Source organism: Caballeronia sp. GAWG2-1 (assembly GCF_023631405.1).
Taxonomy (GTDB): domain Bacteria; phylum Pseudomonadota; class Gammaproteobacteria; order Burkholderiales; family Burkholderiaceae; genus Caballeronia.
The window spans coordinates 344,097-457,052 of the sequence record NZ_JALQDD010000006.1; the positions used below are offsets into that span (position 1 = coordinate 344,097).

Consider the following 112,956-nt stretch of genomic DNA (forward strand, 5'->3'; position numbering starts at 1 on the left):
CCACCACCGCACATCAACCGCATGATGACATCACGCCGCAGAAGATCATCAGCCGACAACCGCACCCCACGCGCAATGGCAAGCCGTCCATCGTCGATAGCAGCCGCATACTCATCGACACCACGCGCATTCTGTGCGTAGACATCGCCGATCCTTCCAATCGCCGAAGCCCCGATCCCAATCAAATCACAATCCCCACGCGTGCTATATCCCTGAAAATTCCGCTGAAGCGTCCCGTCCGCGAGCGCGAGAGAAAGTTCATCACCGGGTAAGGCAAAATGATCCATGCCGATATAAACATACCCCGCGTCGCTCATGCGCTCGATCACGCGCCCGAGAATCGCAAGCCGCACGGCAGGCGAGGGCAGCGCGGATTCATCCATCTGCCGCTGCATCTTGAACAGCGCCGGCATATGCGCATAACCAAACACCGAGACACGATCCGGCGCGAGCGCGATCATCGCATCGAGCGTGCGCGTAAAACTCTCGACGCTCTGATGAGGCAAGCCATAAATCAAATCGACGCTAATCGACTTGAAGCCATTTCGCCGCGCCGCCTGCATGACGCCTTCGGTCATCGCATAAGGCTGCACGCGGTTGATCGCCCGCTGCACACGTTCATCGAAATCCTGCACGCCCAGACTCAGCCGATTGAAGCCAAGCTCACGCAACACACCAATCGTTTCCGCCGATGCGTCGCGCGGATCGACTTCGATCGAATACTCGGCGCGATCGTCGGATACGAGGTTGAAGTGCTCGGCGGTCGCGGCCATCAACTCCGTCATCTCGGCGTGCGAGAGAAACGTGGGCGTGCCGCCGCCCCAATGCAGTTGCGTCACGGGACGGCGGGTATCGACGAGCGCGGCGTGCATCGCAAGTTCGCGCTTCATGCGGTCGAGATACGGCCGCGCGTGCGCGCGATTCTTCGTCGCGACCTTGTTGCAGCCGCAATAGAAGCAGACGGTGTCGCAAAACGGAATGTGGAAGTAGAGCGATAGATCGGCGGCCGGATCGGCTTTCATTGCCGCCTCGCAGTAATGCTTCGGGTCGAAGGAATCGATGAACTGGACGGCGGTCGGATAGGACGTGTAGCGCGGACCGTGCGCGTCGTAACGTTCGAGGAGATCGGGGCGGAAGAAGGTATTCGAGGATGTCATAACGGACCTTGGGCTTGCGCACGAGTGTAAAAGCGCGAGGCGCGTGGCAATTGCGAGATAAGGTCGCAGTACGGCTTCCGGGTTTGACGAAACGCAAACTTCAGGCGTGGGACAATGCGGTTTTACGCTTTTGAGCCAATGTCATGTCGACTGCTTCGAGCGCGCCGCATGCGTGCCGCGAAGGGTGCGGTGCGTGCTGCATCGCGCCTTCCATTACGAGTCCGATTCCGGGGATGCCAAACGGCAAGCCGGCCGGCGAACGCTGCGTGCAACTCGGCGATGATCTGCGTTGCGCGATTTTCGGCGATCCGCGCAGACCGGCTTGTTGCGGCGGGTTGCAGGCTTCGGCGGAGATGTGTGGGGAGACGCGGGAGTTTGCGCTCGCGTGGATCGCCAAACTTGAAGTCGCCACGCAACCGCATTGAAGTTCAGTGGTCCAATGACCGGTTTTTAGCCTCACCGCATTTCACAGTTCAGCCCCCGGAGACTCCCGCATGTCCAACCCCGTCGCGCTAACCCGGCGCCGGTTCCTGCTTGCCACGCTCATCGCCTTGCCGGCGCTTGGCGCGTCATCGGTGACGCAAGCAGCTTCGAATTCCATCTTCCCGTTCATTCCGGATCACTACACGTTCTCTCAGCAGCAAGTCCAGGAAGCCGTCGCGCGCAAGTTTCCCTTGCAACGCACGATCTCGCAGATCGTCGATGTCGTGTTGAGCAATCCCGTCATCGGCATGGCGCCTGATCGTAATCGCGTAACCGTGCATGTCGATGCGCGCTTCACCACGCCCTTCATGCCCAACCCCGTCAACGGCGCATTCACGCTCTCGACGCAACTCGGCTATGACGCGCAAAGCCGCTCGGTGATCCTCGTCTCGCCAAGCGTCGATGATTCGCAGTTCTCAGGGGACGCCGCGCAATACAATCAGCAGATCGCTGCCGCCGGCGCGATGCTTGCGGCGCAATTGCTCGAACGGTATCCCATCCACACCTTCAAGCCCGAAGAACTGCAGTTCGCCGGCGTTTCTTACGAACCCGGTACAATCACAGTCCTTACAAACGGCATACGTGTTCAGATCGTCGAAAAATAAGTCGAAATCTTGGCGCGGGGTGCTCCACACGAACGGCGATAACAGCGAAAAAGGGCTGACGGATGGACTGGATATTGATGGTGAAGGCGCTCGTTCTGGGCGTCGTGGAAGGGTTGACCGAATTTCTGCCGGTCTCGAGCACCGGACATCTGATCGTCGCAGGCAGTCTCCTGAATTTCACCGACGCGCAGGCTAAAACCTTCGATGTCGTCATTCAGTTCGGCGCGATTCTCGCCATCTGCTGGGAATATCGCAAAAAAATCGGCTCGGTAGTCACCGGTTTGCCGTCACGGCCGGACGCGCGGCGCTTCACGCTCAACGTGATCATCGCGACCATTCCGGCCATCGCCCTCGGTCTTTTGTTCGAGAAAAGCATCAAGGCGGTGTTGTTCTCGCCGGTGCCGGTTTCGGTGGCGCTCATCGTGGGCGGCATCGTCATATTGTGGGCGGAAGCGCGTCAGCGTGACCGCGCCGCCGCGCCGCGCGTGACTTCCATCGACGACCTCTCTTACTCCGACGCCCTCAAGGTCGGATTAGCGCAATGTTTCGCGCTGATTCCGGGCACGTCGCGCTCGGGAGCGACGATCATCGGCGGCATGCTGTTCGGACTCGAACGCCGCGTGGCCACGGAGTTCTCATTCTTTCTGGCGATTCCGATCATCTTCGGCGCAACGCTCTACGAAATGGCGAAGTACTGGCGCACGCTGACCGTGAACGATCTCGGGCTCTTTGCAATCGGGCTAGTGGCAGCGTTCGTGAGCGCGTTTATCTGTATTCGATGGCTGCTGCGTTACGTCGCCTCGCACGATTTTTCGGCGTTCGCGTGGTATCGCATCGGCTTTGGCTTGTTGATTCTGATTGTCGGTTATAGCGGCGGTTTGAGTTGGGCTGACTGAAAGTCACGCACGCTTTCTGGCGGGAGTTGAACCCCACGTCTTTTCGAAGCGTGGGGTTTTGTTTTTTGGACGTGACTAAATGTCCGCGTCTCGATTCAAAGGCAGATTGATCGTCTTCAAACGCGGCGGAACAGCAAGTCCCAAACGCCATGACCGAGATTTAATCCGCGTTTCTCGAACTTGGTCACCGGACGATAATCCGGGCGCGGCGCATAACCATCGGCGGTATTTTGAAGCGCGGGTTCGGCGGACAGCACTTCGAGCATTTGTTCGGCATAGTTTTGCCAGTCGGTCGCAAGATGCACATAACCGCCCGGTTTCACGCGCGACACGAGCAAAGCCACGAACTTCGGTTGAATCAGCCGCCGCTTGTGATGCCGCGCCTTGTGCCACGGATCGGGGAAATAAATGTGTACGCCATCCAGACTAGCCGGCGCGATCATGTGTTCGAGCACTTCCACGGCGTCGTGCTGAAGAATTCGCAGGTTGCCGAGCCCTTGTTCGCCAATCAGCTTCAGCAAGGCGCCCACGCCCGGCTCGTGCACTTCCACGCCGATGAAGTCGTCGCCCGGACGCTTGGCCGCGATTTCCGCTGTTGTCCCGCCCATGCCGAAGCCGATTTCCAGCACGCGCGGCGCTTCGCGTCCGAACACGGCTGACCAGTCGGCGACTTGCGCGTCATACGGCACGATGTAACGTGGTCCGAGTTGATCGATGGCGCGCTGCTGGCCCGGCGACACGCGGCCCGCGCGCGTCACGAAGCTGCGGATGCGGCGATGGCGCAGCGTGGAGGTTTCGTCGGCGGGAGCGCTAGACGACGTGGCGTCGTCCTGGGAATCGTGATTCATGGCGAGAGCAGAGTGCGTGACTAACGCGGCGCGGCTGGCGAATCCGCACGCGTGCAGAGCGTGGAAACTAAAAAGCCGCCCGGACAACGACAGGCGGCTTTCTCGGCGATGCTGGAGCGGGCGATGGGAATCGAACCCACGTCTGTAGCTTGGGAAGCTACGGTAATGGCCATTATACGACGCCCGCGTAAGCCCACTATTTTAAGCGGCGGCGCGGCACAGCGCAATTGCTGCCCCGGCGCCGGCCACCTTGCGCGCTTCGTTTAGATGCCGAACAAGGTCATCGAAACGGCGAGACGCGTGACCACCATCAACAATACCTGCACGATGACGAACAGCAGGATCGGTGACAAATCGATGCCGCCCAAGCGCGGCAAAATACGTCGCAGTGGATCGAGAAACGGCGCGGTGATCTGAAACAAAAGCGGCATGGCCGGCGATTGCGGATTTAGCCACGAAAGCAGCGCCATCAGAATCGTCATCCAGATGATGAGGTTCAGCGCCCACTTCACGACGGTGAGGAGGGCGACGAGAAGGATCATCGGCATCATGAGCGTCGGATCGACGTTGGCCAGCACGACCATCAACGTCACATAGACGAGCGAAGCGATGAACGCGGCGAGAATGCTCGCCCAGTCGATCTTGCCGCCGGGCAGGATCTTGCGCAGCGGCAGCACGATCCAGTTGGTTGCCTGCATCACGCCGTTCGAGACCGGGTTATAGGGCGGCATGCGCACGACCTGCATCCATGCGCGCAGCAAAAGCGCCGCGCCGAACAGAGTGAAGACGGTATTAAGCAGAAAACGGGCGATCTCGCCGAACATCTCGGTTCCTCGATGAAGCCGCACAGGGTTCGAACCTGCGCTGGGTAGGGTGAGCGAAGCTAGGGAAGGCGACGGCCGGGCCACTCGCCGCGAAAAGATGCGCAGGTGCGTAATCGATAAGTCTTGCGCCGCGCGATAACCCGCCAACAAGCGAAGCGTCGATGCCGACCTTGATCGTCGTTCGTTCTCGACTGACTCGTCCTGCGGACACGGCGGCTTTTCTGCGCCTTGCTTCCCCGCCCACCGGATAAGCTCGGTGGGGCGCCGGACGTCACCTTAACATGGCTTGACGGCGGCTTGGGCGCGTTGTCGCACAAGGCGCGGCCGTTTGAGGCTCCGCAGCTTGAAAGGCGCATGCAAGGACCGTTCGCGAACCTTCGCGAACCTATAAGAAAGAGATTCTCGCGACGGAAAACCCTAGTGTTGTCAATTCGAGACGACCGCAAAAGGCGCGTTTTACGTAAAACTGGCAGGATAGGGAAACGAAAAGCGAAATGGGTTACATAGAAAAGTTGGGGATTTATCTGGCAACGAGGCGTAAAGGTGGCCGAAAAAGCATAAGTAGCCGAAATCTTCGGAACCATTTCCCGCTTTTGTCTGAAAGCCCGCGAGTCTTAACGCCGAATGTGGTTCAACACACACCGATCGAAAGGCTTGGGTTCTATCCCGCACATTGATGCACGGACAGGGCGCGAATACTAAAGAAAAGACGGATCAACAGGGAAAACGGTGGCGCGAGAAAGCGCACGGTTTTCCGTGAGGTTTAATCGCTACGTTCGGAGGTCGCTGTGAGCATTTTCTCTTATCGAAAACATTTGCGATTCTTGAGCCAGGCCCAGCGGCGTCGCTGGTGGGATCAGAAAAAGCGTCTAACGCCTCGGGTGGTCATCAGCGGGGCATACGTGCCGCCGAATGTTTCGCGCGAATTCGCTTATGTGAAGGTGGGTTGAAGCGTCGTCGCGTTTCGAACTTTGTGTTTGCAAAGCCCCGCCTGATCGATTGCCCGGCGGGGCTTTTCTTTGCATTTGTAAATGTCGTTACTTGCTGGGCGGCGAAAGTCCGGTCGCAGAACTTTTGCTGATCGAAAGGCACGCCGGACGGCCGACTCGCGTTGGCGAGCACGTTCAAGCCTTTCCAGAAGCGTAAGAAAACTTGCAATTTGCAACATATGGTTCCAGCGGCATTTGGCCTTTTTCGATAGATTGAAGCCATACCGTCGTTTGTCGTGCCGTACGGATCGGCAGCAGGCGGCGAGGAGAACGAAGGTGAAAAGGCTCGCTTATTGGATGGTTGCAGGGGCGCTGGGTGTCGGCATTGCCGGCGCTGCACAGGCGCATGTTTCGGTGGGCATCGGGATCGGGGTTCCCGCGTATCCGGTTTATCAGGCGCCGCCGCCGCCGGTTTATGTCGCGCCGCCCGCGCCGGTGTACGTAGCGCCGCAGCAGCCGGTGTATGTTGCGCCGCCGCCGCCCGTGGTCTATGCGCCGCCGCCTCCGGTCGTCGTCGGAAGTTATGGTTACGGCTACTACGGTCGCCCTTACTATCATCACGGCTACTACCGGGGCGGTCCCGGCTACTATCGGGGCGGTCCGGGCTACTGGCACCGCTAATCGACAATTCGGCTGTCGAATCTTCTGGCGATGCATGTCCCCAAGCGGACCTGCATCGCTTTTTTCGTTGCGGCATCGCTTTTCAGAAGCGCGTCATAACTGGGACAATGACGGCTCTCCTCACCCCTCGTCCTCGTCCCATGTCCTCACTTCCCGCACCTACCTTCGAAGACGTCGCCGATGCCGCTCGCCGCATCGCAGGCGTCGCGCATCGCACGCCGGTTCTCACGTCCACCACGGCCGACGCCATGTCGGGCGCGTCGCTCTTCTTTAAATGCGAAAACTTCCAGCGCATGGGCGCGTTCAAGTTTCGCGGCGCCTATAACGCGTTGTCCCATTTCGACGATGCCCAGCGCAAAGCCGGCGTTATCACGTACTCGTCGGGCAATCATGCGCAGGCTATCGCGTTGTCGGCGAAGCTCGCGGGCATCCGCGCGACCATCGTCATGCCCGAAGACGCGCCTGCCGCGAAGATGGCCGCGACGCGCGGCTATGGCGGCGAAGTGATCACCTACGATCGCTATACGCAGAACCGCGAGGAAATCGGCCGCGCGCTCGCAGAGGAACGCGGCATGACCCTGATCCCGCCATACGATCATCCACATGTGATCGCGGGGCAGGGCACGGCGGCAAAGGAATTGATCGAAGAAACCGGACCGCTGGATTACCTGTTCGTCTGCCTCGGCGGCGGCGGGCTGATCGGCGGATGCGCTCTCGCCGCTGCCGCGCTCAGCCCGTCGTGCAAGGTGATCGGCGTTGAGCCGGAAGCGGGCAACGACGCGCAGCAGTCACTCGCGCGCGGCGAGATCGTGCATATCGAAGTGCCGCGCACAATCGCCGATGGCGCCGCTTCCACGCATGTCGGCGAATACAACTTCCCGATCATCCAGCGTCATGTGGACAGCATCGTCACCGTGAGCGACGCCCAGTTGATCGACACGCTGCGCTTTTTCGCGCAACGCATGAAGATGGTCGTCGAGCCGACCGGCTGTCTGGCCGCCGCGGCCGTGCTGCAGAAAGTGGTGCCGGTGGAAGGCAAGCGCGTGGGTGTGATCGTGAGCGGCGGCAACGTCGATCTGGCGCGTCTGGCGGAGTTCGTCGCCTGACGTGGGCTCGCTCATCGCGCGAAAGGCACGCGCCGCTCAAACCGGCGCGTGCACGATCAGATCGCGGTAACCATTGACGATCACGCTGTACGCGAAATAAGCGAATAGCACGGCCGAAAGCACATGACACGCGCGCAGCAGGCTCGTGCCCGCGCGCTTGCGGCCGTGGCTCGCCAGCGTGCAGACGAAGAGCGTCCAGCCGAGCCCGCCGCAAAAGAAGCCGATCAGGAACACGGACGCGCTCATCGCGCTGGTCGCGCCGGCTTTGGCGATCAACGCGCCGCCCACGGCCGCGAACCAGAGAATCGCACTTGGCGACGACACCGCGAGCAAACAGCCGCGCACGAAACTCTTCGCATGACTTTGGCGTGGCAGACGGTCGTCGGCTTCGCCTTCGACAGGCGGCGCGGATGCGGGATTCAGCGCCTCGCGTGCCATCTTCCACGTGAGGAACAGAAGCACGATCGCCCCGCCGATCCACACGACCCATCGCACGGCCGCGAATTGCAGAAGCGCCGACATGCCGGCCAGCGCGAGCGCCGCGTAGAAGAGATCGCCGAAACAGGTCCCGAGGCCGAGCACGAATCCTGGTTTGAAGCCGTGCGACAGCACGAGCGAAATGATCGCGACATTGGCAATGCCAATATCCAGACACAGCGACAACGACAAAAAGAAGCCGTCGGACAGCAGGGACCACGAGTGCATCGTCTTTTTTTTAGTGATCGCGTAGCGCGAAGTGGATGTCGAGGCGGCCGGTCGATACGCCGACCGTGTTGCGCATTGGCGGGTGGCGAAAGCGTGCGAGCGCGCCAAGCTGCTCGTCCGTGCCTATGCCGAGCCGTTCGAGTACATGCACGACGACCGCGTTGAGCACGCCGGTGTTGCCGTCTTCCACCTTCACCGCGATGCCGAGTGTGCCTTCGGGGCGCCGGACGCCAATGGCGTAGCACGCGTCCGCGCCGGTCTTGCCGACGAGCGTGCCGCCGAAGGTTTGCATCAGCAGCGTACAGAAGCGGCCTTCGCCGGCGACGAGTTCGGGATGCGCCGTCATCGCCTTATAGATACGCGCGAGCGGCGTGCCGTCCGGCGCATCGGCGATCTTTGCGAAGAGCCGCGCGAGGCGATCGAGCGGGAAGGCGGGCGTTGGCAGATTGCAGCCGTCGATGGCCCATTGCACTTCGTCGTCGGCGAGATCAACGACGCGCGCCATCGTCCGCTTGACCCACGCCTGCAGCGGATGCGCGGGCAGATGATAACCGTCGAGCGGCGCATTCATGGCGCGCGCGCCGGCCAGCATGCCGGCGTGCTTGCCGGAACAATTGCTGCACACGGGCGTCGGCATGAAATCGCGTTTGATCCAGTCGCGGAAGACGGCATCGGAAATGGGCGGATGGCCGCCGCAGCGAAGATCGGCTTCGCTTGCTTCGGCTTTCGCGAGCATCGCCCGCGCGCGCTCGATATGACGCGGCTCGCTGTTATGCGACGCGCACATCAGCGCCAGATCTTCTTCGCTGAAGCCGAAGCGTTCGAGCGCGCCGGTTTCGAGCACGGCCAACGCCTGCGCGGGTTTCGCCGCCGAGCGCGGCAAGGTCACGCGATATGGATCGCCGAACGAATGCAGCACGCGCCCGGATGCATCGACCACCGCGACATGCGCCGCATGCGTGTTCTCGATGACATCGCCACGAAAAACCGTCGCCCCGATCATGCTTTTCTCGCCGATGGCGACGTGTCGAGGCCGAGTTCGCTCCACAACGTATCGACGCGGCGCTTGACGGCTTCGTCCATGACAATCGGGCGGCCCCATTCGCGCGTGGTCTCGCCGGGCCATTTGTTGGTCGCGTCGAGTCCCATCTTCGAGCCGAGCCCCGCCATGGGCGACGCGAAGTCGAGATAGTCGATCGGCGTGTTGTCCACGAGCACGGTATCGCGCACGGGGTCCACTCGCGTCGTGATCGCCCAGATGACTTCCTTCCAGTCGCGCACGTTCACGTCTTCATCGACCACGACGATGAACTTCGTGTACATGAACTGCCGCAGGAAACTCCATACGCCGAACATCACGCGCTTGGCGTGGCCGGGATAGCTCTTCTTCATCTGCACGATGGCCATGCGATAACTGCAGCCTTCTGGCGGCAGATAGAAGTCCGTGATCTCGGTGAACTGCTTCTGGAGGAGCGGCACGAAGACTTCGTTGAGCGCGACGCCGAGCACGGCCGGTTCGTCGGGCGGCTTGCCGGTATAAGTCGAATGGAAGAGGGCGTCGCGCCGCATGGTGATCTTTTCGACGGTGAAGACCGGGAACCACTCCTGTTCGTTGTAGTAGCCGGTGTGATCGCCGTACGGACCTTCGAGCGCGTGTTCGTATTTCGCGGATGCCCCCGCGGACGGACGCGGCGGCGCGCCCGCGGGCGCAGGCGGCGGCGCGCCGTCTTGCGGATGGATGAAGCCTTCGAGCACGATCTCCGCGCGCGCCGGCACTTGCAGCGTGTCGACGCCAGGCGTCAGGCACTTCGCCAGTTCAGTGCGCGAGCCGCGCAGCAGCCCCGCGAACTGATACTCGGACAATGAATCGGGCACCGGCGTGACGGCGCCGAGGATCGTCGCGGGATCGGCGCCGAGCACGACCGCCACGGGATACGGCTTGCCGGGATTGGCAAGCGCGAATTCGCGAAAGTCGAGCGCGCCGCCGCGATGAGCGAGCCATCGCATGATGAGTTTGTTGCGTCCGATCAGCTGCTGCCGATAAATGCCGAGATTCTGCCGCGACTTGTTGGGGCCGCGCGTGACGGTGAGGCCCCAGGTGAGCAGCGGGCCGGCGTCGCCGGGCCAGCAGGTTTGGATCGGCAAGCGCGCGAGATCGACATCGTTGCCTTCCCAAACTATTTCCTGGCAAGGCGGCGAATTCACCGATTTCGGCGCCATGTCCCAAACGGCCTTGGCAAGCGACAACAGCTTGCCCGCGTCCTTCAAACCCTTGGGCGGCTCGGGCTCCTTGAGCGCCGAGAGCAGCCGGCCGACATCGCGCAGCGAGCCGAGCGCGGCGGTGTCGCTGCCGAGGGCCGTATCGTTGCCGCTCTGCGCTTGCGTTTCGATACCCATGCCGAGCGCCACCCGGCGCGTCGTGCCGAAGAGGTTCGCAAGCACGGGCATGGAATGTCCCGTTGGCGTTTCGAACAACAGGGCGGGGCCGCCCGCGCGCAATACGCGATCGGAAATTTCGGTGATTTCGAGAACGGGGGAAACGGGCTGCCGAACACGGCGCAGTTCACCTAGCGCTTCGAGGCGGGCGGTGAAGTCGCGCAGATCTTTGTATTTCATCGATGATCAGAAAGGGACTCGAGGACGGCCCAGAAGGGCGGGACGGCTGCGCGCCAGACGATTGTCGATTTTACATGCGCTCGCGTCGGTGCGTTCGGAGACATTCAGCAAATTCCGCTTCCAATGCCCCAACTGGCGCGGTTTTCGGCAACTGAACACTGTTCGTTATTACTGTAAGTAATTGAAACGGAAGTCTATAGCATTGACGGATGATTAAAGCCTGCTAGAATCCTTTGCCATCCTTTGCGGGTTTTGAAACTTTTTACCGCTGCCTCAGGTCTTTCAGACGCACATGCGTCGCCTGCGCCGAACCTGCCCGGCGATTCATGGCTGTTGGTTGTCACGGCCGGCGTTACCAGCGCCGGTTTTTCGCGTGGAAAGCCTCTGCGCATTCATGGCATGCAGTTCGTGCCGCGCACTCCGGTCAACTTTTTAACCGGCGGCTTTCCAGACGGCTCCATGCCGTTTCCCCGATGCCGTTTGTGCTTGCCGAGAGCGAGCGGTGTCTGATTTACGCATTGAATTCGCGTTTTATTCGTATTCATCTGCGTTAAATCAAGCAACATTGGGAGCATAGATGAACGCTTCGGTTTTCTGGGGTTCCGACACCCGCGCAGCGCAGATCGTGCGCATTGCGCTGCGTCGCGGACGCCGTTTGAGTCAGCATCTCTTCAGCCTCGTCGGCGGCGCCGCCGTCATCACGGCTTTCGCACTTTGGCTCCTGCCTTCCTGGCGTACGACCTTCGCCGCACGAATCATGCCGTTTGTTTCGGCAGCCGTGCAGGCCGGTCCGGCTCGTTTGCTCGCGGGGCAGCCGCTGCCGCCGTTCGCGGCGGTGCATCGGCCGCCGGTCGAGTCGAATCTGGCTGTCAATCTCGTGTCGAAAGCACGGGCCGCGGATGCGCGCGAAGTGCCCGCAACCGCCGCTCCGTCGCTCGGCGCCGCGACCTACGACGACGCCAGCGCCCGCCAGCTTACGGGCGGCATCAGCCTCGCCGTATCGCCTAACGGGCTCGATCCGCGCACCATGCCCTCCGTCGGCATGCTCGCGAGTCTGATTCCCGCCCAACGCGTCGTCGCCGATGCCCGCGACGACCGCGTCCTCATCTCGACGCGTGAGCAGCAACTCGTCGCCAGCTTCATCGCGCGGCGATATCGCGTGGCGCAGGACCCGGTCAGCGAGCTCGTGCGCGCGGCCTTCGATACCGGCCGCGAAGTAGGCCTCGATCCGTTGCTGTTGCTTTCGGTAATGGCGATCGAGTCCGGCTTCAATCCGTATGCCGAAAGCGGCGTGGGTGCGCAGGGTCTGATGCAGGTGATGTCGAAGGTTCATTCCGACAAATTCCAGTACTTCGGCGGTTCGCACGCGGCGCTCGATCCGCTCGCGAATATCAAGGTCGGGGCGCTGGTGCTGAAGGACTGTATCGCGCGTGGTGGTTCGGTCGCGGGCGGTCTGCGTTATTACGTGGGTTCGTCGACGCAGGACGATGGCGGGTACGGCGCGAAGGTGCTGGCCGAGCGATCGCGTCTGCGCGATGTCGCGCGTGGCCGCAATGTGCCGATCAACTCGCCCCAAGCGCCCGTGCAGGCGGCGCCGAAGCAGGTTCTCGCTTCTACGTCGGCCGCCACGGCGGATGGTGGCAAGCGCGTGCATGCGACCATCGACAATCAGAAGAAAGCGGAATCGCAGGACGAAACCGATAGTGAAGCGAAGCATGTTGCTTCGGCCGAGTTCGGCGCCTGAGTTTTTTTCGTCGAGTCGTAAAAAAGGGCACCGTCGGGTGCCCTTTTGCTTTTCTTCGCTGCAAATTTATCGGCTGAAAAGCGAGCCCAGGCGATGAACCGCTTCCTCCAGTTTTGCGTACGCCGTCGCGTACGAAACCCGGATATAGCGCTCGGGCGCATGAAAGCCGAAATCGGCACCTGGTACGAGCACGACGCCTGCATCGTGAAGCATCGATTGCGTAAGCGTGCCACTGTGGCCGGCTGCGGGGTGCGCGACGCTCATCGTGTCCGCATAGACGTAGAAGGCGCCGTCGGGCGTGACCGGCACGCCAAAGCCCAGCGAACGCAACGCCGGCACGATGTAATCGCGCCGGCGCTTGAATTCGAGGCGGCGCGCTTCGTAGATCGCGATTGTCTCCGGCTCGAAGCAGGCGAGCGCCGCGTGCTGCGCCAGCGCCGATGCGCAGATGAAAAGGTTCTGCGAGAGCTTCTCGACTGCCGGAACCATTGCGTGCGGCACGACCAGCCAGCCGAGCCGCCAGCCGGTCATGCTGAAATATTTCGAAAAGCTGTTTACGGTAACGACATCGTCGCCGAAAGAGAGCGCCGAGATGGGCTTCGCGTCGTAGCTCAAGCCCTGATAGATCTCGTCGACGATCGTAAAGCCGCCGCGCGCGCGCACCGCATTCACGATGCGCTTCAGTTCACCCGGCGCGATGGACGTGCCCGTCGGGTTCGACGGCGACGCCAGCAAGACGCCGCGCGTTTGCGGCCGCCAGTATTCCTCGACGTGAGCCGCCGTCAACTGAAAGCGCTCGGCCGGACCGCTTGGGATCAGCACGGGCTTGCCGTCCGCCGCCGACACGAAATGCCGGTTGCACGGATAGCACGGGTCGGGCATCAGCACTTCGTCGCCGTGATCGACGAGCGTCATGCACGCGAGCAACAGCGCCGCCGATGCACCCGCCGTCACCACGATGCGCTGCGGGTCGACCGTGAGGCCGAACGCATCGCGATAGTGCTGCGAGAGCGCCTCGCGCAACGCGGTCACGCCGAGCGCATTGGTGTATTGCGTGACGCCGCGCTGCAAGGCATCCGCGGCGGCGCGCGTGACCGGTTCGGGCGCCGTGAAATCCGGCTCGCCGATACCCATATGGATGATGTCGCGCCCCGCGCGTTCCAGCGCCTGCGCGTCCTTCATCAACTCCATCACGTAGAACGGCTCGATCGCGTCGACCCGTGACGCAAGCCGCACCAGCGGCTCGGTGGCGGTGTTCATCTGCGCGCCTGCGCCTCGGTCGGACGCAAGGCGACCGCGAGCTTGTCGAGCACGCCGTTCACGTACTTGTAGCCATCCGAACCGCCGAACGTCTTGGTCAGCTCGACCGCCTCGTTAATCACCACGCGATACGGAATGTCCAGGTGATGCTTGAATTCGAACGCGGCGACCAGCAGAACCGCGCGCTCCACCGGCGACAGTTGCTCGATAGGCCGGTCGAGACATGGCTGCAACTGCTCGGAGAGCACGTCGGCTTCCTTGATCACGCCGTGCAGAATGGCATCCAGATGCTCATGGTCGGCCTTGTCGAAGCCCTGCGCATTGCGCAACTGCGCGTCGATCTCGCCGCCGGGCGCACCCGACAGCAGCCATTGATAAAGCCCTTGCGTCGCGAGTTCACGCGAGCGGCGTCGAGCGCTCTTCATGCGCGGTCCTCGTCTTCGTCTTCTTCGTCGTCGCCGCCGAGCTGTTCCAGCGCGACGGAAAGATTCGCCATTTCAACTGCCACGCGTGCCGCATCGCGGCCTTTTTCCGTCATGCGCGCGACGGCTTGTTCGTCGTTTTCGGTCGTCAGCACGGCGTTCGCCACCGGCACGCCGAAGTCGAGCGCAATGCGCGAAATGCCCGAGCCGCTTTCGTTCGAAACCAGTTCGAAGTGATACGTCTCGCCGCGCACCACGGCGCCGAGCGCGATCAGCGCGTCGAACTGGCCGGATTCCGCGAGTTTTTGCAGCGCCAGCGGAATTTCGAGCGCGCCCGGCACGGTGACGAGCAGCACGTCTTCGCCGATCACGCCGAGGCGTTCCAGCTCTTCGATGCACGCATCGGCAAGGCCATTGCACACGGGTTCGTTGAAGCGCGACTGCACGATGCCGATGCGCAGACCGTCACCGTCGAGATTCGGCTGGTATTGTCCGATTTCCATGAATGAGTTCCGTTGGTTTGGAATGAGTTGATGCGTTCAAGCAGAGCGCAGATGCGAGACCGGCGTGTCCGCGGGCGCGGCGGTCGCGGGGCAACCGGGCATGGCGATGAAGCCGGTCACTTCGAGCCCGTAGCCCGACATGCTGCCGAGCTTGCGCGGATTCGCGAGCACCTGCATCTTGCCGACGCCCAGGTCGCGCAAGATCTGCGCGCCGATGCCATAAGTCTTGAAGTCGATGGGACGGCGCTTCAGTTCGAGCGCCTTGTCCTTCTCGTCGAACGCGCGGAACACGTCCACGAGTTGTTCCTTGGTGTCGCCGCAATTGAGCATGACGATGGCGCCGAGATCGCGCGCGGCGATTTCCTTCATGGCCGCGTCGATGGTCCATGAATGCGTGGAAGAATCGATCTCGAGCAAGTCGAGCACCGAAAGCGGCTCGTGCACGCGCACCGGCGTTTCGCGGTCGGGCGAGGGCGTGCCGCGCACGAGCGCGATATGCGGCGAACGCGTCGGCTCGTCGCGATAGAGCACCGCGCGAAACGAACCGTGAGCGGTCTGCATGATGCGCTCGCCGACCTTTTCGATGATCGATTCCGTCCGGCTGCGATAGTGGATCAGGTCGGCGATGGTGCCGATCTTGAGCCCGTGCTGATCCGCGAATTCCATGAGGTCGGGCAGGCGCGCCATCTCGCCGTCGTCCTTGATGATTTCGCAGATGACGGATGCGGGCGTGAGGCCCGCGAGCGCGGTCAGATCGCAGCCGGCTTCCGTGTGGCCGGCACGCACGAGCACGCCGCCTGGCTGCGCCATGATCGGGAACACGTGGCCCGGCTGCACGATGTGCTCGGCGCGCGCGTCGTGCGCGACCGCCGCCGCGACCGTGCGCGCGCGGTCGGAAGCCGAAATGCCGGTGGTCACGCCTTCGGCCGCCTCGATGCTGACCGTGAACGCGGTGCCGTACTGCGTGCCGTTGCGGTGGGTCATGAGCGGCAGATTCAGTTGCTTGCAGCGCTCTTGCGTGAGCGTGAGGCAGATCAGGCCGCGACCGTGCTTCGCCATGAAATTGATCGCTTCCGGCGTGACGAAATCGGCTGCGACGAGGAGGTCGCCTTCGTTTTCGCGGTCTTCCTCGTCGACGAGGATCACCATCCGCCCGGCTTTCAGTTCAGCGATGATCTCTGGAGTGGTGGCGATCGGCATGATGGCGTCCCGAAGGGGTCCGGATTGGGAAAGGGCGTATTTTACGCCACCGATGATGGACAGTCGGTGAAATCGCGGCGTCGCCTGCACAGGCGATTTTTCCTATTCCTTCCGGACGACTGGCGCGGCCTCATGCGGCCTGAGATGATACGAATTCCTTATCCTTTGCGAGTGTGAATTCTGTACCATGTTGAGTACGTTAAATAGCACGGAGCCTAAAATGGCTTTTACCCCCAAAGACGTCATCTCCCTTTCGCAGGCGCGTGCGAATTTGTCGGAGCTCATCGACGAAGTGCAGAAGGGCACGGACAAGATCATCACGAAGAACGGCGAAGCAAGCGTCGCTTTGATCAGCACGGAGAAGCTGGAGCACTACTATCGCGCGGAGCGGGCGCGGATTCATTTGCTGTTGCTGGAGGACGCCAAGGAAGCGATCGCGGCGTGGAAGGCAGGGGAGCCGACGGAGGATGCGGGCGAGGCAATAGGGCGTATCAGGGCTCGACTGCGTCAGGAGCGCGAGGAACGCGAAAGGCGCGCACGGGAAGACGGGGGTGAGGATGCCAAATGATGGACGCACACGCGCGACTCTCCGCACCTCGAAGAAATTTCTGCTTCGGCTCGCGGATATCGAGCGTTATTGGGGCCGAGTGGATCAGCCTCAAAGCTATGAGCGCATGCTGGAAGTGCTGGAGAGCAAGGTCATGCCGCTTTTGCGGCGTTTTCCGGCGATCGGGCGGCCTTTCCTCAACACCGATCCCGATACCTATCAGGCAATACTGGCCTGCGAAGAACTTATCGAAGAAACCGAGGAAGCCAAGAAGCGCGCCGAACTACGCGAACACGTGTTCGAAGACTACGTGCTTCTGTACCTTCTGATTGGCGACACGGTGCTGCTCACGTCCATTCGCCACACCAAGGAAGTCTCCTTCGACTTCGATCACATCTGGGGCCCCGAGCGCTGAGCCGCGCCGCGCCAAAGCGCCAAGACCGGAAAGCATCACGACGCATTCATCATCCGCTCGACATAGCGCGCGATCAGGTCGATCTCCAAATTGACCTTCACGCCCGGCTTGAGCGCCTTGAGCGTCGTGACTTCGACGGTATGCGGAATGAGGTTGATGGAGAATTCGCAGCCATCGGCGCGGTCGCTGACCGAGTTGACCGTGAGGCTCACGCCATTCACCGTAACCGAACCCTTGTAGGCCAGGTACTTGCCGATCTCCTTCGGCGCGACGACGCGCAATTCGTGCGATTCGCCCACGCGTTCGAAGCGCGACACTTCGCCAAGGCCATCCACATGGCCCGAGACCAAGTGGCCGCCCAGCCGGTCATGCGCGCGCAACGCCTTTTCCAGATTAACTTCGTCGCCCGCGTGGCCGAGTCCGACCGTCTTGTTGAGGCTTTCGCGCGAGACATCGACATCGAAGGCATTCGCGGTCTTTTCAATGACCGTCATGCACGCGCCCTGAATGGCGATGCTGTCGCCCAGTTCGACATCCGCGAGATCGAGACCGCCTGCCGTGACCGTCAGGCGCACGCCCGCTTCCGGCTCCGCGCCAAGCGGCGTGACTTGGTCGATTCGGCCTACCGCGCTGACAATTCCTGTGAACATCGACTGCTTCCTTTAACTTGACGAGCTGACTTGGCCGGACCCACGCGGATCAGCACGCGTCGGTGGTGACATTTGCCTCGGCGAAACGCGCAAGAATGCGCAAGTCGTCGCCGAGCCGGTCTATACGATGAAACTTGAGATGCGCGCGCGCATCCAGCGTGGCGGGCGGCGCGAAGTCGAACATGCCGGGCGCGCTGCCGAGAAGGCTTGGCGCGAGATACACCAGCAGTTCATCGACACAACCTTCGCGCAATAGCGAGCCATTGAGCTTGTGCCCGGCTTCGACGTGCAATTCGTTGATGCCGCGATCCGCAAGCGCGATGAGCACGGCAGGCAGATCGACCTTGCCCTGTTCGTTGGGCAGTTCGATCAGCTCCGCGCCCTTCGCACGCAACGCCGCGACGCGCGCGGGATCGGCGTTGGCCGAATGGAAGATCCACGCTGGCGGGCCTTCCAGCATGCGGGCATCGAGCGGAACGTCCAGACGGCTGTCGATCAGAACGCGCTGCGGCTGGCGCGGCGTTTCGACCGCGCGCACGGTCAGTTGCGGGTTGTCCTCGCGCACCGTGCCTATGCCCGTGAGGATGGCGCAGGCGCGTGCGCGCCATGCGTGGCCGTCGGCACGCGCGTCCTCACCCGTGATCCACTGGCTTTCGCCCGAGGGCAAACCCGTGCGGCCATCGAGCGTCGCGGCCACTTTCATGCGCACCCACGGCCGCCGCCGCGTCATGCGCGACACGAAGCCGATGTTCATCTCGTGCGCCTCGTGCGCGAGCAGACCGCAGCGCACGTCGATGCCCGCATCGCGCAACATCACGAGACCGCGCCCGGAGACGGTCGGGTTCGGATCTTCCATCGCGGCGATCACTTTTTCCACGCGCGCGTCGATGAGCGCCTGCGCGCACGGCGGCGTGCGCCCGAAATGGCTGCACGGTTCGAGCGTGACGTAAGCGGTTGCGCCACGCGGGTCCTTGCCGCGCGATCGCGCGTCCTTGAGCGCGCGGACTTCGGCGTGATCCAGACCGGCCGGCTGCGTGAAGCCCGTGCCGATTACTTCGCCGTTCTTGACCAGCACGCAGCCGACGCGCGGATTGGGCGTCGTCGTGTACATGCCGCGCGAGGCGAGCGCGAGCGCGCGCTCCATGTGCGTGAAGTCGGTTTGCGAAAACATCGCGGTCGCCGCGCCCGAGGTTTAAGCCGCGAGCGACGCGAATGCGCCGCGCGCCGCTTCGAGGGTTGCGTCGATCACGGCGTCGTCGTGCGCGCTGGAGACGAAACCGGCTTCGAATGCCGATGGCGCGAAGTACACGCCGGCATCGAGCATGGCGTGGAAGAACGTGTTGAAGCGCCGCGTGTCGCCCTGCGTGACTTCGGCAAAGCTCACCGGCACCTGCTCGGCGAAGTAAAGGCCGAACATGCCGCCGATGGAGTCGGCCGAGAAGGGCACCTTGGCATCGCGCGCGGCGGCGCTCAGGCCATCGACGAGCTTGCGCGTCTGCTTCGCGAGGTCGTCGTAGAAGCCGGGGCGCTGGATCAGCTGCAAGGTCTTGAGCCCGGCCGCGACCGCGATGGGATTGCCGGACAGCGTGCCTGCCTGATACACACCGCCGAGCGGCGCGAGATGCGCCATGATGTCCCGGCGCCCGCCGAAGGCCGCGGCCGGCATGCCGCCGCCGATCACCTTGCCGAGGCAGGTCAGGTCGGGCTTGATGCCGTAGACCTGCTGCGCGCCGCCAAGCGCGACGCGAAAGCCGCACATCACTTCGTCGAAAATCAGGACCGAGCCGTACTCGTCGCAACGCGCGCGCAGTGCGTTCAGGAACTCGGGCGTCGCGCGCACGAGATTCATGTTGCCCGCGACCGGCTCCACGATCACCGAGGCGATCTCCGCGCCGAACGCCGCGAAGGCTTCGTTCAGTTGCTCGACATTGTTGTACTCGAGCACGGTGGTGTGCTTCGCGATATCCGCGGGCACGCCCGCCGAAGTCGGATTGCCGAACGTGAGCAGGCCCGAACCCGCCTTCACGAGCAAACTGTCCGCGTGACCGTGATAGCAACCCTCGAACTTGACGATGCGGCTGCGGTCCGTGAAGCCGCGCGCGAGACGCAGCGCGCTCATGGTCGCTTCGGTGCCGCTCGACACCATGCGCACCTGTTCGATCGACGGCACGAGCTTGCAGATTTCCTCGGCGATCTCGATCTCCGCCTCGGTCGGCGCGCCGAAGGAGAAGCCGTGGGCGAGCACGCGCTGCACGGCGTCGAGCACTTCGGGATGCACGTGGCCGAGAATCATCGGGCCCCACGAGCCGATGTAGTCGATATAGCGCTTGCCCTCGGCGTCCCAGAAGTACGGGCCTTCCGCGCGCTCGATGAAGCGCGGCGTGCCGCCGACCGAGCGGAACGCGCGCACCGGCGAATTCACGCCGCCGGGAATGGTTTGCTGAGCGCGTTCGAAGAGGGCTTGATTCTTGGACATGGATGAGGCCTGCACGGTTGTGGATGCGAAATACGCAAGGGACTCGACGCTCCGTTCAAAGTAGCAAAAGCGCGGCGCGCGGTTGATGCCGACGCGCGGTCCGGTGCGAAAAACATGCTTCAAATTGTACCGGAGTCGTCATATTCGAGCGGGTTCGGCCGCCCGCGTCGCCCGGTGCGCGCAGTCCACAGCTTTTCGAGCGCGCCTTCCGCCATCGGCTTGATGATCGTGCCGGAACTCTGCGCGTCCCACGTCTGCACGGAAAGCGGATGCGCGCGCAGTTCGTCGCGCGTGACGACGACTTGCTCGTTCGCATCGACGAGCCAGTCGTACACGAAATCGATGCACAGCCGGTATCCGCGCTTTGAGTGCGCATCCGGCACTTCGTAGGGCGCGCGCGTCACGTAGCCCGATGCGAACACGCCCTTCGGCTGCTGCGTCACGCGATGCACGAACACGCGGTCACCCGGCAAGAGGCCGCGCGCGGTGCCGCAGCCCCAGACGTCGGCGACGGCTTCGCCTGCGGCCACGCGTCGCGCACAGTCGGGCAGTTCGGGCCACGGCCATTTCTTCGGGCTCCAGATCAGGAGAAACGCGGTCATGGGTTTGACGAGAATAAGTGGATGGCTTAAAGCCGGAGCTTAGCCGATCGACGCGTACAATGGCCTCGCCCGGCGCCGATGCAGCACGCGCGCGGCATCCGCTCTGCACCCTTCGTCTTTTCCGAGTCCAATGCCTGACACCACTGCCCGCCGGCCCGATGGCCGGCTGATTCTGTTGCTCGGCGCGCTCGCCGCCTGCGGTCCCTTGTCGATCGACATGTATCTGCCGAGTCTGCCGTCGCTCGCCGCCGCGTTCGGCACGACGCCTGCCGCCGCGCAAAGCACGCTCACGAGTTTCATGTTCGGCTTCTCGTTCGGCATGTTGCTCTATGGCCCGCTTTCCGACGCCTATGGCCGCCGGCCCGTGCTGCTCGGCGGCATTGCGCTGTACGCGCTTGCGAGCGTCGCGTGCGCGGTGGCGTGGTCCATCGACGCCCTCGTTTTCGTGCGCTTCCTGCAGGCGCTCGGTGCGGGCGCGGCTTCCGTGCTCGCGCGCGCCATCGCCCGCGATGCCCACGCGCCCGCCGATGCCGCCCGCGTGCTGTCGATGCTGTCCATCGTTACGTCCATTGGTCCGCTGCTCGCGCCGTTGATCGGCGGGCAATTGCTGCTGTTGGGCGGTTGGCGCGTGGTCTTTGCCGCGCTCACGCTCTTCGGCGTGGCGTGCTCCATCACCGCTTTTCTGCGCGTACCCGAAACCTGGCCGAAGGAAAAGCGCGCGGGCTCCGCGCTCGGCGCTTCGTTCGCGGCTTACGGGCACTTGTTGCGCGACCCCGTCACCTGGGGCCACATGATGTGCGGCGGCATGGCGTTCGCGTCGATGTTCGCGTACATCACGGCGACGCCCTTCGTCTACATCGACTATTTCCATGTGAAGCCGCAGTATTACGGGCTGCTGTTCGGGCTGAATATCGTCGGCATCATTGGCGGAAACGTGTTGAATACGAAGCTCGTCGGCCGCCTCGGCGCGATGAAGATGATCTCTGGCGCGGCCTTCGTCAGCGTGATCGCGGCGCTTGCCGTCGCGCTCGTTTCGCTGACGGGTTGGGGCGGGCTGTGGTCGATCGTCGTATGTCTGTTCTTCGTGGTCGGCGTGGTTGGCCTGCTCGCGGCGAACTGCACGACGGAACTGATGCACCGCTATCCGCGCAACGCGGGCGCGGCCGCCGCTGTCTTCGGTGCGATGCAGCTTGCGCTCGGCGCGCTATCGAGTCTTGCGGTCGGGTTGTTCCACGATGTGTCGCCGCATGGCATGGGTATCGTGATCGGGGTCTGCGGCGTGCTGACTTTTCTCGGGCGTACGTTGGTGCTTCGTTCGCATGCCGCGCCGGTCAAGGTTTGAGGCGATTGCGCAATGAAAAAACCTCGCCGCCTGGCGAGGTTTTTCGGACTTCGTTCGCGCGTCAACGGTTCGACCTGTCACCCGAGCGGCCCAAGCTTCACCGCCAGGAACGTAAATGCCGCCGCTTCCGCCTGCGCCACGGCTTCCGGCTCCACGCCCGCGCCGTGTCCGCCTTCTCCGGTTTCCTGATACCAGACGTTTTCGTGCCCTTGCGCCTGCATCTTCGCGGCCATCTTGCGCGCGTGACCGGGATGCACGCGGTCGTCCGCCGTCGATGACGTGAACAACGACGCCGGATAATCGACATCCGCCTTCACGTTCTGATACGGCGAATACGCCAGCAGATGACGCAGGTCGTCGGCATCGTCGGGATCGCCGTATTCGTCGATCCACGATGCGCCTTGCAGCAGCAAATGAAAACGCGCCATGTCGAGCAGCGGCACTTCCGACAGCACCGCGCCGAAAAGCTCGGGCCGCTGCACCATGCACGCGCCGGTGAGCAAACCGCCGTTACTGCCGCCGCGAATGCCGAGCTGCCTGGCCGTGGTCACGCCGCTCGCGACCAGCGCTTTAGCCACCGCGATGAAGTCGTCGAACGAGACTTGCCGCTTTTCGCGCAGCGCCGCCTGATGCCATTGCGGCCCGAACTCGCCGCCGCCGCGAATGTTCGCGATGGCCAACAGCCCGCCGCGCGCGAGCCACGCAATGCCAGTGGTCGAATCGTAATGCGGATCGAGCGCGACTTCGAAGCCGCCATAGCCGTAGAGCAGGCAAGGCCGCGCATCGGTCGACACATCCGCGCCACGGCCGATCAGCCAGTACGGAATGCGCTCGCCATCGTTCGCGATCGCGTGATGACGCACCGCCGACATGCCGCTCGCGTCGAACTGCGCGGGCAAACGTGCGAGCAGTTGCCAGGGCGCGTCGCTCGCAAGGTCCGCGAAGTAGAGCGACGGCGGCATCAGAAAATGCTCGACGTGAATGAGCACCGTGTCGTCGCGTTCGCTGTCGATGGAATCGACGTAAGACTGGCTCGCTTCGGGCAGCGCGAAATCGCGCGCGTTCCACGCCGTCTTGTAATCGGCGGGCGGCGCGAGGAGCGTGACGCGCGGCGTGCCGTCGTCCATTTGGCTTGCGATCAGCCAATGTTTCGTGAAGTCGATGCCCGCGAGCACGCGCCTGTCCGACGGCTTGAACAGCACCGTGAAATCGCGCGCGCCTTCGAGAAACGCGTCACGGCGGATGACGAGCAAGGTCCCGCCTTCGTGACGCACGCCGCCCGTCTTCCACGCTTCGCGCGGCGTGACGAACAGCCAGCCGTTCCAGTGCTCGACTTCGACGTGCGTCGGCAGATCGTATTGACGCCACGCGTTGGCGGTTTCATCGAGCCAGAAGTGCAGTGTGTCGTAGAACGTCACCGCGCGCGAGGCGAGATGCAGCTTTTCGAGCGGATCGTAATCCGCGCCCGCCGAGACATCGCGACGCTGGCCCTCGAACACCACGGGTGCATCCGCGAGCGGCGTGCCGCGCTTCCAGCGACGCGCCTGGCGCGGAAAACCCGATGTCGTCAACGCGGGTTTCTTGTTGTGCTTGCTGTCGTCCCAGCCGACGTAGCAGGTATCGTGATCGATCCACGAAATGTCGTGCTTGCCGACATCCGGCAGCACGAAGCCATTTTCGATAAAGCTGCGTGCTTCGATATCGAACTCGCGGACCATGCACGCGTCCGAGCCGCCGGGCGACAAGCTGACGAGCGCGCGGTCGTAAGTCGGGTAGAGCATGTCGAAGTCGGCGAGCGCCCAGCGCGTGTCGTCGGTTTCGTCGGTATTGAGATCGAGCGCATCGACGTCGAGGATGATCTGCCACTCGGGCGTGCCCGCGAGCCACGCGCTCCACGGCGTGCGCCGCACGATGCCAAGCGGATGCGCTTCGTCCTGCCACGTGTTGTAGCCCCACTCGCCATAGCGCGAGCATGTGACGATGCGGTCCTTCGAGGTGTACGACTTTTCGAGCTGCGAGGCGAGGGTGCGCGCCTCGGGCGTGTTGCCGAATGCGGCTTCGGTGCGGCGGTTCTGGGCATCGACCCAGATTTGCACCTTGGGATCGTCGAGCGATTCGAGACCGATGAACGGATCGGATTGCTGACCCGAAGGCCAGGCGAGAGCGGGTTGCGACGAAAGCAGACTCATGTACGGTGCAGAGAGGTTTTCATATGCCGATTGTGCCTGCTTCTGGCATCGCCCATGGAAATCGGGCTGAAAAATCAGCAAAAACAAAAAAGCCGCGCATGTCGCGCGGCTCTCCACGAACGCAGACGAAGCCTGAAACTCAGGCCAGCCGGTCTTCCGTCTGCGGGTCGAACAACACCGCCTTCGACACATCGAACAGCAAAGTCATGTTCGAAGCCGGTTGCGGGTTCGACGCCGGGTGCACGCGCGCCACGATACGCTTGCCGTTCACTTGCGCGAAGAGCAGCGTGTCCGGACCGGTCGGCTCGATCACGTCCACCAGCACGTCGATGGGCTGCATGCGCGCGTCGTCCGCGTTGTGGGCGTTACGCGCGTCGGTGATACGCTCCGGGCGCAGCCCAAGAATCACGTCCTGGCCGACCTTGCCGCGCAAACGGCTCGCTTCGAACGGCAGATTCAGCACCTTCTTCGTCACGCCCGTGTCGATCTGCAGGCCGACGCCCGAACCCGCTTCCACCAGTTTGCCGGTGATGAAGTTCATCGGAGGAGCGCCGATAAAGCCCGCGACGAACAGGTTCGAGGGCGAGTCGTAGATTTCCTGCGGCGCGCCGAACTGCTGCACGATGCCGTCCTTCATCACCGCGATACGGTCGCCAAGCGTCATCGCTTCGATCTGATCGTGCGTGACGTAGACGATGGTCGTGCCCAGACGCTGATGCAGCAGCTTGATTTCCGAGCGCATCTCGATACGCAGCTTCGCGTCGAGGTTGGACAGCGGCTCGTCGAACAGGAACATGACGGGATCGCGTGCGAGCGCACGGCCCATTGCCACGCGCTGACGCTGACCGCCCGACAACTGACCGGGCTTGCGGTCGAGCAGATGACCGATCTGCAGCGTCTCCGACACGCGGTCGACGATCTTCTTCTGCTCGTCCTTCGGCACCTTGCGGATATTGAGGCCGAACGAGATGTTCTCGCGCACGCTCATGGAAGGGTAGAGCGCGTAGGACTGGAACACCATCGCGATGTCGCGGTCCTTCGGCGAGAGATTGTTGACCGTCTTGCCGTCGATCATGATGTCGCCGCGCGTCACGGTTTCGAGACCCGCGATCATGTTGAGCAAGGTCGATTTGCCGCAACCCGAGCCGCCGACAAGAATCAGGAACTGTCCGTCCTCGATGTCGATGTTGACGCCCTTGAGAACCGGCACCCCGTTCGGGTAGGTCTTGTACACGTCACGGATGGAAAGGCTTGCCATGTGAATCCTCTATGTTTGTCTTGGCCGGAAAGGGATCGCGAAAATGGCGATCAACCCTTCACCGCGCCGGCTGTCAGGCCGCGCACGAAATAGCGTCCCGCGATCATGTAGACGAGAATCGTCGGCAATGCCGCGATGATCGCGCCCGCCATGTCGACGTTGTATTCCTTCACGCCCGTGGATGTGTTCACGAGGTTGTTGAGCGCCACCGTGATCGGCATCGAATCGACGCCCGAAAACACGATGCCGAACAGGAAGTCGTTCCAAATCTGCGTGAATTGCCAGATCAGGCACACCATGAAAATGGGCAACGACACCGGCAGCAGGATCTTCGTGAAGATGGTGAAGAAACCCGCGCCGTCGATGCGCGCCGCCTTCACCAGTTCAGCCGGAATGCTGACGTAGAAGTTGCGGAAGAACATGGTCGTGAACGCAATGCCGTAGATCACGTGCACGAGCACGAGGCCCGAGGTCGTGTTCGAGAGGCCGAGCATGCCTTGCAGCCGCGCCATCGGCAGAAGAATGGCCTGGAACGGGATGAAGCAGCCCACGAGCAGCATGGTGAAGAACGCATCCGCGCCACGGAAACGCCAGTGCGTGAGCACATAACCGTTGAACGCGCCGATGATCGACGAGAGCAGCACGGCCGGAATCACCATGCGCACCGAGTTCATGAAGAACGGCTGCATGCCGTCGCAACGCACGCCGGTACAGGCTTCCTGCCACGCCTTGACCCACGGCGCGAACGTGAAGTGCGTGGGCGGCGTGAGCAGGTTGCCGGTACGAAGCTGATCGAGGTCCTTGAAGGACGTCGAGAGCATGACGTAGATCGGGAACAGGAAGTAAAGCGCAAACAGAATCAGCACCGCATAAATGACGGTGCGGCTGATCGTCATCTTAGGCTGCATTGCGGGTGCTCCTCGATTCCAGATACATGAGCGGCACGAGCACGGCGACGACGGTGGCGAGCATCATCATCGACGAAGCGGCGCCTACGCCGAGTTGGCCGCGATTGAACGAGAACGTGTACATGAAGATGGCGGGCAGCGACGACGACGTGCCAGGACCACCCGCCGTCAACGCGACGACCAGGTCGAACGTCTTGATGGTGATGTGGCAGAGAATCAGCAGCACGGAGAAGAACACCGGGCGCATGCTCGGAATCACGATTTTGCGGTAGATGGTCGGCAAGCCCGCGCCGTCCATCTGCGCGGCCTTGAAGATTTCGCTGTCCACGCCGCGCAGGCCGGCGAGGAAAAGCGCCATCACGAAGCCGCTCGACTGCCACACCGCCGCGATGACGACGCAAAAGATCGCCTTGTCCGGATTGCCGAGCCAGTCGAACGAAAAGCTCGTCCAGCCCCAGTCGTGCAGCACTTTCTCGATGCCGAGGCTCGGGTTCAGAATCCACTGCCACGCCGTGCCCGTCACGATGAACGAGAGCGCCATCGGATAGAGAAAGATCGCGCGCAGCGCGCCTTCGTTGCGGATTCTCTGGTCGAGCAGGATGGCCAGAAAGAGACCGAGTCCGACGCAGATTGCAATGAACGGAATGCCGAACCAGCCGAGATTGGCGGCGGACGTCCACCAGACGTCGTTGTCGAAGAGTTGCCGGTATCGGTCGAGGCCGGAGAACTCGTAGCGCGGCATGAGCCGCGAATTCGTGAGCGACAGATAGCCCGTGATGAGGATGAACCCGTACACGAAGATCAGCGCGATCAAGATGCTGGGAGCAAGCACCAGCTTCGGAATCCATCGATCGGCAAGCGCCGCCGTCGCGGACGCGCGGCGAGGCTGATGCGGACGTTTTTCCGCGGTACCGCTTAGGGAGGCAGTCACAACTCGACTCCTGGTAATGCGCCGGCGTTTGGATACGCTTGTTTGTGCGCGTGAGCCAATGGCTTTGCTTCGTATGGCGTTTGAGCGCGTTCGAATGCTTGAAGCGGCCCGCGCGCAGGTGCGCCACGGGCCGCCGTTACGGCTTGCTTACTTCGTCTTCGCTGCGTTCGAAAGCGCTTGCACCGCGCTCTTCGAGTCTTGCGACGAGTTCATGAACTTCGTGACGACGTCGGTGATGGCGCCGGCGGTGGCATCGCCCTGAGCCATGCCGTGAGCCAGCGACGGCACGTAGCCGCCACCCTTGATCGCCGCTTGTTCATCCGAGTACGACTTCTTCGCGCAGTCGTCGAATTTGTCCATGTTCACGCCGAGACGAACCGGAATGGAACCCTTGTTCAGGCTGAACTGTTCCTGGAACTCCGGCGTCATGATGGTCTTCGCGAGCGCGAGCTGGCCCGGCGTCGCGGTCTTCTGGCCCTTCTGCTGGAAGAACACGAACGAGTCGACGTTGAAGGTGTAGGCCTTCTCCGTGCCCGGCACCGCGGCGCAGATGTAGTCCGTACCCGACTTCTTGTTGGCGCCGGCGAATTCGCCCTTCGCCCAGTCGCCCATGAACTGCATGCCCGCCTTGCCGTTGATGACCATGGCCGTGGCGAGGTTCCAGTCGCGGCCGGTGCGGCCGTTATCGAAGTAACCCTGAATCTTGCGCACGGTGTCGAACACCTGAACCATCTTGTCCGAGGTCAGCGTCTTCTGATCCAGATCGACGATGGCCTTCTTGTAGAAGTCCGAGCCTTGCGACAGCACGACGTCTTCCCACAAGGTCAGGTCTTGCCACGGCTGACCGCCCATGGCGATCGGCATGATGCCCGCGGCCTTCATCTTGTCGGCGACCTGGAAGAACTCGGCCCAGGTGGTCGGCACCTTGCCGCCCGCCTTGTCCAGCGCAGCCTTGTTGATGTAGAGCCAGTTCACGCGGTGCACCGAGAAGGGCGCGGCGACATAGTGGCCGTCTGCGTGGATGATCTTGTCGATTTCAGGCGGCAGGTTCTTCTTCCAGTCGCCGGCGATGGAATCGATCGGCACGAGCACGCCTTGCTCCGACCATTCCTGGATCAACGGACCCTTGATCTGTGCCGCCGACGGTGCGTTGCCCGAGATCACCTGGGTCTTGAGCGCGGTCATCGCGGCAGCGCCCGCGCCACCTGCGACGGCGAAGTCCTTCCAGGTGTAACCCTGCTTCGTCATGTCGTCCTTGAGCACGCCGACTGCCTTGGATTCGCCGCCCGACGTCCACCAGTGCAGCACGGAAACCGCTTCGGCAGCTTGAACCGCCGACGCCGTCGCGCCGCACAGAAGACCTGCGGCGCACAGCGCGCCCATGAGCTTACGGACTTTCATTGTTTATCTCCTCCAGACACCTAACAAGAAACGATTGGCTCCTGATGTCGCCAGGAAGCGCGGTTGGAAAAACAGGCAAAACGTGGATGACCGGGGAATCGGCGGTGTCGCAGAAGAACGCGCGTGCAGCGGTGAACGAGGACGCGCGAAAGCCGGCGGTACCGATTGACGGCCGCACGGCTCTCAAGAGACGAGTGGGTTGAATCGCAACGACAGTCTCCTCTTTTGATTTTTGCTGACAGACAAAACGCGCTCGGGCCATTGAAAGCAGCGATGCGCGGAGTCCGTTAACATGCGCTCAGAGACGCCCTAGGGAAAACACTCATCTTCTGATTGACAAGCCATTTTTTTCCCGGATGACATTTCCTCTTGATTTGAATTGTAGTTAAACTACAATTCAGTGTCAAAAAAAATTTTATCGGACTACGGGCGCCTTCGTGCGCTTCCTCACCGACATCAGTGACCGGCCTGGAGACTCATGCAAAGCGACTCGAATTTCACTTTCGTTCTCTTCGGCGGGACCGGCGACTTGTCGATGCGCAAGATTCTCCCCGCGCTCTTCGAGGCGCATCGCGCGAACATGCTTGCGCCCGCCGGCAGAATCGTCGCGGTGGCGCGCGGCGCGCAGGAACCGGGCGAATATCTCGCCTGGGTCGAAGAGCACGTGAAGCCGCATGTATCGAAGAACGGTCTGGACGAAGCCGCGTGGCGCAGTTTTCTCGAGCGCATTCAATACGTGCAGCTCGACCTCGGGCGCGCGGAAGACTTCGTCGTATTGCGCGATGTCATGGCCCAGTACGAAGGCACGCGCGTGTTTTATCTGGCCACCGGACCGTCGCTGTTCGTGCCGATCTGCCGCGCGCTCGCGGACGTCGGCCTGAACCAGAACGCGCGCATCGTGCTCGAAAAGCCGCTTGGCTACGACCTCGAGTCGTCGAACGCAATCAACGACGCCGTCGGCGAAATCTTCCAGGAAGAGCAGATCTACCGGATCGACCACTACCTCGGCAAGGAACCGGTGCAGAATCTGCTCGCGCTGCGCTTCGGCAATGCGCTCTTCGAGCCGCTGTGGCGGCGCGAATGGGTCGAAAGCATTCAGATCACCATTGCGGAAGAACTGGGCGTGGAGGCGCGCGGCGACTTCTACGACAACACCGGCGCGCTGCGCGACATGGTGCAGAACCACTTGCTGCAACTGCTTTCCATCGTGACGATGGAACCGCCGCACTCGATGGATTCCGACTCCGTGCGCGACGAAAAGCTGCGTGTGCTGCGCGCACTCAAGCCCGTGGATGAACGCGACATCAGCCGCGTCGCGGTGCGCGGTCAGTATCACGCGGGCGTGATACGCGGTGCTGCCGTGCCGGCGTATGCAACGGAAAAGGGCGTGCGCCCGGACAGCACGACGGAGACCTTCGTCGCGCTGAAAGTTGAAATTGAGAACTGGCGCTGGGCAGGCGTGCCGTTCTTCCTGCGCACGGGCAAGCGGCTCGCGGACCGCGTCGCGGAAATCGTCGTCAACTTTCGCGCGGTGCCGCATTCGGCGCTCGGCGCGAACGCCTTGCGCGCGGGCGCGAACCGTCTCGTCATCCGCTTGCAACCGAACGAAACCATCAGACTATATTGCCTTGCCAAGCAGCCCGGCGAAGGCATGAATCTCGCGAGCGTTCACCTCGACCTCGCCTTCGATCAGTTCTTCAAGGAAGGGCAGATGGAGGCGTATCAGCGTCTTTTGCTCGATGTGATCCACGGTCGCCTCGCGCTCTTCGTGCGGCGCGACGAGCAGGAAGCGGCCTGGCGCTGGGTCGAACCGATCCTGAACGCGTGGGCCCAGCCGATGAGCAAGCCAAAGCCTTACGCGGCTGGCACGTGGGGACCGGCGGCATCGAGCGCGATGCTGGCGCAACATGGCACGTGCTGGCTCGAAGAAGAGAATTGATGGCGTCGCGCGGTCGCCTGGCGGCAGCGCGAAACAACATAAGCAAGCTATAAGCAACCGCTCGGGGCATCGAAAAAGAGCGGGTCGACAAACCAGACAAGCAGGAGGAGCAGTGATCGAGCTTCGCACTTTCGACGATCCGCGCGCCCATTCGGACGCGCTGGCGAACGCCGTCAGCGACGCGCTGAAGGCAACGCTCGCGGCAACCGCGGCCACGCAAACCCCTCACGCAACGCTCGCCGTTTCCGGCGGTTCGAGCCCGCGCCCGTTTCTCGCGGCGCTTTCGCACGAGCCGCTCGACTGGGCGCATATCGACGTGACGCTCGTCGACGACCGCTGGGTGCCCGACACAGATCCCGACAGCAATTCGCGCTTCGCGCACGAAACGGTGCTGCAGAACGCGGCCGCGGCGGCGTATTTTCTGCCGCTCGTGGATGTCTCGAAGCCGCTCGAAGCGCATGTCGCCGAACTCAACGCCGACCCGTGCCGCCATCTGCCCGATGTCGTCGTGCTCGGCATGGGCGAGGACGGCCACACGGCATCCATCTTCGCCGACGCGCCCGAATGGGACTTCGCCATTTCGACGCAGGACCGCTTCGTCGCGGTGCATCCGGGCAAGGCGCCGCACGCGCGCGTGAGCCTGTCGATGTCCGCGCTCAAGCAGGTGAAGCAGTTGTATCTCTTCATCTCCGGCCAGAAAAAACTCGACGTCTTGAACGCGGCGCTTGCCGCGCCGCAAAAGAACGCCATCTCGACCCTGGCCAACGCAGAAGGAGTGAAGCTCGATGTCTACTGGTGTGCATAGCAAGGCCGCGCCCGCCGCGAACCAGCACGCCGACGGACCGAGATTGCTCGCCGACATCGGTGGCACCAACGCGCGCTTCGCGCTGGAGACGGGCCCCGGCGAGATCGGGCAGATTCGCGTGTATCCGGGCGCGGATTACCCGGGCATCGCGGAAGTGATGCAGCAGTATCTGAAGGACACGAAGGTCGCACGCGTGAATCACGCGGCGATTGCGATCGCCAATCCGGTCGACGGCGATCACGTGAAGATGACCAATCACGACTGGAGCTTTTCGATCGAAGCGACGCGCCGCGCGCTCGGTTTCGATACCTTGCTCGTCGTGAACGATTTCACCGCGCTGGCCATGGCGCTGCCCGGTCTCACCGATGCGCAGCGCGAACAGGTCGGCGGCGGTTCGCGCCGGCAAAACAGCGTGATCGGTCTGCTCGGGCCGGGCACGGGCTTGGGCGTGTCGGGCCTCATTCCCGCCGATGACCGCTGGATCGCGCTCGGCAGCGAAGGCGGTCACGCCACGTTTTCTCCGTTCGACGAGAACGAAGATCTCGTCATGCGCTATGCGCGCCGCAAGTTTGCGCATGTCTCGTTCGAGCGCGTGTCGGCGGGGCCGGGGCTGGAGCTTATTTACCGCGCGTTCGCGGAGCGCGATGAGATAGATGTCGCCGAAGATTTCACGAGCGCCGAAGTCACGAATCGCGCGCATGCCGGCGAAGCGCTCGCGCTCGAAGCGGTCAACTGCTTTTGCAGCATTCTCGGCACGTTCTCGGGCAATATCGCGGTGACGTTGGGCGCGCTCGGCGGCATCTATATTGGCGGCGGCGTGGTGCTCAAACTCGGCGAACTCTTTCACAAGTCGCCGTTTCGCGCGCGCTTCGAGTCGAAAGGACGTTTCTCGCAGTATCTGTCGAGCATTCCGACTTACATCATCACGGCGGAATATCCGGCGTTTCTCGGCGTCTCGGCTATTTTGTCCGAGCAGTTGTCGAACCGTGCGAATAGCGGTTCGTCGGCGGTGTTCGAGCGCATCCGCCAGATGCGCGACGCGCTCACGCCTGCCGAGCGGCGCGTGGCGGATCTCGCGCTGAACCATCCGCGTTCGATCATCAGCGATCCGATCATCGATATCGCGCGCAAGGCGGACGTGAGCCAGCCCACGGTGATTCGTTTTTGTCGCTCGCTCGGCTGCCAGGGGCTGTCGGATTTCAAGCTCAAGCTTGCGACCGGGCTGACTGGCACCATTCCGATGAGCCACAGCCAGGTGCATCTCGGCGACACCGCCACCGATTTCGGCGCGAAGGTGCTCGACAACACCGTGTCGGCCATTTTGCAGCTGCGCGAGCATCTGAACTTCGAGAACGTGGAGCGCGCAATCGAGATTCTGAACGGCGCGCGGCGTATCGAGTTCTACGGGCTCGGCAATTCGAATATCGTCGCGCAGGACGCGCACTACAAGTTTTTCCGTTTCGGCATCCCGACTATCGCTTATGGCGATCTGTACATGCAGGCGGCGTCGGCTGCATTGCTCGGCAAGGGCGATGTGATCGTGGCCGTGTCGAAATCGGGCCGCGCGCCCGAACTGCTGCGCGTGCTGGAAGTGGCGATGCAGCAAGGCGCGACGGTCATTGCGATCACGTCGAGCAACACGCCGCTCGCCAAGCGCGCGACGGTGGCGCTGGAGACGGATCACATCGAGATACGCGAGTCGCAGCTCTCGATGATCTCGCGCATTCTGCACCTCGTGATCATCGATATTCTCGCTGTCGGCGTGGCTATTCGCCGTGCCGCGCCGCAACCGGGCGCGACGCTGAGCGAGACGGTGGCGAAGGCGCGTGAATCGAGTGATGACGATGCGGCGGCCGTGCTGGATTGGTTGAGCCACGGGGCATCGGGCGCGGCGCGGGAGTAGGGTGCGTCTTGTTCGATTGAAAAAAGGCGCCGAAGAATGAACTGCACCCCAAAAGTTGGACATCGATCCAGCCTTTGGGGTGTTTTTCATGGAGGCGCTTTTTCGTATGCGGCTTTGTCGGCTTGACGCTGCGAACTCCATTTTCAAAAGCGTCGCGAGGCTAGCCGAAGCGCTCGGAGCCGTACGGCGCTCTTTTTGAGAGTGCGCGCGGAGTCGCTTTCTCACATACAAGACGATGCCAGGCTAGCTCGCCTCTCCAGGACGATGCGATGCTTTCTTATGGCACCGCATCTCAGCTTTTCACTCAGAACGAGTGCTGAATCCCCGCATACACGCCAGTTTGACTGCGCCCGGGCAGCGGGTTGTCCGTTCCAGGCGACGACCCGAAGTCGTTGGCATTCAAGCCGTAGTTCGCTGTCTTACTGTTGCGCACGGTGGCCACTTGCAGATCGAGCAACGTGCGTTTGGACAAGCTATACGAGCCGCCCAGCGAATACATGGTCGCATTGCCCGCACCGTTGTTGCCGTTCACGTGATACACCGCCGCGATCAACGCCGCGGCTGGCGTGGCTTGCCACGTCACACCGCCCCATTCGTGATCGAGCGTGGTCGGCTGACCGGGCAACTGGCCCGTCATGCCCGACGAACGGATTGCCTGATACGCGCCCTGAATCTTGAACTGGCCGAGGAACACGTTGACCATCGCCGTGTACTCGCGCGAGTAGGAGTAGACGCCGTTGCTGTCCGCGTAACTTCCGCCAAGCGTGCCGTTAGCCGGATTGCGGATTTCATCGTACAGACCGCGAATCTGGAAGAGCGGGGCCGTATAGGTGATCGCGGCACCGGCCTCACGTCCCTGCTTCGTCGAACCGTTGCCGTTCCAGCTAGTGGCGTTCGACAGCGCGTACTGGCCGTAAAAGTCGAAACCTGCGATCTTCGGCGACTGATACGAAACGTTGTTGCTCGATTGCGGCCAGTTGCGACTGCGCACCAACGATGCCGACGACCAGTTCGACTGGCCGAACGGATCGAAGTCCCACACGCTGTTCGAGATGAACAGTTCGCGGCCGAGCAGGAAGGTGCCGTATCGATCGTTCTCGACGCCGATCGTCGCCCAGCGATTGAAGATGCCGGCGGTCGAACCCGACCCGTTCATGGTGTTGAAGCTGCCTTCCAGATGGAACACGGCTCGATTGCCGCCGCCGAGATCCTCTACGCCCTTCATGCCCCATAGGCTCGTGCCCCAGTCGCCGCTTTCGGCCCTGAAGCGATTGGCCGATCCCGTGCCGGCGGCGTTTTGCACGCCGTTCATATATTCGAGGCCCGCGTCCAGACGGCCAAACAGCGTGACACTGCTCTGCGCGAAACTCGCGGCGCTAAACGACAACAAGGCGGCAGCCGCGATCAAAGACTTCTTCATCATCCCCCAACACTCCTTTTTGAATTCAAACTGCAGAACCGAGCAACCGATCCTCACCTGTTGCATGAAGATCAATCGTCAGATGTTTGAATTTTGAAGGAGAACTACTTTTTTCGAATCCAGCTTTTTGTCGTTTTGTTTGTCAATCTGATACTTAATGTCGCGGAGCCAAACGAATTCATCGCCCCAATAAAAAACGGTGCGATACCCTTTCGGGCACCGCACCGATACGCGCCTCTCGCAGCAGCGTGAAAACTCGATGAAGCTTTTTTCTTTGTTCAGCCTCGTTGCTTAGAACGAGTGCTGGATGCCTGCATACACGCCAGTCTGGCTGTGTCCCGGCAGCGGATTGTCCGTTGCCGTTCCCGTGCCGTAGTTGTTGGCATTCAGACCGTAATTCGCGGCCTTGCTGTTTTGCGCCGTTGCCACCTGGATGTCCAGCAAGGTGCGCTTGGACAGGTTGTACGAGCCGCCGATCGTGTAGATGTTCGCGTTGCCGGCGCCGTTGTTGCCGTTCACGTGATACACCGCCGCGATAAGGGCTGCGGCCGGCGTGGCTTGCCACGTCACGCCACCCCATTCGTGGTCGAGCGTGGTCGGCTGGCCGGGCAACTGTCCCGTCATGCCGGACGAGCGGATAGCCTGGTAAGCGCCCTGGATCTTGAACTGACCGAGGAACACGTTGAACATCGCCGTGTACTCGCGCGAATAAGCGTAGACGCCGTTGCCGTTGCTCTGATCCGCGTTTGCCGCGCCGCCGTTGACCGCGTTGTACGCGCCGCCCAGCAGACCGTTGCCCGGGTTGCGGATTTCATCGTACATACCGCGAATCTGGAACAGAGGCGTCGTGTAGGTGATGTAAGCACCACCTTCGCGGCCTTGCGGCGTCGTGCCGTTACCGTTGAAGTTCGTCGCGTTCGACAGCGCGTACTGACCGTAGAAGTCAAAGCCCGCGAACTTCGGCGACTGGTACGAAATGTTGTTGCTCGATTGCGGCCAGTTACGACCACGCACCAGCGATGCCGACGACCAGTTCGACTGGCCGAACGGATCGAAGTCCCACACGCCGTTCGCGATGAACAGTTCGCGGCCCAGCAAGAGCGTACCGAACTGGTTGTTGGCGACACCGACGGTTGCCCAGCGATTGAAGATGCCGTTGTTGCCCGGGCCCTGACCCGTCATGGTGTTGAAGCTGCCTTCCAACTGGAACACGGCGCGATAGCCGCCACCCAGATCTTCGACGCCCTTCATACCCCACAAGCTCGTGCCCCAGTCGCCGCTTTCCGCGCGGAAACGGTGGGTGGAACCGGTGGCCTGGCCTCCGGGACCTGTGCCTGTCGGCACGCCGTTCATATATTCAAGCCCTGCGTCCAGGCGACCATACAGCGTCACGCTGCTTTGAGCCTGAGCCACCGCGCTGAACGTCAGCAGTGCTGCTGCCGCGAGCAAAGCTTTCTTCATCATCTCCTCCAACCCTGTCAATAAATGGAACCCAAGTGCTGCCGTGTGGTTCGATGCGAGCGCATCCAACCGGAAATCGTTTTTGGAGGAAGGACACGCAAGGGCGATGATCCTCGTGGGCGAGTCGCGCTTCGTGTGCGCGATGCCGACGCCGATCCGTCGATGGGCGTCTGCCTCCGTTTTCTTATCTTTTGAAGTAAAACTACTTTTTTTGCGGTTCGTTTTGTTACTTTGAGTAGCAATCTATCAAAATACGTCATGAGCGCCAAAGAAATTTGACGTTTTGCAAAGGATTGTGTCAAAAACGCAATGCCAATGTGGTAGGTGTACTACCCATAGCTTGGGAAATCGCCCGCAAAGCCTTGTGGCATAAGGCTTCAGTTGCGGAGCGCGTCTGGAGTCGGGTTTCACGCCTATTGACGGACGTGCACGGCAGCGCTAGTGCGAGAAAAGCTTACCGATAAGGCATGACCCGCTTGGCGAGGGCGAAAAAAAAGCGCCTCGCGGGCGCTTTTAGAAAGAAAGGGAAGGGGAAAGGACTTACTTGAGACTGCCAGATAGAAACTGCTTGAGCCGCTCGCTCTTCGGCCTGCCGAACACGATATCCGGCTGGCCTTCCTCCTCGATGCGCCCTTGATGCAGAAACACCACGTGATTCGACACATTGCGCGCGAAAGCCATTTCGTGCGTTACGACGACCATCGTGCGGCCTTCCTCGGCAAGCGTCTGCATCACCTTCAACACTTCGCCTACGAGTTCCGGATCGAGCGCGGAAGTGGGTTCGTCGAAGAGCATGACATCGGGATGCATGGCAAGCGCCCGCGCAATTGCCACACGCTGCTGCTGGCCGCCCGACAGATGCGACGGATACTGCTTCTCCACGCGCGGCGCGAGGCCGACCTTCTCCAGATAAGTCCGCGCGCGATCCTCCGCTTCCTTCTTCGTGAGCCCGAGCACGTGCACCGGCGCTTCCATGACGTTCTCGAGCACGTTCATGTGCGACCACAGGTTGAAGTGCTGAAACACCATCGAGAGCTTGGAGCGCATTTCGCGCAACTGATTCTGGTCGGCTACCTTCAGCGCGCCGTGCTTGTCCTTCAGCGTGCGCAGCTCGGCGCCATCGACGAAAATGCGCCCTTGGTTTGGCTGTTCAAGGAAGTTGATACAGCGCAGCATCGTGCTCTTGCCGGAACCCGACGAGCCGATGATGCTGATGACATCGCCCGCATTCGCCTTGAGGGAAACGCCTTTGAGCACTTCATTGCTGCCGTACTGCTTGTGGATGTCGTCGACGAAAAGCTTGTGCATCTTGGAATTCATGAACGGGTCCTTGCGGCTCAACAGCCCACTTATTTGCCTTGAGGCCGCAGGTACGCGAGCCAGCGATACTCGGCGCGGCGAAAGAGCCACACGAGCGCGAACGAAATGACGAGATAGAGCAGGGCCGCAATGCCGAACGCCTCGAACGACTGATACGTCGCCGAGTTCACATCGCGGGCAATCTTGAGAATGTCCGGCACGGTCGCCGTGAACGCGACGGTGGTCGCGTGCAGCATGAGGATCACCTCGTTGCTGTAGTACGGCAGCGCGCGGCGCAGCGCCGAAGGCAGAATCACTCGCCGATACAGCGTGAACGACGACATGCCATACGCGCGCGCGGCCTCGATCTCACCGTAGGGCGTCGCCTTGATGGCGCCGGCGAAGATTTCCGTGGTGTACGCGCAGGTATTGAGCGTGAAGGCGAGCAGCGTGCAGTTCATGCCGCTCTTGAAAAAGTCGGCGAGCAGCATGTGATCGCGCACGACCTGCAGGCTGTATAAGCCCGTGTAGCAGAGCAGCAACTGCACATAGAGCGGCGTGCCGCGAAACACGTACGTATACAGCCACACCGAACGCGAGAGCAATTTGTTCTTCGAGACGCGCGCAACCGACAGCGGTATCGAAAGACAAAAGCCGAGGCCGATGGAGATGACCAGCAGCCACATCGTGATCGCGAGACCGGTGATGCGGTAGCCGTCTGTGAAGAGGTAGTTCTTCCAGTATTCCTGGATGATTTGGATCATGGATTCCGCCGTTCTTTTTTAACCGACAGGCTCTATCAGAGGTCAGCCTTGCGCACGCCGATGGAATACCGCCGTTCGAGCCAGATCAGCACGAAATTGGAGATCGTGGTGATGGCCAAGTAGATCGCGCCGGCGAGCAGCGTGAAGAAGAAGAAACGCATCGTGCCCTTGCCGGCGTCCTGCGAGGCCTTGACGACATCCGCGAGACCGATGATCGACACGAGCGCAGTCGCCTTGACCATCACCTGCCAGTTATTGCCGATGCCGGGCAGGGCGAAGCGCATCATCTGCGGAAACATGATGCGCGTGAACGTCTGCCAGGGCGTCATGCCGTAAGCCGCACCCGCTTCGAGCTGGCCGCGCGGCACCGAGAGAAACGCGCCGCGAAACGTCTCCGTGAAATACGCGCCGTAGATGAACCCGAGCACGAGAATGCCGGCCAGGAATGGATCGATATCGATTTGATCCCAGCCGAGGGCATCCGTCAGCAGATTGAGCCAGATCTGGATGCTGTAGAAGAGCAGCAGCATGAGCACGAGATCGGGCACGCCGCGAATCAAGGTCGTGTAGACGGTGCCGACGCCCGAGGCGATTCGATTCTTCGACAGCTTCGCCGCCGCGCCGATCAGCCCGATCACGAAGGCGAACGCGAGCGACAACACCGCCAGCTTGACGGTCTGCCAGGTGCCCGCGAGGATCAGCGGACCGTAGCCTTGCAACATGGTGGTTCCTTGTAAAGGTGCCCGACGTGCCGGAAACTGCGAACGTGACGCGCGCCGCGCGCGGGGTTCGGGCTCCGGGAGATGACGCCTTTGGTGCGCGTATTCTAGGTGGCCAAAATTGGCGGTCGCCGTTGGCGGACGCCGAAAGACGCGCCTTCACGGGCTTTCCCGACCGGCTCTGGCCACAGGGCCGCCTGAAAAGCGCGGTATTTTACCCGAAGCCGGAAGATGCGCGGGTGAGAAGCGGAGGCATCCGATTACCCTCATGCGCGAGACGGTGTAGTGCCCGCGTGCCCGTTGTTTGCCGGGGTGGACACCCTTACATTCTGTCCATCGCATTTCAACGTATTCAACGGGAGCACACATCATGTTCGAGATTCGCCGCAGCAGCGAACGCGGTCACGCCAACCACGGCTGGCTCGACTCATACCACAGCTTCTCCTTTGCCGACTACCACGATCCGGAGCACGTCCACTTCGGCGCGTTGCGCGTGATCAACGAAGATCGCGTCGCGGGCGGACAGGGTTTCGGGACGCACGGGCATCGGGATATGGAGATCGTGAGCTACGTGCTGGAAGGCGCGCTGGCGCACCGCGACAGCATGGGCAACGGTTCGACCATCCGCCCGGGCGACGTGCAACGCATGAGTGCGGGAACGGGCGTGCGGCATAGCGAGTACAACGGTTCGCCCAGCGAGACGGCCCACTTTCTGCAAATCTGGATCATTCCGGATGCACAAGGCAACGCACCGGGCTACGAAGAAAAGCGTTTCGGCGATGAGGAAAAGCGCGGCCGTCTGCGTGTGATCGCCTCGCCGCAAGGCGATGAAGGCTCCGTAAAAATCGGCGCTGATGCGCGCATCTTCGCGGGCCTTTTCGACGGCGCCGAGCGCGCGGAGTTCGATGTTCCCGCTGGCCGGCGCGTGTACGTGCACGTGGCGCGCGGCGCGGTTTTGGTGAACGGCGAAGCGCTGAAAGCCGGCGATGCCGCGAAGATCGAGGATGTGTCGAAAGTCACGGTCGAAGGCGGTGAAGGCGCGGAAGTGCTGTTGTTCGATCTGGCGTGAGGTCGAAGAAGGGTGATCGGGCGCTGCAGATGCTTCGCGCGGACGTTGAGTGCCGGAGAGCCGTAGAGCAGAAGATCCATGCAACGCAAAGCCGCGAAGCGCCCAAAGCGCCTCGCGGTTTTTTTTCAACGTGCAACACCGCGTCTCAAGCTAAGAGCAGCATGATGCTGCCAGCTCGCGCGAACGCAGAGCTTGAACATAAGCGCCCGCCGTCCGTATCACGACGGCGGGCATCGCTCCACGAAACTCAGGGCTTCGTCGTACCCGAAGCGCCAGCCGGCGCGCCGGCGCCCGGGCCGCCGTGCTGACCATCGCGCTTGCCCCAGCGTTCGTGCATCTTGTGCTCGTGCTCGCGCATCTTCGCAAAGTGCTTCTTGAGCGCCGTGCTCACAGTGGTCTTCTGCTGATCGTTCAGCGAGTTATAGAAGTTGAGCCATGCGGTCGTGGTGCCTTCGCGCAACTGCTGGTTCTGCTGCTCGATCTTCTGATGCGCCGCGTTCATGGCGTTCAGGTCGAGAATCGGCTGCTGCTCCAGCGACTTCATCTGCTCGTGCATCTGACGGTGGCTCTCGCGCATCGCCTGACGGTTCTGCTTCATGGTGTCCTGCGCGGTCTGCCAGAGCTTTTCCTGATCTGCGTTGAGCTTGAGCTGACTATGAAGCTGCTCCATCTGCTTCTTCATGCGCTCTTCCATGCGATGACCGCCAGGGCCGCCAGGACCACCGGGGCCACCCATCATGGCGGGACCGCCAGGCGGCGGCGCGGGAGGCGCGTCGCTGGTGGCGGCATAAGCCGTGGCGCCGAATGTCAGTGCAATTGCAGTGGCGGCGGCAGTAAGAATGCGATATTGCTTGCCCATTGTGAGACTCCCTGATTGATTGTCGATGCCGAAACGTCGAAGCCGCTTGCGACGGTATTTCCGAGAAGGTCGTCCAGGCTTTTGCGCTTGTCGGTGAGACACAGCGTAGAGGCTTGCGCCGCGTGGCGTGTTACGACACGGTCGCTGCTTATTACGCAGGTTTACGCGATGCTTTCGCGGTAACACCCCGTAACCCTTTACGGCATCCTTGCGGGCAAACGGTTACGTCTCACGCGCTAAACTTCAGCCATGACTACGCAAATACTTGTCGTCGACGACGACGCCGAACTGCGCGACCTTCTGCGCGACTATCTGGTCCGGCAGGGCATCGAGGTTTCGGTGCTGCACGACGCCGGTTCGCTGGAACGCCGGCTGGAGCGCGAGCGCCCCGATCTGATCGTGCTCGACTTGATGATGCCGGGCGTCGACGGCCTGACCGCGCTCAGAAAGCTGCGCGCATCGGGCGACGACATCCCCGTCATCATGCTGACCGCGCGCGCGGACGACGTGGACCGCATCGTCGGTCTCGAACTCGGCGCGGACGATTACCTCGGCAAGCCGTTCAATCCGCGCGAATTGCTTGCCCGCGTGCAAGCCGTGCTGCGCCGCCGCCGCACCATTCCATCGGCCGCGCCGGAACAGCGCGAGCCGTATTCGTTCGGGCGCTTCAGGCTCGACTTCCAGTCGCGCACGCTGCAACAGGACGACAGGCCGATCACCTTATCCGGCAGCGAATTCGCGCTTCTGAAGATTTTCGTCAACAACCCTATGCGCACGCTGACGCGCGAGCGTCTGCTCGAACTGCTGCACGGGCCGGAATACGACGGCACCGACCGTGGTATCGACGTGCAGGTGTGGCGTCTGCGGCGCATTCTGGAAAGCGATCCATCCGCGCCGCGTTTCATTCAGACAGTGCGCGGGCGCGGCTACGTGTTCGTGCCGGACGGCGAGCAAAATGCGCCGGGCAATTGACACGCTGTTCGGGCGGCTGGTCGTCATCGTCATCGGCATGCTGGTGCTGTCGCATGTCGCTTGGTTCGCCATCATCCGCTTCGAGCGCGACAACGTGCAGACGCGTTTTGCCGTCGAGGAAACCGCATTTCTCGTCGATGCCGTGCGTCAGCACATGGCCAACACACCCGATCAACCCTTGCCGCCGCGCGTGCGCATCTTTCCGCTGAACAGCCCGGAAGTGCCCCGAACGCCCGACGAAGACACGCCGCCGCCGCTCGCTCATTTCATCGAAGACCTGAAAGACCGTCTGCCGGATGGCACCGATGTTCGCCTGAACGAACCCGGCGCGCCGCCCAGCGTGTGGGTGCATGGCGCGAAGGACGCCGGCTGGATTGTCGTGCCGGTGCAGCCGTTGCGGCCGCCGCGCTCCCGCGACCGCATGCTGCTGTGGCTCGCGCTCATTTTCTCGACTGCCGTGCTCGCCGCGCTCTTCGGCGCATGGCAGTTGCAATACCCATTGCGCTCGCTGGCGCAAGCGGTCGGGCGTTTTGGTCGCGGTCAGCCGACGCCGCCCGTTCCCGAACGCGGCCCGCGTGAGTTGCGGCAACTGACGCACGGCTTCAATCAGATGGTGCGTGAAGTCTCGCAAACCGAGAACGATCGCGCGGTGATGCTCGCAGGCGTCGCGCACGATCTGAAGACACCGCTCGCGCGTTTGCGTCTACGCGCCGAGATGATGGACGACGCCAAGGTGCGTGATGGCGTAGTGCGCGATGTCGATTCCATGGCGCATATCGTCGATCAGTTCCTGGTATTCGCGCACGACCGGCCAGATGGCAGCGAGCCCGTTTCGGTCGATCAGCAGTGCGAGAAAATCGCGCGGACGTATCGCGCGGTGTCGCCGACCGCGGAACCGGTTCGGCTCGACCTGGAAGCCGGGCCGAATTTCGTGCTGCCCGCGGCAACGCTCGACCGGCTCTTGTCGAATCTCCTCGATAACGCGCATGCCTACGGCGCGGCGCCCATCGCCATTGCGACGCGGCGCGCGGCAAAGGGTTGGGTGTTGACCGTCTCGGACCACGGCAAGGGTATCGCGCCGGACGATCTCATCAAGGCGAGCCGGCCGTTCGTGCGGCTCGATCCGGCGCGCGGCGGCAGCGGACATAGCGGCCTTGGACTGGCTATCGTCGAACGGCTCGCACGGCGCGCGGGTGGGGAATGCGAGGTCGGCAATCAGCCTGCGGGCGGGTTGCAGGTGGTCATGACCTTCCCGTTCGATGTCGCCACGCAGCCGACGAGCGAAAGGCGCGTGGGAGCGCAGCATGAGGAGCGTGCTTCTCTTTGAACCGCGCACGTCGGCTTTCGTCGCGCTGAAAACAAAACGCCTCCGCATCGAAACGGAGGCGTTTTGTTTTGCGCCAATGTCTATGGAACGATGTTTCAGTGTCGGGCCGTGTTCGTGTGTAGCTCGAAGTAGGCCAGACGATGCTCAACGTCCGAAGCGTTGAACCTGCATCGAGAAAGCAAAATCGCCTCCGAATCAAAGTCCGGAGGCGTCTTTACTAAACCCGCGTCAATGGAACAACGTTTCAAGGCCAGGCGGCATTAATCCATGCCCCACGTCAATCAAACAACGTTTCCAGCGCCGAGGCCGCTTCACTATCCACGGTGTTGTAAGTCACCGTCGAAGCCTCGAAGATGTAATGCGTGGTGTACTTGCCAAGCCGCGCGAGAATTTCCTCCTGAATGACTTCCGGCGCAAGCGCGATCTTCAGAAACCATGTGGTCGAAGAAAGGCGCGTCTGGAACGAGCCGTACTCGGCCAGCAATTGGTCGAACGTTTCAGCGTCCTGATCGCGGCACACGATGACCAGATTTCCCTTCATGCATTTCTCCCGTGACGGCGGCGTCATTCGATATCGAACGTCGATGATACCTGCCCGCCGTCGAGCGCGACGAGATGCCTTCCCAAGCCATGCCGCGCTTACTTGCCCATCAGCGAGTTCTCGGGATAGCGCGCGGGCGGCGGGGGATCGGCCGGGCGCACTTCGCTGCGGTCGCGACCACGCGATTTCGCCTCGTAGAGCGCGAGATCGGCGCGAGAGAGAATCCATTCGAGCGCATCGTCGGCAGCGAGTTCGGTAATCCCGATGCTTACCGACAACACCGCCTCGTTGGGAAGATGCGCGCAATGCTCGTGATGAAAGCGCTTGCGCAGCCGCTCCAGCACAGCCTGCGCGTCCGCCAGCGCGGTCTGCGGCAGCAGGATGCCGAATTCCTCGCCGCCGAGCCGGCCGACTGCATCGCTCGGACGCAACTGCGCGCGGCACACTTCGGCGAAGTGTTCGAGCGCGCGGTCGCCGGACGCGTGTCCGTAACGGTCGTTGATCTGCTTGAAGTGGTCGAGGTCCGCGATGGCGAGCGACAACGGCGTGCCGACCGAGCGCGCGAGTTCCACTTCGTGGCGCAGTGTGTCGAGGAAGTAGCGGCGCGAGAGGGCGCCGGTGAGCGCGTCGTGGCGCGCTTCGGCCGACAAGAGCGTATTGGCCGATTGCAACTGCTCGGCGAGATCGCGCGTCGCGCGATGCAGACGGCGCTCGCGTGAATACGAGATGGCGATCACGATAGCGAGTGTCACGACGCCGAGCATCGTCAGGAACACCAGCACGCGGTCGCGGCTGTGATTGCGGCTGATCTCCGGCCAGCTCGTGAGCGGATGGACGATGTGCGCCGACAGCCCCGAATTCAGCCCGGTGCGCTCGTCGTAAAGCGCGGGCACGCTGCTGCCGTTGGTCGCATAAAAGGTTTCCGCGAGCGTCGGCGCGAGCCAGTGCTCGGCCGCGCGCATCTGATCGCCGACATGCGCGACGCGCAACGGCGGAAAGTCCTCGCGCCGGTAATGTTCGAGCCGCTCGCGCGGCGTCATTTGGGCGACGGGCGCATCGGGCATGGCCTGGTACTCGAGCGCGCCGTCGTGCGCCATCACCACGACGCCGTTTTCATCGGTGACGAAGGTGCCGGCCCGCGACACCCAATGCCGCAACCGGTCGATGCTCACCTTGGCGATCACCGCGCCCACGAGGATGCCGTCGTCGTAGATCGGCGCGGCGATGTAGATGCCCGGATCGCCCGAAAGCCGCCCGACGCCGTACATCTCGACGAAGCCGCCGAGCAGCGCCCGCGCGACATAGCCGCGCGCGCTCATCTTGTAGCCGATGAAACTGTTGTCGTCCGCCGAATTGCTCGATGCAATGCAGTAGCCCTGGTCGTTGATGAGCCAGATGGAATCGAGGCCGGAGAAGCCCTGCGCGTCATGGAGGAAGCGGTTGACCTTCGCCAGATTGGGACGCGCGGTCCATTCGGCGCGCCGTTCGCTTTCCGAGCCCGCGGGGTTCGAGGCATAATCCCGCGATTGCGCGAGCGCATGCTGCATGAGCTCGACCTGTGCGAGCGTGGCGGGAATGGCGCGCGACATCGCGAGATCGCTTGCGATGACCTGCGCCATGTTGTCGACGATGGATGCCGCCATTTGTCGTTCGGTGCGCACCGTGCCCGTCATTTCCTGCTGTACCATTCGGTCCGACAGCAAGCCGGCCGCGATCCAGCACGCAAGGCCGAGCAGCGCGAGTCCGAGGAGCGCGATCAGTCGGTGCAGGAGGGTCTTGTTCATCGCGTTCTCGGCTACGCTGGCTCACGCCGCGCGCGGATTCAAGCGAGAACAGCCGGGCAGACGGGCGTTCGGCTTCGGGGCGGCGTAGTGCATTGCATCGGCGCTCATTATTGTTAGTGATAGCCACGATTGGACGATGTTTTTCGCCGCCCAGCAAGCGCCTTGTCTCCACAGGCGGCGTCTACCCAACACAGGGTAAGCACGGGCGGTTCGGTTCTTGCGTTATGTGTTGCCTTCGTCGCTGCTCAAACGCACTCCCGGCGTGGTTTTGGTCGGCCTGCTCGTCGGCTTGGGGCAGAGGTTAAGTCAAAAGAAAGCCAGACCATTCAAAATGCGGATGCGACGGCGACCAAGCCTTTATTTTGCCTCCGTGGCGCCGAAGAGCAAATAGAAACATCACACGAATGACGTGCCTGAGCGCCGAAAGATTGTGACTGTCACGAAACTTGGTGTAGTGTCGCTCGGTTCCGCACAGCCGGTTCGCACTGGTTAAAGAGTGACGGCTGCCTGACATTATCCATTTGCTGGTTTTCTGTGTCGTCTGTCAGCTTTTGGACGGGCAGATACGTTGAGCATGCGGGTAGCGCGACGGATTCCACGAGTGTCGACGATCAGGCAGTCATCGATCACGAAGGCGTCTTGCCCGCGCGACGGCTTGCCGTCATGAGCACTATCCCGCGCCTTGCGCGGTTGGAACAAAGCCTTACGGGGAGGGCGTTGCATGGAATTTGGTTTCAATCTGAACCGCACGGCGAACGCGTCGGTATGGCGGATCTTGCCCAATCGCTGGGACTTCGTCGCGTTCCCGATGATCATCTGCATCATCGCGCTTGCCGCTGTCGGTTTCCACGAGACGCTCGCGCCTATTTCCACCCTGCAGACGCAGGCGATCTCGCTCGACCCCGGCAATCTCCCCGAATACGCGCTGCGCACGACCTTGCGCATGCTGCTCGCCATGGTCGCCTCGCTCATCTTCACGCTGGTTTATGGCACGCTCGCGGCGAAGAGCCGGCGCGCGTCGGTCGTGCTGGTGCCGGTGCTCGACATCCTGCAATCGGTGCCGGTGCTCGGCTACATCTCGTTTACCGTCACGTTCTTTCTCGCGCTTTTTCCCGGGCGCGTGATCGGCGCGGAGTGTGCCGCGATTTTCGCCATCTTCACGAGCCAGGCGTGGAACATGACCTTCAGCTTCTACCAGTCGCTGCGCACGGTGCCGCGCGATCTGGATGAAGTCTCGCGCGGCTTTCACCTCACCAACTGGCAGCGCTTCTGGAAGCTCGAAGTGCCGTTCTCCATGCCCGGCCTCATCTGGAACATGATGATGTCGATGTCGGGCGGCTGGTTCTTCGTCGTCGCCTCCGAGGCCATCACGGTGGGCAACCGGAGCATCGTGCTGCCGGGTATCGGCGCGTATCTGGCCGCGGCGATCGGCGAGCGCAATCTCTCCGCGATCGGTTGGGTGATTCTGGCAATGACCGTCGTTATCCTTGCCTACGATCAACTGATGTTCCGTCCGCTTGTCGCGTGGGCAGACAAATTCCGCATGGAGAACACGAGCTCGGGCAACGCGCCGGAATCGTGGCTGCTCGATCTGATTCGCCGCACGCGGCTGATCCACCGGTTGCTGGTGCCGGCCGGATGGCTGTTCGCGAAGGCCGCGCGCTTCCCGATTCGTCTGCCGTCGCTGCAAGGCGTGAAGCTGCCGTTGCGCGCCACCGTGCCGTCCACGCGCACCGGCGATATCGCCTGGGGCGCGGCCGTGCTGCTCGTCACGGCGTTCGTCACGTGGAAGGTGGTCTCGTTCGTGTCGACGGGCGTCGGCTGGAGCGATGTCGGTCACGTGTTCGTGCTCGGCTTCATCACGCTAATTCGCGTGGTCGTGCTGATCGGCATTGCGTCGGTGGTGTGGGTGCCGGTCGGCGTGCTGATCGGGTTGCGCCCCGCGCTCGCCGAGAAGATGCAGCCCGTCGCGCAGTTTCTCGCGGCGTTTCCGGCGAACCTGCTGTTTCCGGTGTTCGTCGTCGCCATCGTGCGCTGGCATCTGAACCCGGATATCTGGCTTTCGCCGTTGATCGTGCTCGGAACGCAGTGGTATATCCTCTTCAACGTGATTGCCGGGGCATCGGCGTATCCGAACGATTACCGCGAGGCCGCGGCCAACTTCCAGATTCGCGGTTGGCAATGGTGGAAAAAGGCCATGCTGCCGGGCATCTTCCCGTACTACATCACCGGCGCGATCACGGCATCGGGCGGCGCGTGGAACGCGAGCATCGTTGCGGAGGCGGTGTCGTGGGGCAAGACGAGCGTCGTCGCGCACGGGCTCGGCGCGTATATCGCGCAGACCACTGCGGATGGCGACTATCCGAAGATCATCCTGGGCATTGCCGTGATGTCGCTTTTCGTCACGCTGTTCAACCGATTGTTGTGGCGCCCGCTGTACGCCTACGCCGAAGCAAGACTTCGACTGGATTGAGGACGAGTTCCGATGCAGAACACCAAGAACACGCAAAACCCCAACACGCCGGGCGCATCGCGCACGACGGGCACGCCGGCGCCCAGCGTGCCCGGCACGCCGCCGCGCCTGGGCGCGGAAATCCTGCGCGTGCAGAACGTGAGCCGCGGATTCAACAAGACCCAGGGCGAACTGCTCGTGCTCGACGACGCCAACCTCTCGCTGCGCGAAGGCGAGATCGTCGGTCTGCTCGGACGTTCGGGCTCGGGTAAATCGACGCTGTTGCGCATCATCGCCGGACTGATCGAGCCGACTGCCGGCGACGTCACTTATCTGAACGAGCCCTTGCGCGGACCGGCGAAGGGCGTCGCGATGGTGTTCCAGACGTTCGCGCTGTTCCCGTGGCTGACCGTCATGCAAAACGTGGAAGCGGGTCTGGAAGCGCAGGGCGTGGCGGCGCGCGAGCGACGTGAACGGGCGTTGGCGGCCATCGACCTGATCGGGCTGGACGGTTTCGAGAATGCCTATCCGCGCGAATTGTCGGGCGGCATGCGGCAGCGCGTGGGTTTTGCGCGCGCGCTCGTCGTCGATCCGACCTTGCTGCTCATGGACGAGCCATTTTCCGCGCTCGACGTGCTGACCGCCGAGAACTTGCGTACCGACTTGCTCGACTTGTGGACGCAAGGGCGCATGCCGATCAAGTCGGTGCTGATCGTCACGCACAACATCGAGGAAGCGGTGTTCATGTGCGACCGCATTCTGGTGCTGTCGTCGAATCCGGGCCGCGTGATGGCCGAGATCAAGGTGCCGTTCAAGCATCCGCGCAATCGTCTGGACCCGGCGTTCCGGCGTCTCGTCGACGACATTTACGCGAAGATGACCGCGCGGCAACTGGATGAATCGAAGAAGAAGGGACTCGAGCTCGGAAGCTGGCTGCCGTCGGTGTCGACCAATCTGATGGCGGGTCTCATCGAAACGCTCGCGGCGGAGCCGTATCACGGTCGCGCGGACATGCCGGAAATTGCGCGCACGCTGCATCTCGAGGTCGATGAACTCTTTCCGGTGGCCGAAGTGCTGCAGCATCTCGGTTTCGCCGACGTGCGCGAAGGCGATATTTTCCTGACGCCGCAGGCGCGCGTGTTCGCCGAATTCGGCACGCAGGAACGCAAGATGATGTTCGCCGAGCATCTGCTGCGGCACGTGCCGCTCGCGGCGCGGATCAAGAAGGTGCTGAACGAGCGGCCGGGGCATCGCGCGCCGCGCGTGCGCTTCGAGCAGGAACTGGAAGACTTCCTCTCCGACAAGGCCGCGCAGGAAACGCTGGATGCGGTCATCGACTGGGGTCGTTATGGCGAGATCTTCTCGTACAACGATCAGACGGAGATGCTGAGTCTGGAGGACGTGGAGGCTTGAGGCTATTGGTGGTTTTTGCGGGGAAAGGCGCGGTGGCCGTTCAGGACGCCGCGTTTTTCTTTGGGGCTTTGATCATCACGTCGTGCTGGAGGCAAGTGAGAACGCTGAAGGTCGAGGCAAGGAGAAGCGAGTACTCGTCACGCCGTTTTCGAAAGTAGCAGGCGCACGGCAACGGTCAACGAACGGCGCGGCAGGCTCGCACTGCACTGGCCCGCCAACATCAAGCCATCGCCAGAATGGAAGCCAACAAAAAAGCGCGGACTCGCCGCGCTTCTTGTTCGAAGCCTCTAAGCAAAAAAGCGGTTCGACTGTCTCCCGCCTACTGTAGATTTCCCCACCGCTCGACCGCCGGTTCCGCCGAAGCCCACTTCCATCCCTCGGTTTGCTGACACGCCGTCGCGATGAACCAGTCTTCATGCGAACTCGGATCGTCGCCATCCGCCACGGAGAACGCGAATTCCTTGCAGCTCGCAAGCGCGCTCTTGACCTCGCGCAGCACTCGCACCTGGCCGTGGCCATTTTCCACCGGCAAGGTGTGCTTGACCTTCCAGGGTCGCGTCTCGCCGATGTCCGACATGCCCGCCGTCACCGCAATGGCAACCTGTTGATCCTGATGCAGAGACTTCGTCACGCGCTTCACGACTTCGTCGGTCGCGGCCTGCACCGCAATGCCGACGCCCAGGCCGATAGCCGGATTGGTCGTCACCGCGCCCGTCGCCACGCCCGCGAGCGCACCGCTTGCCGCGCCAATCGACGCGCAGCCGCTCATCGCGACGCACGCCGCCGCGAAAGCCGCGATGCAGCCAAGGCGCAGCGCCATGGATACCGCCACGCGCTCCGTCATTGCAGCGAGCCCCAACGCGGCGTCGCCGGTTCGGCCGATGCCCACTTCCACTTGTCGCCGTCGCGGCACACGGATGCCACGTAGAACGCGCTGTCGGCGGCACGGTCTTTGGTCGCGTCGCGATCGACGGAAAAGACGATTTCCTTGCAGTCGAGCGTACCGCTGCTGATCTGGCGGCTCACTGTCACGCGGCCTTTCTCGTCGTCTTCGATAGGCACCGAATGCACCGAGATCCACGGCGCCACCGAGCCGACGTCGAGCGGGCCGGCGACCGACGCGATCTTGTCCTGCGTGTCCGTATGCACGATGCGCTGCGAGTACTGCACGCCCGCCCGCGCCGCCGCCACCGCGCCAAGACCGATACCCGTGGCGACCGCCGCATTGCTCGTCACCTTGCCCGCGATAGCCGCACCGGCGATACCGGCACCAGCCGTCGCGCCTTCGCTATAGAGGGAATTGCAGCCGCTGAGACTCACGCAGGCGATAGCGCCCGACACGATCGCGGCAAGCGCGGCGGCGCGCTTGCCGCGCCATTCAACCCTGATCTGCATGTTGCTGGTTTCCTTCGTCTGCCCAGGCGCCGTGAGCCAGGCTGCGAATCTCCTTGAGGAATCGCCGCCAAAGCCCCGCCACGTAAGAATGCGCGACACGTGCATGTCGCGAGCTTCGCGCATTTTGAAGCATGCTTCTAATTACCGGTTCGAGAAAATTGCAAGAAATTGCAAGCAGCGGGAACGCGTAGCTCAACGCTCCATAAAAAAGGCGAGAACGCTTTCACGCACTCGCCTTTTGTTCGTCCATGAAGGACGGACGCTCAACTTTCGTTGCTGCCGCCGGAAGGGGCTTCGCCTGATTCGGTGTCCTCGTTTTCATAGGCGCCAAGGCGGTTGTAGAGCGTCTTGAGACTTACGCCCAGCGCTTTCGCGGCACGACGCTTGTCGCCGCCGCAATGCTTGAGCGTGCCGAGGATGATCTGCTTCTGCGCATCCGCGAGCGGCGTGCCGACCCAGACGTTCATCGCATCGCCCTGAGTGACGGGCTTCTTCACGCGCGATGCCAGATGCGGATGCGCGATCTCCACCGTCTTCTCCGCGAGAATGAACGCGCGATACACCGTGTTCTTGAGTTCGCGCACGTTGCCCGGCCACGAGTAGGTGCGCAGCACGTCGAGCGCGCGCTTGCTGAAGGCCTTGCTCGTGCCCTCCTGCGCGTTCATTTCGGACAGAAAATGCTGGGCGAGCAGTTCGCGGTCCGAATCGCGTTCGCGCAAAGGCGGCGCGCGCAGCGGAAACACGGCGAGCCGGTACATCAAGTCCTCGCGCAAGCCGTTTTCCTTCACGGCGGCAATCGGATCGCGGTTGGTCGCGGCGATCACTCGAACGTCGGAGCTGATGAGATCGTTGCCGCCGACCCGAAAGAACGTGCCGGTTTCGAGCGCGCGCAAGAGCTTCACCTGCCGCACGGGCGACATCTCCGTCACTTCGTCGAGAAAAAGCGTGCCGCCATTCGCGTGTTCGAAGTAGCCGATACGTCCCGATACCGCGCCCGTGAAACTGCCTTTTTCGTGACCGAAGAGTTCCGCTTCGATGAGGTTGTCGGGAATCGCGCCGCAATTCACGGCAATGAACGGTGCGTCCTTGCGCGCGCTTTTATCGTGGATGGTCCGCGCGACGAGCTCCTTGCCGGTGCCCGACTCGCCGATGATGAGCGCGGTCGCATCGGTGCCGGCGACGCGTTCGATCTGCGTGTACAACTCCTGCATCACGGGTGATGAGCCGTACAGCAGTCCGTACGATCTCAAGCCCGGCACTTCCCCCGCATTGCGCTTTTTCTGCGCGGCTGTATCGCCGACGGCGATGGGCGGGTCCAGATCGGTTGTCGCCATGTGTGCTGATATGTCCTGAGTTCTGCCAATATGGTTGAGCGGATGGCGGCCAGGCATCGGTCAAGCGTGGTGGCGCATGTCGATGCGCGAGAGCGGCGCCAAGCATGCGAACCGGCCGCGTTAGCTGAGTTTCGGCTTGATGCCGCCAGTTTCGGGCGTTTCCTGGCAGCAACACGTCGCTTGGTTTGACGGCAAGCAAGCTCGCGATCCATTCGTACGATCGCTCGTCAGGCGGGTCGATGTTTTCCGTAGACGGACAAGTCCATCTCATAAACGCTATTTAACCATTCGCAACGACTTTGCGGCAACGTGCGGCGTTCGGCATCGCCCAATTTGTCTGATTGGCACATGTGCGTCGCGTGACTTCCGGCAAGGTTCTCGCTCCGCTCGGGGAATTTACACGTCCACAGCGTAATACTTACCCGGTTTCGTGATGGCTTGCGCGGACCACTTCGGGCAGAACATTTCCTGGACGCCGTCACAGATGGCTGGCATGAAAGCTGCAAGGACGGAGTTATCCTTATTCGAACAAGCTCGCAACAAGCGGTCGGTGTGCATCGCAACTGCGAGCGGACGGCAGCGAGAGAGGTAACACGCATCATGGACGATACGCTCGACTTCGACACCGCCACGCGCGACGGCACTATGGTCGGCAACTTCGGTGGCAACGCCAGCAAGCCCGTGCGGCCGACGCGCGGCGGACAGGAACTCGCGGTGCGCGAGCCGATCGACATTTACCATTGGGCTCTGGTCGCGCTGGTGACCGCGCTCATGTGTGCCGTGCTCGGTTACGCGGCGGGCACACCTGCGCTCTCGCGTGCGGCGAACGTCACGAGCGCCGTGTTCGGCATGCTTGGCGTCGCGTTGATGGCCGGCGGCGTCCTGCGCAATCTGCGCATGCGTTTCACGATGCACGGTGTGGCCAAGGCGCTCGCGGGCGCTGAAACGCATTGAGATACGCAAAGCTTCAGACTTCACCCCCACATTTCTAAGGCAAGGACCTGATTTCATGACTGAGACGACTGTCCAGCTTGCGTTGGGCAAGCAGAAAATTATCGAAGACATCAAGGTGCTGCTCAACGACTCGGAAGAGTTGTTGCGGCTCTCGGCGTCGCTGCCGGGCGAGGGCGTCGATGCCTTGCGCACGCGCCTTCGCGATCACGTCGATTCGGCGCGCTCCGCGCTCGAAGACGCTCAAGCAAGCGCGCAGACGCGTTACAAGACCAGCGTCGAGTGCACCGAAAAATATGTGCGCGAAAATCCGTGGCAATCGCTGGGTATCGCGGCGGGCGCGGGCTTTCTCATCGGGCTTCTGGTTGTCCGCTGATCGAAGCGCGCTGGGTAGTCAAGAGCGCGCATCGGCGAAATCAAGGCACAAACAGCGATTTAGATAATCAAGGGAGAAAACGAGATGGCACGTCCTTCAATCGGAATTTTCGGGGCGCTGTTCGCGGTGGGCAGCGTGCTTGCATGGAAATGGGCGCAATCGCGCGATGCTGCCACACGTCGCACGGCCCGCGATCTGCACCGTTGGGAAGACGAGGGCGGCAAGGTGCTGACGCCGTCGAGTCGCCTGCCCGCGCCGCATGAGGTGAATGGTCACGGCGTAGGCGGCACGGCAGACGCCTGGAATTTCCCGCGAAGCTGACGCGCAGTAGTTCACGACCGTCGTTCAAGTGCGAGCGACGGAGTGCTGCCGGAAGGCGTTTTCATCACCGCCGCGTTTGAACGAACTCCACGCACGCCCGACCGGCGTGCGTTTTTATGTCGATAAACCTTTATAATCAACGAATATCCGCCATAAGTTGCCTAAATGGAAAAACTTACGGCTGAGAGACCCAAGCGTACAGCGCATCGGAAATTATTCTATTTCTCGCGCTTTTTGCGTCATGCACTTCGAGCTCGAGCCACAACGGGCGCATGACCGAAAGCCGCACCGGCCCGGGCAGTCCACCGTGTCATCGCCCGGAGAAGACCACGCCGCACCTGGCGTGTGACCCTGAAAACGCTTTGGAAATATCGAGACGCAATGCCACATGTATTGATTGTCGATGACGATCCCAGTACCCGCGAGGCGCTAGCCGCGATCATCGGCGAAGACGGACTGACGACAGCCACGGCAGGCGACTTGCGCGAGGCGCGCATCCAGCTCGTGCGGCAGACGCCGGACGTCGTGTTTACCGACCTCAAGCTGCCCGACGGCACCGGCGTCGATCTGTTCGAGGATCTGGACCCGCGCTCGGGCGTCGAGTTCATCGTCATTACCGGCCATGCGACCGTCGAGTCCGCGGTCAGCGCACTCAAGATGGGTGCGGCGGATTATCTGGTCAAACCCATCAACATGCAGCGCGTGAAGGCGATCCTTTCGCGCCTGCCGCGCGCCGGCGACCTGAAAGCGGAAATCGGCACCTTGCGTGGCGAGTTGCGCCGCATGGGCCGCTTCGGGCTGATGCTCGGCAATTCGCCGGCCATGCAAACGGTCTACGATCAGATCGGCCGCGTGGCACCGACGGCAGCGTCCGTGCTGTTGATCGGCGAGTCCGGCACCGGCAAGGAAGTCGCCGCGCAGACGCTGCACGAGCTGAGCCTGCGACGCAAGCACGCGTTCATCGCGGTGAATTGCGGCGCCATTTCGCCGAACCTGATCGAATCCGAAATGTTCGGCCATGAACGCGGCTCGTTCACAGGCGCGGACCGGCAGCACAAGGGTTATTTCGAGCGCGCGAACGGCGGCACGCTGTTCCTCGACGAAATCACCGAGATGCCTATCGAGCTTCAAGTGAAGCTGTTGCGCGTGCTCGAAACCGGCATGTTCATGCGCGTCGGGACCACGAAGGAACTCGAAACAGACGTGCGCCTGATTGCTGCGACCAATCGCGATCCCGAGCAGGCTGTGCTCGAAGGCAAACTGCGGCTCGACCTGTATCACCGCCTGAACGTGTTTCCGATCAACCTGCCGCCGCTGCGCGAACGCGGCACGGACGTCGAATTGCTCGGGCAGGCGTTCCTCGACGAACTCAACTCGCGTTACAACACGAAGAAGGTGTTTCCCGCCGCCGTGCGTGAAATGCTCGCGTCCTACAACTGGCCCGGCAACGTGCGCGAGTTGAAGAACTACGTGCAGCGCGCGTACATCATGTCGGGTACGGATTCGGATAGCACGGCCACCGTGCCGCTGCAGATTTCACTGTCGCGTCCTTCTGCGGGCACGGCGGTGACGATTCCCTTCGGCACGTCGCTCGCGCAGGCTGATCGGCAGCTCATTCTCGCTACGCTCGAACAATGCGGCGGCGTGAAGACGCGGGCGGCGGAAATTCTCGGCATCAGCCTGAAGACGCTGTATAACCGGCTCGTCGAATACGGCGAGGATGCTGCTGGCAAGGCAGCCGTCGGAGAAGGCGGAGACCTTTCTGACGCGGATAGCGAAAATACCTGAACGTCGTTTATCTTTAGACAAAACATTGCCCGCTGCTCGCAAAGCGCGGGCTTTTTTATTTGTCGCATGCGGATTCAGCGCCGATAATGAAGCGGAGTCCTGGCGTGAGGTAGGCGTAATTTGGAAGAAACAAGGGCATAGGCCTTGCTGACTTCTGACTGCCATCCACGCGCGGGAAACCGCAGGAAAAAGGAGCGTGGATGCGGCGATTACGATCACAAGACCGCAAGGAGCCTGACATGCCCGATTTCGCATCCGATAGCGCTCGAATCAGCGCGCAGACGCCCCAGCCGCCGGACCCGCCCGTGACGCCGCCCGATCAGCCGCCGCCCACGCCGATCCCGCCCGACACGAATCCCGATCCGACTCGCGAGCCGCCCGAACAACCGATGCAGCCCATTGGCGACCCGCCGCCCGGACCGAACGAAGCGCCGCACGTGCAATAAGGGAATTGGCGGACTTTCGACCATTCACTGAATCTGTGCAGGCTTTGAATAAGTTTCCATCTCGAAGGTAGGGATTACAACGTAGCCAGCAACAATGACCGGCGCTGCAATCAGTGTCCGGTCGATTTTCAAACAAAGATGCATTGCGACAAGATCGGTCCGACGCCGCCGACGTCATTTTCGACGGCCTTCTTCTCTGGAGGCATTGATGAGGCATCCCGCACTCCGACGCTCCGCGCGTCACTCTTCCAAGCGCGAAGCACGCGCCGAGGCGGCTAAAACCGCTGGTGGCGAAGCCGCGCCGGCACCGCCGATCGAACACGATCCCGCCAGCCAGAACCGCCCCGCACCTGACGCTCCGCCCGACGGCGAGCACAATCAGGGCGGCGTGCGCCGCGAGGGAATCGATTATCAGCGCGACCTGGGTTCGGAGCAGGATTCCTGATTTCACCGCCTTTGTTTCCTTCGACGAAAGAGCAAAAACTTCTACGCGGCGGCGGCTTACCGCGTGTCCGATTTCGTTCGTAACACTTGGATACGAATTTTCATCCTGCCCGTGTCTTAAAAAGGCACGGCTCTTGCATATCTTCAGCCGCCAATTCGAGCAAGCAACGACAACTGAGAGGTGATGCTGTAATGAGCAGATTGATCGTGGTTTCGAATCGCGTCGCGCCGATCCAGGAAGGCAAGCCCAGCGCGGGCGGCCTTGCCATCGGCGTTCTGGATGCGCTCAAGGAGACGGGCGGCGTATGGTTCGGTTGGAGCGGCGAGATCGTCGGTGAAGCGGCTGACCCTGTCATCGAGAAAAACGGCAATGTGACGTATGCCACCGTCGGCCTGACGCGCCGCGATTACGACCAGTATTACCGTGGTTTTTCGAACGCCACGCTGTGGCCGACTTTCCACTATCGCAACGACCTGTCGCGTTTCGATCGCGAGGAATACGCGGGCTATATGCGCGTGAACGCGGGACTCGCCGCGAAGCTCAAGACGCTCATCAAGCCGGATGACATCATCTGGGTACACGACTATCACTTGCTGCCGTTCGCGCAGGAGTGCCGCAAGATCGGCATCCAGAATCCGATTGGCTTCTTTCTGCACATTCCGTTTCCGGTGCCGGAAGTAATGCGGACCGTGCCACCGCACGAGGAACTGATTGCCGGCATGTGTCAGTACGACGTCGTGGGCTTTCAGACCGATGCCGACAAGCAGTCCTTCACCGATTACGTCGAACGTAGCGGGCGTGGTCATCTGAGCGAAGACGGCATGTTGCAGGCGTTCGGCCGCATGCTGAAAGTGGGCGCGTATCCGATCGGCATCTATCCGGACGCCATCGCCAAGGCAGCGGATCAGTTCTCCAACCGCAAGCAGGTCAAGAGCCTGCGCGACAGCATGCGTGGCCGCAAGCTCATCATGAGCGTCGATCGGCTGGATTATTCGAAGGGCCTCGTCGAGCGCTTCCAGGCTTTCGAGCGCCTTTTGCTCAACGCGCCGGGCTGGCATGGCCGCGTTTCGCTCGTGCAGATCGCGCCGCCGACACGCTCGGACGTGCAGACATATCAGCGCATTCGCCAGAACCTGGAAGGCGAAGCGGGGCGTATCAATGGCCGTTTTGCGCAACTCGACTGGACGCCGATTCAATATCTCAACCGCAAATACGAACGCAATCTGCTGATGGCGCTTTTCAGGCTTTCGCAGGTCGGATATGTCACGCCGCTGCGTGACGGAATGAATCTCGTGGCGAAGGAATATGTCGCGTCGCAAGACCCGGCCGATCCGGGCGCGCTCGTGCTGTCGCAATTTGCCGGGGCGGCGGATCAACTGCCGGGCGCGCTCGTCGTCAATCCGTTCGATCTGTCGCAGATGTCCGAAGCGCTCGAACGTGCGTTGTCGATGCCGCTCGCCGAACGCCAGGCGCGTCACGCCGACATGATGGCGCCGCTGCGCGAGAACAATCTGTCCGTGTGGCGCGATTCGTTCCTGTCGGATCTGCGCAGCGTCGCAACCGCGACTTCCGTCACCGAGCAGACCGTCAAGACGGTGCGCCAGGGCGCGAGTACATCGACGCAGGCAAGACGGCCTTCCGCCAAGGCATGAACGTGTAACCAGAAAACCCCGCGCCTCTACACGGCGCGGGGTTTTTATTTGTGCGCGCCATTCGACGCCGCAAGGCTTGCGCGGAACGCTCCTTGCGCTTCAACCTTCGACACGAAACGAAGGAGGTCACGATGAGCGGAAGCACTCTGAATCCCAATGAAGAAGGCGAGATCGAAGTTGGCAAGGGGCACGGCACAGGCGCGTTAGGTCCGAGCGATTCCTCGGATAGCGGTTCCGACGTGCAGGGCGAAATGCGTCATCCGGGCGACATCGAAGACGAACTCGATGCCCACGCGCTCGGCCAGTCCAAAGCCGAACTCGCGAGCGATACCGACCGCTACGGCACCGGCGAGGCAGCATCCGCCGATGGCGACCACAATCTCGAACCGGACGCGGACATTCTGCCGGACGACATCGAGGACGAAACGCGCGGCCTGCTCGACGAAGACGCTGACCCCGCGGACGACGAAGACAAGGTCTGAGCACGCATTAACGATCGATACGGCGTGCCGCGTTGCACTTGCGGCGCGCCGTTTTACGCACGTCTTTCGAAGCGGCGTTAACATCGGCGATTGATAACCGCCAAGCTCACGCCGATGACCCGAGAAGTTCCGACCTCTTCCACGCCTGTCGCTGTCGGCCGCACGTCGCGTTTTGGCTGGGTTGCGTGGTTCGTCGATCCCGTCAGGCAATGGATTCAGGACCATTGCCTGATGTTCTCCGCATCGATTTCGTTTTTCGCGGCGTTCTCGCTGGCGCCGACGCTCGTCATCGTCATCGCGGTCGCGAGCGTTTTCTTCGGCGCGGATGCCGTGCAAGGCAGACTCTTCGATGAAATCAGCGGCGTGGTCGGCCCCGATGCGGCGCACGCGCTCGAAGCCATCGTCGCCAACGCGTGGCACGCGGATATCGCGCGCAGCACGGCGCTGCTTTCGGCGGGCGGCGTGCTGATCGGCGCGTCGGCGACGTTTTCATCGCTGCATAGCGCGCTCAACGTGATCTGGCCCACGCCTATCGTGAGCGCGAAGGAAAGCATCGTCTCGCTGCTGCGCGTTCGGCTGATGTCCTTCGGCCTGGTCGTCGGCTCCGGCTTGCTGGTGGTTGCGTTGCTCGTGCTCGATGCGCTCGTCGAAGTGCTCGGCCATTGGGCTTTCGGCGACGGCAATCCGTTCATCATTCTGTCGAGCGTCACGCAGCGCGCGATTTCACTCGGCATGCTCACGCTCGCGTTCACGCTTCTGCTCAAGTTCTTGCCGACCACGCGCATGATGTGGCGCGACGCCGCGTTAGGCGCAACCGCGGCGGCCATGTTGTTCGAGGCGGGCAAGCGACTGTTTGCGTTTTATCTCGCGCATGCGGGCACGGCTAACATGTTCGGCGCGGCGGGGTCGCTCGCGATCATCCTCATGTGGCTCTACTATTCGGCGGCGGTGTTTCTGCTCGGCGCGGAGCTGGCGGCAACGGCGGCACGCAGACGCACGCATCGGGAAGCAGGCTGGCGTTAGCGCGTCGACTAAACGCGGCGATTCGGCCGCGCATAAAAAAAACCGCCCGTTGACAGGGCGGCTGCGTGCTGAGGCTACGAGGCGACTCTCTTGACCGGGTCGTCGCCCAATGCGTCAGCGCGTGAAATCTGCGTGCGTTCAGGCTTGGCGGCGCAACTCGGCGGGCGGCACCTTCATCAGATGACGATACTTCGCCACCGTGCGGCGCGCGACGATTACGCCCTGATCCGCGAGCATCTTGGCAAGGCTCACGTCCGATAGCGGGTCGCGCGAGTTTTCCTTCGAGATCATTTCCTTGAGCAGCGCGCGCACGGCGGCAGCGGAGCATGTACCGCCGCTTTCCGTGCTGAGTTCGCGCGGGAAGAAGTGTTTGAATTCGAAGATGCCGCGCGGCGTCGACATGTACTTGTTGCCCGTGGCGCGCGAGATGGTCGATTCGTGCAGGCCGAGCTCGTCGGCGACATCGCGCAGGACGAGCGGCTTGAGCGCGATTTCGCCGTAATCGAAGAACGCCTTTTGATGCGAGACGATACATTCGGCCACGCGTTGAATCGTCGTGAAGCGCTGCTGCGCGTTGCGGATCAGCCAGCGCGCTTCCTGCAACTGTTGCGCGAGCGGCGAACGGCTTGCGCCAGCGGACTGCGCGAACAATTCCGCGTACATGCGGTGGATGCGCGCGCGCGGCAACACCGCCGGATTGATCGTGACGACCCAGCTTTTCTTGACCTGACGCACGATGACGTCTGGCACCACGTAGTTGTCTTCGCTCGCGCCGTAGTTCTCGCCGGGCTTCGGGTCGAGACGACGCACCAGCGCACACGCTATACGCAGTTCTTCCGCGCTGCAGCCGATCTTCTTTTGCAGTTCGGCCTGCTCGCGGCGTGCAAGCCGTTCCAGATGATGTCCCACGATCTCGCGTGCGACGGCGCGGCCCGGCGTGCCTTCGGGCATCGCATCGAGCTGCAGGGTCAGGCATTCCGAGAGGTTGCGCGCACCGACGCCCGGCTTGTCGAGCGACTGCACGAGCTTGAGTGCGATAGTGAGTTCGTCTTCGGTCAGCGCCGGTTCGATATCGACCACATCGGCGAGTTCGCTCAGTTCCTGACGCAGATAGCCGTCGTCATCCAATGCTTCGATGATGAGCTGGGCAATCGCGCGGTCGCGCTGGCTGAGTTGATAGAGGCGCAGAGTATCGTGCAAGGTCTCATGCAGCGACGGCTCGATGCGTACCCAGTCGGCGGGATCGGAACCTTCGCCGTCGCCGCTGTTGCGCGTCGAACTGCGGCCGAACGGATCGGACGAGTAGTCGCTCATGGAGTCGTCGCGCGAATTGTTGTCGCCGCCGGAGTCGCTGTCCATGCTGCTTTCGGAGGCCATTGGCGCTTCGGTCGCATTGTCGGACGAATTCGAGAGCGGCGAGTCGCTCATCGAATTGCCGTTGTCGGCGGAAAGGGCGTTGTCTTCGGTTTGCGACTCGTCGTATTCGAGAAACGGATTCGTGTCCAGCGCGTTACGCAACTCCTGTTGAAACTCCAGCGACGACAACTGCAGCAGGCGTACCGACTGCTGAAGGCGCGGGGTGAGTGCGAGGCTTTGCTTGGTGCGAAGTTCGAGTGTAGGCGGCATTGCTTGCTAATCCTCGTTATTCTGGACTGAGAGGTGTTCGTAACGAGGACTAAAGCAATGGTTATGCCAATGCGCATCGGATGCCTGCTGCATCTACGTTTCGATCTTTGTCCACGGCTTGTTTTCACTTGGCGAAGCGATGCTTTCGCGCACTTTTTACACGCACTCAGACAAAAGCGCCGCGCCCTCCCGGGCTTATGGATTGGACTTGAGCGGTTGATGCCGCGCTTGCCGAGGACGACTTCGAGAAGCGCCAAGCCCTTTGATTCGTCGGGCTTTTTTGCTGCGTGCGGAGACCCACTAAGCACTTTTGACGGGGCACGGCACGCAAGTTGCGGTAGGGGGACACGATTCGTGCAACACGCGGCGAACGTGATCGAGCATCACTAAAAGCAGCACCCACGGGGCGTTCCGCAAACAGGCTCAAAGCCGCGGACGCGCAGTATCGAAAATCGAAAAAATGGAGTATTGCCATGAAGACGACTCAATTCCTCAAAGCTGCTGGCGGTATCGCATGTGTGGTGTTCGCGCTGAACGTGAACGCGCAGACCACGACGACGAACTCGGGTTCGACGGACACGTCCGTTGGCCAAAAGGTCGATGACAGCGCAGTGACGACCAAGGTCAAGGCCGAACTGCTGCAAGCGAAGAACGTCAAGTCGACGCATATTCACGTCAAGACGCGCGCCGGCGTCGTCTCGCTTACCGGCACGGTGCCGTCGGCGGAAGACAAGACCGCCGCCGAAGAAACCGTAAAGCAGGTTTCCGGTGTTGCTTCCGTGAAAAACCATCTTAAAATCGCTGCCAACTAATGGCATAGTGCGTATGCCCGGCTCGTCACGGCGGGTCGCGGTGTAGCAGTCGCAGTACCGGAACCCGCGCGGAAGTTTGGCGAATCGCTCTCTTGAACGATGAGGCCAGGCTTCTAGCGCGGGTTCTTGCATGAGCAGCGTGGAGAACGTGCGCGCGGCCATGCGAAAGTCGCAGACGGGCATGACACGCAATACCCTCGCAGCATCTTTGCTACCTTAAAACGAAGTACGTCCGTTCGAGGACGTTACGCAAAGCCGGCCTGCGAATGCTTCCTTCGCGATGCATCCAAGGGCCACGGCAAATGGAGCTCTTATGAAGACGAAAAAGATGGCCTTGATTGGCGCGCTGGCACTCGCATTCTCGACGACGGCATTCGCGCAAGCGGCTTCCGACGCCGCTGCCGCTCCGGCGAAGAAGCAGAAAGGCACGTATCTGCATCAGCAAGACAAGGCGCACAAACTGAAGGGCGCATCGGCGGCCGCTGCGGCTTCCGCGCTCGGGACGAACGACAAGGGTCAGCCGCAGTAAGCCTTCGTCGTTGCCTGCTGCTTAACTGAAACGGCCGCGCAAGCGGCCGTTTCTCTTTGATCTTTCGCTTCCACACGCGCGCGCCGCAATAAAAAATCGCCGCGCACTTGGCGCGGCGACTGTCGCATCACGAGCCGCCAACCTCGCGGCTTCGACGCTAAACCGAGTCAGGACTTCGCTGCAGCGTACTGATCGCGCAGATCGCGGATACGGTCGTGGTTCTCGAGCACGCCCTGATACTGGCGTTCGACCACGGCACGCACATCGGCGGGCAGATCCTTGTCGAGTGCTTCGCGATAGTTCTTCTTAGCGGAATCTTCACCGCGCTCGCATTCGGCGAGAATCGCGTGATCGCCGTGACCGGTGACGGCCGATTTGACATCGACCCAGCCGCGATGCAGCGCGCCTGCAACCGAGCCGCCCGTTTCCGGCGTGCCGCCCAGACGCTGAACGATTTCCTGCAACTCGCGTGCGCCGGTCGTGCAGGCTTGCGCGCGGTCCTGGAATAGCAGCTTGAGGCTTGCGTCACGCGTCTCTTCGGCGGCCTTGAGGAAACCCTTTTCGCCGTCCTTGGACGTTTCGATGAGATCGTTGAGTACCGATACGACGTTCGTGCTCATATGACACCTCCTATTAGTTTGGATCTTGCCATCGTGCAACATCCGGCACGTTGGCTCTGGTACGAGTAGACGCACGCGGCGTGCCCGGCAGACCGCTTTCCGCAGTCATTCGCTTCAGGCACGATGTTCCGCAAACTTTTCCACCGGCTTCGGCGGCTTGGACGGGTCGAAGTCGCTCCACTTGCCTTGCTGCCAGCGGCCCGAAGCGCGTTCGACATCGACGCCGCCTGCATCGCGCAAGATGGTGGCGGCATCGTTCGAATTCTCCGGCGACACATGCACCGCGACCAGCACGCCCGCATGACGCGGCGCCGCTTCGGTGTGAGCCGACTCCTTGGTCTTGGTATGCGACATCGCGCCCGCCAGCGAGCCAACGTAAGCGCCGACACCCGCTGCAATGGCGGAGACGATCAGCGGCGCCTTGAAGATGGCGAAGAGCGCCGCGCCGACGATAGCGCCCACGACCGCACCGATGGTCACGCCTTTACCTGCGCCCTTGGGCGAGGAGCGCGCGCCAACGTCGGTGCCGACATCGCCACCCAGCGGATGCCGCGCATGTTGACCGCCCGGATTCACGAAGAACAGGGTGACGTCTTCTTCGATGAAGCCGCGTTCGAAGAGGCGCTGTGCCGCGGCTTCGGCAGCGGGAAAAGTCTGGAAGCGACCCGCGATGATCAGGGACATATTCCCTCCTTCTTTTCAGTGTTGCGTGGTTCGGCCCGGGCGCGTGCGCTCGCGGGACAAAGGATTAACGATGTAAGTCCTGCTCAATCCGGTTCGAGTCCCGCGACGCGGAACAAGCCGCTACGCAGCACGACGGGCACGCCGCCGTTGTCATCGAGCACTTCGGCGCATACCGCGCGAATGCGCGCCTCGCCGCGCTCGAATGCGGGAAGCAGATCGTCCTCGCGCGCGGATGGAGCGCCGAAATGATCTTCCAGCGCTTCGGCGCTGATCGAGCACACGACGGGTTCGGAGTCGACGAGCGCGGTGAAGTGGAGGGCGAGGTCGTCGCCATCGAACACGGGTTTTTCATCTGCAAAGGTGATATGCATGGTCGAATCCTCATAGGCCGGACGATGTCTTGCATGCGCGTCCGCTACGGCGCGGGTCAGCCGTGTTGCAGGGCTGTCGGATACATCGATGACTTCCATGAATTGAAAGACGCTCATGACGCCGCCTTTGCCTTCGCCAGTTGTTGCGCCATGGCGTAGTGATGGCCGATAACGGGCAACGCCTTCGCCGCGACTGCCTTCAACGCGGCGTCATTGCCTTGCTCGCTTTCTTGCTTGAACAACTCCATGGCCTTGCGATGCCCATCGACGGCTACCTTTTGGATATAGGCATCGTCGAATGCATCGCCCTGAAGATTTTGCAGGCTGCCGATCACCGACGAATCCGCGCTCGGTGGCTCGCTCATGCCGTGGCGTTTTGCGATTCCATCCAGGCTGTGCGCGAGCTTCGTATGATCCGCGATCATTCGCTGTGCAAAGTCCTTAACCTGCTTGCCGCTTGCATGCGTGAGCGCGAGCTTGCTGGCTGCGATTTCGGTCGCGCCCGCGGTGCCGGCGTCTTGCACGAACTGCTGGTCGACGCTCGACAGCTTGGCGCTTGCGGCGTCACCGGTCTGCGCGTGAGCAGCGCAGGCAACGGCCAGCGTTATCGCACTTGCACAGCCTGCGAACAACGATCGCGGCATCATCGGCTCGACTCCGTTTTGGTCGTTGATTCTTGTTGAATACGGTGGCCCCGTCGCTTCTTGTTTCAGGCGGCGCGCGTCTTGCCGAGCGCGTCGATCAGTGCCTTGTTGAAAGCGGGGATGTCGTCGGGCTTGCGGCTCGTGATGAGATTGCCGTCGATCTGTACTTCCTGATCGACCCAAGTGCCGCCCGCGTTGCGAATGTCGTCCTGCAGGCTCGGCCAGCTCGTCATCGTGCGGCCTGCAATGATGCCCGCCGAGATCGGCAGCCAGCCGCCATGACAGATCACGGCGATGGGCTTCTTCGCCTGATCCGCTTCCTTCACGAAGCTTTGCGCCTTGGCGTCCAGGCGGATGGCGTCGCCGTTGACCACGCCGCCCGGCAGCACGACGGCGTCGTAATCGGATGCGTTGGCGGCGTCGAAGGTTTGGTCCACATCGACCTTGTCACCTTTGTCGACGTGCTTGAAGCCCTGGATCTGTCCGGGCTTTTGAGAAATGACATCGACCTGCGCGCCAGCTTCCTTGAGCGCGCGCTGCGGCTCGATTAGTTCGGCTTGCTCGAAGCCGTCCAATGCAAGAATCGCGACCCTGTAACCGTCAAGGGAAATTGCCATTGCTTCACTCCTTCATTGCTCGAATATTGATGCACCGCAAGAGGCGGATACCTGATTCGAAGAAGAGCAAGGGGTGTGCCCAAGTGGGGGCTGGGGCGCGTCGGTGATCGGCCAAACCATGGCTAAAGCCGAACCATCAAACGGTCTCGACGCTACGCTTCCCCGTCAGCCGCAAAAGACTAACCAAAGCCGCCGTCGCCGCGAAACCAGCACCTACGCCAAGCGCGATCAGCGGCCCGTGCTGCGGCTCGACGCCAAAGATCAACGCGACGATAGCCGCGCCGAGTGTCTGCCCCGTCAGCCGCGCCGTGCCGAGCATGCCGCTCGCGCCGCCGCTGCGATGCCGTGGCGCGGAAGAAATGATTTGTCGGTTGTTCGGAGACTGGAACAGCCCGAAGCCAAGCCCACAGACCGCCATGCGCCAGCCGATATCGAACGCATCCGGATGCGGGCCTGTCGTGGCGAGCAGCGCAAGACCCACGGTCAGAACCGCCAGCCCGATGCCGCCCAGCAGACCAGCGGGATAACGATCCGCGAGCACGCCCGCGAGCGGCGCGACGAACACGATCACGAGCGGCCACGGCGTCATCAGGAAGCCAGTTTCGACCTGACTCATGCCGAAGCCGTTCTGCAGCAGAAAAGGCAGCGACACGAACGCCAGCATCTGCGCGCAGAACGAACACACCGACGCGCCAATCGATAGCGCGAACACTGGAATGCGCAACAGATCGACGGGCAAAAGTGGCGCGCTTTGACGCAATTGCCGGCGCACGAAAAAGTAGCCGATGACCGCCGTCACGATGAACTCGCCGATCACATACGGCCGATGCTCGCCGTGCCCGAGCCCGTCGACCGCGACGATGGCAAGCCCGAAGAAAAGCGCGTTCATCAGCGCGCTGATGTAGTCGTAAGGCCGGCGATGCCCGTCCATGCGCGGCAGCGCCTTCGTGCCGATGGCAAGCGCCACGAGTCCTATCGGCACGTTGATGGCAAAGAGCCACGGCCAGGTGGCGACCGAGAGCACGCCCGAGGCGACCGTCGGACCGATCACCGATGAAATCGCGACCACGGTTGCATTGATGCTGATGCCGCGCCCCAGATGCTTTTGCGGATAGATCATGCGCACGATCGCGGTGTTCACGCTCATGATTCCCGCCGCGCCGAATCCCTGCACGATTCGCGCTAGCGTCAGCGTGAGCAGCGAACCGGACATCGCGCAGGCCAGTGACGAGACAGTGAAGACCGCGAGGCCGGCCATATACACGCGACGGTAGCCGATACGGTCGCCGAGCGAAGCCAGCGGCAAAAGCGAGATGGTGACGGTGAGCTGATACGCGTTGACGATCCAGATGGAATCCGCGGGCGAGGCCAGCAGATTGCGCGCGATGGTCGGCAACGCGACGTTGGCGATGGCGCCGTCGAGTACCGCGAGCGTAATGCCGAGCGCGACCACCGCGATGGCCCAATAACGCTGCGGCAGGGGAAGACCTTGTTCGGAATCCATCGGTAGGCGAGAGGTAGGAGCGGCGCGTTCAACGGCCGGACGATGCGCGCATCGTCCGGAGAAGAAGCGTGGTGCTTATTTCAGCTGATAGAGACCGGTGTACGTCGCCGAGTCGATCTCGTTGAGATGAGTCATGAAGCGCGCAACGGCATTGGTCGCGTTGGCATCGAGCGGCAGTTGATCCGCCTTCAGCGCGTGAATACGGAAGATGTAGCGATGCGGCTTGTCGCCACGCGGCGGCGCGGCGCCACCGAAGCCAACCGTGCCGTAGTCGTTGCGCATTTGCAGCGCGCCCGCCGGCAAGAGGCTGCCATCCGCCTTGCCCGCGTTGCGCGGCAGCGAGCGGACATCGGCGGGAATGTTGACCACGACCCAGTGCCAGAAGCCGCTGCCGGTGGGCGCGTCGGGATCGTAGACGGTAAGCGCGAGGCTTCGCGTGTCGGCCGGCGGGTCTTCCCATTGCAGCGCCGGGGAAAGGTTGTCGCCCGAGACGCCGAAAGCCTGCTGATCGAACTCGTGCTCGCGCGTCAAGTAACCGTTGGCGGGAAATTCGTCGGACCAGATGCGGAAATCAGCCATGAGAGTCATGCCTCCTTGTCGCGTGTTGGGAGTTGGCGGACTGAAAGGGTCCGCGGACGTGTGTCATGCACGCTTGAATACGGCAGCACGCAACCGATTGCAGCAAGCATGCCTACGATCGGGAGTTGAACTTGCGGCGCGTTATTCGATCGAGTGTAGCATCCGCCCCTCAATTGAGTCGGGCGTCGCTCTTGATTCGGGAAAATCGCCCGGTATCTGCTCGCTTATCAGCGGATGGGACGTAAAAGCGGCGCGCTACAATATTGAGACAAATCGTGCGATGAATAGCGCTCCGACGCGAGCCGAAGGGATTTTTATGCCAAACGATCCGCGCCCAATCACTGGACAGTTCACCCCCGCGAGCGTGCCGGAAGACGATGCCGACATGTTCGACCTCGCTCCGGTCTCGCTCTGGCTCGAAGACTTCAGCGCCGTGCGCGAGCAGTTCGAGCGCTGGCGCGCGGCGGGCGTCACCGACTTGCGCGCGTTCCTCGAAGAAGACCCGGCGCGCATCGTCGAATGCTCTTCACGCATTCGGGTGGTGAAGGTGAATCGGCGCACGCTCGGCTTGTTCGGCGCGAAAGACCTCGATCATCTCGTGCAAAACCTCGAACGCGTGTTTCGCGACGACATGCTGACCACGCACATCGACGAACTGGAGCAACTCTGGTCCGGCGAACCGCGTTTCGTAAGCCAGACGGTCAACTACACGCTCGACGGCAAGCGTCTCGACGTGCTTCTCAAGGCCGCGATCTTGCCGGGGCACGAGAATACGTGGAGCCGTGTGCTCGTCACCATCGAGGACATCACGGAACTCGAAACCATGCGCCGCCAGACCGCGGCGAGCGGCCTTTATGCGCGCGGCCTTTTCGAGCATTCGCCGGTTTCGCTGTGGGTGGAAGACTTCAGTTCCGTGAAAGACTTGCTCGACGATGTACGCGAACGGGGTATCGTCGACTTCCGTACCTTTACGAGCGTGCATCCCGAATTCGTCGAACGATGCATGCAAGAGATTCACGTCCTAGACGTGAATCAGCACACCTTGCGCATGTTCGCCGCGCCCGACAAGGCGACCTTGCTCGCGCGTCTGCCGGAAGTGTTCCGCGACGACATGCAGCAGCACTTTCAGGAGCAGTTGATCGAGCTATGGGAGCACAAGCTCTTTCATCAGCGCGAGGTGCTGAACTATTCGCTCGATGGCAACGAGGTGCACGTGCACCTGCAATTTTCGGTGTTTCCGGGGCACGAGAAGCGCTGGGATCTCGTGCTCGTCGCGCTCACGGACATCACCGCGCGCAAGAAGGCCGAGGCGTATCTGGAGTTTCTCGGCAAGCACGACGTGCTCACCAAGCTCAAGAATCGCTCGTTCTATGCCGATGAAATCAATCGGCTGGAGCGCAAGGGTCCGTTCCCCGTGACGGCCATCGCGGTCGATGTGAATGGCCTCAAGACCGTCAACGATCAGCTCGGCCACGCGGCCGGCGACGCCTTGCTGCGCCGCGCGGGCGAAGTGCTCTCGAAGGCGGTGGAGAAGCCGTTCCAGGCGGCGCGGATAGGCGGCGACGAATTCATGGTGCTGCTGCCCGGCACGGACGAACGCGGCGGCGAGGCGCTGATGGACGGCATTCGCCAGTTGCTCGAAGTGAACAATCAGTTTTACTCGGGCATGCCGCTCAGCTTCGCGATGGGCGCCGCGACCGCGCACGAAGGCGAGCGCATCGAGCCGATGCTGCAACGCGCCGATGCCGCGATGTATGTCGAGAAGCGCCTGCACTACGCCAACGCGCAACGCAAATAGGGCGCTTCGGACGACGGCTTATTGAGCCTGTGCCGTCGCTTCATCGATACCCTTGTTCAGCGCCGGGCAGGCTTCGTCGATCTGCTTTTGGTATTGCGCCGGATTGCTCGTCTGCAGCTTGTTGATGCGATCCACCGTCGGTTGCGCCTGCGCGAGCCCGAGCTTCCACTCGGCGTCGAAGTCGGGCGCATCGGGGAAGTTCTTGCGTGCCATGTCCTTGAAACGCGCCACCTTGGCAGCGTCGATATGACACAGGTCGGCTGCGCCGCGCGCGATGTTCGCGCTCGTCATCACGCCTTCGGCGGCAAGCAGTTGCGGCGTGGCGGGATGACCGGGAGGCAGTTGCGTCTGCGCCGCCGCGTGCAGGGCGCCAAGACCCAGCAAGGATGCGGCAAGTACCTGAAGGTGCTTCATTCGATTCTCGTTTGATTGATGCGGACCACGCATCGGGGACCGAAAAATTATAGGTTAAGCCTTTGAAAACAAATGCCGCGCATAGGGATGAAGCGCATAAGACGCTTGGAAACCCCATGCTAGAATCGATTTTCGATGCCGTTCTCAGACAGAAAAATGAAGAAAGGAAGCAAGGCCGCCAGTGCTGCGCCCTCGTCGTCCTCGGAAGGGCGGCGCAAGTACGATCCTGAGGAGACCAAGCGGAACATCCTTGACATCGCGACGCAGGAATTCTCGGCAATGGGTCTGACCGGCGCGCGCGTCGACGCAATCGCGGAGCGCACCAACACCACGAAGCGCATGCTGTATTACTACTTCGGCAGCAAGGACGGTCTCTATGAAGCCGTGCTGGAGCAGGTGTATGGCGACATCCGCGCGCTCGAACAAGAGCTCAGGCTGGAAGAGCTGGACCCGGAAGAGGCCATGCGCGAGTTCATCGGCTTCACGTTCGACTATCACGACAAGCATCGCGATTTCGTGCGTCTCGTGACTATCGAGAACGTGCATGGCGCGAAATACATCGAGCAGTCGAAGACCTTCAAGGCGCGTAACTCGACCGTCATCAAGACCATCGAAGACCTGATTGCGCGCGGTGTCGCGGCGGGGCGTTTTCGCGAGGACATCGACCCGATCGATCTGCATCTGATGATCAGCTCGTTCTGTTTTCATCGCGTGGCGAATCGGCATACGTGGGGCGCGGCGTTCGGGCGCGATCCATCCGGGCCGCGTTCACGGGCGCGGCATCGCGAGATGATCATCGAAGCAGTGCTGCGCTTCGTGCGCCGTGAAGACTAGCCAAGACGAGCCAAGACAAAACGGCGGCACTTCTGAGTGCCGCCGTTTTGGTTTCGAGGGCGCCGAAGGGCTCAGCGTTCCAGCAAGGTCTGGAAATGCGCGAACATGCGCTCGGCATCCGGTTCGAGGCCGGTAAAGATGCGCAACGCATCCACGGCCTGACACACCGCCATGCCGCCGCCGCTCACCGTGCGGCAGCCGAGCGCGCGGGCTGCTTTCAGCAACTCCGTTTCGAGCGGGAAATAGACGATCTCCGCCACCCACAAGTCCTTGTGCAGAAACTCGGCGGGCAAGGGCAGGCCGGGCAGTTTCGCCATGCCGGTGGGCGTCGCATGAATCAGGCCGTTCGCCATCTGCAACACGTCGCGTAGATCGCCGCCGCTCTTGACTTCGCGATCGGGAAAACGCGCGGCGAGTTCGCTTGCGAGCGCGGCCGCGCGAGTGTCGTCCGAATCGAATAGCGTGAGCGATCGCGCACCCATGGTCAGCGCGGCATGGGCCACCGCCGCGCCCGCGCCGCCCGCGCCGAGTTGCACCACGCGATCCATCGGCACACCCGGCAAACCGCGTTCGAACGCCCGCGCGAAACCCGACCAGTCGGTGTTGTAGCCGATCCGCTTGCCATCCCTGAAGACAACCGTATTGACCGCGCCGAGCGCGCGGGCGTCGGGGTCGAGGTCGTCGAGCAAGGGGATCACGCTCTGCTTGCACGGATACGTGATATTGAGCCCGTCGAAGCCCATGCATTCGGCGGCATCGAGCAGATCGGGCAGCGCGGACGGTTCGAGCGCGAGCGCCTGCAAGTCGATCCGTCGATACACATAGTTGAGCCCGAGCTTGCCGCCTTCTTCCTCGTGCATCGCGGGCGTGAGCGAGCCGCCGATACCCGAGCCGATCAGCCCGACGAGATAGGAGCGGGGAGACGCTTTGCTGGTCATGCGCAATACTCCAGTGCAAATAATGTAAGCGCAGTGTGACGGGCGCTCGGTGCCGTGTCCTTCGGTGTTTTCACGTATTTGTACGGTCTAGTTAGTTTGTTATGCTTGCGCACAATGACGTGGATTGCGTGCGCGCCGCTCCCTTTCCCGCAAGCGCCGCGAACGTCCTACACTGACGGGACTGCACCGATCCACCCGCATCATCTGAATGCAACGAGGAGGCAGCGATGCTGCGTTCAATCCGGACATCCATTGCGACGGTATCCATCAGCGGCACCTTGCCCGAGAAGCTGAAGGCAATCCGCGCGGCAGGGTTCGATGGCGTCGAGATTTTCGAGAACGATCTGCTGTACTTCGACGGCACGCCCGCCGACGTGCGCCGCATGTGCGCGGATCTTGGCCTCGCCATCTATCTGTTCCAGCCATTTCGCGACTTCGAGGGCGTGAGCGCCGAGCGTCTCGCGAAGAACGCCGAGCGCGCGAAGCGCAAGTTCGAGCTGATGCACGAGCTCGGCGCGGATCGCATGCTGGCGTGCAGCAATGTGTCGCCGGACACCATCGGCGACGACGCGTTGATCGTCGATCAACTCGGCAAGCTCGCGCGCCTCGCGGAAGAAGCGGGCGTGATCGTCGGTTACGAAGCGCTTGCGTGGGGGCGTCACGTCAACTCGTACAAGCACGCGTGGAAACTCGTCGATGCCGTGAATCACGCGAGTCTCGGTATCGTGCTCGACAGCTTCCATACGCTTTCCATCCGCGATTCGGTGGAGGAGATCGCGCGGATTCCGGGCGACCGCATCACCTTCGTGCAAATCGCCGATGCGCCCGTGCTCGCCATGGACGTGCTCGAATGGAGCCGTCACTATCGCTGCTTTCCGGGGCAAGGCGCGTTCGATGTCGCGGGCTTCACGGCGCGCGTGTTCGAAGCGGGTTACACCGGCCCGCTCTCGCTCGAAATCTTCAACGATGGTTTTCGCGCCGCGCCCACGGCCATCACCGCCGCGGACGGGCATCGCTCGCTGCGCTTTCTGGAAGAGCAGACGCGCGCATTGATGGGCGACCAGGCGCCAGCCGATCTCTTCGATCCGCCCGCGCCGCCCGCGCATATCGGCTTCCAGTTCCTCGAATTCGCCGTCGATGCCGCCACGCGCGAACATGTCGCCGGCTGGCTCGGCAGGTTGGGCTTTCGGCTGGCGGGCAAGCATCGCTCGAAGGATGTCTCGCTGTACCGGCATGGCGCGGGGTCGATCGTGCTCAACGCGGAAGCCGATTCCTTCGCGAGCGCGTTCTTCGAGCAGCACGGCTTGTCGCTGTGCGCGTCCGCATTTCATGTCGATGACGCGAAGCTCGCGTTCGAACGCGCGGCCGCTTATGGGTCGAAGCCGTTTTCGGGGCAGGTCGGACCGAACGAGCGCGTGGTGCCAGGCGTGCAGTCGCCTGACGGCAGCCTCGATTATTTCGTCGATGAAGAACCGGGCGGTCCCACGCTGTGGGAATCCGATTTCATTTTGACGGACATCGACGGGCCTTACGAAGTGGGTCCGCTCGAACGTATCGACCACGTGTGTCTGTCGCTGCCCGCCGACGCGCTCGACACCTGGGTGCTGTTTTTCCGCAGCGCGTTCGGCTTCGAGGTCGAAGCGAGCGTGACCGTGCCGGACCCGTACGGTCTCGTGCGCAGCCGCGCGGTACGCAGCCGCGACGGGTCGGTGCGCATTGCGCTGAATGCGTCGATGGACCGGCATACGGCGGTGGTGGAGTCGCTGACGACTTATCGCGGTTCGGGTTTGAATCACGTGGCGTTCAGCACGTCCGATATCTTCGATGCCATTCCTCGACTCGAAGCCGATGGCGTCAAATTCCTGCGCATTCCGCGCAACTACTACGACGATCTGGTTGCGCGCTACGGCCTGGCCGACGAACTGATCGACGCCATGCACGAACACAACATTCTTTACGATCGCGACGAGCGTGGCGGCGAGTTTTTTCATGCGTACACCGAGCAGCTCGATCAGCGCTTCTTCCTGGAAGTGATCGAACGGCGCGGCGGTTACGATGGTTACGGCGCGGCGAATGCGGCCGTGCGGCTCGCGGCGCATGCGCAACAGCAGCGGGCGCGGCAGGGGGCTTCAACTTCGGCTTCGGCGGGCGGATGATTGGCTGGCCGTGCGTGACTGCACGTCCTATCATGAAGACATGGCGGCAATTCAAAGGAGGGCGCCATGTTCGACTTACCGATGTTTCTAGTGGGCCTCGCGGCGCTTGCCGCCATTAGCATCGTCTTGCTGGCCGACGATTGGCGCGATGCGCGGCGCGAGCGCATGGCGCGACGTGAGCTCGAGCAAGCGGCGCATCATCCGCTGCGGGAGTGGTGGCTCAGGCATCGGCACTGAGCGGCGCGCCGGGTTCGATATCGGCGGCATCGGCCAGGCGCTTGGCTTCGCGTGCCTCCGCGGCGGCTTCGAACCGGTCGACATACAAATACAACCGATGCACCGTCTGCAACTGCGTGTGAGACAGATGCGCCTGCCGCGTGATGGCCGCGAGACGCTCGCGCCAATACGATGGTGGCAGCGCGTACCCGCCCGCGTCGCGCGACAATGACTGCCGCAACACCCGCTCGAGATGAGTCAGGTCCTGGTCTGCCAGCAATGCCGAGAACGCGCCTTGTGGCTTGGTATCGGGAATAGGGTCCATTATTGCGATGGCGGCCGTTTCTGGTCCAGCTTGATAGGGATAAACCCTGAACGTACGCCGTTGGCGTCAGCGTGATGAATTTTCCGCGCGACGTCCCGATTAGCGCGAGTGGCGTTTGCTATACTCTGCGCTCGCTTGGCCGTCTCGCAACGGCGAGCCGTGCGCCTCGATGCTGGCGCGCTCCCCGTAGTTCAATGGATAGAACGAGTGCCTCCTAAGCGCTAGATGCAGGTTCGATTCCTGCCGGGGGGACCATCCTAGGTGCCGACATCACCTAAGAAAACCCCATCGCCGTCTCAAAAACGCCAATCGGCAGGGCGCGCTCATGAGCGGCAAGCGCCCGTCTAATGGATACGCCTCGGCTCGGGATCCTGCATCCTGTCGGAAAGCGCGGCCACCTCATGGATTCCCCAGTCCTCGTGTGCGGGACGTCAGTCATTGGTTGACGCACCCATTTGATGTGTCCACTACGGCTTGAGTCGATCAAGTCTGCCGAGACGCTGCGGCACCAACGACGAACCCCAAAGCGCGCTCGCAACCACGCCGGAATCGTTGCAAGCGCCTGGGATCGAGTTCAAGCCGACGCTGTGGCCAGCACGCACATCCGACATTTCCCCTGAGCGTCTTCCGCCATGAGATGCGCCTGTCGACTACGCGTGCTTCAATCAAATCGATCTTCACCGCCTGTTTAATTTTTTCCTTCCAGTGCCGTTAATCCAGAAAGTTCGCGCTAAGGGAAAAGGTTAAGTGATCGTCGAATTCGATCCATGAGACAACTTCGTTCCAACCTGCCATCAGCGCATATCGCCGCAACTTCTACTGGCGGGTGACAATGCATAACAATCCGGTGAAATTCTCCTTTACTCCGGCCGATCAGGAAGCGCTGGAGAGAAGCCTCGGGCGGATCGCCTTCGCGCCCGACGGCAGCATCCTTCGTGTCAACGAGCGCTTCCTGGAGCTCTTCGACTACAAGGGCTGGGAGCTCGTCGGACGCAATCGCAGCATCTTCAGGCCGCTCGCGACAGGCGCCACCACGCCGGACGAGATCGATACGGTCTTCGCGACCGCCAAAGCCTTCTTCGGCGAGATGCAGCAATTGAAGCGCGATGGCACGTCCTTCTGGACCGAGGTTTCCTGCATACCGGTCGCAACCGAAGACGGCGCGGTCGGCGAGACCGTCATGCTGGTGCGCGACGTCACTGACCGCATGATGTCGTCCGCCGACGTCGCCGGCCAGATCGCCGCCATCAACACTTCGCAGGCCGTCATCCATTTCGCGATGGACGGCACCATCCTTCATGCCAACGAGAAGTTTCTGGAAGCCACCGGCTACCGGCTCGATGAACTCGTCGGCAAGCATCATCGAATGTTCGTCGCCGCCGACGAGGCCAGGGACCCGTCCTATGCCGCCTTCTGGGAACGGTTGCGGCAGGGTTTGCACGCTTCCGGCGAATATCGGCGATTCCGCAAGGACGAAAAGGCCGTCTGGCTTCGGGCAACCTACAATCCCATCCTCGACCTCGAAGGACGTCCGTTCAAGATCGTCAAATATGCGGTCGACGTCACGTCGGAGAAGAAGCAGAACGCCGATTTCGAAGGCCAGATCGCCGCGATCGACAAGTCGCAGTGCATGGTGACCTTTTCGCCCGACGGCACCATTCTCGACGCCAACCGCAACTTCCTGGAAGCGGTCGGCTACACGATGGAGGAGCTCGAAGGCCGTCATCACCGCATGTTCGTCGATCCCGCGTACGCGCACAGTCTCGACTACGAGATCTTCTGGAGCGATCTGGCCGCCGGCCGTCATCGCAGCGGCGAGTTCCGGCGGATCGGCCGCGACAAGCGCGAAATCTGGCTGCAGGCTATCTACAGCCCGGTGCTCGACCAGGACGGGCGGCCCTTCAAGATCGTCAAATACGCGACGGTGGTCACGCGTGAAAAGCTTCGCCAGGCGGACCACCAAGGCCAGATCGCCGCGATCCACAAGTCGCAGAGTGTCGTCGCCTTCAATGTCGACGGCACGATCCTCGACGCCAACGACAACTTCCTGGACCTGACGGGCTATCGGCTGTCCCAGGTCATCGGTCGCCATCATTCGATGTTCGTCTCGGCCGAGGAGCGAGAAAGCGAAGCTTATGGGAAGTTCTGGCAGACGCTCGCCGCGGGTGAGTATCAGGCAGGCGAGTTCAAGCGGCTCGGCCGCGATGGCCGCGAGATCTGGCTGCAGGCTTCCTACAATCCGATCCTCGACATGAACGGGCGCACCTTCAAGGTCGTCAAGAACGCCGTCGACGTCACCGGGCAAAAGCTGCGGCAAGGTGATTACGAAGGACAGATCGCCGCCATCAACAAGTCGCAAAGCGTCGTCTCGTTCGACATGGACGGCAATGTGCTCGAGGCGAACGACAACTTCCTTACCCTGATGGGCTACGCGCTCCCGGAGGTCGTCGGCCGGCACCATCGCATGTTCGTCGACAAGGAGACCGTCGCGCATGCCGATTACGCACGCTTCTGGAGCGATCTGCGCGCGGGCAAGTTCCTGTCCTCGAAGTTCAAACGCATCGCCGCGAACGGGGCGGAAGTGTGGATTCAGGCGTCCTACAATCCGATCTACGACCTGAACGGCAAGCCCTTCAAGATCGTTAAGATCGCCGCCGACATCACCGCCGACGTCTCGCTCGCCGCCGATCTCTCGCGCGCCCAGAAAGAAGTCCAGCACGATCCGGCGACGGGCCTTCCGAACCGGCTCGGCCTGCGCAAGTTCATGCGTCAGGTGCTTTCGGCGACCGACAGCGAGCTCGCGCTCTTCTATCTCGATCTCGATCACTTCAAGCCGATCAACGACACGTTCGGCCATGAAGTCGGCGATCTCGTCCTGCGCACCGTTGCCGCCCGTCTGACGGGCGAGTTGACAGAAGGGCAGCTCGTGGCGCGGATCGGAGGAGACGAGTTCGTCGTCGCGGCCACGAATCTCACGCGGCCGCAGATCGTCGAACTCGCGGAGCGCCTCATCGAGTCCGTGTCGCAGCCGATCGCTCATGGCGAGCGGTGGCTGGAGGTCGGTCTTTCGATCGGTATCGCGCTGACGCCGCAAGACACGCTGGAGGAAGACGAGCTTTTCCGCTTTGCCGACGTTGCGCTCTATCGTTCCAAGGGCAAGCAGCGTGGCACCTTCACCTTCTACGCCGAGGATGCGGAAACCTCCGCCGAGACCGAGCGGCATCTGGCGCACGACATGCTGATCGCGATCAAGGCGCGTGAGTTCGATCTTGCCTGCAGCGTGCGTGTTTCCGCAAACGACGCAATCGCCGTCGAGATTCAGCCGTGGTGGAACCACCCGACGCTCGGCCGCCTCGGCACCGAAACCTACCTGCGCGTCGCCGAACAAAGCGGTCTCGTCGTTCCTCTCGGCGACTGGATCTTGCGCGAGGCCTGCAAGCTCGCCACGGACTTGCCCGAGATTACCGTTTGCGTGCCGGTCTATCCGAAGCAGCTCCTGACCAGCGACTTTGCGCAGACGCTGACGCTGGCGCTGCGAGAGAGCGGCGTGGACGCGAGCCGCCTCGAACTGCGGCTCGAACGCGGCACGGCGCGCGTCAACACGGAAAGCCTTCGCTCCGATGTCGCAAAGCTCAGGGCGATGGGTCTCGAAGTCGTCGCCGATAGCGTCCTCGCCGGCGAAAACGCGCTTTCGAATCGCGCCTACTGGAGCATGGACCGGGTGATGGTCGACGCGCGCCTCGGCGCCATTCTCAAGAGACAGGCTCATCCGCTCGCAACTGAGATTGCCGAGATCGAAGCTCGCGACGCCAAGGCGAAAATTTCCGGCAAACGTTGCTTCGAGATCGACGCCAAGGCGGCGCTACACAGCTTCGTGGTGCTCGATACGATCAAACCGGCCGAGCTCACGGCCGCGCTTCGCGAGACGAGTAAGAGCGCGGAGGATGCGCAGGCCGAAGACGACGGGATGATCGCGAACAAAGAGAACGTCGCGTGAGAGTCGGTTCTACCGATCTTCGTTGTCGTTGAGCGGAGCCAGCGCCGGGCGCTTCGTTCTCCGACTTCGCCAAAACTTCGTGTGACGGCGCAGACGTGTGGGTGGCGCTTCATCGGCGCGACCCGTGCCCTGATAATGAACGATGGCCGAATCCGCTAGTCGCTTCAAGTCGCTCGGTTCGAACTCGCCGATATTGCGAAGCCGCGCCGGACGCGGATAACGCGGGTTGACGTCCATCCATCGGTAGAGCGCCGGAACGATGCGCGACATGCTGCCCGCGCTCGCGGCCTTTCGAAGCGCGTGCCACGCGGCGAACTCGCCTTCCGCGCGTGCTTTGCGCCACGCCGCCCACCGGCGCCAGCCGCGCTCGATCAGTACACGCATGCGCGGATAAAACCAGATCGCGAGCGCCATAGCCGCCAGAGCGACACACGCATACATGACATCTCTCTCATCGAGGTAGATCACCGTATGCCGCGCCAGGCCGCCCGGAATGTCCCAAAGCGGCCGTTCGCTCGCTGCATGCGCGCGAAAGCTGAGCGCCGGAAGATGAATCTTTTCGCGCGCGCGAGTGGTCGTGTTCCACCATTCGATATCGATTGCCGGCAGCGTGTACGTTCCCGGACGCTCGACGAGATACGCGACCGTATCCGTGCGCTCGCCCGCGACGAATCCCGAACGGTCCTGCGTGATATTGCGGGTTACCGGCGGCTTCGAATAACGGCGCAATCCGGGGATGTCCGCAAAAGCGAGCGGTGGAATAAGCATCGACTCGGTGCCTTCCGCGCGCTCCGTGACGGCACGCGTCAAGGTGCCGCCGATTTCCAGCTTGCCGTCCGAAGGTTCGATTCTTTGCGTCACGGTAAGCTTTGGCGTGGGGAAAAACGACGCCATGTCTTCGGCCCCCGCCGGCACGCTTGCGACCAACTCCAGCCGGGGCGTCGTAAGCGTGACCGGTCCGTCGGCGCCGCCGGGATGCAGCGTGATGGCGAACGGCGGCACATCGAAAGTGCCCGCCGCGCGCGGCACGATTCGATAGACGCGCCGGACCCCGAACCAGCGCACACCGTCCATGGTCTCCGAAAGATTCTGCGCACTCTCGTCAGGCAACGTGACGAACGCATCGTGCACGTCGAACAGCGGCCAGTCCGGCGCGGCCGTGAACCATGTGGTCGTGAGCGCATCGACGACGAGTTGCGCCGCGCTGCCCGCCACCACCTTGCCAGCCGGTTCGAGATGCGCGCGCAACATGGTTCGGGGCGCATCGTCCGCGTGAGCGATCGAAAACACGTTCGAGAGAATGACGAACCCTATCGCGAGGAGCAATCGCATCACGGGCTCGCTCCTGCTTCCTGTTCGAAGCGCTGATGCAAAAACGCCGCGGGCGATGTATTCAGATTACGCATCCACGTTTCCTCCGATGGACGCTGTTGCTCGACCAGCACGCGCTGGCCGCCTTTGATCTTCTTCTTGTCCGTCTCGACCTGATCGGGCTTCTGCGTGGTCGATTCGTCACTCTGCTCGTCGTCCTCGATGAGCATCTGTACCAGCTTCCGATTTGCACGCGCCTCCGCGAACCCCGCGCGATGCGCAATCGCGGCGTCGTAAGCCTTCATCGCGCCCGCGTAATCTTTCATCCGCGCGAGCGTGTTGCCGACATAGAACAACGCGTCCGGCGTGTCGAGTCGGGTGAACGTATCGAGTGCGCCGGCAAAGTCGCCGGCAAGATACTGTGCGCGGCCTTTCCACATGGGATCGTCGAAACGCGCGGCGGCACGCTTGTAGTCGCCATGTTCGAAGCTGTAGCGACCCTGCTGATCATGCGTTGCGAAGAGATCGAGCCACTCGAACGACGCGGCCTGCGCCTGCCTGGGAAAGTAAGCCATTGAAAGCGCAACTAGTATGATCGGCAGCCACTTCACCGTCCAGCCGCGCCTGAAGCAATACAAGGCGATGACGAGAATCGGCGCGAGCAGCCAGTAGCCCGATTCCTTCCAGCGCGGCACGATCTTCGAATCCTGCGCCGCTTCGAGATACACCTGCGCACGGTGCTGCACCCATTGCACGTCGTCATCGTCCGCGCGCATGCTTGCAAGCGGAATCGAAGCCGCTTGCGTGATTTTGCGGATGGCGGCTGCATCGAACGTGCCGGTGACAGGGCGGCCCGCTTCGTCAGTCGCGATTTCGCCGTGCGCTCCACGGATCGCGCCGCCGCGTTCCGTGCCGACCGCGAGCCAAAGCAACTGGTGGCGCGATTCTTTCGCCATCCGAACGAAATCATCCGTATGGCTTTCATCGAAACCGTCGCTCATGAAGACGATCGTGCCCGCTGCGTCGTCGGCCTTCTGCAAGACACGCTCCGCAAGCGCCAGGCCGGCAGCGGCGTTCTTGCCGTCATGCGGCATCAATTCGGGCGCGAGCGCAGGCACATAAAGCCCGAGCAAGGCGGGATCTTCCGTGGGCGGCACGACGAGATGCGCGCTCGCTGCGAACACCAGCAGCCCGGTGCGCGCGCCTTTGCGCGCTGCCGCGAGATCGAGCACCTTTTGCCTTGCCCGTTCGATACGGCTTGGCGCGACATCGGTTGCATCCATCGAACGCGCGAGTTCGAGGACGATCATGAGCGGCGCCTTGTCCCGATCGAAGGGCGGACGTTCCTGTTGCCACGTCGGCCCCGCCACGGCAATGGCGGATAAGGCGATCAGCGCGGCCAACGAATGGATCGGCTGCAAACCACGCTTCGCACGCTCGCCGACGATCAGATGCTCCAGCAAATGCGGCGCGATGATGTTGCGCCAGCGCGAACGCACATCGTTACGACGCAACCACGCAAACGGTAATAGCACGGCTGGAATGAGCAGCAAGAGCCATAACGGGCGCAGGAAGTGAAAAGCCGTCAGATCGATAGCCATATCAAGCTCCGATCTCCCCGGGCACGCGACGCGGCGCGCGCAAGAGCGCAACGAGACAGGCAATGCCGTGATACAGCGAAAAGAGCGACACCGCGAGCGCGAGCGCCAGCCAGTAGAACTCCCGGCGCGGTCTGTACACCTCGCGCGTGATCTTTTCCGGCGTCATCTTGTCGATCTGCGCGTACACGGACGCGATGTCTTCCGCGCGGCCCATCGCATGGAACGACGTCCCGCCAGTCGTCCGGGCAATGCGCGTCAGCGCGTCGAGATCGACCTTGTCCTCGCCTTCGGTCTGCGGATCGCCGATGCCGATGGTGTGCACCACGATGCCGTGATGCTTCGCAATCTGCGCGGCCTGCGTGGGCGCGATGGCGCTTGCGGTGTCGTTGCCATCGGTGAGCAGAATCAGCACCTTTTCCTGCGCGGGCGTGTTTTCCATGAGTCTGACCGCCAGCCCGATCGCGTCGCCGATAGCCGTGCGCGGTCCCGCCATGCCAATGCGCATGGCGTCGAGCAGCATCAGCACGCTGTCTTGATCGAGCGTCAGCGGCGCTTGCGGATAAGCACCGTCGCCGAACACGATCAGGCCGATGCGGTCGCCCTTGCGCTTCGCAATGAAATCGGCGACTACGCGCTTGACCGCGCTCAGGCGATCGAGCCGTTCGCCGGTCGCGCCATCGATGAAATCGCGCTCGCTCATCGATTGCGACAGGTCGATCGCAAGCAGCAAGTCACGCGCGGGCAACTCGTGCGTGACGGGCGGTTCGAGGAACACCGGCCGCGCCGCCGCAACCAGCAGCAAAATCCAGAGCACGGGCATGAGCAAGCGCTGCAGCCAGTTGCGGCGCAGACGCACGCCGCCAGGCGCGGGTTTCTCGCCGGCAGCATGGGCCATTTCCTGAAAGAACGGCATGCGCACGGCTGTCGATGTCGTGCGATACGCGGGCGCCAGCCACCACACGAAGAGGGGCAAGGGCAGCAGCGCGAACATCCACACGTACTCAAACTTCCACATGATGATGCTCGATCCAGTCGCGCGCCGCGTGAACGAGACGGTCGGCGTCCTGTCGCGTGATGGCGGCGAGTCGCGCTTGCGGCGCATATGTCGCGGTGAAAAGCAGCGCGCCGCTCGCATCGTCGAAGTGACCGTGCGTGGCGCGCAGAAATGCAAGCCAGGTTGCGCCGGTGAGCGCGGCCACTTGCCCGCGCGGCGCGGCGGCAAGCGCGGTACGTTTGATGAGCGGCGCGATCTCGGCAAGCGCGGCCGCACGGCTTGCTTCGTCGGCAAGCTTCGCTTCGATGCGCGCCAGTTCGGCAAGCGCCTCGCGCCGGTAGCGGCTCCTTTCATGCCGACGCCAGGCGAACCATCCGGCGAGCGCCGCCAACGCCGCGAGCAAGACAAGCACGAAAAGCCAGCCGATGGTCCGCGGCATATACGACACGGGCTCGGGCAACGGTAACTCGCGCAGCGCCTGCAACGCGGCGGGCGTGTCGGCGGGCATGAGCGGCGTGGTCATAGGCCGCCTTGCGCCGCGCGACGCACGCGCTCGCCGAATAAGCGCCGCACCTGATCGACGACCGGTTCGGCGGTCGATAACGCCATCAACGGCACGCCGCTCGTGCGCAATAGCTCCGCAATCGCTGCCGCGCGGCCCTTGAAGAGGCTGGCGAGCGGCGCACGCACGCGTTCGTTTTCCATGCGCAGTTCCACTTGCAAGCGTCCTTCGCTCACCACCAGCGCGCGATGCTCGGGCATGCCTTGCCAGAGCGGATCGAAGACGAGCGCCGCGATCACGTCGTTATGCGCGGCAATCTGCCGGAGCAGCCGGCGCGTGCGTTCATCGGCGCCTGCAAAGTCGCTCATGATGCACACCAGAAAGTCGTGCGATGCGATCTGCAACACGCCTTCGAGCGCCGCATTGAGTTGCGCGTAATTCGTTCGCGCGAGACTCTCGGCATGCAACGACGCGTTCATCCGCGCGATGGCGCCGAACAGCAAGTCGATGCGCGCGCGACTTCGCAACGGACGCACGCGGACCACTTCTTCGTCGCCGAACACGACGCCGCCCACGCGATCCCCGGCGGCAAACGCCATCCACACGGCGAGCGCCGCCGCTTCGGCCGCGACCACGGACTTGAGCGCACGGCTCGATCCGAAGAACATGTTCATGCGCTGATCGACGATGACCAGAAGCGGCCGATCGCGCTCCTCGGTATAGACCCGCACATGCGGCTTGCCCGTGCGCAGGCTCACGCGCCAGTCGAGATGGCGTATGTCGTCGCCGGGCAAATAGCCGCGCAGTTCCTCGAAATTCAGGCCGCGTCCGCGCATGCGCGACGCTTGCCGTCCCGACAAGATGCTCGTTACGGGCGCGGGCGCGACGAAGCTCAAACCCCGCGCGCGGCCTTCGAGCCCGGCGAGATGCGCGGCATCCACATAAACGCTGCCGATGGCCGAAGCGGGCGGGCCATGAACGTCTGCTGTGTCGTGCAGCATCGCGGGTTCCCTCCGGGCTCAAGCTGGCACGGCCACTTTCTCCACTAGCCGGTCGATCACGTGGTCGGCGCCGACCTTGTCGGCGGTCGCATCGTAGGACAGCAGCAAACGATGCCGCAGCACCGGATGGATGACCGCGCGCACGTCGTCTGGCGTGACGAAATCGCGCTCGTCGAGCCATGCATGCACGCGGCTCGCCCGATCCAGTCCGATTGCGCCGCGCGGGCTCGCTCCGACTTCGATCCATTTGCCGAGGTCGGCATCGAGCGCGCCGCCGTGACGCGTCGCGTTGACAATCGATACGATGTATTCGTCGATGGCCGGCGCCACCGCGACGCGCCGGACGGCCTCGCGCGCGGCGAACACAGCTTCCTGCGTCAGCGTTTCCATGGCGGCCGGCGCGCCCTCGCTTTCGCGACGCAGCAAGCGCAGCATGTCCGCCTCGCTCCGGGGCGACGCATAACCGATCAGCACCTTCATGAGAAAACGGTCCATCTGCGCTTCCGGCAGGGGATAAGTGCCTTCCTGTTCGATGGGATTCTGCGTCGCCATCACGAGGAAGAGCTCCGGCAGCGGGTACGTCTTGCCGGAGATTGAAATTTGCCGCTCTTCCATGGCTTCGAGCAGCGCGGATTGAACCTTGGCGGGCGCGCGGTTGATTTCGTCCGCGAGAATCAGATTGCCGAAGATGGGACCCGGCTGGAACGAGAGCGTGCGTTCGTTGCCCGATTGCAGAAGCGTCTCGCCGCCCGTGATATCCGAGGGCAGCAGATCGGGCGTGAACTGGATGCGCTTCATCGTGGCGGCCAGACGCGCCGCGATGGCCTTGACGGTACGTGTCTTTGCGAGACCCGGAAGGCTCTCGAGCAGCACGTGCCCATCCGCGAAAAGCGCAATGAGAATCTGGCGCACGACGGCCTCCTGGCCGATCACCGCTTGCCCGATGCTCGTCTCGAATCGCCGGATGAGGTCTTGCATGGCTCGCTCGCTAAGAGTGCAACGCGCACGCGTTGCTGATGCGATGATCCCGAAGCTGTCTGAACACGTGCTGCACAAGTTACTAAAGCAAGGCGGTTTCGTCAAAGCCGTGTCGGCCCTTTCGCAAGGATGCCTACCGTTTGCGGCATCGCTCGAAAAAAAGATTGCTAACATTTATTCGTTCGTATATTGGTGGCTCCATTGTGTTGGCTCCCATGCGACACGGTCGGGGTGACGGCAATGGCGAACATACCGGTGAATCACAACGCGGCCGGGCGAAGCTCGGAATTCAACGCAAGGCGCATGGCGCTGTGGGCCGTGCTCGTGCTGCTATGTCCGGCGCTCGTCGGATTCGCGGTGAGCCGCGCGCTGCGCGAGCCCGCCAGGCCGATGGTCCATGCCGTCCTCGGCGACGGCGTGAGCGGCCCGAAAGGCATGGCGTGGATACCTGGCGGCGAATTCCAGATGGGCAGCGACAGCAAGCTCGCGCAAGCCAACGAACGTCCGGCGCATACGGTGCGCGTTCACGGTTTCTGGATGGACGAGCATCACGTGACGAACGCCGAATTCGGCGCGTTCGTGGCGGCCACGCACTACATCACCACCGCTGAAAAGAAACCCGACTGGGAGACGCTCCGGGTGCAGTTGCCACCCGGCACGGCGCGTCCGCCGGACAGTGCGCTCACGCCGGGCGCGATGGTGTTCGTCGGCACACGGGAACAGGTGTCTCTGCAAGACTATTCGCGCTGGTGGCGCTTCGTGCCGGGCGCGGACTGGCGGCATCCCTCGGGGCCGTCGAGCAATATCGATGGCAAGGACGATCATCCCGTCGTGCAGGTCTCCTACGAAGACGCCGAGGCCTATGCCAAATGGGCGGGCAAGCGCCTGCCCACCGAAGCCGAATGGGAATTTGCCGCGCGCGGCGGGCTCGATCAGGCGACCTATTCCTGGGGTAACCAGTTCGCACCCGACGGCAAGCAAATGGCCAACGTCTGGCAAGGCCAGGAAAAGCAGCCGTTCCCCGTCGTCAACGCGAAAGCGGGCGGCGCGGCCGGGACGAGCCGCGTGGGGAGTTTTCCGGCCAACGGCTACGGACTCTCCGACATGGCCGGCAACGCGTGGCAATGGGTAGCCGACTGGTACCGGGCCGATCAGTTCAGGCGCGAGGCATCGATAGGCGGGGTGGTCAACGAGCCCGCGGGCCCGGCCAGTTCATGGGACCCGGCCGATCCCGGCGTTCCCGTGGAAGCGCCCAAACGCGTTACGCGCGGCGGTTCGTTTCTGTGCAACGAAGACTACTGCCTGAGCTATCGGCCAAGCGCGCGGCGCGGCACCGACCCCTACAACAGCATGTCGCACCTCGGTTTCAGGCTCGTGGTGGATAAGGACGTCTGGCAAGCGGCGCATGGCGCATCGCCGGCGAATCCGACTCGGACCGCCGCTCGCTGAACGCATCGGCGCGGCAACACATTGCTTTCGCGAAAGGAGAGTCGAGTGCGGCGGGGACTTCGACACATTCTTGCTGGCGTGCGGGCCGCGCTGCTGACTGCCGCGTTCGCGGTGCTCCTGGCGGGCTGCGCGCGCTCCGGCAACGACGCGTCCGCGCAGGCCAGCGCCGGCGTGAGCGCCAGCACCGCGCAGACGGCGCAAGGCGTTCTGCCGTCGTGGCGCGGCGGCCGCGCTCGGCAAGCGCTCATCGACTTCGTGCAAACCGTCACGCGCGAAGGATCGCCAACCTATTTGCCGCCCGCGCGACGTATCGCCGTGTTCGATAACGACGGTACGTTGTGGAGCGAACAGCCTATCTATTTTCAGTTTGCCTTCATGCTCGATGAAGTGAAGGCGGCCGCGCCGAACCATCCGGAGTGGCGCGGCGACCCGGCGTTCAAGGCGTTGGCATCGGGCGACAAGGCCGCGCTCGCGGGCCAGCAAAAAGCATTGCTGAAACTGCTCGCGGTGGCGAACAGCGGCATGACGGTCGATGAATACGACAGCGCCATTCGCGCGTGGCTCGCAACATCGAAGCATCCGACGCTCGGGCGTCCGTACACCGCGCTCGTCTATCAGCCGCAACTCGAACTGCTCGACTATTTGCGGGCGAATGGCTTCAAGACTTTCATCGTGTCCGGAGGAACGATCGAATTCATGCGCGTGTTCGCCGAACAGGTCTACGGCATTCCGCCCGAACAGGTGATCGGGTCGAGCCAGCTCGTGAAGTACGTCGTGCGCGACGGCAAGCCCGCGCTCGTGCGCGAACCGAAGCTCGATTTCGTCGACGACGGTCCCGGCAAGCCCGTCGGCATCTACCGGAACATCGGCAGGAAGCCCGTGCTCGCGTTCGGCAACTCGGACGGCGACTTGCAGATGCTGCAATACACGGCCGCGCAGGACGGGCCGCATCTCGAACTGATCGTGCATCACGACGACGCGGCGCGCGAATTCGCCTACGACCGCCAGTCGAAGATCGGCAAGCTCGACCGCGCATGGGACGAGGCGCTCGCGCGCGGGTGGATCGTCGTGAGCATGAAGAACGACTGGAAGGCGGTTTATCCGGCAAGCGCGCCATGACGGGCGACGCGCGAAAGACGTATGGCGCTCAAGGAGAATCACGATGACCAAGCCGCAACTCCGACGCTTCCGCTATATCACCGGCGCGCTCGCGGCGCTCGCGGCGATCTGCGTGCTGATCGTCCCGCCGATCGTCTCGACCGCGCAGACGCCGAACGCGGCGAAGCCCGCGAAACCCGCGCCGGCTCCCGCGCCCGCCGCCGCGCAGAACAATAATCAGAATGGGAAGAAGCCCAACATTCTCGTGATCTTCGGCGACGATATCGGGCAGACCAATATCAGCGCATATAGCAAAGGCGTGGTTGGCTACGAAACGCCGAACATCGATCGCATAGCCAACGAGGGCATGCTCTTCACCGACTACTACGCGGAGAACAGCTGCACGGCGGGCCGTTCGACCTTCATCACGGGCGAAGTCACCTTGCGCACGGGGCTGTCGAAAGTGGGCATTCCCGGCGCGGACGTCGGCCTGCAGGCGCAGAACATCACCATTGCCGAGGCGCTCAAGCCGCTCGGCTATGCGACCGGCCAGTTCGGCAAGAACCATCTCGGCGACCGCGATCAGTACTTGCCCACCAAGCACGGCTTCGACGAGTTCTTCGGCAACCTGTATCACCTGAACGCCGAGGAAGAACCGGAGCGTCCTTATTATCCGAAGAACGACACGGCGTGGGTCAAGGCGAACGCGCCGCGCGGCGTGATCCATTCGTTCGCGGATGGCCGCGTGCAGGACACGGGTCCGCTCAACACCAAACGCATGGAGACGATCGACGACGAAACGACGAGCGCCGCGATCGACTTCATGCAGCGCCAGAACAAGGCCAACAAGCCTTTCTTCGTGTGGATGAACACGACGCGCATGCATTTGTTCACGCACGTGCGGCCATCCATGCTCGGTCAAAGCGGCATGCCGGGCAACGAATACGCCGACGGCATGATCGAGCATGACAACGACGTCGGCAAGCTGCTCAAGGCGCTCGACGACATGAAGATCGCGGACAACACCATCGTCGTCTATACGACGGACAACGGGCCGAACCAGTTCTCATGGCCGGATGCCGCCACCACGCCTTTCCGCAGCGAGAAAAACACCAACTGGGAAGGCGCGTTCCGGGTGCCCGCGATCATCCGCTGGCCCGGCAAGATCAAGCCGGGGACGGTTTCGCGGCAGATGATCTCGGGCCTCGACTGGTTCCCGACGCTGGTCGCCGCCGCGGGCGACAACGGCATTGCCGACCGCTTGCTCAAGGGCGCGGCGATCGGCGGCAAGACCTTCAAGGTGCATCTGGACGGCTATAACTTCGTGCCGTATCTCACAGGCCAGACGAAGGACGCGCCACGTCACGAGTTCTTTTACTTCAACGACGATGGCCTGCTCGTCGCGATGCGCCAGGACGACTGGAAGGTGGTCTTCTGCGAGCAGCGCCAGCCGGGCGGTTATGAAGTGTGGGCGAACCCGTTCACGTGTCTGCGCGTGCCGAAAATCTTCAATCTGCGCATGGACCCTTACGAGCGCGCCGATATCGTCTCCGACCAGTATTACGACTGGACCACGAAGAACGTGTATATCGCGCAATACGCCGTCTCGAAGGTCGCGCCGTTCCTCGCGACGTTCAAGCAATATCCGCCCGCTCAACGGCCCAGCAGCTTCAGTATCGACCAGATGACCGACAACTTGATGAAGAGCATCGAAAGCGCGGGCAAGTGATCCGGGAGCCGAGAGACGATGACAGATCTGAGCGCCGCGATCAAATCCGCCCGGACCAAGGCAAGCCGCCGCGCACCGGCCAGCGCCGATGCGCATCACGCGAGCACCATGCGTCTCGCGTGGCCTGCGTTGCTGTTGTTTGCATCGGGCGGCGCGGCGCTGATCTACCAGGTGTTGTGGGTGCGGCAACTCACGCTCGTGGTCGGCATCGAAGTGCAGGCCGTGACCGTTGCGATCAGTGCGTTCTTTGCGGGACTCGCGCTCGGCGGATGGCTCTTCGGCAAGCTCGCCGACCGGAGCATGCGGCCGTGGTTGCTGTACGCGGGACTGGAACTCGCCGTGCTTGGCCTCGGTCCGGGCGCGACGCACGCGCTGGCGCACTCGGCCGCGCTCTTCGCGACGCTGCAAGAGCGCGCCGGGCCGCTTGCGTGGTTCGTGCCGTTCGCGCTGGTCGGCGCGCCTGCCATCGCGATGGGCGGCACTTTGCCCGTCCTCATGCGTGCAACCGGCGCGTCGCGGCAAGACATCGGTAGCGCGGGCGGGCGGTTGTACGCGGCCAATACCGCGGGCGCCATCGCTGGCGCGTTGCTGCCGGTGTTCGTGCTGATTCCTTTGCTAGGCGTGCAGGGCAGCGCGTATGCGGCCGCGCTTCTCAACGCCTGCGCCGCGATCGGTGCAATGTTGCTCATGCGCCGCGCCGCCGTGCAGAACGGTTCGCTCGATGATCCCGCCGCGCGCGCCAGCGCCGGTTCCTCCGGCTCGCGCATCGCCATTGCGCTCTATGCCGTCGCGGGTGGCATCGCGCTCGGCTACGAGGTGATCTGGTCGCAGGCCATCGGGCAATTCGTCAGCACGCGCAGCTTCGCTTTTTCCATCGTGCTCGCCACGTATTTGCTCGGTCTTGCGCTCGGCAGCGCGATCGCGGCGCGCCATGCCCAACGGATACGCGACCCGTGGAGCGCATTCGGCGTGCTGATCGCGTTGGCGGGTCTGGCCGCGTTCGCGGGCGTCGCATGCGTGGGCGACTGGCTTTCGCTCGCCCAGCGTCACGCAGCCGACTTCGGCCTGAGCGTGACGGGCAACATGCTCGCGTCGATGAGCGCGGGCTTTGCCGTCGCCGCATGCGTGATCGTGCTCGTGCCGACGATCTTGCTCGGCGCGGCGTTCCCTTTCGCGCTCGCCATGGCCGCCGATGGGGACACCGCGCACGGAAGCGGCATCGCAAGCCGGGTAGGGCGCGTCGTCGCGATGAATACCGCGGGCGGCATCGGCGGGACGCTGTTTGCGGGTTTCGTGCTGATTCCGTCGCTCGGTCTGATCCGCTCGCTCGGCTTGCTTGCGGTCGCGGCGAGTCTGATCGGCTTATCGGCGGCACTGAGCGCGCGCTCCGCACAAAAGGCCGGCATCTGGGCAAGCGCGGGTATTGCGGCGATCTCGGTTGCCGTCTCGATCGTCGTGCCATCCGACCGGCTTGGCGTGCTGCTCGCCAAGGCGCATCACGGCAGCCTTGCCTATTACGAGGAAAGCTCGGGCGGGACGGTCGCCGTGCTCGAACAAGGCCCTGAGGCGCAACGGTTCCGCCGTCTCTACATTCAAGGTGTCTCGAACTCGGGCGACGCCATGACGTCGCTGCGCTACATGCGTCTGCAAGCGCTGCTGCCGCTCATCGTGCATGCCGGTGCGCCGCGTTCCGCGCTCGTCATCGGACTCGGCACGGGTATCACGGCGGGCGCGCTGCTCGCGTGGCCGGGCCTCGAAAAACGGGTGGTCGCCGAATTGTTGCCGGCGGTCGTGCGCGCGTCGCCGGCGTTCGCGGGCAATTACGACGTGAGCGCCGATCCGCGCATCGAACTTCGAGCCGGAGATGGCAGGCGCGAACTGCTGTCGCGCGATGAACGCTACGACCTCGTGACGCTCGAACCGCCGCCGCCATCGGCGGCGGGCGTGGTGAACCTGTATTCGACTCAGTTCTACCGGCTCGCGGCGGCGCGGTTGAACGAGCGCGGTATCGTCGCGCAATGGTTGCCAATCGCGACGCAAAACGAGCAGGAAACGCGCTCGCTCATCCGCAGCTTCATGCAGGTGTTTCCGCATGCCGCGCTCTTCACGACCGAGTTCCACGAGATGATGCTGATCGGCTCCAGGGAGCCGTTGACGCTCGACGTGCCGCGCATTCGCGAGCGCTTGGCACAGCCCGACGTAGCGCGCGCGTTGAACGAGGTGGGCATCGGCTCGGCGGAAGCGCTTCTTGCAACTTATGTCGCGGACGGCCCCGCACTTGCCTACTATGCCGCCGATGCCCGCCCCGTCACCGACGACGATCCGCGCATCGAATACGCGCCGTGGGTCGAGCCGACGGATTTTCCGGCGACGCTGACGCGCTTGCTGGCGTTGCAGAGCGAGCCGCCGCTCGCAAACGGCGACGCCGGATTCACCGACGCGCTGCACAGCGAGCGCGACACACTGCATGCGTTTTACCGGGCGGGACTCGATGCGTATCGTGGCGACCGCAACGCATGGGTGGGGGAAATTCGCGCGGTGCTGAGCGCCGACCAGGCGAACCCGTATTACCGCTGGGTGCTCGGCGCGCACGACTGAGCGCCGCATCTTGCTTGCGTGAAATCGTTGTTTTTTCTAGAGGCGATGAACCGGCATGACGTTACCGACACACCACCTCATGCATGCTCTCCGAGTCCATTGGCATCGCCTCGCCGTGGCGCTTTTCGTGGTCGGCGTCTGCCTGCTGCCTTTATCCTCGCGTGCGACCGAGGGCGCGTTGGGGCGGCCCGTTGCGGGCATGAGCGTGCTGTCCGGAATCGGCATTGTTCCGCCAGAGCCGCTGACGCTGGTGAGTCTGCAGCAAATTTATATCGATGGTTCCATCAGCGGCAACCGTCAGGTCCCGATTGCCGGCAAGACCTCGCTCGGGATCGACGGGCAAGTCGCCTTCACGCTCGCGACGGTGCTCAAGGTATGGGGCGGCTTTGCGGGATGGGACTTCGCATCGGGAATCACGGTTCCGTACGTATGGACCGAAGTGACGGCATCGTTTTCGGCGGGGCGTTTCGGAACGACGAGCAGCGACCGCGCGTCGAATCTGTTCGACCTTTACTTCACGCCTATCGTGGCCGGGTATCACTTTTCCCAGACGGCGCATATCGCGCTCAGCTTCAATTTCTGGGCGCCCACCGGTCACTACGATGCGAACGCGCTCGCCAATCCCAGCCTGAATAACTGGACCTTCGTCCCGCAGGTCGCGTTCACCCAGTTGATGCCGAAATACGGACTCGAATTCGACGTCGTGGCCGGTCTCCAGTTCTATACGCGAAACACCGCAACCGATTATCAGAACGCGCCATTGTTCACGCTGGATGCAATGGGACTGAAGAAGTTCTCGAACGGCCTGGGGGTTGGCCTCGTGCTCGGAACGGTTCAGCAGTTGGGCAACGACTCGGGACCGCTCGCGGACAGGCTGAACGGCTTTCGGGGGCACGACTTTTCGATGGGTCCGATCCTCACCTACGACACCAAGATCGACGGCAAGCGCCCGTTGTCGGCGAGCTTGCGATGGGTGCCGTCGATTGCAAGCACGAACCGGTTGAAGAGCACGGCGAGCGTGATGGCGACCATGTCCGTCGCTTTCTAGGCCGCGGCCGCCCTTCGATCGACGAGTCGAAACGCTGCGTCCCCGGCGTTTTTTCAACTGCACCGCGCCTGCTTTCTGGTCGATAATGCGGCGAACCGTTGCGCCGCCGCGCCCACGACCCATGCGCTCATGACTGAAGTCGAATCCGCCGTCCTCGTTTTCGCGTTGCTGCTCGCAAGCACCGGCTTGGGCGCGATCGTCCGGCCGTTGCTGCCCGAGGAGCACAAGGCGCAGGAGACCGTGCAACTCGTGCAACTGCTGGTCGGCATGCTGGTGACCTTCGCGGCGCTCGTGCTCGGCTTGCTGACGGCATCCGCGAAAACGGTCTTCGATACCACCAACACCGACTTGCGCAGCTACGCGACATCGATCATCGAACTCGATCACACCATGCGCGATTACGGCGCCGACCTTGAGCGCGCACGTGCGCTCTTGCGCTCGTACACCGCTGCGGCGATCGCCAGCACCTGGCCCGACGAAGCGCCGCCCTTGGGCGATTATCCGGCGGTCGGCACATCGCTTGGCGGAGCCGACAATCTCGCGAGCCGCACACTCGGCGAATTGCTCAATCGTGGCCAGCATGAAGTGCGCATGCTCGCACCGGGCGATGCCTACCACCAGCGCCTCGCCGACGAATGCGCGACGCGCTTCGAAGACCTCATTGCGCTGCGCTGGAAGCTCGTCGAGGAAGCGCATGGGTCGATCTCCTATCCGTTCGACCGGATTCTCGTCGGCTGGCTGCTCATCATCTTTCTGTGCTTCGGGCTGATCGCGCCGCGCAACGCGCTGTCGCTCGTGACGATCACGCTGGGCGCGCTGTCGATCGCCTCGGCGGTGCTCGTGATCCTCGATCTCGACACGCCGTTCTCCGGTCCGATCATGGTGCACAGCCAACCGATGCGCGACGCGCTGGCTTATCAGAGCCGCTAATCTCCGGTTACGCTGACGCGTGCTTCGTCGCGCTCGCCGACGAGAAGCGCTAATCTCCTGTTACGCTGAGCGGCGCTTCGTCGCGCTCCATCACTCGTTCGCCTACAGAGCCGCTCATGTCCAGTTACGCTGATCCACGCATCGTCGCGCTCTACGACGCGCTCAATCCCGCCGCCGCCGATACCGCGTTTTATCTCGCGCTAGCCGAATCGGCGGGACATATCGTCGATCTGGGCTGCGGCACGGGCTTGCTCGCCTGCGAATTGGCGATGCGCGGCTACAAGGTCACGGGCATCGATCCTTCCGCGCCGATGTTGCGCGTTGCGCGCGCGCGTGCGCATGGCGAGCGCGTGACGTGGATCGAAGGCGACGCCTCCGCCTTGCCGTTCGTCGCCCCTGCCGATCTCTTGTTGATGACGGGTCACGTCGCGCAAGTCTTTCTCGACGACGCCACCTTTCTCGCCACGCTCGTGGCCGCGCGCCGGGCGGTGCGTCGTGGCGGACGCATCGCCTTCGAAAGCCGCAATCCCCATGCGCGCGCGTGGGAGCGATGGACGCCGGAGCATTCGCGACGTCGCGTGAGCGGGCCGGATGGCCGCGGCGTCGAAGTGTGGCAGGAACTCCACGCGACCCCCGATCCGCTAATCAGCGCACGCGCGGCCTTCACGACGCACTATCGTTTCGACGATGGCGAGACGCTATCCACAAAGAGCGAGTTGCGCTTTCGCTCGCGCGATGAGTTGGCGCGCCTGCTCGATGACGCGGGTTTTGCGCAGATCGATTGGTATGGAAACTGGGATCGTGCGCCGGTGACGGACGAGAGTCCCGAGTTGATCGCCGTGGCGTCGTGAACGCTCGGAAGCGAGCGCGCCACGTAGGCGTGGCGAGTAGCCACGACAACTTCACGACACGCGGTGTATCCTTGGTCGCGGCCTCGGCGCGAAGGCTCGCGCAATCGGCCGGTTTATCGACAAGGAGAACACGATGCTTAAGAAAACGCTCTCGAAAGCGCTATTGCCCGGCGCATTCGCGCTCTCGATGCTCGCTGGCGCGGCACATGCGCAATCGTCGCGCGTCTACTTCGTGGAGCCGAAGGACGGCGCCACCGTCACGAGCCCCGTGCATGTGAAGTTCGGCGTGGACGGCATGAAGATCGCGCCAGCCGGCACGATGACGGAAGGCACCGGACATCACCATCTGCTCATCGACAGCGGTCCTTTGCCCAAGGGCACCGTGATTCCCGCGAACGATACCTCGCTGCACTTCGGTAAAGGCCAGACGGAAGCCGATGTGAAGCTGCCGCCGGGCGATCACACGCTCACCATGCAGTTCGGCGACGGCCAGCACAAGTCGTATGGGCCGGAGATGAGTTCCACGATCAAGGTTCATGTGAAGTAACGTGATGGCGGCGGGGGCAGCGGCGATTCCTTGCGGAATGGCCGAGGCTGCCGCCGCGCTTCTTTCGTCCCTACACCGGCACGCCGCATCCGCATCCAGCCGACGATTGCATCGGCCGCATCGACGTCCCATGCGTTTCGGACCAGCCACGCCGCCGCCCTCATCCATACGGCCAGGGCCTTCGCCGACGACCGCGCGCGCACGCCGCGTTTCCGACTCGCCATCCTCGTCCATTCAGCCAGCGCCCCAACCCTCGGGCCTAACATCGGTACAATGGCCGCTTCCCCGGTATCGCACTGTTCGCATCCATCCCCATGTCGCTTTATTCCATTACGGACGCGCAGCTCGCGTTCGGTCACGTCGCATTGCTCGATCACGCGGATTTTTCGCTCGAAGCGGGTGAACGCGTCGGTCTGATCGGCCGCAACGGCGCGGGCAAGTCGTCGCTACTCAAGATCGTGGCGGGGCTCGCCGCGCCCGACGACGGTCTCGTCACGCGTCAGAACGAACTCTCCACGGTCTATGTGCCGCAGGAACCCGAATTCGATCTCGACGCCACCGTGTTCGATGTCGTCGCCTCCGGCCTGACCGAAGCACGCGCGCTCCTCGACGAATACGACGCCGTCGCCCACGAACTCGCGGATACCCCCGAAGGCGCGCAGCACGACGCCTTGCTCTCGCGCATGAACGCGCTGCAATCGGCGCTCGATTTGCGCGATGCCTGGAACTGGCGCAATCGCGTCGCGACCACGCTCGCGCAGATCGGTCTCAACGGCGACGCGCGTTCGGGCGCGCTGTCCGGCGGCATGAAAAAGCGTGTCGCCCTGGCCCGCGCGCTCGTCGTGCAGCCCGACGTGCTCTTGCTCGACGAACCGACCAACCATCTCGACTTCGACGGCATCCGCTGGCTGGAAGACCTGCTCGTGACACTGCGCACAGGGCTGCTGTTCATCACGCACGATCGCGCGTTTCTGGATCGCGTGGCTACACGCATCGTCGAACTGGATCGCGGGCGGCTCTTGTCGTATCCCGGCAACTTCAGCGCGTACCAGACGAGAAAGGCGCAGCAACTCGAAGTCGAACAGGTGGAAGCGGCGAAGTTCGACAAACTGCTCGCGCAGGAAGAAGTGTGGATTCGCAAGGGCGTGGAAGCACGCCGCACGCGCAGTGTCGGACGCATTGCGCGGCTCGTCGAGATGCGCAACGAACGCGCCGAACGCCGCAACGTGCAAGGCAACGTCAAGCTGGATGTCGGGCAGGGCGAGAAATCCGGCAAGATCGTCTCCGAACTGACCGATGTAACCAAACGCTTTGGCGGGCGCACCGTCGTCGATGCCTTCACGGCCACCGTCATGCGCGGCGACAAGATCGGGTTCGTCGGGCCGAACGGCGCGGGCAAGACGACGCTGCTCAAGCTGATTCTCGGCGAATTGCAGCCCGACGAAGGGCGCGTGCGTACCGGCACGAACATTCAGGCGGCGTATTTCGATCAGATGCGCGCACAGCTCGATCTCGACAAATCGCTCGCCGACACCATCAGCCCCGGCAGCGAATGGGTCGAAGTGAACGGCGTGAAGAAGCACGTGATGAGCTATCTCGGCGACTTCCTGTTCGCACCGGAACGCGCGCGCTCGCCGGTGCGCTCGCTGTCGGGCGGCGAGCGCAATCGGCTGCTGCTTGCGCGGCTCTTTGCGCGGCCCGCCAACGTGCTCGTGCTGGATGAGCCGACCAACGATCTCGACATTCCCACGCTCGAACTGCTCGAAGAACTGCTCGCGGAATACGACGGCACCGTGCTGCTCGTGAGTCACGACCGCGCTTTTCTCGACAACGTGGTGACGTCCGTGTTCGCCGCGGAAGGCGGCGGCAAGTGGCGCGAGTATGTCGGCGGCTTCTCGGACTGGCAGATTCAGCGCGAACGTTCGGAGCGTATCGCCGAGGAAGCCGCGCGTCAGAGCGCGAAGGAAGCGACGAAGGACGACGCGCCGAAGGAAAGCGCGGCCGGCCGCAACGCGCAACGCAGCGTCAAGATGTCGTTCAAGGAACAGCGCGAGCTGGAAGCGCTGCCGGTGCGCATCGCGGAACTGGAACAGGAGCAAAAGCGCATCGGCGCGCAGCTGGAAGACGGTTCGATCTTCGCGAAGGACGCCAAGGAAGGCGCGCGTCTTTCGGAGCGGCACGCAGCGATCGACGAGGAACTCATGGTTGCGCTCGAGCGCTGGGAAGAGCTCGAAGCCAAGCGCAAGTAACACACGCATTTCAGCATGCCTGGCCGCGACCGCGCGAAATCGGCGCGGTCAGGGCTGGCCTTTTATTCGTCCGATGTGGGCGGCGCGGACGAAAACCGCTATTCTCCTAGCGCGGCCAAGGATCGGCGGGCGGGGCGAGCGCTCCGCACGAGCACATCCGGCCAGGCAGATAACGTTTCGAGCAATCGATCAAGCATTCGCCGGCACTTCGGGCGCATGTCGTGGCATTCCCGCGAGCACGCACGATGCCGGGTCAACGTTCAACTATGACCACGAAAAAATCCAGCGCGGCCGAGGCAGGCACGCAACACCGCGCAGCGCAACGAGAGCGCGCGATGAGCGCGAAAGCGGCCGGCTACAGCGAAGCATCGATCAAGGTTCTCAAGGGGCTCGAGCCGGTCAAGCAGCGGCCCGGCATGTACACGCGCACCGAGAACCCGCTGCATATCATTCAGGAAGTCATCGACAACGCGTCCGACGAGGCGCTCGGCGGCTACGGCAAGCAGATCACCGTCACGCTTCATACGGACAACTCCGTGTCCGTCGAGGACGACGGCCGTGGCATTCCGTTCGGCCTGCATCCGGAAGAAGGCGTGCCGGTGGTCGAAATCGTGTTCACGCGCTTGCACGCGGGCGGCAAATTCGACAAGGCCGCGGGCGGCGCCTACACGTTTTCCGGCGGGCTGCACGGCGTGGGCGTTTCGGTCACGAACGCGCTTGCCACGCGCCTCGAAGTCACGGTCTGGCGCGACAACAAGATCGCGCAACTGGCGTTCGCCAATGGCGACGTCATCGAGCAACTCGTCACGCGCCCCGGCGACCGGGGCGCGAAAAAGACGGGCACGCGCGTGCGCGCATGGCCCAATCCCAAGTACTTCGACTCCCCGAATTTCCCGCTCGGCGAACTGCAGCGCCTGTTGCGTTCTAAAGCCGTCTTGCTGCCGGGCGTGGAAGTGGCGCTCGTCATCGAGAAAACGGGCGAACGGCAATCGTGGCGATACGAAGACGGTTTGCGCGGCTATCTGCTCGAAGGCATGGGCGGCAGCGACTTGCTGATCCCGCTTTTCGAAGGCGAACGTTTCGCGGAAAGCTCGCGTTCCAGCGAGGAAACCTTCGCCGAAGGCGAGGGCGCGTCGTGGGTCGTCGCGTGGAGCGAGGAAGGGCCGCTTCTGCGCGAGTCTTACGTCAATCTGATCCCGACGCCCGCGGGCGGCACGCACGAATCCGGCCTGCGCGACGGGCTCTTTCAGGCGGTTAAAAGTTTCGTCGAGCTTCATAACCTTCAGCCGAAGGGCGTGAAACTTCTCGCCGAGGACGTGTTCGCGCGCGTGTCGTTCGTGCTCTCCGCGAAAGTGCTCGATCCGCAGTTCCAAGGCCAGATCAAGGAACGCCTGAACAGTCGCGATGCCGTGAAACTCGTTTCGTCGTTCTCGCGTCCGGCGCTCGAATTGTGGCTCAACCAGCACGTGGAATACGGCAAGAAGCTCGCGGAACTGGTGATTCGCCAGGCGCAGGCGCGTACACGTGCCGGGCAGAAGGTCGAGAAGCGCAAGAGTTCGGGCGTCGCGGTGCTGCCGGGCAAGCTGACGGATTGCGAATCGACGGATATCGCGCGTAACGAACTCTTTCTTGTCGAGGGCGATTCGGCGGGCGGCTCCGCGAAAATGGGCCGCGACAAGGAGTTCCAGGCCATCCTGCCCTTGCGTGGCAAGGTGTTGAACACGTGGGAAACGGAACGCGACCGGCTTTTCGCGAACAACGAAGTGCATGACATCGCCGTGGCGATCGGCGTCGATCCGCATAGTCCGGACGACAAGATCGACCTGTCGAATCTGCGCTACGGCAAGATCTGCATTCTCTCGGACGCGGACGTCGACGGCTCGCACATTCAGGTGCTCTTGCTCACGCTTTTCTTCAAGCACTTCCCGCAACTGATCGAACGCGGTCACGTGCATGTGGCGCGTCCGCCGCTCTTTCGTGTCGATGCCCCCGCGCGCGGCAAGAAGCCCGCGCAGAAACTCTACGCGCTCGACGAAGGCGAACTCGAAGCCATTCTAGACAAGCTGCGCAAGGACGGCGTGCGCGAAACCGCATGGACCATCAGCCGCTTCAAGGGCCTCGGCGAAATGAGCGCGGAACAGCTCTGGGACACGACCATGAACCCCGACACGCGCCGTTTGCTGCCGGTCGGCCTGGGCGATCTCGGCTTCGATCTCACCGTCTCGCGCATGACCATGCTGATGGGCAAGGGCGAAGCCGCGTCGCGCAGAAGCTGGCTCGAAGAGAAGGGCAACGAAGTGGAAGCGGACATCTGAGGCTCGCAATCTGGCCCAAAGCGCCCGCATGCAACGCGCCCTGAACGCATAACAACGGATATTCGATGGGAATCACAGACGATCTCTTCGCCGATCAGCAAGCAGCACCGGAAGGCGAACAACTCACACTCGGCGATTACGCCGAACGCGCTTATCTCGACTACGCGGTGAGCGTGGTCAAGGGCCGCGCGCTGCCCGACGTGTGCGACGGGCAAAAGCCCGTGCAGCGCCGCATCCTCTACGCGATGAGCGAGATGGGGCTCGCCTCGGGCGCGAAGCCGGTGAAGTCGGCCCGCGTGGTCGGCGACGTGCTCGGCAAGTATCACCCGCACGGCGACCAGTCCGCCTACGACGCGCTCGTGCGTCTCGCGCAGGACTTTTCGATGCGCTATCCGCTCATCGACGGTCAGGGCAATTTCGGCTCGCGCGACGGCGATGGCGCGGCAGCCATGCGCTACACCGAAGCGCGTCTCACGCCCATTGCGCGCCTTTTGCTCGATGAAATCGATCAGGGCACCGTCGATTTCATGCCGAATTACGACGGTTCGTTTGAAGAGCCGAAGCTCTTGCCCGCGCGTCTGCCGTTCTTGTTGCTCAATGGCGCATCGGGCATTGCGGTGGGTCTCGCGACCGAGATTCCCTCGCACAATCTGCGCGAAGTGGCGCAGGCCGCCGTCGCGATGATCCGCGACCCGAAACTCGGCCATGCCGGCGTGATGGAAAAGCTGAACGGCCCCGACTTTCCGGGCGGCGGGCAGATCATCTCGAGTCACGCGGAAATCTCGACCGCCTACGAGACCGGACGCGGCAGCCTGAAAGTGCGCGCCCGCTGGAAGATCGAGGAACTTGCGCGCGGTCAGTGGCAACTCGTCATTACCGAATTGCCGCCGAGCACGTCCGGACAGAAGGTTCTCGAAGAAATCGAGGAACTCACCAACCCGAAGATCAAGCTCGGCAAGAAGACGCTCACGCCCGACCAGTTGCAGACCAAGCAGACACTGCTCGGCTTGCTCGACACCGTGCGCGACGAGTCCGGCAAGGACGCGCCCGTGCGGCTCGTGTTCGAGCCGAAGTCGAGCCGTATCGACCAGACCGAATTCGTGCATTCGCTGCTCGCGCATACGAGCCTCGAATCGAACGCGGCGATCAACCTGGTGATGGTCGGCGCGGATGGTCGGCCGCGGCAAAAGGGCATCGTCGAAATCTTGCACGAGTGGGTCGGCTTCCGCTTCGTGACGGTGACGCGCCGCACGCAGCATCGGCTGAACAAGGTGAACGACCGCATCCATATTCTCGAAGGGCGGATGATCGTCTTCCTGAATATCGACGAGGTCATTCGCATCATCCGCGAGGCGGACGAGCCGAAGCAGGCGCTGATCCAGCGCTTTAACCTGTCGGACCGGCAGGCGGAAGACATCCTCGAAATCCGCTTGCGTCAGTTGGCGCGGCTCGAAGCGATCAAGATCGAGCAGGAGCTGGCCGACCTCGGCACCGAGAAGACGAAGCTCGAAGAGTTGCTCAATAGCGATGCCGCGATGAAGCGTCTGCTCATCAAGGAAATCGAGTCGGACGCGAAGCAATATGGCGACGATCGCCGCACGCTGATTCAGCAGGAAAAGCGCGCGACCTTCGAAGTGCGCGTGGTCGACGAACCGGTGACGGTAGTCGTCTCGCAGCGTGGCTGGGTGCGCGCGCTGAAAGGCCACGGACTCGATCCGGCGGGCTTCACCTTTAAGGCGGGCGACAGTCTTTACGCGGTGTTCCAGGCGCGCACGCCGGACACGCTCATCGCATGGGGCAGCAACGGGCGCGTGTATTCCGTGGCGGTCGCCTTGCTGCCGGGCGGCCGTGGCGACGGCGTGCCGGTCACGTCGCTGATCGAACTGGAGTCGGGCTCGCACTTGCTGCATTACTTCGCGGCGACGGCGGAGCAGCCGTTGCTGCTGGCATCGAGCAATGGCTTTGGCTTCATGGCGAAGCTCGGCGACATGGTGAGCCGCAACAAGGCGGGCAAGGCGTTCATGACGATCGACGAAGGCGCATTGCCGCTTGCGCCGATGCCGGTCGTGCCGGGCGCGAACTATGTCGCGTGTTTATCTAGCACGGGGCGACTGCTCGTGTTCGGCATGGACGAGATGAAGACGCTCTCGGGCGGCGGACGCGGCGTAATTCTGATGGCGCTCGATCCGAAGGAAACCTTGCGTCAGGCGCTTGCCATCGATGCACGCGGCGTGGTGATGATCGGCACCGGACGCGGCGGCAAGCCGAAGGACGAGAAGCTGTCGGGCTCGCAGTTGCAATTGCATCTGGGCAAGCGGGCGAGAAAGGGCAGGACGCCGGATGGGACGTTGAAGGTCGCGGAGTTGAGGCCGGTGTTTGAGTGAGGGCGATTGCGGGTCCGTCGCGATGCCGGTTTGCTTCCGGCATCGCGCTCTACAAGACCGACCGGAATCTCGCGAGAGATTTACAAGTAGTGACGAGCCCCTGCTTCGACAGGATGTCGAGATAACGGTCCACGTCGAGCAAAGGGTTCCTTAGCTGTCTGCGTTGACGTTGGGCCGCGAGCACCACGGCGGCTTCGTCGAGATCGAAAAGATTGTCGACGAACACATCGGGGTGCTGCGCCTCGACGTCGTAGGTCGACAAGACTTCGTTTGGAAAATCGCGCTCGTTGAACGTAACGATAACGCTCGCGCCGCAGCGAATCGCCGCCGCTAGCACATGGCGGTCGTTGGGATCGGGAAGGTCGAGCGCGTCGATGAGTTCGTCGTAGTGGGTGACGAGTGCGTCTGGAATGGCGGCATCCATCAGGGCGGCCGTGCGGTCCACTTGTCGTGCCGACAAGTCGGGACGGTTACGCAAGAGATTGCGCTTCCATTCGTCGTGTATTCGCGCGCTCCATCGCGCTCTGAAAAGCCCGGACAAACCCAGCCACATCAGAAAGTCTTGCAACGGCGCCGGGTACAACACGCACGCATCATAAATAACCGTAAAGCGGGAACTCCTCATTCGTAACCCATTCCTAGTTCTTGTGCCTGTCGGGCTAATGCTTCCATGGCCTGCTCGCTTTCTTGATCGCGCTCGGCTTTGTAGCGCATGAGGTCCGTAAAGCGCACGCGGCGATGCTTCCCGGTCTTGCGAAACGGCAACGCATTGGATTCAAGCAATTTGACGAGATGCGGTCTGGAAACATTGAGCAGATCGGCGGCCTCTTGCGTGGTCAGTTCGGCGTGAACCGGGACCACTCTTACAGCGTTGCCGTCCGCGAGTTCGGCGAGGATATCGACGAGCAGTCGAAGCGCCGAAGTTGGCAATTCAACTTGATGCGCCTTTTCATGGTCATCGTAAATTTGAATGCGTTGAGTCTGAAATCCGGTCGAGAGATAGGCGGCAAGTGTGCGCTGTCCTTCGCCTGCCACCTGTACTTCGCGTTCGACCGGCAGCGTCGTCTCGGATATGGCTGGATGGGTCATGGCTGTTCTCATGCACGTTCGGAAGGCTTTCCATTTTATTCGAAATAAACGAAAATCGCAGCCAACAAAACGGTTACACATCGCGTCACTCTCGGCACCTTCCTCCCGAACCTAATCACCCGATAATCAAAAGACCCATGACCCACGCCATCGAAGCCGCCCTTTTCCTGCACCTGCTCGGTGTCGCCATATGGATAGGCGGGATGGTCTTCGCGCATTTCTGCCTGCGCCCGGCGCTCGGCGATCTCACGCCGCAATTGCGCCTGCCGCTCTGGGAAGCCGTGTTCGCACGCTTCTTCAACTGGGTCGCGGGGTCGGTGCTCGTGATTCTGCTCACGGGCGGCTTCCTGCTGTGGCAGTTCGGCGGTGGTCACGCGGCGTGGCCGCTGCACGCCATGGCAGGGCTCGGCATCGTGATGATGCTGATCTTCGGGCACATCCGCTTCGGCGTGTTTCCGCGCATCCGTCGCGCGGTGCAGGCGCAGAACTGGCCCGATGGCGCGCGCGCCGTGGGCACGGTGCGGCGCCTCGTCGTGATCAACCTGGTATTGGGCGTGGTGACGATCGGTACTGCCGTCTTGTCGCGCGGCTTTTAAGTCTCAAACGCCGCGTTCGTCGCTCAGCGCGGGACTCGGCGGCTCTTGACCCGCATGGCCCGCATCTTTCTCCGAGCGTGGCATGACCCCTCGTGTCAAGCCGCATACGCCAAAGCGGTCGAGCAAGGCCTGCACGCCATCCGCGGGTACGGGCCGCGAAAACAGGAAGCCTTGCGCTTCCACCGGACCGAGCGCCGCGAGCCACACGATCTGCTCTTCGCGTTCCGTGCCTTCCACGACCACCGTCAGGCCGAGTGAACGCGCGAGATTCACGATGGCCGACACCATCACGCACACGCTGCGGTCTTCGGGAATCGCCTGGATGAAGGAGCGATCGACCTTCAAGGTATCCACCGAAAAACGGTTCAGATACGACAGCGACGAATAGCCCGTGCCGAAGTCGTCCAGCGCGATACGCACGCCAAGACGCTTCAACGCCATGATCTTTTCCTGCACGAGCTCGGGATATTCAACCATCACGGTTTCGGTGATCTCGAGTTCGAGCTTGTCCGACGGAATGCCGCTCGCCTCGATGGATCGCGCCACCGTCTCAAGCAAGTCTCCCCGCCAGAATTGCACGGCCGATATGTTCACCGCGAGCGACAAGCCGGTGTAGCCCTCGCGCTGCCATTGCGCGAGCTGCATGCAGGCCGTGTGAACCACGAAGTCACCCACCGCGACGATCAAGCCGGTCGACTCCGCAACCGGAATGAATTCGTTGGCGGGAATCAGCCCATGCTGCGGATGATTCCAGCGCACGAGCGCCTCGAAACCCGTAATGCAGCGCCGCGCCAGATCGATCTTCGGCTGATATACGAGAAAGAGCTGCTGCTCCGTCAACGCGACGCGCAACTGCTGCTCCCACTTCATCAGATGATCCGCGCGATGCGACAACTGCGGCGAATAGAACTGATAGCAGTTCTTGCCCGCGTCCTTCGCGCTGTACATCGCGAGATCGGCCTTCTTCAGCAGATCGATCTCGCTTTCGTTCGATACCGAAAAGAGCGCAATGCCGATGCTCGCGTGCAGCACGAACGCACTGCCGCGCACATCGAACGGCGTGGCGAACATGGTCGAGATGTCGTCGGCGAGCGTGATCGCGCGCTGCTCCACTTCCTCGCCCTTGACGACCACCACGAACTCGTCGCCGCCGATACGCGACAGTGTGCCGCTTTGTCCGACGGTTTCGGCGAGACGCGACGCCGTCATCTGCAGGACGATATCGCCCGCGTTGTGGCCGAGCGTGTCGTTGACGGTCTTGAAGTTGTCGAGGTCGATGAAGAGCAGCGCAAGCCGCCCGATGTTCTCGGTGTGCGCCACGTCCTGCCGCAGCCCGCGCAGAGTCGAATAGCGATTACGCAAGCCTGTCAGCAAATCGTATTCGACGAGATGCGTCATCTCGCGCTCGCGCCCGAGCAGCTTGCCGATGAGACCCGTGGCGACCGCGAAGAAGCCCAGCATCGCGAGCGAGATGAAGCCCGCCATCAGCAGATACACGTTGCGCGTGTGATTGAAGTCGACGAGTTCCTCGCGCTCCGAAAGGCCGACGAGCACGCCGAGCGGATAGCCGTCGATATGCCGGTAAGACACGATGCGCTTCACGCCGTCGATTGGATCGACATAGATGCCCGACGCGTGCTCCGAGGTCGGATACACGCCGCTCGCACTGAACTCGCCGTGGACGGGGCCGCTCGCGTTGCGCGCGCCACTGCCCTTGGCCACGGCGTTCGGCGCGCGTGCATCGGAGGCCGCAGACGAAGCGCCAGAGGCGCCGGATACGCCAGCTACGCCAGAAGTGCCCGCGCCGCCGCCCGTACTGCGCGCGAGCACCGAGCCGTTGTCTGACACGACCGCAATCACGCCTTCATGCCCGATGGACGCGACGTTATAGAAATCGCTCGTGAAGTACGCCGGGTCTTCCGATACGACGACCACGCCCGCGAAGGAGCCATCGGAGTGATTCAACCGCCGCGTGATCTGCAGCGTCCAGATGCCGGAGACGCGTCCGCGCACAGGCCGGCTGATATAGAGCAGGTCGTCGTTGGAGTGGACGTGAACCTTGAAGTGCTCGCGATCCGACAAGTCGATGGGCTTCGGATGCGGATCGGCCGTCGTGGCGATGAGCGCGCCGTGTTCGTCGATGAGCGAGACTTGCACGAGCGTGTCGCTCTGCACGACGCCTTTGTCCACGGTCGCGATGAGATCGAACTCGCTGGGCGACTTCTCGTATTCGTACTTGACGAAGCGCGTGATCTGATCGACCTGATGGATCGCCTTGATCGTGTGCTGTTCGAGCGCGGAGGAGAGGATGGCGGCGGACGCCATGGATTCGTGCGTGGTGGATTCACGTTCCACCGAGAGCCGCGTGAAGATCACGGCCCACAACGACACCAGCACCAGTGTGCCGAGCACGGGAATGAGCAGCAGTGCGCGCCGCCGCCGCGCGCCCGGTGTCACGGAGCGGGCGTCGCTGGCCTTGATGCGCGAGCGCTTCATGGAAGGCGTGGGCCCGCGAGGGCATGCAACGCTTCGGCTGACGAAGAGCACGAGAGGTTGCAAGCTGCCGAGTGCGCGATGTGTATGAAGCGGACCATGTCTTCTTGCGTTGAGGCGAAACGAGCCACTATACCGCGCGAGTTGGGCGACCACGCTTCGAACGACGATGCATGGCGAATTTGGCGCCATGCGCTTCGCGTGAGAAGCGTTCGGCGCCCGGCGGTTACTTGAAGCCGTGCGGCAACTGAAGCAACTACAACACGGATTTGACGATGAGGGTGCGACTTATCTGACAGCATACGTTTGCGCCGAAGCGCAAGCGGCTGAATACGACACGAATCGCGCTCGAGCTTTTGTGGTCCCCGATTGTTCAGATATTAGCGAACAGACCGGAGTTCGGAAAGGGGCGTGGCCAAGGGGTATACGCGTGGCACGACTTGCCGATGAACCGACGTCCCGCAAGCAAAATGTGCCATCGAATATCGTAACGAAGTGGCTGCCGATGCCTGCCGACGAATCGTTTCGGCAGGCGCGAATGCATCGGCGAGGCGCTTTCACCGCGCACGCGTCTTCACCTGTTCTTGGCAAGCATGCAGACAAAAAACCCGGCGCCTGATGACGCCGGGTTCTTGCAACGGTACGGTGCGAAGGCGAAGGCGTCAGGCCACTTCGGCGATCAGTTCGATTTCCACACATGCGCCAAGCGGAATCTGCGCCACGCCGAAGGCCGAACGCGCGTGCTTGCCGGCATCGCCGAAAATATCCGCGATGAGTTCAGACGCGCCGTTGGTGACGAGATGCTGCTCGGTGAAGTCTGGCGTCGAATTGACGAGGCTCATCACCTTGACGATACGGCGCACGCGGTTCAGGTCGCCCACATGCGCGTGCAGCGTCGCGATCAGGTCGATGGCCACGTTGCGCGCGGCGGCCTTGCCTTCTTCGGTGGAAAGCGTGTCGCCGAGCTTGCCCGTATAAACCTTGCCGTCTTTCTTGGCGATGTGCCCCGACAGATAAACCGTGTTGCCGCTCTGCGCGCTCATCACGTAGGCGGCGGCGGGCGCGCCCGCGGTGGGCAGGTCGATACCGAGTTCCTTCAGCTTGTCGTAAACGTTGGATGCCATCGATGACTCCTGGAGTGAGTTGAAGCGCGACGCCAATGAAGCGCCGCGCGTGGATCAGACGCTCGCGCGCAGCAGTGCGCCGAGCCTGGCGACGCCTTCGTCGATCTTCGCGGGCGGCACCGTCACGAACGAAAGACGCAGCGTGTTGTACTCGGCGTCGTTGGCGAAGAACGGACCGCCCGGCACGAACGCCACGTTCTCCGCGATGGACTGTTCGAGCAGCTTCATCGAATCGATGTGCTTCGGCAGTTTCACCCACACGAACATGCCGCCTTCGGGCCGGTTCCATTCGACACCGGCGGGCATGTGACGTTCGAGCGCGTCGAGCATGGCCTGACACTGGTCGCGATACAGCGCGCGGATGGTCGGCACATGTCGATCGAGAAAGCCGTCCTTGATGACTTCATGAACGATACGTTGCGTGAGACTCGGCGTATGCAGATCGGTTGCCTGCTTGGCCTGCACGAGTTTGAAGTGCAGTTCCTCGGGCGCGATGATGTAGCCCACACGCAGACCCGGCGCCAGCACTTTCGAGAACGAGCCCAGATGGACGATGTGATCGGGCGCCATCGAGAGCAGCGTGGGCAGCGGAGCGCCGGCGTAATCGAGCGCGCCGTAGGGGTCGTCCTCGATGATCGGAAACCCGGCGCTTTGCGCGAACGCGGCGAGCGCGCGGCGGCGTTCCAGCGGCAGACGGCGACCCGTCGGATTCTGGAAATTCGGCTGTGCGTAGAGCAGGCGTGCATCGGCGGTGAGCGCGGCGCTCAGTCCTTCGGGGATGAGGCCGGCTTCGTCCGTCGGCATCTGCACGTAATGCGGCTCGAACATCGAAAAGGACTGCAGCGCGCCGAGGTAAGTCGGCGTTTCGACGAGCACGCGGCTGCCGGGATCGACGAGCGTCTTGCCAAGCAGATCGAGCGCTTGCTGCGAGCCCGTCGTGACGAGCACCTGCGTCGGACGAATGGTCACGCCGTCTTTCGAATAACGCGCCGCGATCCATTCGCGCAGCGGCATGTAGCCTTCGGTCGCGCTGTACTGAAGCGCGGCGGCGGGCTGATCGCGCAAGATGCGTTCGGACGCGACGCGCATTTCCTCGACGGGAAACGTCTGCGGCGAGGGCAGGCCGCCCGCGAAGGAAATGACTTCGGGCCGCTCCGTGACTTTGAGGATTTCACGAATCGCCGAGCTGGTGAGCTTGCGGGCGCGTTCGGAAAGTTGCCACGGCGTGGCGCGCAGATCGGCTTGATTCATGGAATGTCTCGCTTGGGGTTTCCGGGGTTGACTACAACTGGCTGAAGCTGATCCTGAATCCGGCGGCAAAGTGCACGGCCGCCTGAAATGTCGATTATCGCCCAAGCGAACTTGCGTGCACGGTCTCGGGCTTTCGGCCTGGGTGCTTATCTTGCGCTGTTCGGGCTTGCCGCCGCAACGGGCAGCGGCGCCGCGCGCACCGCCGTCTTGCGCCCGAGCACGACTGTCACGATGACGGCGGTCGCGTAGAGCCACGTCGTCGCGCTTACCTGTTCACCGAAGAAGAGCGCGGAGAATGCCATCGTGAAGAAAATCTGCAGTAATTGCACTTGTCCGACGCGCGCGATGCCGCCCATCGCGAGACCCGCGTACCACGCGAAGAAGCCGATGAACTGCGAGAAGAGCGTCACGTAACCGAACGCGAGCCACGTGCGTAAAGCGAGCGGCTCGGGATGAGCCGCGTGATGCGCCCACGCGAGCCAGCCGACCGGCAGCACGAGGAAGGGCGCCGATAGCACGAGCGCCCAGCAGATCACCTGCCATCCGCCCATCTGTCTGGCGAGCCGCGCGCCTTCCGCATAGCCGAGCGCGCCGATGCCGACCGCGACGAGCATCAGAAGATCGCCTGCCTGCAAGCCGCCGCCGCCCGTCTGCAAGGCGAACGCGATGACGATCGCGCTGCCCGCGATAGCGCTCACCCAGAAGAGTTTCGATGGCCGCTCGTGCGAGAGCCACGCGGCGTAGATCGCGACGCACAGCGGCTGCAAGCCATTGACCACGGCGCCGTGCGACGCAGGGACGGTTTTCATCGCCCAGGCGGAAAACACCGGAAACGCGACAATCACGCCAAGAGACACGACCGCGAGGCTCTTGATCTGCGGCCAGGACGGCCGCTTTTCGCGGCGCCATGCAAGCAGCAAGGCGGCGGGCAGCGCGGCGACGAGCGCGCGCCCGAGCCCGTTCAGAAGCGGATGCACTTCCTGCACGACGATGCGCGTCATCGGCAGCGTGAGGCTGAAGATGACGACGCCGATCAGGCCGAGCAACATGCCTTCGGTTTCGCGGGTTCTCATCGTTCCATGTCTCCTTTGGGGCGGGCTCTTGGGCTCGCTGGTTAGTCGTCGTTGTCTTTGTCGTCGTCGTTGTCGTCGGTCGGTGCGGCGTCGGCATCGACCGTGGCTTGCTCATTCGTCTCGGCTTGCAGTTCGCGCGGATCGCTTTGCATGCTGGATGCACCGCCTTCTTCGGCAGACGAATCGCCATCCAGCGCAACCGCCGCAGCCTTGTCTCGCACACGCCTTCGCTTGCCTGCCGCCTGCCGCGCCTGCTCGTTCGCAAGGCGCGCCGCCTCCACCGATTCCGCCGATTCGCCGAGCGTCACCATCGAGCCATCTGGCAGCTCGAAACGCGCGACGAGAGCGGGCGCGCCACGCGTTGGCTCGACTTGCATCAGATGCGCCGCGCCGAGCCATTCGAGCTGTTGCGCCACCGCATCCGCGTTCGGATGAAACCCCGTGAGCGATGCCAGCGCAATGCCCGTTTGCGGCAACGTATCGCTCGGATGACGCGGCGTATCCCATTGGATCAGCGCGGGCAACACGCCATCGCCCGCGCCTTGCCACGCGGGGAACGCGCCGTCGTCCGGCACCGTCAGCCCCCACGTATTGCCGGAGCGCGACATTGCCACCACGGGCGCGATGCGCTCCGGATACTGCTCCTGCCAGCGCACGAGCGACTTCGGCCGATCCACACGAAGCACCCAGTGCACGAGCTGCGGACCGTCTTCGAGGCGACGCTGCAATGCCGGGTCGTCGAGCGCGAAGAGGCGCGGGCGCGATGTGGCGGGCGAAGGCGCGTCCGGATCGATTGCGATCACTTCGATATAAGCGCCGCCCCACAGGCTCAAGAGCCGGTTGTGCGTGCGCATGAGCGGATGCGCGCCACCGGGCGCGGTCTCCACGCCGAACTTCGCGGCGATAAATTGCGCGCCCTCGGCAAGCGTGCGCGCGGCGATCACGAGATGGTCGAGTTTCAGCGGATGAGCGGTCATGGCACAAGCCCGAAGCGTCAATACAGGGGCCGATAGCATAACCGCTCGCCCGCGCCGCCCGAAGCGCACGGTCACGGAAAGGATGCGCCATCCAGTGCAGCCCGAATGCAGAATGTAGCTGCTGCCACCAGAACAGTAACGGTACAATCGGCGGAATACTGTTCTGTACAGTTTTGAGCATATCGAACGCTTCGCCTGAACCGCACATCCGCCACGGAGGCCCGCATGTCCGTCCCGCTCGATCAGATTCCCGCTCCACACGACGCCGCGCAGCTAACGCTCGTCGATCAGCTCGTGCAGTGGGGACGCCGCCGTATCGACGAACGGGTGTTCCGGCCGGGCATGCGCATGCCGTCCATCCGCAAGTTGGCAGTCGATAAAGGCGTGTCGCGCTTCACCGTGGTCGAGGCTTATGAGCGGCTTGTCGCGCACGGCTATCTCGATTCGCGGCGCGGGTCGGGCTTCTACGTGCGCGACCGTATCGTGGCCGCCGCGAGCCCGGCGCCGGAGCAGGCGCCCGTGCAGAACGCAATCGACGTGGTCTGGCTTCTGCGCAACATGCTGCACAGTTCGAGCCCCGAGAAGGGGCCGGGGCTCGGCTATCTGCCGAACCGGTGGCTCGACGGCGAGCTCATCACCAACGCGCTGCGCTCGATGAGCCGCATGTCCGGCGCGCAGATGCTCGGCATGGGCACGCCGCATGGTTTTCTGCCGCTGCGGCTGCAGTTGCAGACGCGTCTCGCGGAACTGGAGATCGGCGCGACCGAGCAGCAGATCGTAATGGTGTCGGGCATCACGCAGGCCATCGACCTGATTTCGCGCCTTTACGTCAAGCCAGGCGATGCGGTGATCGTCGGCGATCCCGCGTGGTTCCAGATGTTCGGCCGCTTCGCATCGCAGGGCGCGCGGCTCGTCGGCATGCCGTACACGCCGGATGGGCCCGATCTCGACGCGCTCGAATCGCTCGTCGCGACCTGGCGGCCGAAGATGCTGATCATCAACTCGGTGCTGCAGAACCCGACCGGCACGTCGCTCACGGCGGCGCAGGCGTTCCGCATCCTGCAACTCGCGCAGCAGTACGACTTCATGGTCATCGAGGACGATATCTACGGCGATCTGTGTGCGCCTTCGTATCCGGCAACGCGCCTTGCATCGCTCGATCAACTCAAGCGCGTGATCTTTCTCGGCAGCTTTTCGAAAACGCTCGCCGCGAATCTGCGCGTGGGTTATGTCGCGGCATCGGCGGAAGTGGCGAAGGCGCTCGCCGATCAGAAGATGCTCGTCGGCATGACGACGCCCGAACTCAACGAACGCGTGCTTTACAAGGTGTTGACCGAAGGGCATTACCGGCGGCACGTCGAACGGCTGCGCGGGCGGCTCGACGCCGTGCGTGACAAGACCGCCCGCATGCTGGACAAGACCGGTCTGAAGCTGTTCACGACGCCATCGGCCGGCATGTTTCTTTGGGCCGACACGGGTGTCGATTCGGAAAGTCTCGCGGCGGCGGGGCACGAAGCCGGCTTTTTATTGACGCCGGGCAGCCTGTTTTCGCCGAATCAGTCGCCCACTACGTGGATGCGCTTCAACATCGCCAACTGCGGCGATCCGGCGTTGCCGGAGTTGCTGGCGAGTCATCGCGAAAAGGCGGCGCGGCGGGGTTCCTAGGCGAGCGGCTTGGCTGAATGGTGTCGTGGAAAACCGCGCACCCCAGCAGCGCGTCAACTCTCCCGATGCGGCCGATTCCGAAGACGAGGCAAATGCCGCCGGTCCGATGGCGCATTCAAAAACCCCGCCAGCACGTGTTCGAAGAGCGCAAGCGCACCCGGCATCAACCGATACCGACGCTCATAGAGCCGCGCCTGTCCGCCGCAAAACTTAAGCGCGTAATAGTCGGCAAGCAGGTTGCCTTGCGCTTCCATGTTGTAGTCCGCGAGACCTTTGTCGGCCGCGAGCGCATAGCGATAAGGCAGGCCGATACGAATCGCCCCGCGCAGCCTCACCCAATAGCCGAGCTGGAACTGCCACACATGCGTCATCTCGTGGATGAACCACATGCGCTCACCGAGGTCGCAGGCGGAGAAGTCGTGCTGGTAGCATGCGCGTGGAAAATAGAGGTTGCCGTTCGGCGACATCGCGGTGTGTCGCGGTTGCAGTCCGAACGGCAGATAGCCGCGAGCGTGAACGCGGACCGTCGAATAATCGATCGAAGCGCCGAACACGCACCGCGCCAGCGCGATCTCACCGGGCGTGAGCGGCCGTGCGCGTATCAAGGGCTTCGGCGTGTGAAACATGGTCGGGCGATCGGTCGTGCTAAAGCGTCATCCTAACCGGCTTTTCACCGGCCCTTGAAATAGCCCGTCCCGCCCATATATCGGACGAATTCTGCGCGTGTACGCGGCGCATGCCATGCAAGTGGCTTAAGATCGCACGCCGCGCATTCCGAACCGCATCTATAAAACTCAACCA

Annotated in this window: 100 protein-coding genes, 2 tRNA genes and 1 pseudogene (1 of these 103 cut by a window edge); 47 read left to right on the forward strand and 56 right to left on the reverse strand. The window is 62.7% G+C overall.

All coding sequences use genetic code 11. The annotated features are described in order from the left end of the window. Positions 1 to 1,157, reverse strand: the 5' portion of a protein-coding gene (gene hemN / locus NCR98_RS03995) for an oxygen-independent coproporphyrinogen III oxidase (protein WP_250525565.1). Its footprint begins 226 nt before the window's first position; 1,157 of the gene's 1,383 nt are visible here — the first part of the coding sequence; the start codon lies at positions 1,155 to 1,157; its stop codon lies beyond the left edge, outside the window. 143 nt (positions 1,158 to 1,300) lie between these two features. Here hemN and NCR98_RS04000 point away from each other — a divergent pair, with 143 nt between their 5' ends. The 3 genes from NCR98_RS04000 (at position 1,301) to NCR98_RS04010 (ending at position 3,141) form a co-directional block, all read left to right on the forward strand. Continuing rightward, the gene (locus NCR98_RS04000) at positions 1,301 to 1,582 is read left to right on the forward strand and encodes a YkgJ family cysteine cluster protein (RefSeq protein ID WP_250492023.1); all 282 of its coding nucleotides are present in this window, start codon (positions 1,301 to 1,303) and stop codon (positions 1,580 to 1,582) included. 69 nt (positions 1,583 to 1,651) lie between these two features. Continuing rightward, complete coding sequence (locus NCR98_RS04005) at positions 1,652 to 2,245, forward strand: DUF1439 domain-containing protein (RefSeq protein ID WP_250463932.1); 594 nt, start codon at positions 1,652 to 1,654, stop codon at positions 2,243 to 2,245. Positions 2,246 to 2,307: 62 nt separating this feature from the next. Continuing rightward, a complete protein-coding gene (locus tag NCR98_RS04010) occupies positions 2,308 to 3,141 on the forward strand; it encodes an undecaprenyl-diphosphate phosphatase (RefSeq protein WP_244827409.1) in 834 nt (277 codons plus the stop codon). 116 nt (positions 3,142 to 3,257) lie between these two features. Here the strand turns inward: NCR98_RS04010 and trmB are convergent, their stop codons facing one another. The 3 genes from trmB to NCR98_RS04025 form a co-directional block, all read right to left on the reverse strand. After that, on the reverse strand, positions 3,258 to 3,989 hold the full coding sequence (trmB, locus tag NCR98_RS04015) for a tRNA (guanosine(46)-N7)-methyltransferase TrmB (protein ID WP_244827410.1): 732 nt from the start codon (positions 3,987 to 3,989) through the stop codon (positions 3,258 to 3,260). Positions 3,990 to 4,101: 112 nt separating this feature from the next. Continuing rightward, positions 4,102 to 4,176: transfer RNA gene (locus NCR98_RS04020), tRNA-Gly, on the reverse strand. A gap of 76 nt (positions 4,177 to 4,252) precedes the next feature. Continuing rightward, on the reverse strand, positions 4,253 to 4,813 hold the full coding sequence (locus NCR98_RS04025) for a YggT family protein (RefSeq protein ID WP_244827411.1): 561 nt from the start codon (positions 4,811 to 4,813) through the stop codon (positions 4,253 to 4,255). 1,286 nt (positions 4,814 to 6,099) lie between these two features. Here NCR98_RS04025 and NCR98_RS04030 point away from each other — a divergent pair. Beyond that, the gene (locus NCR98_RS04030; protein WP_284503767.1) at positions 6,100 to 6,423 is read left to right on the forward strand and encodes a hypothetical protein; all 324 of its coding nucleotides are present in this window, start codon (positions 6,100 to 6,102) and stop codon (positions 6,421 to 6,423) included. A 140-nt stretch (positions 6,424 to 6,563) separates the two neighbouring features. After that, complete coding sequence (locus tag NCR98_RS04035) at positions 6,564 to 7,529, forward strand: threo-3-hydroxy-L-aspartate ammonia-lyase (protein ID WP_250525567.1); 966 nt, start codon at positions 6,564 to 6,566, stop codon at positions 7,527 to 7,529. A 36-nt stretch (positions 7,530 to 7,565) separates the two neighbouring features. Here NCR98_RS04035 and NCR98_RS04040 read toward each other — a convergent pair whose 3' ends face one another. From NCR98_RS04040 to NCR98_RS04050, 3 genes are read right to left on the reverse strand one after another with little or no spacing between them, the layout of a single operon-like run. Beyond that, positions 7,566 to 8,234, reverse strand: coding sequence for a LysE family translocator (locus NCR98_RS04040; protein WP_250492027.1), 669 nt, complete (start codon positions 8,232 to 8,234; stop codon positions 7,566 to 7,568). A gap of 10 nt (positions 8,235 to 8,244) precedes the next feature. Next, a complete protein-coding gene (locus NCR98_RS04045; protein ID WP_250525568.1) occupies positions 8,245 to 9,237 on the reverse strand; it encodes an asparaginase in 993 nt (330 codons plus the stop codon). Further along, positions 9,234 to 10,850, reverse strand: a complete 1,617-nt coding sequence (locus NCR98_RS04050; protein WP_250525569.1) for a UbiD family decarboxylase — start codon at positions 10,848 to 10,850, stop codon at positions 9,234 to 9,236. Before NCR98_RS04050 ends, NCR98_RS04045 begins: the two co-directional genes overlap by 4 nt. 577 nt (positions 10,851 to 11,427) lie before the next feature. Here NCR98_RS04050 and NCR98_RS04055 point away from each other — a divergent pair. After that, the gene (locus NCR98_RS04055) at positions 11,428 to 12,594 is read left to right on the forward strand and encodes a lytic transglycosylase domain-containing protein (protein WP_250525570.1); all 1,167 of its coding nucleotides are present in this window, start codon (positions 11,428 to 11,430) and stop codon (positions 12,592 to 12,594) included. A 66-nt stretch (positions 12,595 to 12,660) separates the two neighbouring features. On the opposite strand, the gene NCR98_RS04060 is transcribed toward NCR98_RS04055, so the two are convergent. Genes NCR98_RS04060 through ribBA form a run of 4 tightly spaced genes read right to left on the reverse strand, consistent with a single transcriptional unit; the run spans position 12,661 to position 15,979 of the window. Further along, positions 12,661 to 13,854, reverse strand: a complete 1,194-nt coding sequence (locus NCR98_RS04060; RefSeq protein ID WP_250525571.1) for a pyridoxal phosphate-dependent aminotransferase — start codon at positions 13,852 to 13,854, stop codon at positions 12,661 to 12,663. Continuing rightward, positions 13,851 to 14,279, reverse strand: coding sequence for a transcription antitermination factor NusB (gene nusB, locus NCR98_RS04065; RefSeq protein ID WP_244827419.1), 429 nt, complete (start codon positions 14,277 to 14,279; stop codon positions 13,851 to 13,853). Before nusB ends, NCR98_RS04060 begins: the two co-directional genes overlap by 4 nt. Then, positions 14,276 to 14,779 carry a 6,7-dimethyl-8-ribityllumazine synthase gene (ribH, locus tag NCR98_RS04070; protein WP_244827420.1) on the reverse strand — a complete coding sequence of 168 codons (504 nt, stop codon included), beginning with the start codon at positions 14,777 to 14,779 and terminating at the stop codon, positions 14,276 to 14,278. Before ribH ends, nusB begins: the two co-directional genes overlap by 4 nt. Before the next feature lie 36 nt (positions 14,780 to 14,815). Beyond that, the gene (ribBA, locus tag NCR98_RS04075) at positions 14,816 to 15,979 is read right to left on the reverse strand and encodes a bifunctional 3,4-dihydroxy-2-butanone-4-phosphate synthase/GTP cyclohydrolase II (protein WP_244827421.1); all 1,164 of its coding nucleotides are present in this window, start codon (positions 15,977 to 15,979) and stop codon (positions 14,816 to 14,818) included. Positions 15,980 to 16,199: 220 nt separating this feature from the next. On the opposite strand from ribBA, the gene NCR98_RS04080 reads away from it, so the two are divergent. Both NCR98_RS04080 and NCR98_RS04085 read left to right on the forward strand, forming a co-directional pair. Beyond that, the gene (locus NCR98_RS04080) at positions 16,200 to 16,547 is read left to right on the forward strand and encodes a type II toxin-antitoxin system Phd/YefM family antitoxin (RefSeq protein WP_250525572.1); all 348 of its coding nucleotides are present in this window, start codon (positions 16,200 to 16,202) and stop codon (positions 16,545 to 16,547) included. Further along, the gene (locus tag NCR98_RS04085) at positions 16,537 to 16,941 is read left to right on the forward strand and encodes a type II toxin-antitoxin system RelE/ParE family toxin (RefSeq protein WP_250525573.1); all 405 of its coding nucleotides are present in this window, start codon (positions 16,537 to 16,539) and stop codon (positions 16,939 to 16,941) included. The genes NCR98_RS04080 and NCR98_RS04085 overlap by 11 nt, the downstream gene beginning before the upstream one ends. Positions 16,942 to 16,976: 35 nt before the next feature. Here NCR98_RS04085 and NCR98_RS04090 read toward each other — a convergent pair whose 3' ends face one another. The 4 genes from NCR98_RS04090 to NCR98_RS04105 form a co-directional block, all read right to left on the reverse strand. Then, positions 16,977 to 17,591: a riboflavin synthase gene (locus NCR98_RS04090; RefSeq protein WP_244827424.1), complete on the reverse strand. Its 615-nt coding sequence runs from the start codon at positions 17,589 to 17,591 to the stop codon at positions 16,977 to 16,979. Between the two features lie 49 nt (positions 17,592 to 17,640). Further along, positions 17,641 to 18,762, reverse strand: a complete 1,122-nt coding sequence (gene ribD, locus NCR98_RS04095; RefSeq protein ID WP_244827425.1) for a bifunctional diaminohydroxyphosphoribosylaminopyrimidine deaminase/5-amino-6-(5-phosphoribosylamino)uracil reductase RibD — start codon at positions 18,760 to 18,762, stop codon at positions 17,641 to 17,643. 21 nt (positions 18,763 to 18,783) lie between these two features. Next, positions 18,784 to 20,067: a glutamate-1-semialdehyde 2,1-aminomutase gene (hemL, locus tag NCR98_RS04100; RefSeq protein WP_250525574.1), complete on the reverse strand. Its 1,284-nt coding sequence runs from the start codon at positions 20,065 to 20,067 to the stop codon at positions 18,784 to 18,786. 119 nt (positions 20,068 to 20,186) lie between these two features. After that, positions 20,187 to 20,669, reverse strand: a complete 483-nt coding sequence (locus NCR98_RS04105) for a hypothetical protein (RefSeq protein WP_244827427.1) — start codon at positions 20,667 to 20,669, stop codon at positions 20,187 to 20,189. Positions 20,670 to 20,799: 130 nt separating this feature from the next. On the opposite strand from NCR98_RS04105, the gene NCR98_RS04110 reads away from it, so the two are divergent. Then, positions 20,800 to 22,011, forward strand: a complete 1,212-nt coding sequence (locus NCR98_RS04110) for a Bcr/CflA family multidrug efflux MFS transporter (protein WP_250463959.1) — start codon at positions 20,800 to 20,802, stop codon at positions 22,009 to 22,011. A 77-nt stretch (positions 22,012 to 22,088) separates the two neighbouring features. Here NCR98_RS04110 and NCR98_RS04115 read toward each other — a convergent pair whose 3' ends face one another. From NCR98_RS04115 to NCR98_RS04135, 5 genes are all read right to left on the reverse strand, one after another. Continuing rightward, positions 22,089 to 24,200, reverse strand: a complete 2,112-nt coding sequence (locus NCR98_RS04115; RefSeq protein ID WP_250525575.1) for a prolyl oligopeptidase family serine peptidase — start codon at positions 24,198 to 24,200, stop codon at positions 22,089 to 22,091. A gap of 139 nt (positions 24,201 to 24,339) precedes the next feature. Next, positions 24,340 to 25,458, reverse strand: a complete 1,119-nt coding sequence (locus tag NCR98_RS04120; RefSeq protein ID WP_244827430.1) for an ABC transporter ATP-binding protein — start codon at positions 25,456 to 25,458, stop codon at positions 24,340 to 24,342. A gap of 50 nt (positions 25,459 to 25,508) precedes the next feature. Beyond that, entirely contained in the window at positions 25,509 to 26,366 is an 858-nt protein-coding gene (locus NCR98_RS04125; RefSeq protein ID WP_244827431.1) for a carbohydrate ABC transporter permease, read from the reverse strand. Then, the gene (locus NCR98_RS04130) at positions 26,356 to 27,297 is read right to left on the reverse strand and encodes a carbohydrate ABC transporter permease (RefSeq protein ID WP_370652092.1); all 942 of its coding nucleotides are present in this window, start codon (positions 27,295 to 27,297) and stop codon (positions 26,356 to 26,358) included. Before NCR98_RS04130 ends, NCR98_RS04125 begins: the two co-directional genes overlap by 11 nt. A gap of 147 nt (positions 27,298 to 27,444) precedes the next feature. Next, entirely contained in the window at positions 27,445 to 28,698 is a 1,254-nt protein-coding gene (locus NCR98_RS04135) for an ABC transporter substrate-binding protein (RefSeq protein WP_250463964.1), read from the reverse strand. A gap of 478 nt (positions 28,699 to 29,176) precedes the next feature. Between NCR98_RS04135 and zwf the strand changes: the two genes are divergently transcribed. The 3 genes from zwf (at position 29,177) to NCR98_RS04150 (ending at position 33,345) form a co-directional block, all read left to right on the forward strand. Next, positions 29,177 to 30,637 carry a glucose-6-phosphate dehydrogenase gene (gene zwf, locus NCR98_RS04140; protein ID WP_250508763.1) on the forward strand — a complete coding sequence of 487 codons (1,461 nt, stop codon included), beginning with the start codon at positions 29,177 to 29,179 and terminating at the stop codon, positions 30,635 to 30,637. 112 nt (positions 30,638 to 30,749) lie between these two features. After that, a complete protein-coding gene (gene pgl / locus NCR98_RS04145) occupies positions 30,750 to 31,442 on the forward strand; it encodes a 6-phosphogluconolactonase (RefSeq protein WP_250525576.1) in 693 nt (230 codons plus the stop codon). Next, positions 31,423 to 33,345, forward strand: coding sequence for a bifunctional transcriptional regulator/glucokinase (locus tag NCR98_RS04150; protein ID WP_244827435.1), 1,923 nt, complete (start codon positions 31,423 to 31,425; stop codon positions 33,343 to 33,345). Before pgl ends, NCR98_RS04150 begins: the two co-directional genes overlap by 20 nt. A 304-nt stretch (positions 33,346 to 33,649) precedes the next feature. On the opposite strand, the gene NCR98_RS04155 is transcribed toward NCR98_RS04150, so the two are convergent. The 5 genes from NCR98_RS04155 to NCR98_RS04175 form a co-directional block, all read right to left on the reverse strand. After that, positions 33,650 to 34,765 carry a porin gene (locus NCR98_RS04155; RefSeq protein WP_250525642.1) on the reverse strand — a complete coding sequence of 372 codons (1,116 nt, stop codon included), beginning with the start codon at positions 34,763 to 34,765 and terminating at the stop codon, positions 33,650 to 33,652. A gap of 291 nt (positions 34,766 to 35,056) precedes the next feature. Continuing rightward, complete coding sequence (locus tag NCR98_RS04160; protein WP_244827992.1) at positions 35,057 to 36,226, reverse strand: porin; 1,170 nt, start codon at positions 36,224 to 36,226, stop codon at positions 35,057 to 35,059. Between the two features lie 540 nt (positions 36,227 to 36,766). After that, positions 36,767 to 37,546: an ABC transporter ATP-binding protein gene (locus NCR98_RS04165; RefSeq protein ID WP_284503758.1), complete on the reverse strand. Its 780-nt coding sequence runs from the start codon at positions 37,544 to 37,546 to the stop codon at positions 36,767 to 36,769. A gap of 29 nt (positions 37,547 to 37,575) precedes the next feature. Beyond that, positions 37,576 to 38,289, reverse strand: coding sequence for an ABC transporter permease (locus NCR98_RS04170; protein ID WP_244827436.1), 714 nt, complete (start codon positions 38,287 to 38,289; stop codon positions 37,576 to 37,578). Between the two features lie 35 nt (positions 38,290 to 38,324). Next, entirely contained in the window at positions 38,325 to 39,011 is a 687-nt protein-coding gene (locus NCR98_RS04175) for an ABC transporter permease (protein WP_244827437.1), read from the reverse strand. A gap of 367 nt (positions 39,012 to 39,378) precedes the next feature. On the opposite strand from NCR98_RS04175, the gene NCR98_RS04180 reads away from it, so the two are divergent. Continuing rightward, on the forward strand, positions 39,379 to 40,077 hold the full coding sequence (locus NCR98_RS04180) for a pirin family protein (protein WP_244827438.1): 699 nt from the start codon (positions 39,379 to 39,381) through the stop codon (positions 40,075 to 40,077). 247 nt (positions 40,078 to 40,324) lie between these two features. Here NCR98_RS04180 and NCR98_RS04185 read toward each other — a convergent pair whose 3' ends face one another. Then, complete coding sequence (locus NCR98_RS04185) at positions 40,325 to 40,936, reverse strand: Spy/CpxP family protein refolding chaperone (RefSeq protein WP_244827439.1); 612 nt, start codon at positions 40,934 to 40,936, stop codon at positions 40,325 to 40,327. Between the two features lie 249 nt (positions 40,937 to 41,185). Here NCR98_RS04185 and NCR98_RS04190 point away from each other — a divergent pair, with 249 nt between their 5' ends. Next, complete coding sequence (locus NCR98_RS04190; protein ID WP_244827440.1) at positions 41,186 to 41,908, forward strand: response regulator; 723 nt, start codon at positions 41,186 to 41,188, stop codon at positions 41,906 to 41,908. Then, on the forward strand, positions 41,892 to 43,235 hold the full coding sequence (locus tag NCR98_RS04195) for an ATP-binding protein (protein WP_250525577.1): 1,344 nt from the start codon (positions 41,892 to 41,894) through the stop codon (positions 43,233 to 43,235). The genes NCR98_RS04190 and NCR98_RS04195 overlap by 17 nt, the downstream gene beginning before the upstream one ends. 277 nt (positions 43,236 to 43,512) lie before the next feature. On the opposite strand, the gene NCR98_RS04200 is transcribed toward NCR98_RS04195, so the two are convergent. Both NCR98_RS04200 and NCR98_RS04205 read right to left on the reverse strand, forming a co-directional pair. Continuing rightward, entirely contained in the window at positions 43,513 to 43,776 is a 264-nt protein-coding gene (locus NCR98_RS04200) for a double-stranded DNA-specific endonuclease (RefSeq protein WP_244827442.1), read from the reverse strand. A gap of 98 nt (positions 43,777 to 43,874) precedes the next feature. Then, positions 43,875 to 45,560 carry a sensor domain-containing diguanylate cyclase gene (locus tag NCR98_RS04205; RefSeq protein ID WP_250525578.1) on the reverse strand — a complete coding sequence of 562 codons (1,686 nt, stop codon included), beginning with the start codon at positions 45,558 to 45,560 and terminating at the stop codon, positions 43,875 to 43,877. 721 nt (positions 45,561 to 46,281) lie between these two features. Here NCR98_RS04205 and NCR98_RS04210 point away from each other — a divergent pair. Both NCR98_RS04210 and NCR98_RS04215 read left to right on the forward strand, forming a co-directional pair. After that, positions 46,282 to 48,033: an ABC transporter permease gene (locus NCR98_RS04210; protein WP_244827444.1), complete on the forward strand. Its 1,752-nt coding sequence runs from the start codon at positions 46,282 to 46,284 to the stop codon at positions 48,031 to 48,033. 12 nt (positions 48,034 to 48,045) lie between these two features. Next, entirely contained in the window at positions 48,046 to 49,425 is a 1,380-nt protein-coding gene (locus NCR98_RS04215) for an ABC transporter ATP-binding protein (protein WP_244827445.1), read from the forward strand. 319 nt (positions 49,426 to 49,744) lie between these two features. On the opposite strand, the gene NCR98_RS04220 is transcribed toward NCR98_RS04215, so the two are convergent. The 3 genes from NCR98_RS04220 to NCR98_RS04230 form a co-directional block, all read right to left on the reverse strand. Next, entirely contained in the window at positions 49,745 to 50,269 is a 525-nt protein-coding gene (locus NCR98_RS04220; protein ID WP_250463975.1) for a hypothetical protein, read from the reverse strand. Continuing rightward, complete coding sequence (locus NCR98_RS04225; protein WP_244827447.1) at positions 50,266 to 50,820, reverse strand: hypothetical protein; 555 nt, start codon at positions 50,818 to 50,820, stop codon at positions 50,266 to 50,268. The genes NCR98_RS04220 and NCR98_RS04225 overlap by 4 nt, the downstream gene beginning before the upstream one ends. 263 nt (positions 50,821 to 51,083) lie before the next feature. Continuing rightward, positions 51,084 to 52,154 carry a sigma-54 interaction domain-containing protein gene (locus tag NCR98_RS04230; RefSeq protein WP_244827448.1) on the reverse strand — a complete coding sequence of 357 codons (1,071 nt, stop codon included), beginning with the start codon at positions 52,152 to 52,154 and terminating at the stop codon, positions 51,084 to 51,086. 600 nt (positions 52,155 to 52,754) lie between these two features. On the opposite strand from NCR98_RS04230, the gene NCR98_RS04235 reads away from it, so the two are divergent. The 9 genes from NCR98_RS04235 to NCR98_RS04275 all read left to right on the forward strand — a co-directional run bounded on the left by NCR98_RS04235 (position 52,755) and on the right by NCR98_RS04275 (position 59,638). Continuing rightward, positions 52,755 to 53,108: a hypothetical protein gene (locus tag NCR98_RS04235; protein WP_250525579.1), complete on the forward strand. Its 354-nt coding sequence runs from the start codon at positions 52,755 to 52,757 to the stop codon at positions 53,106 to 53,108. 55 nt (positions 53,109 to 53,163) lie between these two features. Further along, positions 53,164 to 53,481: an ElaB/YgaM/YqjD family protein gene (locus NCR98_RS04240; RefSeq protein WP_250508771.1), complete on the forward strand. Its 318-nt coding sequence runs from the start codon at positions 53,164 to 53,166 to the stop codon at positions 53,479 to 53,481. A gap of 84 nt (positions 53,482 to 53,565) precedes the next feature. Beyond that, a complete protein-coding gene (locus NCR98_RS04245; RefSeq protein ID WP_244827451.1) occupies positions 53,566 to 53,802 on the forward strand; it encodes a hypothetical protein in 237 nt (78 codons plus the stop codon). A 381-nt stretch (positions 53,803 to 54,183) separates the two neighbouring features. Next, entirely contained in the window at positions 54,184 to 55,590 is a 1,407-nt protein-coding gene (locus NCR98_RS04250) for a sigma-54-dependent transcriptional regulator (RefSeq protein WP_244827452.1), read from the forward strand. Between the two features lie 239 nt (positions 55,591 to 55,829). Then, a complete protein-coding gene (locus NCR98_RS04255; protein WP_244827453.1) occupies positions 55,830 to 56,036 on the forward strand; it encodes a hypothetical protein in 207 nt (68 codons plus the stop codon). Between the two features lie 208 nt (positions 56,037 to 56,244). Then, positions 56,245 to 56,481 (forward strand): hypothetical protein, encoded by a 237-nt coding sequence (locus NCR98_RS04260; RefSeq protein ID WP_244827455.1) that lies wholly within the window; start codon positions 56,245 to 56,247, stop codon positions 56,479 to 56,481. A gap of 191 nt (positions 56,482 to 56,672) precedes the next feature. After that, a complete protein-coding gene (gene otsA, locus NCR98_RS04265) occupies positions 56,673 to 58,133 on the forward strand; it encodes an alpha,alpha-trehalose-phosphate synthase (UDP-forming) (protein WP_244827456.1) in 1,461 nt (486 codons plus the stop codon). A 131-nt stretch (positions 58,134 to 58,264) separates the two neighbouring features. After that, entirely contained in the window at positions 58,265 to 58,615 is a 351-nt protein-coding gene (locus tag NCR98_RS04270) for a chemotaxis protein (RefSeq protein ID WP_244827457.1), read from the forward strand. A 114-nt stretch (positions 58,616 to 58,729) separates the two neighbouring features. After that, on the forward strand, positions 58,730 to 59,638 hold the full coding sequence (locus NCR98_RS04275) for a YihY/virulence factor BrkB family protein (protein WP_250508774.1): 909 nt from the start codon (positions 58,730 to 58,732) through the stop codon (positions 59,636 to 59,638). 138 nt (positions 59,639 to 59,776) lie between these two features. Here NCR98_RS04275 and NCR98_RS04280 read toward each other — a convergent pair whose 3' ends face one another. Further along, entirely contained in the window at positions 59,777 to 61,264 is a 1,488-nt protein-coding gene (locus NCR98_RS04280; protein WP_244827459.1) for an RNA polymerase factor sigma-54, read from the reverse strand. A 473-nt stretch (positions 61,265 to 61,737) separates the two neighbouring features. On the opposite strand from NCR98_RS04280, the gene NCR98_RS04285 reads away from it, so the two are divergent. Together NCR98_RS04285 and NCR98_RS04290 are read left to right on the forward strand one after the other, a co-directional pair. Then, on the forward strand, positions 61,738 to 62,076 hold the full coding sequence (locus NCR98_RS04285; RefSeq protein WP_244827460.1) for a BON domain-containing protein: 339 nt from the start codon (positions 61,738 to 61,740) through the stop codon (positions 62,074 to 62,076). A gap of 313 nt (positions 62,077 to 62,389) precedes the next feature. After that, positions 62,390 to 62,605, forward strand: coding sequence for a hypothetical protein (locus NCR98_RS04290; RefSeq protein ID WP_244827461.1), 216 nt, complete (start codon positions 62,390 to 62,392; stop codon positions 62,603 to 62,605). Positions 62,606 to 62,772: 167 nt separating this feature from the next. Here NCR98_RS04290 and NCR98_RS04295 read toward each other — a convergent pair whose 3' ends face one another. From NCR98_RS04295 to NCR98_RS04325, 7 genes are all read right to left on the reverse strand, one after another. After that, the gene (locus tag NCR98_RS04295) at positions 62,773 to 63,225 is read right to left on the reverse strand and encodes a PA2169 family four-helix-bundle protein (RefSeq protein WP_250463990.1); all 453 of its coding nucleotides are present in this window, start codon (positions 63,223 to 63,225) and stop codon (positions 62,773 to 62,775) included. A 114-nt stretch (positions 63,226 to 63,339) separates the two neighbouring features. Then, positions 63,340 to 63,909 carry a glycine zipper 2TM domain-containing protein gene (locus tag NCR98_RS04300; protein WP_244827463.1) on the reverse strand — a complete coding sequence of 190 codons (570 nt, stop codon included), beginning with the start codon at positions 63,907 to 63,909 and terminating at the stop codon, positions 63,340 to 63,342. A gap of 83 nt (positions 63,910 to 63,992) precedes the next feature. Continuing rightward, positions 63,993 to 64,280 (reverse strand): DUF1488 family protein, encoded by a 288-nt coding sequence (locus NCR98_RS04305; RefSeq protein ID WP_244827994.1) that lies wholly within the window; start codon positions 64,278 to 64,280, stop codon positions 63,993 to 63,995. 113 nt (positions 64,281 to 64,393) lie between these two features. Beyond that, complete coding sequence (locus NCR98_RS04310; RefSeq protein WP_250525580.1) at positions 64,394 to 64,927, reverse strand: DUF4142 domain-containing protein; 534 nt, start codon at positions 64,925 to 64,927, stop codon at positions 64,394 to 64,396. Positions 64,928 to 64,989: 62 nt separating this feature from the next. Beyond that, positions 64,990 to 65,541: a type 1 glutamine amidotransferase domain-containing protein gene (locus NCR98_RS04315; protein WP_250463994.1), complete on the reverse strand. Its 552-nt coding sequence runs from the start codon at positions 65,539 to 65,541 to the stop codon at positions 64,990 to 64,992. A 136-nt stretch (positions 65,542 to 65,677) separates the two neighbouring features. Continuing rightward, positions 65,678 to 67,045: an MFS transporter gene (locus tag NCR98_RS04320; RefSeq protein ID WP_250525581.1), complete on the reverse strand. Its 1,368-nt coding sequence runs from the start codon at positions 67,043 to 67,045 to the stop codon at positions 65,678 to 65,680. A 75-nt stretch (positions 67,046 to 67,120) separates the two neighbouring features. After that, positions 67,121 to 67,624, reverse strand: a complete 504-nt coding sequence (locus NCR98_RS04325) for a YbhB/YbcL family Raf kinase inhibitor-like protein (RefSeq protein WP_250463998.1) — start codon at positions 67,622 to 67,624, stop codon at positions 67,121 to 67,123. Positions 67,625 to 67,940: 316 nt separating this feature from the next. Here NCR98_RS04325 and NCR98_RS04330 point away from each other — a divergent pair, with 316 nt between their 5' ends. After that, complete coding sequence (locus tag NCR98_RS04330) at positions 67,941 to 69,422, forward strand: sensor domain-containing diguanylate cyclase (protein WP_250525582.1); 1,482 nt, start codon at positions 67,941 to 67,943, stop codon at positions 69,420 to 69,422. 18 nt (positions 69,423 to 69,440) lie between these two features. Here the strand turns inward: NCR98_RS04330 and NCR98_RS04335 are convergent, their stop codons facing one another. Next, positions 69,441 to 69,836, reverse strand: a complete 396-nt coding sequence (locus NCR98_RS04335; protein ID WP_250525583.1) for a hypothetical protein — start codon at positions 69,834 to 69,836, stop codon at positions 69,441 to 69,443. Positions 69,837 to 69,992: 156 nt separating this feature from the next. On the opposite strand from NCR98_RS04335, the gene NCR98_RS04340 reads away from it, so the two are divergent. After that, positions 69,993 to 70,670, forward strand: a complete 678-nt coding sequence (locus NCR98_RS04340; RefSeq protein ID WP_244827470.1) for a TetR/AcrR family transcriptional regulator — start codon at positions 69,993 to 69,995, stop codon at positions 70,668 to 70,670. A 71-nt stretch (positions 70,671 to 70,741) separates the two neighbouring features. Here the strand turns inward: NCR98_RS04340 and NCR98_RS04345 are convergent, their stop codons facing one another. After that, complete coding sequence (locus tag NCR98_RS04345; protein ID WP_250525584.1) at positions 70,742 to 71,608, reverse strand: shikimate dehydrogenase; 867 nt, start codon at positions 71,606 to 71,608, stop codon at positions 70,742 to 70,744. A 239-nt stretch (positions 71,609 to 71,847) separates the two neighbouring features. Here NCR98_RS04345 and NCR98_RS04350 point away from each other — a divergent pair, with 239 nt between their 5' ends. Both NCR98_RS04350 and NCR98_RS04355 read left to right on the forward strand, forming a co-directional pair. After that, positions 71,848 to 73,764: a bifunctional sugar phosphate isomerase/epimerase/4-hydroxyphenylpyruvate dioxygenase family protein gene (locus tag NCR98_RS04350; RefSeq protein WP_250525644.1), complete on the forward strand. Its 1,917-nt coding sequence runs from the start codon at positions 71,848 to 71,850 to the stop codon at positions 73,762 to 73,764. Positions 73,765 to 73,830: 66 nt separating this feature from the next. Then, positions 73,831 to 74,001: a hypothetical protein gene (locus NCR98_RS04355; RefSeq protein WP_250464003.1), complete on the forward strand. Its 171-nt coding sequence runs from the start codon at positions 73,831 to 73,833 to the stop codon at positions 73,999 to 74,001. Here NCR98_RS04355 and NCR98_RS04360 read toward each other — a convergent pair. Then, positions 73,985 to 74,305 carry a hypothetical protein gene (locus NCR98_RS04360; protein WP_244827473.1) on the reverse strand — a complete coding sequence of 107 codons (321 nt, stop codon included), beginning with the start codon at positions 74,303 to 74,305 and terminating at the stop codon, positions 73,985 to 73,987. The two genes, NCR98_RS04355 and NCR98_RS04360, sit on opposite strands and share 17 nt — an antisense overlap. 180 nt (positions 74,306 to 74,485) lie before the next feature. On the opposite strand from NCR98_RS04360, the gene NCR98_RS04365 reads away from it, so the two are divergent. Both NCR98_RS04365 and NCR98_RS04370 read left to right on the forward strand, forming a co-directional pair. Beyond that, positions 74,486 to 74,560: transfer RNA gene (locus tag NCR98_RS04365), tRNA-Arg, on the forward strand. Between the two features lie 577 nt (positions 74,561 to 75,137). Then, positions 75,138 to 78,302 (forward strand): PAS domain S-box protein, encoded by a 3,165-nt coding sequence (locus NCR98_RS04370; protein ID WP_250525585.1) that lies wholly within the window; start codon positions 75,138 to 75,140, stop codon positions 78,300 to 78,302. Positions 78,303 to 78,311: 9 nt separating this feature from the next. Here the strand turns inward: NCR98_RS04370 and NCR98_RS04375 are convergent, their stop codons facing one another. The 6 genes from NCR98_RS04375 to NCR98_RS04400 are packed head-to-tail and all read right to left on the reverse strand — an operon-like array spanning position 78,312 to position 84,689. Further along, a complete protein-coding gene (locus NCR98_RS04375) occupies positions 78,312 to 79,634 on the reverse strand; it encodes a hypothetical protein (RefSeq protein WP_250525645.1) in 1,323 nt (440 codons plus the stop codon). After that, a complete protein-coding gene (locus NCR98_RS04380) occupies positions 79,634 to 81,214 on the reverse strand; it encodes a vWA domain-containing protein (protein ID WP_250525586.1) in 1,581 nt (526 codons plus the stop codon). The genes NCR98_RS04375 and NCR98_RS04380 overlap by 1 nt, the downstream gene beginning before the upstream one ends. A 1-nt stretch (position 81,215) precedes the next feature. Then, positions 81,216 to 82,229 carry a vWA domain-containing protein gene (locus NCR98_RS04385; protein ID WP_250525587.1) on the reverse strand — a complete coding sequence of 338 codons (1,014 nt, stop codon included), beginning with the start codon at positions 82,227 to 82,229 and terminating at the stop codon, positions 81,216 to 81,218. After that, positions 82,216 to 82,731: a DUF4381 domain-containing protein gene (locus NCR98_RS04390; protein ID WP_250464125.1), complete on the reverse strand. Its 516-nt coding sequence runs from the start codon at positions 82,729 to 82,731 to the stop codon at positions 82,216 to 82,218. Before NCR98_RS04390 ends, NCR98_RS04385 begins: the two co-directional genes overlap by 14 nt. Continuing rightward, positions 82,728 to 83,711, reverse strand: a complete 984-nt coding sequence (locus NCR98_RS04395; protein WP_250525588.1) for a DUF58 domain-containing protein — start codon at positions 83,709 to 83,711, stop codon at positions 82,728 to 82,730. Before NCR98_RS04395 ends, NCR98_RS04390 begins: the two co-directional genes overlap by 4 nt. An 18-nt stretch (positions 83,712 to 83,729) precedes the next feature. After that, on the reverse strand, positions 83,730 to 84,689 hold the full coding sequence (locus NCR98_RS04400) for an AAA family ATPase (protein ID WP_250508786.1): 960 nt from the start codon (positions 84,687 to 84,689) through the stop codon (positions 83,730 to 83,732). Between the two features lie 240 nt (positions 84,690 to 84,929). Here NCR98_RS04400 and NCR98_RS04405 point away from each other — a divergent pair, with 240 nt between their 5' ends. From NCR98_RS04405 to parC, 11 genes are all read left to right on the forward strand, one after another. Beyond that, positions 84,930 to 86,138, forward strand: coding sequence for a formylglycine-generating enzyme family protein (locus NCR98_RS04405; protein ID WP_502799710.1), 1,209 nt, complete (start codon positions 84,930 to 84,932; stop codon positions 86,136 to 86,138). Between the two features lie 45 nt (positions 86,139 to 86,183). Further along, on the forward strand, positions 86,184 to 87,257 hold the full coding sequence (locus NCR98_RS04410) for an HAD family hydrolase (protein ID WP_250525589.1): 1,074 nt from the start codon (positions 86,184 to 86,186) through the stop codon (positions 87,255 to 87,257). A 43-nt stretch (positions 87,258 to 87,300) separates the two neighbouring features. Beyond that, positions 87,301 to 88,965, forward strand: coding sequence for an arylsulfatase (locus NCR98_RS04415; protein ID WP_250525590.1), 1,665 nt, complete (start codon positions 87,301 to 87,303; stop codon positions 88,963 to 88,965). An 18-nt stretch (positions 88,966 to 88,983) separates the two neighbouring features. Next, a complete protein-coding gene (locus NCR98_RS04420) occupies positions 88,984 to 91,563 on the forward strand; it encodes a fused MFS/spermidine synthase (RefSeq protein WP_250525591.1) in 2,580 nt (859 codons plus the stop codon). A gap of 79 nt (positions 91,564 to 91,642) precedes the next feature. Beyond that, on the forward strand, positions 91,643 to 92,611 hold the full coding sequence (locus NCR98_RS04425; RefSeq protein ID WP_250525592.1) for a SphA family protein: 969 nt from the start codon (positions 91,643 to 91,645) through the stop codon (positions 92,609 to 92,611). 129 nt (positions 92,612 to 92,740) lie between these two features. Next, positions 92,741 to 93,541, forward strand: a complete 801-nt coding sequence (locus tag NCR98_RS04430; protein ID WP_250464137.1) for a bestrophin-like domain — start codon at positions 92,741 to 92,743, stop codon at positions 93,539 to 93,541. 116 nt (positions 93,542 to 93,657) lie between these two features. Next, positions 93,658 to 94,392: a class I SAM-dependent methyltransferase gene (locus NCR98_RS04435; RefSeq protein ID WP_250508790.1), complete on the forward strand. Its 735-nt coding sequence runs from the start codon at positions 93,658 to 93,660 to the stop codon at positions 94,390 to 94,392. A gap of 187 nt (positions 94,393 to 94,579) precedes the next feature. Beyond that, entirely contained in the window at positions 94,580 to 94,939 is a 360-nt protein-coding gene (locus tag NCR98_RS04440; protein ID WP_244827998.1) for a DUF4399 domain-containing protein, read from the forward strand. A gap of 314 nt (positions 94,940 to 95,253) precedes the next feature. Further along, a complete protein-coding gene (locus tag NCR98_RS04445) occupies positions 95,254 to 97,188 on the forward strand; it encodes an ATP-binding cassette domain-containing protein (RefSeq protein WP_250525593.1) in 1,935 nt (644 codons plus the stop codon). A 335-nt stretch (positions 97,189 to 97,523) separates the two neighbouring features. Then, positions 97,524 to 99,503 (forward strand): DNA topoisomerase IV subunit B, encoded by a 1,980-nt coding sequence (locus NCR98_RS04450; protein WP_244827487.1) that lies wholly within the window; start codon positions 97,524 to 97,526, stop codon positions 99,501 to 99,503. Positions 99,504 to 99,568: 65 nt separating this feature from the next. Next, positions 99,569 to 101,887: a DNA topoisomerase IV subunit A gene (parC, locus tag NCR98_RS04455; protein ID WP_244827488.1), complete on the forward strand. Its 2,319-nt coding sequence runs from the start codon at positions 99,569 to 99,571 to the stop codon at positions 101,885 to 101,887. A gap of 49 nt (positions 101,888 to 101,936) precedes the next feature. Here parC and NCR98_RS04460 read toward each other — a convergent pair whose 3' ends face one another. Then, positions 101,937 to 102,512 carry a PIN domain-containing protein gene (locus tag NCR98_RS04460; protein ID WP_250525594.1) on the reverse strand — a complete coding sequence of 192 codons (576 nt, stop codon included), beginning with the start codon at positions 102,510 to 102,512 and terminating at the stop codon, positions 101,937 to 101,939. Continuing rightward, positions 102,509 to 102,976 (reverse strand): helix-turn-helix domain-containing protein, encoded by a 468-nt coding sequence (locus tag NCR98_RS04465; protein ID WP_250525647.1) that lies wholly within the window; start codon positions 102,974 to 102,976, stop codon positions 102,509 to 102,511. Before NCR98_RS04465 ends, NCR98_RS04460 begins: the two co-directional genes overlap by 4 nt. A gap of 137 nt (positions 102,977 to 103,113) precedes the next feature. Between NCR98_RS04465 and NCR98_RS04470 the strand changes: the two genes are divergently transcribed. Beyond that, positions 103,114 to 103,572 carry a CopD family protein gene (locus NCR98_RS04470; RefSeq protein WP_244827489.1) on the forward strand — a complete coding sequence of 153 codons (459 nt, stop codon included), beginning with the start codon at positions 103,114 to 103,116 and terminating at the stop codon, positions 103,570 to 103,572. Between the two features lie 3 nt (positions 103,573 to 103,575). On the opposite strand, the gene NCR98_RS04475 is transcribed toward NCR98_RS04470, so the two are convergent. The 5 genes and pseudogenes from NCR98_RS04475 to NCR98_RS04495 form a co-directional block, all read right to left on the reverse strand. Then, positions 103,576 to 106,068 carry a bifunctional diguanylate cyclase/phosphodiesterase gene (locus NCR98_RS04475; RefSeq protein ID WP_250525595.1) on the reverse strand — a complete coding sequence of 831 codons (2,493 nt, stop codon included), beginning with the start codon at positions 106,066 to 106,068 and terminating at the stop codon, positions 103,576 to 103,578. Positions 106,069 to 106,727: 659 nt separating this feature from the next. Then, positions 106,728 to 107,189, reverse strand: coding sequence for a RidA family protein (locus NCR98_RS04480; RefSeq protein WP_244827491.1), 462 nt, complete (start codon positions 107,187 to 107,189; stop codon positions 106,728 to 106,730). Between the two features lie 54 nt (positions 107,190 to 107,243). Further along, entirely contained in the window at positions 107,244 to 108,440 is a 1,197-nt protein-coding gene (locus tag NCR98_RS04485; RefSeq protein ID WP_250525596.1) for an aminotransferase-like domain-containing protein, read from the reverse strand. Between the two features lie 146 nt (positions 108,441 to 108,586). After that, on the reverse strand, positions 108,587 to 109,513 hold the full coding sequence (locus tag NCR98_RS04490; RefSeq protein WP_250508795.1) for a DMT family transporter: 927 nt from the start codon (positions 109,511 to 109,513) through the stop codon (positions 108,587 to 108,589). Positions 109,514 to 109,827: 314 nt separating this feature from the next. Further along, positions 109,828 to 110,490: pseudogene (locus tag NCR98_RS04495) on the reverse strand (VOC family protein); the annotation flags it as partial. Positions 110,491 to 110,715: 225 nt separating this feature from the next. Here NCR98_RS04495 and NCR98_RS04500 point away from each other — a divergent pair. Next, the gene (locus NCR98_RS04500; protein WP_250525597.1) at positions 110,716 to 112,155 is read left to right on the forward strand and encodes an aminotransferase-like domain-containing protein; all 1,440 of its coding nucleotides are present in this window, start codon (positions 110,716 to 110,718) and stop codon (positions 112,153 to 112,155) included. A 53-nt stretch (positions 112,156 to 112,208) separates the two neighbouring features. Here NCR98_RS04500 and NCR98_RS04505 read toward each other — a convergent pair whose 3' ends face one another. After that, the gene (locus tag NCR98_RS04505) at positions 112,209 to 112,781 is read right to left on the reverse strand and encodes a Rhs element Vgr protein (RefSeq protein WP_250525598.1); all 573 of its coding nucleotides are present in this window, start codon (positions 112,779 to 112,781) and stop codon (positions 112,209 to 112,211) included. Between the last annotated feature and the right edge of the window lie 175 nt (positions 112,782 to 112,956).

Excerpts from the sequence above, each read along its gene's own strand:
- NCR98_RS04000 (WP_250492023.1), top strand. The coding sequence starts at position 1,301 with ATGTCGACTGCTTCGAGCGCGCCGCATGCGTGCCGCGAAGGGTGCGGT.
- NCR98_RS04005 (WP_250463932.1), top strand. The coding sequence starts at position 1,652 with ATGTCCAACCCCGTCGCGCTAACCCGGCGCCGGTTCCTGCTTGCCACG.
- NCR98_RS04010 (WP_244827409.1), top strand. The coding sequence starts at position 2,308 with ATGGACTGGATATTGATGGTGAAGGCGCTCGTTCTGGGCGTCGTGGAA.
- trmB (WP_244827410.1), bottom strand. The coding sequence starts at position 3,989 with ATGAATCACGATTCCCAGGACGACGCCACGTCGTCTAGCGCTCCCGCC.
- NCR98_RS04025 (WP_244827411.1), bottom strand. The coding sequence starts at position 4,813 with ATGTTCGGCGAGATCGCCCGTTTTCTGCTTAATACCGTCTTCACTCTG.
- NCR98_RS04030 (WP_284503767.1), top strand. The coding sequence starts at position 6,100 with ATGGTTGCAGGGGCGCTGGGTGTCGGCATTGCCGGCGCTGCACAGGCG.
- NCR98_RS04035 (WP_250525567.1), top strand. The coding sequence starts at position 6,564 with ATGTCCTCACTTCCCGCACCTACCTTCGAAGACGTCGCCGATGCCGCT.
- NCR98_RS04040 (WP_250492027.1), bottom strand. The coding sequence starts at position 8,234 with ATGCACTCGTGGTCCCTGCTGTCCGACGGCTTCTTTTTGTCGTTGTCG.
- NCR98_RS04045 (WP_250525568.1), bottom strand. The coding sequence starts at position 9,237 with ATGATCGGGGCGACGGTTTTTCGTGGCGATGTCATCGAGAACACGCAT.
- NCR98_RS04050 (WP_250525569.1), bottom strand. The coding sequence starts at position 10,850 with ATGAAATACAAAGATCTGCGCGACTTCACCGCCCGCCTCGAAGCGCTA.
- NCR98_RS04055 (WP_250525570.1), top strand. The coding sequence starts at position 11,428 with ATGAACGCTTCGGTTTTCTGGGGTTCCGACACCCGCGCAGCGCAGATC.
- NCR98_RS04060 (WP_250525571.1), bottom strand. The coding sequence starts at position 13,854 with ATGAACACCGCCACCGAGCCGCTGGTGCGGCTTGCGTCACGGGTCGAC.
- nusB (WP_244827419.1), bottom strand. The coding sequence starts at position 14,279 with ATGAAGAGCGCTCGACGCCGCTCGCGTGAACTCGCGACGCAAGGGCTT.
- ribH (WP_244827420.1), bottom strand. The coding sequence starts at position 14,779 with ATGGAAATCGGACAATACCAGCCGAATCTCGACGGTGACGGTCTGCGC.
- ribBA (WP_244827421.1), bottom strand. The coding sequence starts at position 15,979 with ATGCCGATCGCCACCACTCCAGAGATCATCGCTGAACTGAAAGCCGGG.
- NCR98_RS04080 (WP_250525572.1), top strand. The coding sequence starts at position 16,200 with ATGGCTTTTACCCCCAAAGACGTCATCTCCCTTTCGCAGGCGCGTGCG.
- NCR98_RS04085 (WP_250525573.1), top strand. The coding sequence starts at position 16,537 with ATGCCAAATGATGGACGCACACGCGCGACTCTCCGCACCTCGAAGAAA.
- NCR98_RS04090 (WP_244827424.1), bottom strand. The coding sequence starts at position 17,591 with ATGTTCACAGGAATTGTCAGCGCGGTAGGCCGAATCGACCAAGTCACG.
- ribD (WP_244827425.1), bottom strand. The coding sequence starts at position 18,762 with ATGTTTTCGCAAACCGACTTCACGCACATGGAGCGCGCGCTCGCGCTC.
- hemL (WP_250525574.1), bottom strand. The coding sequence starts at position 20,067 with ATGTCCAAGAATCAAGCCCTCTTCGAACGCGCTCAGCAAACCATTCCC.
- NCR98_RS04105 (WP_244827427.1), bottom strand. The coding sequence starts at position 20,669 with ATGACCGCGTTTCTCCTGATCTGGAGCCCGAAGAAATGGCCGTGGCCC.
- NCR98_RS04110 (WP_250463959.1), top strand. The coding sequence starts at position 20,800 with ATGCCTGACACCACTGCCCGCCGGCCCGATGGCCGGCTGATTCTGTTG.
- NCR98_RS04115 (WP_250525575.1), bottom strand. The coding sequence starts at position 24,200 with ATGAGTCTGCTTTCGTCGCAACCCGCTCTCGCCTGGCCTTCGGGTCAG.
- NCR98_RS04120 (WP_244827430.1), bottom strand. The coding sequence starts at position 25,458 with ATGGCAAGCCTTTCCATCCGTGACGTGTACAAGACCTACCCGAACGGG.
- NCR98_RS04125 (WP_244827431.1), bottom strand. The coding sequence starts at position 26,366 with ATGCAGCCTAAGATGACGATCAGCCGCACCGTCATTTATGCGGTGCTG.
- NCR98_RS04135 (WP_250463964.1), bottom strand. The coding sequence starts at position 28,698 with ATGAAAGTCCGTAAGCTCATGGGCGCGCTGTGCGCCGCAGGTCTTCTG.
- zwf (WP_250508763.1), top strand. The coding sequence starts at position 29,177 with ATGCAAAGCGACTCGAATTTCACTTTCGTTCTCTTCGGCGGGACCGGC.
- NCR98_RS04150 (WP_244827435.1), top strand. The coding sequence starts at position 31,423 with ATGTCTACTGGTGTGCATAGCAAGGCCGCGCCCGCCGCGAACCAGCAC.
- NCR98_RS04155 (WP_250525642.1), bottom strand. The coding sequence starts at position 34,765 with ATGAAGAAGTCTTTGATCGCGGCTGCCGCCTTGTTGTCGTTTAGCGCC.
- NCR98_RS04160 (WP_244827992.1), bottom strand. The coding sequence starts at position 36,226 with ATGAAGAAAGCTTTGCTCGCGGCAGCAGCACTGCTGACGTTCAGCGCG.
- NCR98_RS04165 (WP_284503758.1), bottom strand. The coding sequence starts at position 37,546 with ATGAATTCCAAGATGCACAAGCTTTTCGTCGACGACATCCACAAGCAG.
- NCR98_RS04170 (WP_244827436.1), bottom strand. The coding sequence starts at position 38,289 with ATGATCCAAATCATCCAGGAATACTGGAAGAACTACCTCTTCACAGAC.
- NCR98_RS04175 (WP_244827437.1), bottom strand. The coding sequence starts at position 39,011 with ATGTTGCAAGGCTACGGTCCGCTGATCCTCGCGGGCACCTGGCAGACC.
- NCR98_RS04180 (WP_244827438.1), top strand. The coding sequence starts at position 39,379 with ATGTTCGAGATTCGCCGCAGCAGCGAACGCGGTCACGCCAACCACGGC.
- NCR98_RS04185 (WP_244827439.1), bottom strand. The coding sequence starts at position 40,936 with ATGGGCAAGCAATATCGCATTCTTACTGCCGCCGCCACTGCAATTGCA.
- NCR98_RS04190 (WP_244827440.1), top strand. The coding sequence starts at position 41,186 with ATGACTACGCAAATACTTGTCGTCGACGACGACGCCGAACTGCGCGAC.
- NCR98_RS04195 (WP_250525577.1), top strand. The coding sequence starts at position 41,892 with ATGCGCCGGGCAATTGACACGCTGTTCGGGCGGCTGGTCGTCATCGTC.
- NCR98_RS04200 (WP_244827442.1), bottom strand. The coding sequence starts at position 43,776 with ATGAAGGGAAATCTGGTCATCGTGTGCCGCGATCAGGACGCTGAAACG.
- NCR98_RS04205 (WP_250525578.1), bottom strand. The coding sequence starts at position 45,560 with ATGAACAAGACCCTCCTGCACCGACTGATCGCGCTCCTCGGACTCGCG.
- NCR98_RS04210 (WP_244827444.1), top strand. The coding sequence starts at position 46,282 with ATGGAATTTGGTTTCAATCTGAACCGCACGGCGAACGCGTCGGTATGG.
- NCR98_RS04215 (WP_244827445.1), top strand. The coding sequence starts at position 48,046 with ATGCAGAACACCAAGAACACGCAAAACCCCAACACGCCGGGCGCATCG.
- NCR98_RS04220 (WP_250463975.1), bottom strand. The coding sequence starts at position 50,269 with ATGACGGAGCGCGTGGCGGTATCCATGGCGCTGCGCCTTGGCTGCATC.
- NCR98_RS04225 (WP_244827447.1), bottom strand. The coding sequence starts at position 50,820 with ATGCAGATCAGGGTTGAATGGCGCGGCAAGCGCGCCGCCGCGCTTGCC.
- NCR98_RS04230 (WP_244827448.1), bottom strand. The coding sequence starts at position 52,154 with ATGGCGACAACCGATCTGGACCCGCCCATCGCCGTCGGCGATACAGCC.
- NCR98_RS04235 (WP_250525579.1), top strand. The coding sequence starts at position 52,755 with ATGGACGATACGCTCGACTTCGACACCGCCACGCGCGACGGCACTATG.
- NCR98_RS04240 (WP_250508771.1), top strand. The coding sequence starts at position 53,164 with ATGACTGAGACGACTGTCCAGCTTGCGTTGGGCAAGCAGAAAATTATC.
- NCR98_RS04245 (WP_244827451.1), top strand. The coding sequence starts at position 53,566 with ATGGCACGTCCTTCAATCGGAATTTTCGGGGCGCTGTTCGCGGTGGGC.
- NCR98_RS04250 (WP_244827452.1), top strand. The coding sequence starts at position 54,184 with ATGCCACATGTATTGATTGTCGATGACGATCCCAGTACCCGCGAGGCG.
- NCR98_RS04255 (WP_244827453.1), top strand. The coding sequence starts at position 55,830 with ATGCCCGATTTCGCATCCGATAGCGCTCGAATCAGCGCGCAGACGCCC.
- NCR98_RS04260 (WP_244827455.1), top strand. The coding sequence starts at position 56,245 with ATGAGGCATCCCGCACTCCGACGCTCCGCGCGTCACTCTTCCAAGCGC.
- otsA (WP_244827456.1), top strand. The coding sequence starts at position 56,673 with ATGAGCAGATTGATCGTGGTTTCGAATCGCGTCGCGCCGATCCAGGAA.
- NCR98_RS04270 (WP_244827457.1), top strand. The coding sequence starts at position 58,265 with ATGAGCGGAAGCACTCTGAATCCCAATGAAGAAGGCGAGATCGAAGTT.
- NCR98_RS04275 (WP_250508774.1), top strand. The coding sequence starts at position 58,730 with ATGACCCGAGAAGTTCCGACCTCTTCCACGCCTGTCGCTGTCGGCCGC.
- NCR98_RS04280 (WP_244827459.1), bottom strand. The coding sequence starts at position 61,264 with ATGCCGCCTACACTCGAACTTCGCACCAAGCAAAGCCTCGCACTCACC.
- NCR98_RS04285 (WP_244827460.1), top strand. The coding sequence starts at position 61,738 with ATGAAGACGACTCAATTCCTCAAAGCTGCTGGCGGTATCGCATGTGTG.
- NCR98_RS04290 (WP_244827461.1), top strand. The coding sequence starts at position 62,390 with ATGAAGACGAAAAAGATGGCCTTGATTGGCGCGCTGGCACTCGCATTC.
- NCR98_RS04295 (WP_250463990.1), bottom strand. The coding sequence starts at position 63,225 with ATGAGCACGAACGTCGTATCGGTACTCAACGATCTCATCGAAACGTCC.
- NCR98_RS04300 (WP_244827463.1), bottom strand. The coding sequence starts at position 63,909 with ATGTCCCTGATCATCGCGGGTCGCTTCCAGACTTTTCCCGCTGCCGAA.
- NCR98_RS04305 (WP_244827994.1), bottom strand. The coding sequence starts at position 64,280 with ATGCATATCACCTTTGCAGATGAAAAACCCGTGTTCGATGGCGACGAC.
- NCR98_RS04310 (WP_250525580.1), bottom strand. The coding sequence starts at position 64,927 with ATGATGCCGCGATCGTTGTTCGCAGGCTGTGCAAGTGCGATAACGCTG.
- NCR98_RS04315 (WP_250463994.1), bottom strand. The coding sequence starts at position 65,541 with ATGGCAATTTCCCTTGACGGTTACAGGGTCGCGATTCTTGCATTGGAC.
- NCR98_RS04320 (WP_250525581.1), bottom strand. The coding sequence starts at position 67,045 with ATGGATTCCGAACAAGGTCTTCCCCTGCCGCAGCGTTATTGGGCCATC.
- NCR98_RS04325 (WP_250463998.1), bottom strand. The coding sequence starts at position 67,624 with ATGGCTGATTTCCGCATCTGGTCCGACGAATTTCCCGCCAACGGTTAC.
- NCR98_RS04330 (WP_250525582.1), top strand. The coding sequence starts at position 67,941 with ATGCCAAACGATCCGCGCCCAATCACTGGACAGTTCACCCCCGCGAGC.
- NCR98_RS04335 (WP_250525583.1), bottom strand. The coding sequence starts at position 69,836 with ATGAAGCACCTTCAGGTACTTGCCGCATCCTTGCTGGGTCTTGGCGCC.
- NCR98_RS04340 (WP_244827470.1), top strand. The coding sequence starts at position 69,993 with ATGAAGAAAGGAAGCAAGGCCGCCAGTGCTGCGCCCTCGTCGTCCTCG.
- NCR98_RS04345 (WP_250525584.1), bottom strand. The coding sequence starts at position 71,608 with ATGACCAGCAAAGCGTCTCCCCGCTCCTATCTCGTCGGGCTGATCGGC.
- NCR98_RS04355 (WP_250464003.1), top strand. The coding sequence starts at position 73,831 with ATGTTCGACTTACCGATGTTTCTAGTGGGCCTCGCGGCGCTTGCCGCC.
- NCR98_RS04360 (WP_244827473.1), bottom strand. The coding sequence starts at position 74,305 with ATGGACCCTATTCCCGATACCAAGCCACAAGGCGCGTTCTCGGCATTG.
- NCR98_RS04370 (WP_250525585.1), top strand. The coding sequence starts at position 75,138 with ATGCATAACAATCCGGTGAAATTCTCCTTTACTCCGGCCGATCAGGAA.
- NCR98_RS04375 (WP_250525645.1), bottom strand. The coding sequence starts at position 79,634 with ATGCGATTGCTCCTCGCGATAGGGTTCGTCATTCTCTCGAACGTGTTT.
- NCR98_RS04380 (WP_250525586.1), bottom strand. The coding sequence starts at position 81,214 with ATGGCTATCGATCTGACGGCTTTTCACTTCCTGCGCCCGTTATGGCTC.
- NCR98_RS04385 (WP_250525587.1), bottom strand. The coding sequence starts at position 82,229 with ATGTGGAAGTTTGAGTACGTGTGGATGTTCGCGCTGCTGCCCTTGCCC.
- NCR98_RS04390 (WP_250464125.1), bottom strand. The coding sequence starts at position 82,731 with ATGACCACGCCGCTCATGCCCGCCGACACGCCCGCCGCGTTGCAGGCG.
- NCR98_RS04395 (WP_250525588.1), bottom strand. The coding sequence starts at position 83,711 with ATGCTGCACGACACAGCAGACGTTCATGGCCCGCCCGCTTCGGCCATC.
- NCR98_RS04400 (WP_250508786.1), bottom strand. The coding sequence starts at position 84,689 with ATGCAAGACCTCATCCGGCGATTCGAGACGAGCATCGGGCAAGCGGTG.
- NCR98_RS04405 (WP_502799710.1), top strand. The coding sequence starts at position 84,930 with ATGGCGAACATACCGGTGAATCACAACGCGGCCGGGCGAAGCTCGGAA.
- NCR98_RS04415 (WP_250525590.1), top strand. The coding sequence starts at position 87,301 with ATGACCAAGCCGCAACTCCGACGCTTCCGCTATATCACCGGCGCGCTC.
- NCR98_RS04420 (WP_250525591.1), top strand. The coding sequence starts at position 88,984 with ATGACAGATCTGAGCGCCGCGATCAAATCCGCCCGGACCAAGGCAAGC.
- NCR98_RS04425 (WP_250525592.1), top strand. The coding sequence starts at position 91,643 with ATGCATGCTCTCCGAGTCCATTGGCATCGCCTCGCCGTGGCGCTTTTC.
- NCR98_RS04430 (WP_250464137.1), top strand. The coding sequence starts at position 92,741 with ATGACTGAAGTCGAATCCGCCGTCCTCGTTTTCGCGTTGCTGCTCGCA.
- NCR98_RS04435 (WP_250508790.1), top strand. The coding sequence starts at position 93,658 with ATGTCCAGTTACGCTGATCCACGCATCGTCGCGCTCTACGACGCGCTC.
- NCR98_RS04440 (WP_244827998.1), top strand. The coding sequence starts at position 94,580 with ATGCTCGCTGGCGCGGCACATGCGCAATCGTCGCGCGTCTACTTCGTG.
- NCR98_RS04445 (WP_250525593.1), top strand. The coding sequence starts at position 95,254 with ATGTCGCTTTATTCCATTACGGACGCGCAGCTCGCGTTCGGTCACGTC.
- NCR98_RS04450 (WP_244827487.1), top strand. The coding sequence starts at position 97,524 with ATGAGCGCGAAAGCGGCCGGCTACAGCGAAGCATCGATCAAGGTTCTC.
- parC (WP_244827488.1), top strand. The coding sequence starts at position 99,569 with ATGGGAATCACAGACGATCTCTTCGCCGATCAGCAAGCAGCACCGGAA.
- NCR98_RS04460 (WP_250525594.1), bottom strand. The coding sequence starts at position 102,512 with ATGAGGAGTTCCCGCTTTACGGTTATTTATGATGCGTGCGTGTTGTAC.
- NCR98_RS04465 (WP_250525647.1), bottom strand. The coding sequence starts at position 102,976 with ATGACCCATCCAGCCATATCCGAGACGACGCTGCCGGTCGAACGCGAA.
- NCR98_RS04470 (WP_244827489.1), top strand. The coding sequence starts at position 103,114 with ATGACCCACGCCATCGAAGCCGCCCTTTTCCTGCACCTGCTCGGTGTC.
- NCR98_RS04475 (WP_250525595.1), bottom strand. The coding sequence starts at position 106,068 with ATGAAGCGCTCGCGCATCAAGGCCAGCGACGCCCGCTCCGTGACACCG.
- NCR98_RS04480 (WP_244827491.1), bottom strand. The coding sequence starts at position 107,189 with ATGGCATCCAACGTTTACGACAAGCTGAAGGAACTCGGTATCGACCTG.
- NCR98_RS04485 (WP_250525596.1), bottom strand. The coding sequence starts at position 108,440 with ATGAATCAAGCCGATCTGCGCGCCACGCCGTGGCAACTTTCCGAACGC.
- NCR98_RS04490 (WP_250508795.1), bottom strand. The coding sequence starts at position 109,513 with ATGAGAACCCGCGAAACCGAAGGCATGTTGCTCGGCCTGATCGGCGTC.
- NCR98_RS04500 (WP_250525597.1), top strand. The coding sequence starts at position 110,716 with ATGTCCGTCCCGCTCGATCAGATTCCCGCTCCACACGACGCCGCGCAG.
- NCR98_RS04505 (WP_250525598.1), bottom strand. The coding sequence starts at position 112,781 with ATGTTTCACACGCCGAAGCCCTTGATACGCGCACGGCCGCTCACGCCC.